Genomic DNA, 112694 nt, shown 5'->3' on the forward strand with positions numbered 1-112694 from the left:
GCGGCGTACGCGGAGGCGTCGACCACCTGGACCTGGAAGAGCCGAGTGGTGAAGGCCGCGAGGACAAGCGTGAGCAGGGCGCTGACCAGGCGCAGGCGCGGCCGCGGCCGTCCCAGGCGCAGCGCGGGCTGCCCGCCGCCGGGGCGGCCGCGCGCCGGGGTGCGCGGGGGGTGGCCGCCGGGTTGCGGTCGGCCGGTTCCTCCCCGCCGCGGGCCCGCGGGACGCGGTACCTCGCCGCGTCCCGGCCGCTGCTGATCACTCATGCGCGTGCCTCACCTTCCGGTGGTCTCGCCGGTGGTCGTGGAGGTCAGGGAGCCGGTGCCGGTGCCGGTGCCGCTCAGGGTCCCGGTGCCGGTGGCGTCCGTGTGGGCGGCGGCCGGGTCCGGCCGGCCGGCCGATGCGTAGTCCGTCGGCTGGTCGGTGGGCGCGGGGGCCTCTGACGGCATCGGTGAGGGTTCAGCGGGACCGGCCGGGGACGGCGCGCCCGGCTGTGGGGTGGCGGACGAACTGGGCGGCGCCGGTACGCCGCGCACCTTGCCGTCGGGGCTCAGGAAGGCCGGGTTGCCACCCGGCACCATGCCGAGCTGCCGGGCCCGCTGTTCCAGGGTCTCCGGCGCGGAGAGCCGGTCGACGTCCTGTTGCAGGGCCTGCTCCTCGTCGGTGCTGGCCTTGGTCTGCTGCTGCAGCTTGGAGAGCTGGAAGGCGCCCTGGTTGATGGCGGAATTGAGCAGCAGCAGGGTTACCAGGCCACCGGAGAGCAGGACGACGACGAGCAGGACGAACGGGGTGCGTGCCGCGTTCGAGGAGCGGGTGGTCATCAGACGGCCGGCGCCCGGGCGACCGGTTCTCGCGGTCATGACGTGTCCTCACGGATGCGTTCTGCGGCGCGCAGGCGGGCAGGGGCGGCCCGCCGGTTGGCGGCGACCTCCTCGTCCGTCGGCAGCTCGGCGCCGCGGGTCAGCAGCTTCAGCCTCGGCTGGTAGCGCTCGGGCACGACAGGCAGTCCGGGCGGTGCGGTGTTGCTCGCGCCGGCCGCGAAGACCTGCTTGACCAGGCGGTCCTCCAGCGAGTGGTACGACAGGACGGCGATGCGACCGTGCACGGCGAGCGCGGCGACGGCGGCGGGGATCGCCCGTTCGAGCACCGCGAGCTCACCGTTGACCTCAATGCGCAACGCCTGGAATGTACGCTTTGCCGGGTTTCCGCCGGTGCGCTTGGCGGCCTGCGGGAGGGCGCCGCGGATCAGTTCGACGAGCCGGGCACTGTTGGTGAACGGTTCCCTCTCCCGCTCCCTGACGATCGCCTCGACGATCTTGCGCGCGTACTTCTCCTCGCCGTAGGTGCGCAGCACGCGCACCAGGTCACCGGGCGGATAGGTGTTGAGCACCTCGGCCGCGCTGATCCCCACATCCTGGTTCATCCGCATGTCGAGGGGGGCGTCCTGGGCGTAGGCGAAGCCGCGCTCGGCCTCGTCGAGCTGCATGGAGGAGACGCCGAGGTCGAACAGGACGCCCTGCACCTTCGGGACGGACAGCCGCTCGAGCACCTCGGGCAGCTCGTCGTAGACGGCGTGGACGAGGGTGGCCCGCTCGCCGTACGGCGCGAGCCGCTCCCCCGCCAGCTTCAGCGCGGCCGCGTCCCGGTCGATGGCGATCAGCCGAGCCGCGGGGAAGGTGGCGAGCAGGGCCTCACTGTGGCCACCGAGCCCGAGTGTCGCGTCGACGACGACGGCACCCGGCTCGGCGAGTGCGGGCGCGAGCAGGTCGAGGCAGCGCTCGAGCATGACGGGGACATGTCGAGCTTCCACCGTCACCGCCCCCTCCCGGCCTCGCCGGGCCACTGCCGCGGCGGCACGGGCCGCGACTGCACGGATGGAACGTAACGGGTGGTGCTCATGTGGGCCCTCTGGTCGGGGGCGGCTGGACGTACCGCCGGGTCCCCACCCGCTCGGAAGGGGAAGCAGCCATCTGGTGCCGGGGAAGGTGCACCAGCGGACCGGGGAGCGGGAGGAGGCCTGGCGTCACGTACGCGCCGCGTGGGCGTGCTCGCTGCGGGTCGGGATCAGGCGTCGGATGTCGGAGTCGGATGTCAGTCGTCGGTTGTCGGGCGAAGTCACAGTATTCCGGGCAGCACCTCCTGCGACAGCGCCGAGAAGGTCTCCTCCTGGGCGGCGAGATAGCGCTCCCAGGCGGCCACGTCCCACACCTCCACGCGGCGGCCGGCGCCGATGACCGCGCAGTCGCGGTCGAGCCCGGCGTACTCGCGCAGGTTCTGCGGGACGGAGATGCGGCCCTGCTTGTCCGGGACCTCGTCGCTCGCCCCCGCGAACAGCACCCGCATGTAGTCGCGTGCCGCCTTGGAGGTCAAAGGGGCCTGACGCAGCTGCTCGGTCAACGACCTGAACTCGGTCAACGACCATATGCACAGGCAGCGTTCCTGCCCCTTGGTGATGACCAGGCCGTCGGCGAGTTGCTCGCGGAACTTCGCGGGCAGGACCAGACGGTTCTTCTCGTCGAGCCGAGGCGCGTACGTCCCGAGGAACATCCGCACCTCCCGCGGTCATCCGCCACGACCGGCCACAGACTGGCCACAACAGCTCGCTGGGGGCATCTCGCCTCCCACTTCGCGCCACTTTACTCCACCGCACCCCACCGTCAATCAGCCACAGCACCCTCACACGGCCGACGCCGGGCAAGAAAGCGCAGGCCAGAGGGGTGGTCGTGGCTCCGTCCTGGCGCGCACCGGCGCGGCGACGACCACATCGTGCGCCCCATGCGCGCTCCTCGACGCCAGGGAGCCGACCCCGGGGCGGAAAAGCACTCGTTCGGCCCGTCATGCGTCCCACCTGTGGGTTAGCTCACAGGCTGGGTGATTGACGTCCTTTGGCGGAGATTGACCGCGCTCCCGTCGGTTGTCCCACGGAGACATCACGCCAGCCGCCGTCTACCGTCGAATCATGCCGATAACCGCGCCCCAGCCCCCCGAGCCCGCAACCGGTTCCGTCACAGACCGGCTCGTCGACGCCAACCGGCGCTACGCGGCCGCCTTCCACGACCCGGGCATGGATGCCCGCCCGGTGCTGAAGGTCGCCGTCGTCGCCTGCATGGACGCCCGTATCGACCTGCATGCGGCGCTCGGACTCGAACTCGGCGACTGCCACACCATCCGCAACGCCGGCGGCGTCGTCACCGACGACACCATCCGTTCCCTGACCATCAGCCAGCGGGCCCTCGGCACGCGGTCCGTCGTGCTGATCCATCACACCGGCTGCGGTCTGCAGACGATCACCGAGGACTTCCGCACCGAACTCGAACACGAGGTGGGTCAGCGCCCGACCTGGGCGGTCGAGGCCTTCACCGACGTCGACCAGGACGTACGTCAGTCCATGGCGCGCGTTCGCACCTCCCCGTTCCTCGCGCACACGGACGACGTCCGCGGATTCGTGTTCGACGTCCACACCGGGTTGCTCCGGGAAATCACGGCCCAGTAACGGAAGCCCGGTGACGCGGGCCCCGGCGTGAGGGGAGAATGCAACGAGCGACACCGGCTTCCCCGGTGCGCGACATCGGGGAGGGCCGGTCCTCGGGATGCGATGCGACAGGCCCTGTTGTGAGAGCCGCAGGCTTGAGCCTCAGTGCGAGAGCCGAAGGCTCCAAGGGCCTAGGAGGGCCGGGTGACCACCTACGAATCGCGAGCGAGCCTCGGCGATCTGACCACCACGGCGGCGCGTGTGCGGCGCAGCGTGGAGAATGTGATCGAGGGCAAGCCCGAGGTCGTACGGCTTTCGCTGACCGTGCTGCTCGCGGAGGGCCATCTGCTGATCGAGGACGTGCCGGGCGTGGGCAAGACCATGCTCGCCAAGGCACTTGCGCGGTCCATCGACTGCTCGGTGCGCCGGATCCAGTTCACGCCGGATCTGCTCCCCTCCGACATCACCGGGGTCAGCGTCTTCGACCAGCAGCGGCGGGACTTCGAGTTCAAGCCGGGTGCCGTCTTCGCGCAGATCGTCGTCGGTGACGAGATCAACCGCGCTTCACCGAAGACGCAGTCTGCGCTGCTGGAGTCGATGGAGGAGCGCCAGGTCACCGTCGACGGCGCCACGCACGTACTGCCCAGTCCCTTCATGGTGATCGCCACGCAGAACCCGGTGGAGATGGAGGGTACCTACCCGCTCCCCGAGGCACAGCGCGACCGCTTCATGGCACGAGTGTCGATCGGCTATCCCAGCCCGGACGCCGAGTTGCAGATGCTGGACGTGCACGGCGGCGCCGATCCGCTGGACGACCTGCAGCCGGTCGCGCACGCACACGAGATCGTCAAGCTGATCGAGGCGGTGCGGGCAGTCCATGTGGCCCCCGCGGTACGGCGGTATGCGGTGGATCTGGTGGGTGCGACCCGCGACCATCCGGATGTGCGGCTGGGGGCCTCACCGCGAGCGACGCTGCACCTGGTGCGGGCGGCACGCGCGGCCGCCGCGCTCGACGGGCGGGAGTTCGTGCTGCCCGACGACATCCAGGCGCTGGCGTCCTCCGTGCTGGCGCACCGGCTGCTCCCCACCGCGCAGGCCCAGTTGAACCGGCGTACGCCGGAGCAAGTGGTCGCGGAGATCGTCAAGCGCACGCACGTTCCTGATCCTTACGGGGGACGGCAGCCCGGGGTCCGGGGGCTGTGATGGAGCCCTCACCGGGGGCGGGCGACGAGGGGTTCCGGCGGGCGCTCGGCGGACTCACTACGCGGGGGCGCTCGTTCATCGCGGCCGGGCTCGCGGCCGGGGCGTGCGCCTACGTCCTTGGGCAGCAGGATCTGCTGCGGGTCGGGCTGTTGCTCGCCGCGCTGCCGCTGGTCTGCGTGGCCGTGCTCTGCCGGACCCGCTACCGCGTGGCCGGCAACCGCAGGCTCAGCCCCTCGCGGGTGCCGGCGATGGCGGAGGCGCGGGTGCATGTGCGCGTCGACAACGTCTCCCGCCTCTCGACCGGTCTGCTGATGCTGCAGGACCGGGTGCCGTACGTGCTCGGACCGCGGCCGCGGTTCATGCTCGACCGCGTGGAACCTGGCGGACACCGGGAGGTCTCCTACCGCGTGCGGTCCGATCTGCGCGGACGGTATCCGCTGGGGCCGCTGCAGCTGCGGCTCACCGACCCGTTCGGGATGTGCGAGCTGACGCGCTCGTTCGCCGCGCGGGACACGCTCACCGTGGTGCCGCGGATCGAGACGCTGCCCCCCGTCCGGCTGGCGGGCGAGGCGTCCGGCTACGGCGACAGCCGCCAGCGGGCGCTGGCGCTCGCCGGCGAGGACGACGTGATCCCGCGCGGCTACCGGCACGGTGACGACCTGCGGCGCGTCCACTGGCGATCGACGGCGCGGTACGGCGAGTTGATGGTGCGCCGCGAGGAGCAGCCGCATCGCGCGCGCTGCACCGTTCTGCTCGACACCCGACGCATCGCCTATCACGGGGCGGGCCCGGATTCGGCGTTCGAATGGGCGGTCACCGGCGCCGCGTCGGCGGCCGTGCACATGCTCGAACGCGGCTACGCCGCACGGCTGTTGACGGACAACGGCACATTGGTGCCGGGCCAGGACGGTACGACCGGCGGCTTCGGCGGGGATTCCTCGGAGGCGTCGGGGCTGCTGCTGGAGGCGTTGGCCGTCGTCGACCACTCGGACGGGGGAACCCTGACACCGGCGCACGACGTGCTGCGCGGCGGGAACGAGGGACTGCTCGTGGCGTTCCTCGGGGAACTCGACGACGAGCAGGCAGCAATCGTCGGGCGGATGCGGCAGCGCACGGGCGGCGCCGTGGCCTTCCTCCTCGACGGGCGCGAGGACGGCGCCGCGGTGCAGCGGCCCTTGCGGATGCTGCGCGAGGCGGGCTGGACGGCGCTCCCGGTGCGGCCGGGGGATCTTCTGGCCGATCTGTGGCGCCAGGCGGACCGCCAGCCCGACCAGCAGTCCGCCCGGGCCCGGGCCCGGCAGTCCGGAGCCCACGAGGCGATGACGCGCGAGGGAACAGGGGCCGGACTGTGAGCGACGCGCGCTGGGCCACCGGACCGCAGGCAACCACGACGCCCGCACCTGTGCGCCCGGTGCACGGAGAAGCGAACGGAAAAACGCCATGAGCGGACGCGGGCGTCTTACGGTGTGCGCGGCCGCGGCCACTTTGCTCACGGCGTGTGCGCTGCTGCCGCTGACCGCGGGGGCGGCCTGGCTGTTTCAGGCGGCGCTGCTGGTGGTGGTGGCGTCCGGAGTGGGCACGGTGGCGCGCCGGGTGCCGCTGGCGCGGGCGGTGACCGTCGCGGCGCAGGCGGCGGTGTCCGTGGTGCTGCTGACGCTCACGTTCGTCCCCGGGCAGGCGCTGCTCGGGCTGGTGCCGGGGCCGCGGGCGATTGCGGCTTTCGGGCAACTGCTGGGCCACGGTGTGCAGGACGTCGGGCAGTATGCGATCCCCGCGCCGGTGACGCCGGGCATCAGGCTGCTGCTGGTCGGCGGTGTGGTGGTGATCGGGCTGGCCGTGGATGCGCTCGCGGTGACCTACCGCAGCGCCGCGCCCGCGGGGCTGCCGCTGCTCGCGCTGTACTCGGTGGCCTCCGGTCTCGGTCAGGCCGGCGGGCACTGGCTGTTGTTCCTGTGCGCGGCCGGCGGCTATCTCCTGCTGCTGCTCGCGGAGGGACGGGACCGGCTGTCGCGCTGGGGACGCGTCTTCGGCCGCGCGCCGCTGCCGTCCGGCTACGCCACTGCCTCCCCCGCCGCGGTCAGCGCCGCCGTGGCGCCGGTGCGGACCGGACGAAGGATCGGGGCTGTCGTGCTGGGTATCGCGCTCGTCGCCCCGGCGCTGCTGCCCGCCATGGACGGCGGGCTGCTGGTGCGGGCACGCGACGGCGGGCTCGGCGGAGGCGGCACGATCACCGCCATCAATCCCCTGGTGTCGCTGCAGAACAGCCTCAACCAGCCTGACGATCGCGAGGTGTTGCGCTACCGGACCTCCTCCGACGATGCGCAGGACATGTACCTGCGCATCATCACCCTCGACACCTTCGACGGCACGTCGTGGAAGGCTGCACAGCGGCATGTGACCGATGTGCCGGGGACCCTGCCGCCGCCGGCGGGGCTGAACTCCGCGGTGCAGGCCGACCCGGTCGACACCTCGTTCTCCGCTGCTCAGGGATACGCACAGAACTATCTGCCGATGCCCTACCCCGCGAGCAGGGTGCAGGTCTCGGGCGACTGGCGGTTCGAGCCGGAGGGCCGGACGCTCGTCGGCGACCGCGGGCAGACCACCTCGGGCCTGCAGTACGAGGTGACGAGCCTGCAAGTGCAGCCGACCGCACAGCAGTTGGCCGACGCGGGGCCCGCACCGGCCGCGATCGAGCAGCAGTACACGCAGGTGCCCGACACGCTGCCCGCGATCGTCAAGGACACCGCGGAGCAGGTCACGAGCGGTGCGACCAACGCGTACGAGCAGGCCGTCAAGTTGCAGGACTGGTTCACCACGGCCGGTGGCTTCACCTACGACACCCGCGTCGCGGAGGGCAGCGGCACGGACGCGATCGTGCGTTTCCTCCGCGACAAGCGAGGATTCTGTGTGCACTTCGCCTTCACCATGGCGGCGATGGCCCGCACCCTCGGCATTCCGGCCCGGGTGGATGTGGGATTCGTCCCGGGCACCGAGCAGCCGGACGGCTCGTGGACGGTGGGGCTGAAGGACGCCCACGCCTGGCCCGAGCTGTACTTCCAGGGGGTCGGGTGGACACGGTTTGAGCCGACTCCGAGCCGGGGGACGGCCCCGGGCTACACCCGTGTCGACAGCACCTCGCCGGGCCCCGGCGGCGCGGCGGCACCGCACGGGGGGAGCACGGCGCTGCCGACGCCCGGTGCTTCCGCCTCGTCGCGTTGTGCCGCGGGCCCGCACCATGTGACCGGTTGTGACAACCAGTCGCAGATCACAACCGGTGGCCCCGGTGGGGGTGCCGGGCTGGGCGACGGGACCCTGCCGGTGCTCGTCGCCGCGGCGGTCGTGCTCGTGGCAGGTGCGGTGCCGATGCTCTGGCGCGCACGGGTGCGCGCGGTGCGGCTGGCCGCCGGCGGCGGGAAGCGCTGGAAGGCCGGGAAGGGGGACGAGGCCGGGGAGCACGCCGGGCGGACGCTGGCCGCGTGGCGTGAACTCCTCGACACCGCCTGGGATTACGGTGTGCGGCCGGACGCCTCCGAGACCCCGCGCGCAGCCGCCGGCCGGCTCATCCGGGAGGCGGGTCTTTCGGGGGCGGGCGCGGAGTCCGTCCAGCGGGTGGCGGTGGCGGTCGAGCAGGTGCTGTACGCCCCGCGGCCGGGGAGTGCGGAGGGCCTCGCCGACGACGTGCGGCAGGTCCGGGGTGCGCTGCGCGCCTCCGCCGGCCTGCGGGTCGGGGCCCGTGCCGTGCTGGCGCCGAGGTCCACGGTGCAGGTGGTGCGGCAGGTCTCGCAGCGGTGTGCGGCGCAGTCGCGGACGTGGCGCGTGATGCTCGGGCGCGTGCTCGCCCGGCATGCATGAGGGGCGGTTCCTCTCGGAACCGCCCCTCGTCGTTCGTGCGCCGTTCGGTCGCGGGTGGCGTCAGGGGCCCTGCTGTTCGTCACGGCGGCGCTGCCAGCGCTCCTCGATGCGGTCCATCAGCCGGCCCTTGCGGCGGAAGTGCGGGGTGTGGTGGCGTCCCGGCCGGCCCAGGGGGCGCGGGCCGGCTCCGGGCTGCTGTTCGGCGGGCCTGACAGCCCGCCGCCATCCGGTGACCCCGAGCACCGCACACCCGAGCATGACGAGGAATCCCACGACGCTGACCCAGATCAGTTGAGCGACCATCCCGCCCATCAGCAGCGCGATGCCGACCAGGAAGCCCGCCACCGCTTGGTAGAGACGCCGCCGGGTGAACGTGCGCAGCCCGCTTCCCTCAAGCGCCGACGCGAACTTGGGATCTTCGGCGTACAGCGCTCGCTCCATTTGCTCGAGCATGCGCTGCTCGTGCTCCGAGAGCGGCACGGAGTCCTCCTACTCGTCGGTCGCAGGGGGCGCGACCTGTACGGCCCTTTCAGGATAGGCAGGGATTCGCCCCCGTGAAACCCGCCCTCTGTGCCAATCCACTGCCGCTACGCCGGGGACGTAGCGGCATCGTGACGAGGAGTGCATTCCCCGCCCGCCGGTTGGTCATGCTGGCCAGCCTTTACCCAGATCATACGGTCCGGAGCGGCCGAAAGGGCGGGCTGTGACGCAGTCCCTTCGAACTGCTTCGCGGTGGGCGGCGGTCTCACGGCAGGGGTCAGCCACGCCGGGCGAGCACGTGCAGCTGGGTCGCGATGGAGTGGAAGGCGGGCAGTTCGGCCGCGGACAGCTCGAGCTGGAGCAGCGCTTCGAGGGCGCCGGGCTCGGTGTCGACGAGCACACCGGGGACGAGGTCGGCGAAGACCCGCACGCCGTGCACGGACGCCACGTCCAGGCCGGCCCCCTCGACGAGGGAGGTCAGGCCCTCGGTGGTGAAGCGGCGGGGCAGCGGGTCGCCCTCGCCCCAGCGCCCGTCCGGGTCGGCGAGCCCCCGCTGGGCCTCGGCGAAGTGCCCGGCGATCGCGCGGGCGAGCACGGCGCCGTTACGGCTGGCGGCGAGCAGGCTGAGGGTGCCGGAAGGACGCAGCGTGCTGGCCACGTTCCGCACGGCCGCGGCCGGGTCGTCGACGTACTCCAGCACGCCGTGGCAGAGCACGACGTCGTAGGAGCCCGCCTCCACCACGTCGAGCAGTCCGGTCGCGTCGCCCTGCACCCCGCGGACCCGCTCGGTGGCGCCGGCCTCGTCGGCCCGCCGCCCGAGGGCGAAGAGCGCGTCCGGGTTGGGATCGACCACCGTCACCCGGTGGCCGAGTGCCGCGACGGGCACAGCGAAGGCTCCGGTGCCGCCGCCGGTGTCGAGCACGTCGAGGACGCCGCCCTCCGGGCCTGCGGCCTTGACCTGGCGTTCGAGCGCGTCCTTGAGCACCTCCCAGACCACGGCGGTACGCAGGGACGCTCTGGGGCGCAGCGGGTCTGACACGGTGGGGCGGCTCCTCGGCGGGGCATCGCACCCTGATGGCCTGCGATGCGGAACTGACGTCGGCGGCCTCCACTTTATGCCTCCGGCGGCGCAGGACGCTTGACGTCCACGGGCGCCCCTCTATGCGGTCCGTATGTCACCGTCCGACGGCTGCTGCGGCAGCGTGGGCTGCAGGGCGAGGAGCCGTTCGACCAGGCGCAGGAACATGCCCGCGGCGCGCACCAGGTCGTCCGCGTCGCGCCAGCTGGCGGCGCCGGTTATGCCCGCCTCCGCCTTGGCCCGGCGCGGCGCGCCCGCGGCGAACAGCGCGCTCCATTCGGCGAGTTCGGGCGCGACTTCAGGCAGCACCTCCCAGGCGCTGCGGATCCGCTGCCTGCGCCGTGGCGTGGGCTCCGGCCGCGCCCGTACCGCGAGCACGGCGGCCGCCGTGCGCAGCGCGGCCAGGTGTGCGGTGGCATAGCGCTCGTTGGGGGTCTGGAGCACCGCGGCCTCGTCGAGGCCGGTGTGTGCCTGGGTGAGCAGGTCGAGGGCGGCGGGCGCGGCCGTCATCCTGCGCAGGACGGGATGGACATCGCTCGCGGGCCCGGGCTGCGGGCCGGTGGCGGCGCGGCGGCGGCGCGCGGCTGCTGTGGCGGCCATGGCGACCTCCTGTCTCCGGTCTTCGTACGACGGTTCGAGTCCGTTCACGCTCATAGTGGGGCACACCACTGACAATCGGCCCTGACCTGCGAAAACACCCTGAGACGGCATCAGGGCGACCCGGTGCGCGGTGCTCTGGCGCCATGCGGCATACTTTTGAACTGACTAGTCAGTTCAGGAGAGAAGGAAGAGAAAGAAGAGAGGGGAGGACACGTGGAGGCCACCACCGCACCAGGGGCGGCGGTCACCGCCGAGGGCCTCGGGCTCGACGGACCACACGGCCGGGTGTTCCGGGACGTCACGCTGAACGCACCGGCGGGGAGCCTGATCGCGATAGAGGGCCCGTCCGGCTCGGGGCGGACCTGCCTGCTGCTTACACTCACCGGCCGCATGCGCCCCACCATCGGTCATGCCACCGTGGCCGGCCTGCAGCTGCCCAGGCGTCTGGCCGCAGTCCGCAGCATCACCGGGCTCGGCCCGGTCGACGGCGTGTCCGAGCTCGACCCGGCGCTCACCGTCCAGGAGCACCTGCGTGAACGCGCGCTGCTGCACCGGCTGTTCACCGGGCCCGTCTCGCCGCGCGCCCTGTTCAGGCCGCGCGGCGAGCGCGCCGAACAGACCCGGGCGCGCATCGACGAGGCGCTGGCGGCCGCGGAGCTCGACCTCGGCCTCCTCCCCAAGGGCCCGCGCACCCACGTACGCGACCTGGAACGGACCGAGGCGCTGCGGCTCGGAGTTGCTCTCGCACTGCTCGGACGCCCGCGTCTGCTCGCAGTGGACGACGTGGACCACAAGCTGTCGAGCGCGGACCGGGCGGCCGCATGGACGACGCTTCGCGCCATCGCGGAGTCCGGCACGACGGTGCTCGCGGTGTGCACCGAGGCGCTCGAGGGGGCCGTCACCGTCCGCCTCGGCGCGGGCCGCCCGACCGACCACAACAACGACCACGAGACCGAGAACGAGACGAAGACGAAGGGGGCGGCGGCCGATGCGTACGCCGAGGCTGGCAGCGCTTGAGCTGCGGAAGTTCGGCAGGGGACGGCTGCCGCGGGCGGCGATGGCCGCCCTCCTGCTGCTCCCGCTGCTCTACGGCGCGCTGTACCTGTGCTCGTTCTGGGACCCGTACGGGAGGCTGAACAAGATCCCGGTGGCCCTGGTCAACGCCGACCGGGGAGCGACCGTGGACGGCCGGAAGGTCACGGCCGGCGACACGATCGCTGCCAACCTGCGCACCAACACCTCATCCTTCGACTGGCAGGTGACGGACGCGGCGCATGCGGCGAAAGGCGTCGAGGACGGCACGTACTACCTGTCGCTGACCATCCCCGCCGACTTCAGCAGCCGTGTCGCCTCGGCCTCGGGCACCGATCCCGAGACCGGTGCGCTCCAGGTCCGCACCAACGACGCCAACAACTACATCGTCGGGCAGATATCGCGCACGGTCTTCTCCGAAGTACGCGCCGCAGCCTCCGCCAACGCGTCCCGCTCCTTCTACGACAACATCTTCGTGGCGTTCTCCGACATCCACGACAGGACCCAGCAGGCCGCGCAGGGCGCCGACGACCTCAGCGCCGGGATCGGCGCGGCCAAGGACGGCGCCGGGCAGCTCGCGGACGGCCTCGGCACGGCCAAGCAGGGCAGCAGCGAGCTCGCGTCGAAGATGAACACCCTCGCCACCGGCCTGGGCACACTCGACACCGGCGCGGCCGACCTCGCAAGCGGCACCAGGAGCGCCGCCCGGGGCACCCAGGAGCTCGCCGACCAGGCGAACGCCATCGCCGGCAAGGCCGGTCCGTTCCTCAACAGCCACAGCAAGGAGATCGGCGACGCGGCCCAACTGGTCGCCGACGCCTCGCAGACCATCGCGGCCGACCTCGGCACGCTGCCCGCAGACGCCTCGCAGGCGGCGAGCGACGCCCAGTCCGCCCACGACAAGCTCGCCACCACCTACACGCAGGAGTGCGAAGGTCCGCTGCCGATGGGCACCGACTGCCCGGCGCTGAAGCAGGCCGTGGACGCCGCCAAGGAGGTGGCGGACGTCGCCCGGAACGTCGACGCCCTGGTGCAGCAGAACACCTCGTCGCTGACCGGCCTGCGCAACGACCTCGAACAGGTCCACGCATTCTCGCAGCAGCTCGCCGAAGAGGCACCGCACCTGTCGTCCGATCTCGACACCGCGGTCAGCAAGATCAACGCCCTCAACGCGGGCGTCCACGAGATCGCCGACGGTGCGGACGTGCTGCACAGCGGCCTGGCCACCGCCAAGTCCGGCTCCGACGCGCTCACCACGGGCGCCGGCAGCCTCGACTCGGGCATCGGCCGGCTCTCCACCGGCGCGCAGAGCCTGGACGGCGGCCTGTACAAGCTCTCCGACGGCTCCGGCCGACTCGCCTCGGGGCTGAAGAACGGCGTTGCGCAGATCCCCGACTACGACAAGCAGCAGCGCGACGCGCGCAGCGCCGTCATGTCCGACCCCGTACAGCTCGCCGCCCAGGCGCTGCACAAGGCGCCCAACTACGGGACGGGCTTCGCGCCCTACTTCATACCGCTGTCGCTGTGGGTCGGCGCCATGGTCTCGTACATGCTGCTGCAGCCGCTCAGCAAGCGGGCTCTGTCCGCCGGTGCCCCGGGGTGGCGGATCGCGCTCGCCGGCTGGCTGCCGGTGGCGGCGATCGGCATCGCACAGACGGCGGCGCTGATGGCCGTCCTGCACTGGGGGCTCGGGCTGCAGATGGTGCGCGCCGCGGGGACCATTGGTTTCCTGTCCCTGGTCACCTGCTGCTTCGCGGCGATCGTGCAGTGGCTGGGCGCCCGCTTCGGGCCTGCCGGGCGCGTGCTCGTCCTTGCGCTGCTGATGCTGCAGCTGACCTCGGCGGGCGGTACGTATCCCGTGCAGACCTCCCCGGGCTTCTTCAACTGGATCCACCCGTTCCTGCCGATGAGTTACGTGGTCGATGGGCTGCGCCATCTGATCACGGGAGGGGAGTTGTGGCCGGTGTGGCGTGCGTGCCTGGTGTTGCTCGCGTTCACCGCCGGGGCGCTGGCGCTCACCACGTGGACGGCACGGCGCAAGCAGGTGTGGACGGTGGACAGGCTGCATCCCGAGCTCACTTTGTGATCCCGGACATGGGCGTCCAAGGCGTGGGGCACGAGTAGGAGAATCAGCCCATGAACAGCCCACGACGCCAGGCCACCCGGCAGAAGCTCTACGAGGCCGCGGTCACCCTCATCGCCGAGAAGGGCTTCTCCTCCACCACGGTGGACGAGATCGCCGAGCGGGCGGGGGTCGCGAAAGGCACCGTCTACTACAACTTCGCGAGCAAGAACGATCTTTTCGAGGAGCTGTTGCGGCACGGTGTGGGGCTGCTGACCGCGTCGCTGCGGGAGGCCGCCGACAGCACGGAGGCGGCGGGCGGCAGCCAGGTCGACGCGCTGGACGCGATGATCAGGGCGGGCCTGGTCTTCATCGCCCGCTACCCGTCCTTCACGCAGCTGTACGTCGCCGAGTTGTGGCGCACCAACCGGGCGTGGCAGTCCACGCTGATGATGGTGCGGCAGGAGGCCGTCGCGGTGGTGGAGAAGGTGTTGCGCGAGGCAGTGGACGGCGGCGAGCTGAGCGACGAGATCGACGTTCCGCTGACCGCGTCCGCGCTGTTCGGGATGGTGCTGGTGGCCGCGCTCGACTGGCAGGCGTTCCAGCCGGACCGTGACATCGACGACGTGCACGCGGCGCTGTCCCGGCTGTTGCAGGGCCGGGTGGGAGGCGGTGCGCCTCGCTGACGAGAGCAGGCCGGGGGGAAGTGCGCGCCGGTCCGGCGCGGCTCGATCCCCCTTCGAGCCGCGCCGGACCGGCGTTTCCCCCGCACTCCCCCGATCCCCCGGGTGTCCCCGTTTTCCCCCATCCCACCCGTCCCCGTTTTCCCCCGTCCGGGCTGCGCCGTTCCGCCGCCCCGTGTCGGCGGTGCCGGCGCGGTGCCCCGTGTCGGCGGTGCCGGCGCGGTGCCCCGTGTCGGCGGTGCCGGCGCGGTGCCCGTTCGTTGCCTCTACTCTCCCGTCCGGAGCGGCGTCCGCCCATCCGCTCGGCTACTCAACTGGGTACCTGAGTACCCGTACTCACCCCGTGGGTGCGGATACGTGCGCGGCGGCGTTGTCAGTGGTGCCGGATAGAGTCATCGGCATGGCACGGATTGCGGTGGTCGGCGCGGGTATGGGCTCGCTGGCGACGGCCGCCCGGCTGGCCGCGCAGGGCCACCGGGTGGCGGTGTACGAACGCGCGGCGACGTACGGCGGGGGCGTCGGCCGGTTCGAACGGGAGGGGTTCGTCTTCGACACCGGCCCCGGCCTGCTGCACCTGCCCGCCGTCTACCGGGATCTGTTCGTCAAGACGGGCAAGGGGCTTGCCAAGGACGAGCGGACGCTGGAGCAGTGCGTCGAGTTGACGCAGATCGATCCCGCGGTCCGGCATCTCCTCCCGGACGGCAGGGACGTCTCGCTGCCCAACGCATCACGCGCCGGTGTGGTCGCGGCGCTCGACGAGGCCTTCGGCGCGGGCGCGGGCGAACGCTGGGGTGAGGTGATGAACCGGGCGCGAGAGGTCTGGGAGGTCACGCGCCGCCCCCTGTTGGAGGACACACTGAGCGACGCCGCCAGTGCGCTCGCCCGTGACCCGTACCCGGCGCGCAGAGGCGGTCTGCTGCGGCGCGACGCGCCCGTGCTCGACCGGACGGCCCGCTGCGAGCTGCGCGATCCGGGGCTCGTGGCGCTGCTCGGCAGCCATGCGCTGGCCTACGGGTACGACCCGCGCACGGCACCCGCGAGCGCGGCGATCCTCGCCTACGTCGAGCAGACCTTCGGTGCCTGGTATGTGCGCGGTGGTATACGGGCGCTGGCAGACGCGGTGCACCGGCGGTGCGTCGCGCACGGAGTGGAGTTCCACTTCGGGGCCGAGGTCACGGCGGTGGTCGAGAAGGACGGCCGGGCCACGGGGATCGAACTCGACGGCGGCATACGAGCGGAGGCTGATGCGGTGGTCGACGGCACCGCACGGCTCGACGGGGACGGCGCGGCCGAACCGCCCTCGGCGCTCGGCCGGTTCACCGTGCTGCTCGCCCTGCGCGGCGGAAGGTCCGCGGGGACCGTGCACCGCACCATAGTGCACGGATCGCCCACCGTCACCGTGCTGCGGCCGGACGACCCCGCGTTGCGCCCCGACGACGAGCACGAGGCGGTCACCGTCACCGTCGCCGTGCCCCCGCAGGGTCCGGTGGACTGGGCGGCGCCCGGGTATGCGGAAGGGTTCGCCGAGCGGGTGGTCGAGGCGGCGCAGGCAGCCGTGCCCGGGCTGGCCCAGCGGATCCTGTGGCGCGAGGTGCGCACCCCGCTGGACACCGAGCGGGAGACGGGTGTTCCGGGCGGGGCCGTTCCGGGGCCTGTACTCGCGGGCGCGGGCGGTGCGTTGCTGCGCCCCGGCAACCGTGGCGTGCTGGAAGGGCTCTATCGCGTCGGCGGCTGCGCACACCCAGGAGGCGGGCTGCCGCACTCGGGCATGTCGGGAGCGATCGTCGCCGACCTCATAGCGGGCGGGCCGGGCGGTAGCCGCTGACCCCCGCCCGGTCAGGTCCTAGTAACCGTACGGATCGGCGTGCTGCGGCTGGGGCTCGTCGTGTGTGGGCGGAGCCTGCTGCGGGATGTATGCGTGTTCGCCCTGATCAGGTTGGGGGGACCAGACACCCGCCGGCGGGCTGTCGTGTCCGTACGACGCGGCGTTCTGCTCGGCGTATGCGTCGTAGCCGTAGCCGTACCCCTGCGGCTGCTGGTAGGCGTCGAAGCCTTGGTAGGGCTGCTGCTGGTACCCGGACCAGCTCTCCTGGCCCTGATAGGGCTGCTGTTCGTAGCCGTAGGCGGCGAAGTCCTGCTGCTGGAAGGGGCCTTGGTAGGAGGCGGCGGGATTCGCGGCGCCCTGCCACTGCGGCTCCGGCTGCGGCTGCGGCTGCGGCTGCCACTCGGTGCCGTACCCCTGGGCGCCATAGCTCTCGTAACCTCCACCGGTGTAAGGGGTGGAGGCGTACGCGGCGCTATCGCCGTAGATCCCGTACTCGCCGGTGTCCTCGTGCATGGGCTCCGGGGAGTACACCTGCGTCTCCTGCAGGCCCGGCTCGTACTCCGCGCCGTAGGTTCCGAACTCGCCCGGCTCCTGGGCCGCGTAACCAAGGTCGCCCGTGCCGTATGCGGGGTCCGTACCGACGACCGGGGCGGCTTCCTCCTCCCCGGCTGCGGGTGCAGACGCCGTCGGCGTGCCGCCCTTGCGGCGCCTGCTGGAACCGGGGCGCCCACCGAGAGCCCAGCCGGTGGAGAAGCCGCGCCGGTAGGAGAGCGTGACAAGGGTCTGCCCGGTGCCGAATGCGGCCGCGCCCAGGATGATCACGACCACCTGCGGGAGGACGACCCCCACCACGACTCCGAGGAAGCCCACGAAGGCGAGCACGCGCCAGCGCAGACGCGCCTTGTACTGGAGCAGCACCTCGCCCAGCAACCACAGCGCGACAACGCCGAACGCGATGTAGAGGACCGTGTAGCCCATGTGCGCACTTCCTCACCGATCACCGTTGTCGCCCCCAGGCGGTGTCCCGCCTCCCTACGACCGTTGGTGCAATCCGAGATTCTCGTAGATTTCCAGAGACGCCGTGGAGTGATTCAGAGTAATGAAGTGCAGACCCGGAATGTCCTCATCCATGAGCTTCTGACACATCGCGGTCGCGAAGTCGACGCCGAGCCGCCGTACGGCGGCCGGGTCGTCGGCGACGGCGAGGACTCGTTCTGCCAGGTCAGGCGGGAAGGGGGCATTGCCGAGCTGTGAGAAGCGCTCGACCTGGCGGGCGTTGGTGACCGGCATGATCTCCGGGATGATCGGCGTTTCGCACCCTGCCGCCGCAACCCGGTCGCGCAGCCTCAAATAGTCGTCCGCATTGAAGAACATCTGTGTGATCGCGAAGTCGGCGCCGGCCCGGCATTTGTCGACAAAGTGACGAGCGTCCTCTTCCGGGTCCACCGACCGGGGGTGCATCTCCGTGAACGCCGCGACCCCGACGCAGAAATCGCCCGATTCCTTGATGAGCCGGACCAGCTCGGAGGCATAGGTGAGGCCCTGCGGGTGCGGAATCCATTCGCCCATGGGGTCGCCGGGCGGGTCACCGCGCACTGCGAGCATGTTGCGGATCCCTGCGTCCGCGTACTGCCCGATGATGTTGCGCAGCTCCGCGACCGAATGGTTCACCGCGGTGAGGTGGGCGCACGGGGTGAGCGTGGTGTCGGAGACGATCCGGTCGGTGGCGCGCACCGTGCCCTCGCGCGACGAGCCGCCCGCACCGTAAGTCACGGACACGAAGGTCGGCTGAACCGCCTCGATCCGGCGGATCGCGTTCCAGAGCGTCCGCTCACCCTTCTCGGTCTTCGGGGCGGCAAATTCGAACGAATAGGAGCGTTCACCGGACGCGAGGAGTTCACGAATGGTGACTGCTCGATCGGTCCTGGTGGAAGGGGTTCCAAGGGCCATACGCTTCAGGCTATCGGCCGGTGCGACAGTACGTAACCGGCTCGGTCGATATGTCCGCTATGATCAAATATTGGCTCGCCGCTCGTCCACGTTGCGGACGATTTCGGCGAGCCGCGCCGCCGCCTCCCCCGGATCGTCGGCCTCGGTGATCGCACGGACGACGACGATCCTGCGGGCGCCGGCCGCCAGCACCCGCCCGACATTGGACAGGTCGATCCCCCCGATGGCGAACCACGGCCTGTCGGTGCCGAGTCCTGCCGCGTACTCGACCAGCGGCAGCCCCGGCGCATGCCGTCCCGGCTTGGTCGGGGTGGGCCACACCGGCCCGGTGCAGAAGTAGTCCGCACCGGGCTCGGCGGCGGCCGCGGCCGCTTCGGATTCGGCGTGGCAGGAGCGCCCGATCACCACCTCGTCGCCCACGATGGCGCGGGCAGCGGGCACCGGCAGATCGCCCTGGCCGAGGTGGAGCACGTCCGCACCGGCAGCATGGGCCACATCGGCTCGGTCGTTGACGGCGAGGAGCTTGCCGTGCTTGCGGCAGGCGGCGGCCAAGACCTCGAGGTGCTCCAACTCCTCGCGCGCCTCCAGCCCCTTCTCCCGCAGCTGCACGATGTCGACGCCGCCCGCGGCTCCGCCGGCGAGCACCGCGTCCAGGAACTCGGCCAGGTCACCCTGGCGCTTACGGGCGTCGGTGCACAGGTAAACGCGGGCCTCGGCGAGCTTGGCCCGCCTCTGGCGCGCGGTGGCGGTGGCTGTGCCGGTGGAACCGGCGGCGACGTCGGCGGTCATGCGGTGGCGCTCCCCCCTGGTCGGGCCCCCTGCGGGGTGGTCAGACGGCGAGCGCCTGTGCGCGGCGCTTCACCTCGGTACCGCGATTCTCGCGCAACGCCTGTGCAGGGGTGCCGGGCAGGGTCGAGTCTTCGGTGAACAGCCACTCCAGCGCCTCTTCGTCGCTGAAGCCGTCGTCCTTGAGCAGGGTGAGGGTGCCGACGAGCCCCTTGATCACCTTGCCTTCGCCGACGAAGGCTGCGGGAACCATCAGAACCCGGTTCTCCCCCCGCCGCACCGCGATCAGCTGGCCCTCCTTGACCAGCTGCCGGACGCGCGTCACTTCGACGCCGAGCTTTTCGGCGACATCAGGGAGGGTGAGCCAGGACGGTACGAGGGCGTCAATCTTTGGGTCAATCGACGTGAAAGCAGTCACGGGGACAAGCCTGCCATCCCCTACCGACAACTGGTAGCCGGACGGGCCCGTACGGGCCGGACACCACCCCTGACCAGGCAAACCTGCCCGCGGCGCCCGCCCGGGGCGTCACCCCGGAACGCCACGCCCGCGACCTCGCCTACGCCGCGCTGCGCACCGCTGCCTTGAGCGGCACCCCGGGGTCGGCCGCCGTCGCGGCGTCGATCACCGCACCGCGCTCGATCAGCTTGCGCCCCTGCGCGAGGTCGCGCGGCCGCCCGACGGCGAGCAGCGCCACCAGCATGCCGTCCCTCAACCAGCACACCGACCAGGAGGCGCCGGCCGGGTCTCCCCGGTGCACCAGCTCGTCGGCGTCCACGTGATGCCCCGCGTACTGCACGAAGCGGCCGAACTGCTCCGACCAGAAGTACGGCACCGGGTCGTAGACCTCGTCACCGCCCAGCAGGTTCGCGGCAGCCGTGCGCGGCCCCTGCACCGCGTTGTCCCAGTGGTGGATCAGCAAGCGCTCGCCATAGCGCGCGGACGGGAACGAGGCGCAGTCGCCCACCGCGTACACACCGGGTACGGAGGTGCGCAGCCGGTCGTCGGCGAGCACCGCGCGGTCGGCGCCGAGCGCCACGCCCGATCCGGCGAGCCAGTCGGTGGCCGGGCGGGCACCGATCCCGACGACCGTGGCATCCGCAGCCAGGCTCCTGCCGTCCTCCAGGCGCACCGCGCCCGGCTCGACCTGCGAGACCTTCGCGCCCGTCATCAGATCGACCCCGGCCGCCGCGTACCAGTCGCGCATCGGCGCGGAGATCTCGGGCGGCAGCACCCCGGCGAGCGGCCGGTCGGCGGCCTCCACCACGGTCACCGGGCACCCCGACTCGCGCGCCGCGGTCGCGAACTCGGCGCCGATCCACCCCGCGCCCACCACCACGATCTCGCGCTTCTCGGAGAGCACCGGCCGCAGTGCGTCCGCGTCGTCGAGGGTGCGCAGCACATGTATCCCGGGCGCGCCCGCGGAGCCGGGCAGCATGATCGGCTCGGCACCGGTGGCGATCACCAGGCGGTCGTACGCCACCGGGCCCTCGGCCGTCACCACCCGGCGCTCGCCGGGGAGCAGCGCGTCGGCGCGCAGACCGAGCCGCAGCTCGATGCCGAGCCCGGCGAAGTCCACCTCGAACGCCGAACCGTCGGCCGCGCCGAGCAGCACGGACTTCGACAGCGGCGGCCGGTCGTACGGAGGGTGCCGCTCCGCCCCGAGCAGCACGATCTCCCCCGGGAAGCCTTGTTCGCGCAGGGACACCGCGGTCTGCACCCCGGCCATCCCCGCGCCGACCACCACGATCCGGCGCACACTGCGGTCATCGCTCACGCGATCACGGTAGCTCCGGAGGAACCGCTTTCCGTAGCCGTACACGACGAGATGTCTGACACATCGTCACCGTCATGGGCGGCCCTGCTGCCGCGCGCCGGCGCAATCGCTCCGTTCGCTTCTCCGCCCTCCCCCTGCTCCGCGGGGTATCCCCTCTCGCGTGCGTCGCTCGCAGTCGACCGCCTCTACTGCGGGCCTCCGGCACGTACTACAGTGACGGCGAAGTGCACTCGCGGGAGCCCGGACGCACCGGGCTGAGAGGGCGGCTGGGCGGCCGCCGACCGTACGAACCTGATCCGGGTCATGCCGGCGAAGGGAGGAGCGGGACAGTCATGCATTCATCTGCGGCGCCGCCGAGCTACGACGTGCTCGTGGTGGGCGGCGGGATCATCGGCCTGGTCACCGCTTGGCGGGCGGCGCAGCACGGGCTGCGCACCGCGGTGGCCGACCCGTCGCCCGGCGGCGGCGCGGCGCATGTGGCCGCCGGAATGCTCGCCGCCGTCACCGAGCTGCAGTACGGCGAGCAGACACTTCTCGACCTCAACCTCGCCTCCGCGCGGCGCTACCCCGACTTCGCCGAGGAACTGTCGCAGGCCACCGGACTCGACCTCGGCTACCGCCGGTGCGGCACCCTCGCCGTGGCCCTCGACGCCGACGACCGCGCGGCCCTGCGCGAACTCCACGCCTTCCAGCGCTCCTTGGGCCTGCAGGCCGAGTGGCTCAGCGGCCGCGACTGCCGTCGTCTCGAACCGATGCTGGCACCGGGCGTGCGCGGCGGACTGCGGGTGGACGGCGACCACCAGATCGACCCGCGGCGGCTGGCGAAGGCCCTGCTGAGCGCGGCGCAGCTGGCGGGTGTGGCCTTCCACCGCGACCCGGTCGAAAGGATCAGCGTCGTGCGGGGCATGGCCGCCGGCGCGGTGCTGCGCGGCGGTACGACGATCTGCGCGGGCCAGGTGGTGCTCGCCGCCGGCAGCCGCAGCGGCACCGTCGAAGGGCTCCCGGAGGAACTGCTGCCGCCGGTGCGCCCGGTCAAGGGGCAGGTGCTGCGGCTACGCGTCCCCGGTGCTCTGGCCCCGTTCCTCTCCCGCACGGTGCGCGCCGTGGTCCGCGGCGGTCACGTTTACCTCGTACCGCGCGAGAACGGCGAGCTGGTCGTCGGGGCCACCAGCGAGGAGCTCGGCTGGGACACCACCGTCACCGCGGGCGGCGTCTACGAGCTGCTGCGCGACGCCCACGAGCTCGTCCCCGGCATCACGGAACTGCCCCTCACCGAGACGCTCGCGGGCCTGCGCCCCGGCTCTCCCGACAACGCGCCGATGCTCGGCCCGACCGAGCTGCCGGGGCTCGTGCTCGCCACCGGCCACCACCGCAACGGAGTGCTGCTCACCCCCATCACCGGCGATGTGATGGCCGAGGTGCTCACCACCGGAGCCCTCCCGGCCGGCGCCCGCGCCTTCTCCCCGGCACGCTTCTCCTCCCGAACGCTCCAGGAGCAGCCAGCATGACCCCTGACCGTCTCCACGTATCGCTCAATGGCGAGCCCCGTGAGGTCCCCGACGGCCTCACCCTCGACCGGCTGGTCGCCACGTTGACCACCGCGCCCTCCGGAGTCGCCGCGGCCGTCAACGAGACGGTGATCCCGCGCAGCCGCTGGCACGACACCCGGCTGGGCGCGGGTGACCGCGTCGAGGTCCTCACCGCGGTCCAGGGAGGCTGACGCAACGATGGCTGATGATCCGCTGATCATCGCAGGGACGAGCTTCACCTCCCGCCTGATCATGGGTACCGGCGGTGCACCGAGCCTGGAGGTGCTCGAACGGTCGCTGCTCGCCTCCGGCACGCAGCTGACCACGGTCGCGATGCGCCGCCTCGACCCGACCGTCAAGGGGTCGGTGCTCTCCGTCCTCCACAAGCACGGCATCCGTGTGCTGCCCAACACGGCGGGCTGCTTCACGGCGGGCGAGGCCGTGCTCACCGCGCGCCTCGCGCGCGAAGCGCTCGGCACCGACTGGGTGAAGCTGGAGGTCGTCGCCGACGAGCGCACCCTGCTGCCCGATCCGGTCGAGCTGCTCGACGCCGCCGAGACGCTGGTCGACGACGGTTTCACGGTCCTGCCGTACACCAACGACGACCCGGTGCTCGCCCGCAGGCTGGAGGAGGCCGGCTGTGCGGCGATCATGCCGTTGGGCTCGCCCATCGGTTCCGGCCTCGGCATCCGCAATCCGCACAACTTCCAGCTGATCATCGAGCGCGCGGGTGTGCCGGTGATCCTCGACGCGGGAGCCGGCACGGCCTCCGACGCGGCGCTGGCGATGGAGCTCGGCTGCGAGGCCGTGATGCTCGCCTCCGCCGTGACCCGGGCGCAGGAGCCGGTGCTGATGGCGGAGGCGATGCGGCACGCGGTGGAGGCCGGGCGTCTCGCCCACCGCGCCGGCCGCATCCCGCGCCGTCACCATGCGCAGGCGTCCTCGCCGGTCGACGGTCTCGCCGCGTTCGACGGCACCGCCGGCGGGACCGAGGGAGCCGTCGAAGGGAGCTTCGATCCCGAGCGACCGGCATTCCGCTGAGCCGCGGCTCGTAAACTGCCGTTTCGTGGATACGACCCTGCAGGACCCCCTCGTCGGCCACGTCCTCGACGGGCGGTACCGGATCGAGTCGCGCATCGCCGTCGGCGGCATGGCCACGGTCTACCGGGCCGTGGACGCCCGACTCGACCGCGTGCTGGCGCTGAAGGTGATGCACCCGTCGCTCGCCGCGGACGGCGGCTTCGTCGAGCGGTTCATCCGCGAGGCGAAGGCCGCCGCACGGCTGGACCACACCAACGTCGTCGGGGTCTACGACCAGGGCACCGACGGCAGCTACGTCTACCTCGCCATGGAGTACGTCGCCGGGTGCACGCTGCGCGACGTGCTGCGCGAGCGCGGCGCCCTGCAGCCGCGCGCCGCCCTCGACATCCTGGAGCCGGTGCTCGCCGCGCTCGGCGCCGCCCACCGAGCGGGTCTCGTCCACCGCGACATGAAGCCGGAGAACGTCCTGATCGGCGACGACGGGCGGGTCAAGGTCGCGGACTTCGGCCTGGTGCGGGCGGTCGGCACCGACACCACCACCTCGACCGGCTCCGTCCTCGGCACGGTCTCGTACCTCGCCCCGGAACAGATCGAGCACAGCCATGCCGACCAGCGCTCCGACGTCTACGCGTGCGGGGTGCTGCTCTACGAGATGCTCACCGGCGCCAAGCCGCACGGCGGGGACACTCCCGCGCAGATCCTCTACCAGCACCTCCACCAGGACGTCCCGCCGCCGTCCGCCGCCGTCCCCGGGCTCGCCGCGGGGCTGGACTCCCTGGTGGCGGCGGCCACGGCGCGCGACCCGCAGGCGAGGCCCGCCGATGCCGTCGCGCTGCTCGCGCACCTGCGGACCGTGCGCGGCGCGCTGACGCAGGCGCAGCTCGACTCCGTACCGCCGCAGGCCTCGGGCACGGCGCTGGGCGTCGGCGCCGAGGATCCCACCACCGTCCTGAGCGCTGCCGGCGCCGGTTCCCGTAGCAGGGCGAAACGCACCGCACCGCCCCTCGACCGCACCAGCCGCTACCAGGTCCCGCCCGACCTCGTCAGGGACGAGGAGCCGCCCGTCGCGCACCGGCGCCGCGGCTCGTCGCGACGCGGGCTGATCGCGATCGTCAGCGTGCTCGCGGCGCTCTTCGGCGTGGGCGCGGTCGTCTGGTACGTCGGCGCGGGCCAGTTCACCAACGTCCCGGCGGTGCTGGCGATGAGCAGCGCCCAGGCCGAGCAGAGGCTGCACGCGGCCGGGCTCGGCGTGAACCTCTCCCAGGCCTACAGCGACACCGTGGCGGCCGATCATGTGATCTCCACCGACCCGGCGCCCGGCGCCCGGATCCGCGGCAACGGAACGGTACGCGTCGTGGTCTCCCGCGGCCCGGAGCAGATCGACGTACCCGACCTGAGCGGCAAGGCGCTGGCGCAGGCGCAACAGCAGCTGGCGGACGACGGTCTGACGGCGGGCGCCGTGACGAAGGCGTTCAGCGACACCGTCCCGGCGGGTTCGGTGATCTCCACCAACCCGCCGCCGGGGGCCCCGCGGCAGTCCGGCGACGCTGTCGCGCTCACGGTGAGCCGGGGCAAGGCGGTAACCGTCCCGGACGTGACGGGCTCCACGGTCAGCGACGCCCAGCAGACACTGGAGGCGGCCGGGTTCAAGGTGCAGATCTCCCCGACCCCGGTCTACTCGGACACCGTGCCGAAGGACTCGGTGGCCCAGGAGAGCCCGGCGGGCGGCGGCCAGGCGGCCGCGGGCGACACGATCACCCTCGCCGTCTCCAAGGGCCAGCAGCTGTTCAAGGTGCCCGATGTGACCGGGCAGGACGTCGGCGCCGCGACGAAGGAGCTGCAGGCGGCCGGGTTCAAGGTGTCGGTGATCCAGCTCTTCCTCACCGGCAAGGTCTTCAGCCAGACGCCCGGCGCGGACTCGATGCAGCCGCGCAACACTACGATCACCTTGTGGGCACGATGAGCGGCGCGATGACGAGCAGCGCGGCGGCGTGGACCGGCGATGCGCGGCTGCGGAATCCGGTCGGCGGCCATGTGCGGGTGGCGGGCGGGCTCGCCACCGCGGGCCTGACCCACGCCCGTGCGATGGGCGCCGAGGTGGTCCAGGTCTTCGTAGCCAATCCGCGCGGCTGGGCGACCCCGACCGGCAACCGGCGGCAGGACGAGGCGTTCCGCGCCGCATGCGCCGAGGAGAGCCTCCCCGCGTACGTCCACGCGCCCTATCTGATCAACTTCGGCTCGCACACCGCGGCGACGGTCGAGAAGTCGGTGGCCGCGCTGCGTCACTCGCTGCGACGGGGCCGCGAGATAGGTGCCTCGGGGGTCGTCGTGCACACCGGCTCGGCGACCGGCGGCCGGGCACGCTCCAAGGCCCTGTCCCAGGTGCGCGAGGAGATGCTGCCGCTGCTGGAGGAGTTGACGCACGACGACGACCCGTGGCTGCTGCTGGAACCGACCGCGGGCCAGGGCGCCTCGCTCTGCTCGCTCGCGGAGGATCTCGGCCCGTACTTCGACGCGCTCGACCGCCATCCACGGCTCGGGGTGTGCCTCGACACCTGCCACGCCTTCGCCGCCGGGCACGACCTGGCGGCGCCCGGCGGGACGAAGGCGCTCCTCGACGAGCTGGTCGAGGTGTGCGGGCAGGGGCGGCTGAAGCTCATCCACGCCAACGACTCCAAGGACGTCGTGGGTGCGCACCTGGACCGGCACGAGAACATCGGCGCCGGGCACATCGGCCTGCAGCCGTTCGCCGACCTGTTCAGCCACCCGGCGACCGACCGGGTGCCGCTGGTGATCGAGACCCCCGGCGCGCAGGCCCAGGACGCGGCCGACGTGGCCCGCCTGAAGGAGCTGCGGGCGCGCGCACACGCTCAGTAGAGCTCGGGACCGTCCCCGAGCTCCTCCTGGTAGGAGTAGCGCTGCTCCCGCCAGGGATCGCCGAGGTTGTGGTAGCCGCGCTCCTCCCAGAAGCCGCGCCGGTCGGCGACCATGTACTCCACGCCGCGGACCCACTTGGGCCCCTTCCACGCATAAAGGCGGGGAACGACGAGCCGGACGGGAAATCCGTGTTCCGCCGTGAGCGGTTCACCGCCCCGATGAGTGGCGAAAAGCGATTTGTCGTCGGCGAAGTCGGCGATCCGCAGGTTGGAGCTGAAGCCGTACTCGGCCCAGACCATCACGTGCGTCACCTCGGGCGCCGGCGGGGCCAGCTCAAGGATCGTGGACGTGGCGACGCCGCCCCATTCGACGCCGAGCATGGAGAACTTCGTGACGCAGTGGAAGTCGCCGATGACGGTGGTCTTGGTCAGCGCCGAGAACTCGTCATGATTCCAGCAGTGCTTCTCGCCGTCGGCGGTCGCGCCGAACACGCGGAATTCCCAGCGGTCAGGCTTGAACCTCGGGACCGGTCCGTAATGCAGCACCGGCCAGCCGCGCTGGAGACGCTGTCCCGGAGGAAGCTCTCCTTCGCGGCGTTCCGACTGACCCATGACTCCATGGTGACAGACCAGGAGGGATGGTCCCGACCATCCCCGGCGCAGATCGGGCATGCCATACCAACCCGCACTAAGCGTGTACTTACTGGATCGCCCCGGTCACCGGTGCCAGGATGCGCCCAATGCGTAGATCCGATGTGTGGTCCACCCGGGAAGGACGGCTTAGGCGATGCAGGGCGACCCCGAGGTCATCGAGTTCCTCAACGAGCAGCTCACGGCAGAACTGACCGCGATCAACCAGTACTTCCTGCATGCGAAGCTGCAGGAGAACAACGGCTGGACGAAGCTCGCGAAGTACACCCGCGCCGAGTCCTTCGACGAGATGCGGCACGCGGAGATCCTCACCGACCGGATCATCTTCCTGGAGGCCCTGCCGAACTACCAGCGGCTCTTCCACATCCGCACGGGCCAGACCGTCACCGAGATGTTCCAGGCGGACCGCCAGGTCGAGATCGAGGCGATCGACCGGCTGCGGCGGGGCATCAACGTGATGCGGGCCAAGGACGACATCACCTCGGCCAACATCTTCGAGTCGATCCTGGCCGACGAGGAGCACCACATCGACTACCTGGACACGCAGCTGGAGCTGGTGGAGAAGCTGGGTGAGCCGCTCTACATCGCCCAGCAGATCGAACAGCCCGACGAATCGTGACCGTCAGGCCGCGTCGGCGACGGCAGGGGCAGCGGGGACAGCGGCCGCCGTCGGCGTGAGGCGCGCCTGGAGCTCGGCGCGGGATGCGCAGCCGGCACCGCGTCCGAGGAGGGCCTGTATCCGGCGCACGCAGGACCCGCAGTCGGTGCCCGCCTTGCAGGCGGAGGCGACGTCGCGCGGGGTGCAGGCACCGGATTCCTTGTGCGCGTGCACCTGTGCCTCGGTGATGCCGAAGCAGTGGCAGACGTACACGCGGTTCACCCCCTGCGGGATCTCGGGCCTTGGCTGGAACGGATGACCTCTGACTGCTGAGGTTAACCTAACCTTACCCGTTGCCGCCAGGCCCGGAAAAGCGTCAAGGGGCGCGGACCGATGTGATCCGCGCCCCTTTTCACGTGTGCTCCCGGGGTCACTGCCCCCGGTACATCTCTGCCACCAGGAACGCCAGGTCCAGCGACTGGCTGCGGTTGAGCCGTGGGTCGCACGCCGTCTCGTAACGCTGGTGCAGGTCGTCGACGAAGATCTCGTCGCCGCCGCCGACGCACTCGGTGACGTCGTCACCGGTCAGCTCCACGTGGATGCCGCCCGGGTGGGTGCCGAGCCCCTTGTGCACCTCGAAGAAGCCCTTGACCTCGTCAAGCACGTCGTCGAAGCGGCGCGTCTTGTGTCCGGAGGCCGCCTCGAAGGTGTTGCCGTGCATCGGGTCGCACACCCATGCCACCTGCGCACCGGACGCGGTGATCTTGTCCACCAGGGCCGGGAGCCTGTCGCGGATCTTGTCCGCGCCCATCCGGGTGATGAAGGTGAGCCGCCCCGGCTCGCGCTCCGGGTCGAGCCGGTCGATCAGCGTCAGCGCTTCCTCGGGCGTCGTCATCGGACCGAGCTTCACCCCGATCGGATTGCGGATCTTCGAGGCGAACTCGATGTGCGCATGGTCCAGCTGCCGGGTGCGCTCGCCGATCCACACCATGTGCGCCGAGACGTCGTACAGGTTCCCGGTGCGCGAGTCGGTACGGGTGAGCGCCGACTCGTAGTCGAGAATGAGCGCCTCGTGCGAGGAGTAGAACTCGACGGTCTTGAACTCCTCAGGGTCCGTCCCGCAGGCCCGCATGAAGTTCAGCGCGTTGTCGATCTCGCGCGCCAGCGCCTCGTAGCGCTGCCCGGACGGCGAGGACTTCACGAAGTCCTGGTTCCAGGCGTGCACCTGGCGCAGGTCCGCGTAGCCACCGGTGGCGAACGCACGCACCAGGTTCAGCGTGGCCGCCGACGAGTGGTACATCCGCTTGAGCCGCTGCGGATCGGGCGTACGCGCCTCGGGCGTGAAGGCGAAGCCGTTGACGCTGTCGCCCCGGTACGTCGGCAGGGTCACCCCGTCGCGCGTCTCGGTCGGCTTCGAGCGCGGCTTGGAGTACTGCCCGGCGATCCGCCCGACCTTCACCACCGGCACGGAGGCCGCGTAGGTGAGCACCGCGCCCATCTGCAGCAGCGTCTTGAGCTTGTTGCGGATCTGGTCCGCGGAGACGGCGTCGAAGGCCTCGGCGCAGTCGCCGCCCTGCAGCAGGAACGCCTCACCACGGGCGACGGCGCCCATGCGGGCACGCAGCTGGTCGCACTCGCCCGCGAAGACGAGCGGCGGATACGACTCGAGGTCCGCGATCACATCGCGCAGAGCCTCGGGATCCGGCCACTCGGGCTGCTGCGCCGCGGGAAGGTCTCGCCAGCTCTTGGCACCGGCGTGGGTTTCGGCATTCACGGTCACATGGACAAGGTTACGGGGTGGTGACCGAGGCCTGGGTCTTGGCCCAGCAGGTGAGACGCGGCGCGGCGGCCGACGTTTGACGCACGCGCCAATCGGTGACCAGAATTCAGGTCATGACGACGATACCACTGGCGGACGCCAAGGCGCGGCTTTCTGCCGTACTGGACGAGGTGCGCGACACCCACGAACGTGTCGTGATCACTCGGAACGGCAGACCTGAAGCCGTGATCATGTCGGTGTCGGATTTGGAAGCGCTGGAAGAGACGCTGGACCTCCTGAGCACCCCCGGCGCACTCGGCCAGATCGCCGAGGCGGAGCAGGACATCGATCGAGGCGAAGGCACTGACGCCGAAGAGCTCCGACGCCTGATGCAAGAGCGGTCGCGCGCCGAGCAGGAGCGCGAGTGAGCGACGAGGCATACACCCTGGCGCTTGCACCTGCCGCGCGACGGGCCCTCACCGAACCGCCCCCAAAGGGACTCCCCTTCGCCGTAGCCACTGCGGTCACCGAGTTCATCACGGGCGCACTTGTGGACAATCCCCAACGCGTGGGCAAGCCCCTGATGCGTGAACTGGCCGGCTACCACTCGGTGCGACGAGGTGCGTACCGCGTCGTCTGCCGCATCCTCGAAGCCGAGCGCGTGGTGCGTGTTGTACGTATCGACCACCGCGCGGATGTCTACCACACCCGATAGGCGAAGCCACCGTCAACGCGGCACTGGAAGACTCCGGCAAGCGCCGTAAGCGCGAGGACTTCGCCGCATGGCTCGACGAGGGCGGTCTGCCCGACCTCACAGGTACCAGTTGACCAACGGGCGATCAGCGATCGGCGGTGTCATACAAAGAGCGAAACCTCTTCACCGACACGTTCCCTCCCGAGAAGACGACGCCGACGCGCTCGGGGAGCGGGGCGAGCCGGTCGGCGAGGAGCGCGGCGAGACCAACGGCTCCGCTGGGCTCGACGACGGTCTTGAGCCGCTCGAAGGCCAGCGTCATGGCGGACCGGATCTCGTCGTCGCTCACCACGACGATCTCGTCGACCAGACGGCGGACGACGGAGAAGGTCAGCTCGCCGGGCATGTCGATCGCCAGCCCGTCCGCGATGGTGCGCGGCACGTCGATCCGCACCCGCTCGCCTGCCGCGAGCGACCGCCGCGTGTCGTCGCCGTTCTCCGGCTCGACGCCGACGACACGGATCTGCGGGTGCAGCGCCTTGGCGACGGTGGCGCAGCCCGAGATCAGCCCGCCGCCGCCCACCGGGACGACCAGCACGTCGAGCGGTCCGGTCTCCTCCAGCAGCTCCAGGGCGACCGTCCCCTGCCCGGCCATCACGTCGGGGTGGTCGAACGGCGGGATCAGCGTCAGCCCGCGCTCGTCCGCGATCCGCTCGGCGACGGCCCGGCGGTCCTGGGTGTAACGCTCGTAGATCACGATCTCGGCGCCGTAGCCTCGCGTCGCAGCGAGCTTCTCCTGGGGCGCGTCCTCGGGCATGACGATCACGGCGTGCGTCCCGGCGAGCCGGGCGGCGAGTGCGACCGCCTGCGCATGGTTGCCGGAGGAGAACGCGGCCACGCCGCGCCGGAGTTGCTCCGGCGTGAGCCGGGAGATCGCGTTGTAGGCGCCGCGGAACTTGAACGCTCCGACACGCTGGAGGTTCTCGCACTTGAAGTACAGCTGCGCGCCGCCGCACGCTTCGTTCACGGTCCGCGAGGTCAGGACGGGGGTCCGGTGCGCGATCCCGTCGATCCGCTTTGCCGCATCCCGTACGTCGTCCAGCGTCAGCATCCCGGCATTGCTCCTCAGCGCTTGAGCTCGAACCAGACCGTCTTGCCGGGCCCGTCAGGCAGCGGCTCGGCGTCCCAAGCCTCACTGATCAGCGCGACCAACGCCAGCCCGCGCCCACTCTCGCAGAGCCCTTCCGGCTCGCGCGGCCCGGGCAGCGCGGGTGAGCTGTCGCTGACTTCCACCCGCGCCCCCTGCCGTTCCTCCTGCCGCGCGATGACGATCGTGCAGCGCCGGTCCGGGACGTGCTTGAGCACGTTGGTGACCAGCTCCGTGACGGCGAGCTCGGCGGCGTCCGCGAGCTCAAGAACAGCGACGGTCCCGTCCTCACCCTCGTCCCCGCCGCGTTCGCGGCGTTCGTCTCGGCTGCCGTGGCCGGCACGTTCACGCGGCCGGATTGGTCTTGACCTAACCAGCCCCTAGCCTCACACTCGCTCCTGTTGTGATCCTGCGTCGACCATTTCGTGAAGGTCCCGTGGGGTGGGGGGACTGCAGGGGGGCGTCGTGCGTCGCAGCGTCAGGATCGGGATACTCGTCGTCTGCCTTGCGCTGCTGACAATGGCAGGGCTCGGCGTCTACAACGTCTGGCACGGGCTGGCGGGGGACAACACCGCGTCGACCGCGCCGCCCACGGGTACGCGCACCGCGGCGCCCGTCGATCCGGTGCACTTCGCGCAGGCGTTTCTCAACTCCTGGGCGGCGGGGCACTACCAGGGTGCGGCCTCCGACACCAACGATCCCTCCGACGCGGCGGAAGCGCTGCAGGACTTTCATGACGAGTTGAAGCTGACGGGCCTGAGCTTCAGCCGTGTCGCCGCAGATGCGTCCGCTTCACCCCGTGTCACATTCCACGTCAGCGCCCAGCTCGCCGGGCATGGCACATGGTCGTACAACAGCGCGCTGAACGTGGTCGGCGGGGGCGGGCAGGACGCGGTGGACTGGTCGCCGTCCGTGATCAATCCGAAGCTGGCGGCGGGCACCGCCGTGGAGATCGGGGCGGTGCCGCCGTCCGGCGGCTTCACCGTTACCGACGAGAACGGCACGGTGCTCACTGCGGCCGCGTACCCGTCGCTGAGCGGCATCTTCAGCACCCTGGCGAGCCGGCCCGGTGAAGCCGGTCAGGGCCGCAACGGCACCGGGGTGATCGCGGTCAACGCCGACGGTGGGGGCTACGTCGCCACCCTCGACACGTTCACGCCTCCGGTCGCGGGGGCAATCAGGACCACCCTGGACGCGCACCTGCAAGCCGCGGCCGAACAGGCCGTCGCGCAGGCGTCGCACGGCGGCACGCTCGACACCGGGCTCGTCGCCATCGATCCGCGCAACGGCCACATCAAGGCCATCGCGGAGTCACCGGCTGGCGGCTTCGACTGGGCGCTGTCCGGCGCCTATCCGCCCGGCTCGACGATGAAGATCATCACCAGTGCGGCCCTGCTCGACAAGGGCGCCGTCACCGCCACGACCCCGCTTCCCTGCCCCTCGCACTACGCCGTCGACGGCAAGGACTTCACCAACTCCGAGGGCGAGGCGTCCCCGTCCTTCGACCTCACCGACGACTTCGCCCACTCCTGCAACACCGCTTTCATCTCGCTCCACGACAAGCTCACCGATGACGACCTGGCCACCACGGCCAGGAACGACTTCGGCATCGGGCTCGGCTGGAACATCGGTGTCGCCTCTGCCGAGGGGCAGATCCCCACTGCCGCCGGCGATGAGGTCGAAAAGGCCGCGGACATGATCGGGCAGGGGCAGGTGCTGATGAGCCCGCTTCTGATGGCCTCCGTCGGGGCGACCGTCCAATCGGGTACGTTCCGGCAGCCGATTCTCCTGCCGGGGCTCCCCCAGCAGTCCGCGCCCGGCGCACTTCCGCCCGGCACGGACGCGGCGCTCCAGCAGATGATGTCGGCCACCGCCGAGCGCGGCACCGCGGCACCGCGGATGCAGGGGATCGAGGGAGGCGGCGCCAAGACCGGCACGGCCGAGGTGCAGGGACAGAACCCCGACGGCTGGTTCGTCGCCTACGACCACAACCTCGCCGTGGCCGCCGTCGTCACCGGCGGAGGCTACGGCTACACCTCTGCGGGCTACCCCGTACGCGCCGTCCTCCTCGCGGGGCAATGACGCGGCGCGGTCTTGCGGCGTCGGCTCAGCCCGGGCAGATGAGCTCGACCCCGGGGAAGTACGTGCGGTACCTGGACACATCGCGGGTGAGCAGTCGGTGAGACCGGATCGCCGCGTGGGCGCCGATGTAGAAGTCGGGCAGCGGCGTTGCCTTCTGCCCGCCGCGCCTGCGATAGGCCAGGAATGCCTTGCCCGCGAGAAACCCCGCCTCGTAAGGGAGTTCCTCCCGCTGGAAGTCCGAGGGCGGTAGCGCTTCGTCGAGGTCCTCGATGGCGTCGTAGCCCACGGATACTTCGGCGTACACGATCGGGTTAATGACGACCACCCCTTCGTCACGCGCCCGCGCCAGCGCATCGTCGGACCATTGCGCCCACTTGGGATCGTCGGTCGCAATGTCGAGCAGGACGCAGGAGTCCACCAGGGTGGTCGGCTCAACCGTTCCGGAGCCGACAACACGCACGTGGTTACTCGCCACGCAGCAACTCCATGATCTCGTCGGTGCTCATCCGCGTCGTCGCCGTGCCGCGCAGGCGCCGGGTCGCACGCTGGCCACGGGTCAGGCTGCCTTGCCGGCGCACTATCCGCACGGCCCCGTCCTCGTCGATCAGCACGTCCACCTCGTCACCCGGCCGCCAACCGCACTTGTGCCTGATCTCGGCCGGGATCGTGACCTGGCCTTTGCTGTTGAGCCGCATAGTGTGCACCTCCGTATCCCGTATTACGCCCGCTACGTAATACTACCCTCATGTGGAATCCTCGGCCGTGCCTGGAGCCGTGGATCGGGTAAGGTGCGGAGCATGCCCGCGCCGACGATTCTGTTCTGGTGGTGGACCGCTCAACCGGCGGCCCACTGATCGCGCGCAACGAAAGACTTCCGCGAAGGCCGCCCGAGGGGCGGCCTTCGGCGTATCCGCGGGCCGCCCTTCCCCACCGAAGGAGTCCCGCATGACCCGTATGAACCACCCATCGGCCGCTGTCGTCGAGCGGCTGCTCAGCCCCGGCTGCCCGCCGTTCGCGCTGCTGCGGCGCGCGACGCCCGGGCGGGATCACGACATCGTCGAGGTGCTGATCGGGCCTGCCGACGAGGTGCCGCGGCTCGGGGAGATTCCGCTGCCCACGGGCGCGCCGGAGGGCGGGGCCGCGCTCGACGCGCTGGCGCTCGTGCCGTTCCGGCAGATCCGCGAGCGCGGGTTCGATGTGCGGGACGACGGGACGCCGCTGGTCGTGCTACGGCCCGAGGAGAGCCACGAACTGCCGCTCGACGAGCTGATGGACGCACTGCCCGCGCACGGCGTACGGGTCGAGGGCGGGGAGTTCGACATCGACGACGCGTCCTACGCCCGCATCGTCCGGCGGGTGATCGAGGACGAGATCGGGCGCGGCGAGGGCGCCAACTTCGTCATCCGGCGGACCTTCCACGGCACGATCCCGGGATTCGGCGCCCGGGACGCACTGGCGCTCTTCCGGCGGCTGCTCGCGGGTGAACGCGGCGCGTACTGGACCTATGTCGTACACATCGGAAACAACAAGCGGCCCGAAGGGCCTTCCTCGGACGGGCGGGGGCGGGAGACGGGCGGGAGCACGCTGGTCGGGGCGAGCCCCGAGGTCCATGTGCGGATGTCGGGAGGAACGGTGGTGATGAACCCGATCAGCGGGACCTACCGGTATCCGGCGAGCGGCCCTGATGCGGAGGGTCTGCTGGCGTTCCTGCACGACGCCAAGGAGGTCGAGGAGCTCACCATGGTCGTCGATGAGGAGCTGAAGATGATGTGCGCCGTCGGCGACCTCGGCGGGCAGGTGGTCGGGCCGCGGCTGAAGGAGATGGCCCACCTCGCGCACACCGAGTACGAGCTGCGCGGGAGGACGTCGATGGACGTGCGGGACGTGCTGCGCGAGACGATGTTCGCCGCGACCGTGACCGGCTCGCCCGTGCAGAATGCATGCCGGGTCATCGAGCGGTACGAGGCCGAGGGGCGTGGCTATTACGCCGGCGCGCTCGCGCTGATCGGGCGGGACGCGGGCGGGGCGCAGACACTCGATTCCCCGATTCTCATCCGTACCGCCGACATCGGCGCCGACGGGCGGCTGCGGGTTGCCGTGGGCGCGACGCTCGTGCGGCACTCGGACCCGGCCGGCGAGGTGGCCGAGACGCACGCCAAGGCGGCGGGCGTGCTCGCGGCGTTGGGCGTACGGCCCGCTCCCCCGCGCGCGGCGGCTGCACCCCACCCGCGGCTCGCCGACGATCACCGGGTGCGCGCCGCCCTCGACGCGCGGCGGGCGAACCTCGCGCCGTTCTGGCTGCGCATGCAGGTGCACGGTGATCGGCAGCAGGTCGCGCACGCGCTCGTCGTCGACGGCGAGGACAGCTTCACCGCGATGCTCGCCCACGTGCTGCGCTCGGCCGGTCTCGGGGTGACGGTGGTGCGGTACGACGCGCCCGGGTTGCGGGAGACGGTGCTCGCGCACGAGGGGCCGGTCGTGCTGGGGCCGGGTCCGGGCGACCCGAATGACGTGACGGATCCGAAGATGCGGCGACTGCGGGCGCTCGCCGCGGAGTTGGTGGCCGGGCACCGGGTGGGAGGTTTGCTGGGGGTGTGCCTGGGCAATGAGCTGATCGCGGCGGAGCTCGGGCTCGACATCGTCCGCAAGGACGTGCCGTTCCAGGGAGCGCAGGAGCGCATCGACCTGTTCGGGCGCCCCGAGACGGTCGGCTTCTACAACACGTTCACCGCGCGGTGCGACGAGGCGACCGTGCGCGAACTGGGCATGCACGGCATCGAGTTGAGCCGTGACCCGGTGAGCGGCGATGTGCACGCGATGCGCGGGCCGCACTTCGCGGGCGTGCAGTTCCACCCGGAGTCGGTGCTGACGATCAACGGGACGGCGATCGTCGCCGAGCTGCTGGCCGCGGTGGCGGTGCCGAGCCGCTGAGCGCCGGCGTCAGGGCGGTGCTGGACGCCCCGCCCTGACCCAGGGTCTTCCGTTCGCTTCTCCGCCGGCTCCCGCGCTCCGCGGGCAGCCTCGTCCCTCGGCCGGCCTCCCCCTGCCTGCGGCAGGAGGTGCCCCTCCACTTGCTCGCGTGCGAGTCGCTCACGTCATCCGAAGAAGACCTGAGCTTCCTCGTACAGGCTCGGGTCGACGGTCTTCAGCTTCGCGGTCGCCTCCGCGAGCGGCACGCGCACGATGTTCGTGCCGCGCAGCGCGACCATCTTCCCGAAGTCGCGCTCGTGCACGGCGTCGATCGCATGCAGCCCGAACCGGGTGGCGAGCCAGCGGTCGAACGCCGTCGGCGTGCCGCCGCGCTGGATGTGGCCGAGAACCGTCGTGCGTGCCTCCTTGCCGGTGCGCTTCTCGATCTCCTTGGCGAGCCAGTCGCCGATGCCCGACAGCCGTACGTGGCCGAAGGAGTCGAGCGTGCCGTCCTTCGTCACCATGTCGCCGTCCTTGGGCATGGCGCCCTCCGCGACGACGATGATCGGTGCGTACCGGACCTTGAAGCGGCTCTCCACCCACGCGCACACCTGGTCGATGTCGAAGCGGCGTTCGGGGATGAGGATGACGTTGGCGCCGCCCGCCAGGCCGGCATGCAGGGCGATCCAGCCCGCGTGGCGGCCCATCACCTCGATGACGAGGACCCGCATATGGGACTCGGCGGTGGTGTGCAGCCGGTCGATGGCCTCCGTCGCGATGTTGACGGCGGTGTCGAAGCCGAAGGTGTAGTCGGTGGCGTTGAGGTCGTTGTCGATGGTCTTCGGGACGCCGACGCAGGGGATGCCGTAGTCGTCCGAGAGGGTGGACGCCACGCCGAGAGTGTCCTCTCCGCCGATCGCGACGAGGGCGTCCACCTCGTGCTTGGCGAGGTTCTCCTTGACCCGGCGCACGCCGTCCTCCGCCTTGAGCGGATTGGTCCGGGAGGAGCCGAGGATGGTGCCGCCGCGGGGCAGGATGCCGCGGACGGCGGGGATGTCGAGCTTGCTGGTGTCGCCTTCCAGAGGGCCGCGCCAGCCGTCGCGAAAGCCGATGAATTCGTGACCGTACTGCTTCACGCCCTTACGGACCATGGCCCGCATGACGGCGTTGAGACCGGGGCAGTCGCCGCCGCCGGTCAGCACTCCGACCCGCATCGAATCTTTCCCTTCTGCCTGCCTGAGTCCGGACGACGGCAACGCTAGCCGTGATCAGGGTCACAGGGGACGGCGCGGTGTGCGGAATGCTGTCGATTCCCGCCGTTTCAGCGGACCTTGGCCGCCGTCTTCTCACCCGAACGGGTACAGCTCACACGTAGATCGCGCGATAGCTCACGCGTACCTCACGCGTCGTCGAGACCGCGCTCGATCGCATAGCGGACCAGCTCGACACGGTTGTGGAGGTGCAGCTTGCCGAGGGTGTTCTGGACGTGGTTCTGCACGGTGCGGTGCGAGATGACGAGCCGCTCGGCGATCTGGCGGTAGCTCAGCCCCTTGGCGACCAGGCGCAACACCTCCGTCTCGCGCTCGGTGAGCCGGGGCACGTCCGGCTCGTCCGGGGCGGCGGAGCTCTCGGGGGCGGCTGCGAGCCGCCGGTACTCACCGAGAACCAGGCCCGCGAGGCCGGGGGTGAAGACCGGCTCGCCGGCGGCCGTCCTGCGTACCGCGTCGATCAGCTCCTCGCGCGCCGCGGACTTGAGCAGATAGCCGGTGGCGCCGGACTTCACCGCCTCCAGCACGTCCTCGTGCTCACCGCTCGCCGACAGCACCAGCACCCGCAACCGCAACCGCGTGTCGCCGCCGACGAGCTCCTTGCACACCTGCACGCCGGGGACCCCGGGCAGATTGAGGTCGAGGACGAGGACGTGCGGGGCGGTGGCGCGGGCGCGCCTCACTGCTTCGTGGCCGTCGCCCGCGGTGGCCACGACCTCGTAACCGGCCTCGGCGAGGTCGCGGGCGACGGCGTCGCGCCACATGGGGTGGTCGTCGACCACCATCACCTTCACCGGGTCGTCCGACATGCCTCCGCTCCTCCCCGTCCTTTCAATGCGCTGCGCGGTACGCGCAGTTCGACCTCCGTGCCCTGTCCCGGGACGGAGGTGAGCTCGGCGGTGCCGCCGAGGTCGCGCAGCCGTCCACGGATGGACTGGGAGACGCCGAGCCGCCCTTCGCGCTCTGCGTCCGCGAGGCGGCCCTTCCGGATGCCGGGGCCGTCGTCGCGCACGCTCACCCTGACCTCCTGCGGCTCGTCCTCGACGAGGATCCACGCGCACGCATCCGGTCCCGCGTGCCGCGTCACGTTGTCGAGGGCCGCGGCCACGGCGGCGGCGAGCTCACGCGCCGCGTGGGGCGGCAGCAGGACGGGCTCGGCGGGTGCGGCGACGGTGACCTTCGCCCCGGCGTACGGGCGCATCAGGCTGCTCAGATCAACCGGCCCGGTCTCACGCTCGACGTCCTGCGCAAGCGGTGTCCGCTGGACCGGAACGCGCGCGTCGTCCCGTGCGGCGTTCTTCCCACCACCCCGCCCGGCGTTCTTCCCACCACCCCGCCCGGCGTTCTTCCCACCACCCCGCCCGGCCTCCCCCGCCACCAACGCCCGCAGCGCAACCTCCTGTTCGCCGGCCATCCGTCCCAGCTCGGCTGCCTCGCCGCCGACCTCGTTGCCGCGCCGCTGCACCATGGCGAGCACCTGCAGCACGCTGTCGTGGATGTCGCGGGCCAGCCGCTCGCGTTCGCGCGTTGCCGCCTCGATCTGCAGGGCGCGCGACAGCGCCCACTCGCTGCTGCGGGCCACCTCCATCACGTATCCGATGCCCGTGCTGACGAAGAAGAGCAGCACGATGCTGTGCACATTGCCCGCGGCGATCCGCCCGCGCTCGACGATGTTGGAGACCCCGACGATCGCCGAGGCCGCAGCCGCCCACCGCCAGCCGCCCTTGATCGCGAAGGCCAGCACCGGCCCCGCGGCCCAGAAGGACGGCAGGGTGGTGGCGCCGCCCACCACGCGGGCGTGGGTGTCGACGACGGGTGTGAGCAGGATTCCCGCGAGGGCGACGCACAGGTCGGCGATGAGGAACGGGCGGGTGCAGCGGGCCGCGGACGTCATGCGCGGCAAGGTGAGCAGTGTCCACAGGGTGAGTGCGATCATGTAGGCCCAGGCGCCGGCCGGGTGCGCGTACTGCTCGCTGTGGTAGACGTACTTGGCGAACGCGTAGACGAGCGCCAGCACGCGGAACCCGCCGAGTGCGCGCCACAGCGGCTGCTCGACCGATATGCGCGGGTGCGCCACCTCGGCCCCCTCCCCTGCCCTCGCGCTCAGGAGTCGGACGCCGCGGTGTCGTCGGCTGCTTCCTCCGCGGCCTTCACGGCTTCCTCCGCGCGCTTCTTCGCCTCGGCGATCTGGCGCTTGGCGGCGGTCGCGTAGATGTCCACGTACTCCTGGCCGGAGAGCTTCATGATCTCGTACATGACCTCGTCGGTCACCGAGCGGAGAATGTAGCGGTCGTTCTCCATGCCGCGATAGCGGCTGAAGTCCAGCGGCTTGCCGATGCGGATGCCGGGGCGCATCAGCTTGGGGATGACCTTGCCCGGTGGCTGGATCTTCTCGGTGTCGATCATCGCGACCGGGATGACGGGCGCGCCGGAGGCGAGCGCGACCCGTGCCAGGCCGCCGGGCTTACCGCGGTAGAGCCGCCCGTCCGGGGAGCGTGTGCCCTCCGGGTAGATGCCGAAGAGCTCACCGCGTGCCAGGACGGCCAGTCCGCTCTTGACCGCCGCCTCGCCCGCGCCGCGCGCGCCCGAGCGGTCGACCGGCAGCTGGCCGACGCCCTTGAAGAACGCCGCCGTCAACTTGCCCTTGACGCCGGGCGAGGTGAAGTACTCGGCCTTCGCGATGAAGGTGACCTTGCGGTCGAGCATCGCCGGCAGGAAGAAGGAGTCCGAGAAGGAGAGGTGGTTGCTGGCGAGGATCGCGGGACCCTCGCTGGGGATGTTCTCGATGCCCTCCACCCACGGGCGGAAGGCGAGCCTGAGCGAGCCGCCGATCGACACCTTCATGACGCCGTACAACAACCGAGGACCTCCTGTTGCGATGCCAAGACCTTATCCCGCCAAGGGCGTGTCATCTGCCTCGGTGCCGTGCGGTACTGGGCGACGCGCCTACCCGATTGCCCGGTCAGCCGCGTACTGTGAGGTATTCATCGGCCGCTGCCCGCCATACCCGCACCGCACCCTCACCAACCCCTCACCGGACCTCAGCGAACAGGAGACCCACGGTGCCGCTCATGCCCGGAGCCGAGCCGTACCGCCACGACGGCGGAGACGTCGGCGTGCTGCTCTGCCACGGTTTCACCGGATCGCCGCAGTCGATGCGCCCGTGGGGCGAGTACCTCGCCGGGCGCGGCCTGACCGTGAGCGTGCCCCTGCTGCCGGGTCACGGCACCCGCTGGCAGGACATGCAGGTCACGGGCTGGCAGGACTGGTACGCGGAGGTGGACCGCGAGCTGCGGGCGGTGTCCGAACGGTGTACCCGGGTCTTCGTCTTCGGCCTGTCGATGGGCGGTGCCCTCGCCCTGCACCTGGCCGCGAGGCACGGCGACGCGATCAGCGGGATCGCCCTGGTCAACCCGTCGGTGAAGTCCGACAGCGCACAGCTGAAGGCCGTGCCGCTGATCCGCCACTTCGTGCCGTCGGTGAAGGGGATCACCAGCGACTGCCTCAAGGAGGGCGCGCAGGAGCTCGGCTACGACCGCACGCCGCTGCATGCGGTGCATTCGCTGTCGAAATTCTGGAAGATCGTGCAGGCCGAACTGGCGCAGGTGACACAGCCGCTGCTGCTGATGCACAGCCGCGTCGACCATGTGGTCCATCCGTCGAACTCGGCGCTGGTACTCAGCCGCGTCTCGTCGGCCGACCTCACCGAGCGGGTGCTGGAGAACAGCTATCACGTGGCCACGCTCGACAACGACGCCGAGGAGATCTTCCGCTCGTCGTACGAGTTCGTGCAGCGGCTGGCGAAGGCCGAGGCGGAGGTCGAGGCCATCGAGAACGCGGACGGAGCGGCCAGTGGCGGAGCGTGACGAGCCGCACGACGGCACCGAGGACGGCACGGAGCCGCCCGAGCCGCCGGGCGTTCCGCTGGACGAGGACGCCGCCTGGGCGCAGCTCGTGGCCGCCTACGGTGTGGAGCCGGACACCGACGGACTGTGGCCGGACGCCGAGGACGTCAGCGGGGCCGATCCCGAGGGGGGGTCCGGCGACGATGACGACCGGCGCGGGCCCGGGTCCCTCAACTCCGGTTCGTCGATCACCTCCAGCGGCTTCGTCGTCCGGGCGCCGCGGCCCGGACCTCGCGACTACGAGCTGCCGGAGGAGGACGAGGGGCACTTCGTCCCGCCCGAGCCGCCGCCGCTGCCGCAGCCCGACGTGACGACGAAGTTCGCGTGGCTGGCAGTGGTCGGCGGGCCCCTGCTGCTCTTCGGCTTCGTGCTCCTCCAGCAGCCGATCACGTGGTGGGTCGTGGTGCTCGGAGTCGGCGGCTTCCTCGGCGGTTTCGCGACGCTCATCGGCCGGATGAAGGACCGTGACGACGAGGACGACGACCCGCACGGCGGCGCCGTCGTGTAGTCACGGCCGAGTGGTCACGGCGGGGTGGTCAGGTCCCGGCGGGAACCCGGAGCGCGGCGAGCACCGGCAGGTGGTCGGTGGCCGCCCGCAGGTCGCGGTCGGTGACTCCCGGAAGCCCGACCGGCACCCCGCACCCGAGCACCTCGACCTCTTTGCCGGCGAAGACCGCATCGAGGCGCTGGAACGGATCGCCGGGCCGCGAGGTGTATTCCGCACCCCACGGCCGTACCGCCCAGCAGTCCTGCAGTTCGGCGGCGATCCGGCGGAACGACCGCCCGTCGGGGTGGTCGTTGAAGTCCCCGCCGACGACCGTGTGCGCGCCGTCCGCCGCGGCGGCGACCCGGTCGAGCAGGAGGCCGGCCTGCTCGTAGCGCTCGTGGGCGTTGGTGCTCAGATGGGTGCTGATCACGGAGAGCCGGGCACCCCCGATGCGCAGTACGGCGGTGGCGAAGCCGCGCTGATGGAGACCGGGGGTGCGGGGCAGCAGGATGTCCTCCGTGTGCTCGACGTGCGCGCGCAGGCTGCTGAGGATCATCGGCCCGCAGGCGGTGGCCCCGCCGGTGACCCAGACCAGCCCGGACTCACGGGCGAGCAAGGAGGCGTGCTTGCGCCAGCGGAAGAAGCGCGGCGCCTCCTGGACGCAGACGACGTCCGGGGCGCAGGCCCTGATCACCCGGGCCAGCGCCCTGCGGTCGTCGCGCATCGAGCGGACGTTGTAGCTGAGCACGCGCACCACCGCCGAGCCGCTTCGCTTCGCCTCGCCTCTGCTCTGCTTTGAGTCCTCGGATGCAGAGCACGCCTCCGTACGGGATTCGGGCAGCGGCGAAAGTGCGTGCGGCTCAGCCGGCGTCATGTGCAGTCAGCCCTGCCGCGCCAAGTCGGCGGCGCCGACGAGTCCGGCCTTGCTGCCGAGTTGCGCGGCGAGCACCTGGGCGTGCGGGCGCCACTGGTTGCCGACGAGCCAGCGGCGGAAGGACTTGCGGATCGGGTCCAGGACCAGGTCGCCCTCGTCGGAGACTCCGCCGCCGACGATGAAGGCGGACGGGTCGAAGAGCGAGGCGAGGTCCGCCAGGCCCGCGCCCGCCCAGCGGGCCAGCTCGCGGAAGGAGTCGATGGCGACCGGGTCGCCCGCGCGGGCGGCCTCGCTGATGTGCTTGCCCTCGATGGCCGCGGGGGTGCCGTCGCCGAGGCCCAGGAGGATCTTCGCGTTCTCGGGGGTGGCGGCGGCGCGCTGCCGCGCGTAGCGGACGAGGGCCCGCCCGGAGGCGTACTGCTCCCAGCAGCCCTGGCTGCCGCACCCGCACAGCAGGCCGTCGGGGACGACCCGGATGTGGCCGAACTCGCCCGCAACGCCGAAGCGTCCGCGGTGCAGCTTGCCGCCGATGATGATGCCGCCGCCCAGGCCGGTGCCGAGCGTGATGCAGACGACGTCGTCGTGGCCCTGGCCGGCGCCGAAGCGGTACTCGCCCCAAGCGGCCGCGTTCGCGTCGTTCTCGACCACCACGGGGAGGCCCACGCGCTGCTCGACCTTGTCCTTGAGCGCCTCGTGGCGCCAGTTGATGTTCGGTGCGAACAGGACCGTGGCGCGCTTGTTGTCGACGTAGCCGGCCGCGCCGATGCCGACGGCGTGCACGTCGTATCCGGCGCTGACGCTCTGTACCGCGTCCGCAATGGCGTCGATGACGCCTTCCGGCGTTTCGGGGGTCGGCACCTTGCTGGTATCGAGGATCGTGCCCTCTTCGTCGACCACGCCGGCCGCGATCTTGGTGCCGCCGATGTCGACGCCGATGGTGAGTCCCATGTGTCCCTCAGATTCCGGTCGAACCCCGCCGTAGGCAACCGTACCCCGAGGCCGGGTCAGTCGGGCTTGTCGGTCGGGACCGTCAGTCCAGGTCGATGTGTTCCGGTCCTGCGCCGTCGGTGCGGCCCGGGTCGGGCTGCTGCGTCCAGCGGCGCTCCTGGCCCTCCACTGCCGCGCGGTAGGCCGCGAGCAGCTCGGAACCGGCGGCCGCGAGGTGCTCGAAGACCTCGGGGTTGCGCTCACGGATGGGGTCCACGGCCGCCTTCACCTGGGAGATCATGGCCTCAGCGGCCATCGAGGCCCCCGGCGAACGCAGCTCCGCGACCTTGTCGACGACGGCCTCCGCGAGCTTGCGCAACTCGTCGGCGGCGCTGCCCGGCCCGTAGCCGGCCTGGCGACGGCGGCGGGCGCGCTCGGCGGCGAGGTCCTCGGCGCACGCCTTGGCCCAGGCGTCGGCGTCGGTCTCCGGGCGCTCGGTCTCCAGGCGCTCGGTCTCCGGGCGCTGTGTGCCTTCGCTCATCGTGGGCTCCCTCGCGGCACTACGTCATGCACTACGTCATGTGTGTACGACGTTACCTGACCGCGGCCCGGCCCCACCGCTACGGCTTCGGTGCGCGGTCCGCCGGCCACAGCTCGGGGTCGGGGGTGAAGCGCACCAGGAGGGCGCCGTCCCGCAGCGCCGCGCCCGAGACAGTGCAGCGGCGCAGCGCGGACGTCAGCGGGATGATGCGGCGGAACGAGGCGGCGTCGACGACGAGTTCGTCGCCGCGTCGGACGAGGTCGAGGCGGTCGCGGGTGGTGCCGGGCAGCGGGAGCCTCCACAGCAGGTGGCCTTCGGTGCCGAGCCGGTCCTCCACGCTCCAGGGGCGCGCGGCCGGCCCGCGCCCGTCCGGTACGGGAGCGGGAGCCGGTACGCCGAGGGCCGCGAGGTCGTCGGCGCCGTGCGGGGCGTGGCCGAGGTGCGGCAGCTCGCACACCTCGGTGCCGCTCGTGCGGCCCGTGCCGAACTCGTCGTTCAGCGCCTTGAGGTGCTCCTGCTGGCCTCCGGACAGGCCGGCGAGGAACGGGTCGGCGGAGCCGGTCGGCAGGATGCGGTTGGCCAGCACGCACTCCACGCGGTGGCCGAAGAGGGCGAGCCCGGTACGGGCGTCCCGCAGCCGCTCGGCGGCGTGCGGGCCCGGCTCGACAACGAGCCGTACCGTCGTCGCCGCGGACTCGACGAGGCCCTGGACGGCGGCGAGTTCGACGTCCCAGCGCGCTGCGGCCTCGTAGAGCCACTGGGCAGGCATGGGGACGCCTGCGAGCTGGGCGAGGACCGGGCGCAGCGCGCGGGCGGCCTGACGCTCGGGCGGAAGCAACCGGGCGAGGTAGCGGCGCAGCTGCTCGGGGAGGGCGAGCAGGGTGACGGCCTGTGGTAGGGGCGGCAGATCCGCCACCACCGTGTCGGCGCGGCCCGCGGCGGCCTCGCCCAGTGCGTGCAGCAGCGCGAAGGAGCGGGCGCCGGGCAGTTCGGTGAACTCCTCGGCGTCGAGCGGTTCGGCGCCGAGCAGGTCGAGCACGGAGCCGAGGCGGGCCTGGAAGGCGTGCGCGCGGGCCCGGAAGGCGTGGCCGCCGTCGACGCGGGTAATGGTGAGGCCGGGTACGTCGTCGCAGGGCGCCGGGCCCTTCTCGGTGACGAGCACGGTGCGCGCCCCCGAGCGGGCGGCGGCGACGGCGGTGGCCGCCGCGGCGGTGCTGCGTCCCGCGCCGCCGAGCCCGGTGACGAGGACGATTCTCGGCGGCATCAGCTGCCCGCTGAGCGCTGTTCGACGCGCTGCTTCAGCCCGGCGAGCGCCCGGTCGATGATGACCTTCTCGGCCTTGCGCTTGATCATGCCGAGCATAGGGATCTTCACATCGACGGTGAGCTGGTAGGTGACCTCGGTGGTCTTGCCGCGGTCGTGGGTGACGAGCGTGTAGGAGCCGTCCAGGGCGCGCAGCATCTGGGACTTCACCAGCGACCAGCTGACCTCGGCGTCGCTGATCCAGGTGTAGGCGAGGGTGTGGTCGTCCTTGATCGCCCCGGCGTCGAGGACGAGCCGGACCTGTTCGGCACGGCCCTTGTCGTCGGTGGCGAGGATCTCGGCCTCCTTGACCTCACCGGTCCACTCCGGGTAGCGGGCGAAGTCCGAGATCACCCCCATGACCTCGGCCGGGGCCGCCTCGATCGTGATGCTCGACCTGGTGTGTTCCGCCATCGCCGTGGCCCCTCCGGGACTTCGCGTCGTGAGTGTCGTAAGTGTGGTGATGGTGCAGGTTATCGCGGGGAGTGCCCGGTGCCGACGCCCGGGCCGCTCACCATTGCAGGGCGTACGGGGTGCGGGTGGCGTTGAAGTGGCCGACGTTGACGCATTCGGTGGCGCCGATCCGCATCCGCCGGGTGAGGGGCTGGTGGACGTGGCCGAAGAGCGCGTACTTCGGGCGCACCGAGCGGATGGCGTCGAGCAACGCCTCACTGCCCCGCTCGAAGCGCCTGGCCACGACGTCGTAGCACAGCTCGGGCACGGCGGGCGGGATGTGCGAGCACAGCACGTCGACCTGGCCGAGGGCGGCCACCTTCGCCGCATACGTCTCGTCGTCGATCTCGTACGGCGTGTTCATGGGCGTGCGCAGTCCGCCGCCGACGAAGCCGAAGACGCGGCCGCCGATCTCGGCGGTGGCACCGTCGAGGACGGTGGTGCCGGGACCCGCGTACTCCGGCCACAGCGTGGGGATGTCGACGTTCCCGTAGGTGGCGTAGGTCGGCGTGGGCAGGACCGCGAACATCTCGGCGTACTGCGTGCGCACCGCCGACTCGATGGCCGCGCGGCGGTCGATGCCGTACCACAGCTGCTGGGAGAACTCGCGGGCCTCGTCGAACCGCCGGGCGGTGCGCATCTCGACGATCCGGTCGGCGTTCTCCGGGCCGAACAGGTCGGGGAAGATGCCGCGCGAATGATCGGCATAGTCCAGGAACAGCACGAGATCGCCGAGGCAGACCAGGGCGTCGGCTCCGTCACCCGCCTTCGCCAGCGCGTCGACCGCTCCATGGACGTCACTCACCACATGCACCCGCATGACGATCACCATACGGTCGTGGAGGATTGTGGGGGAGGCCTGTGAGTTGCCTGCGGCTCTTGGCGGAGCTGGACTATGGTGCGCACAGCACCCACATGGCTGCCTTACGTAAAAGACACAAGCGTATGTCAGGGGTGTGACACAGCGAACATATGAGCCCAACCCCCTACCCGCATGGGCTTACCCATGGGTAACGTCCGGGCAGTCCCCAACCGCTCTTGATCACGAGCGCAGCCGACGACGCAGCCGGCCGCCGACGAGGAGCAGCAGTCTTGCGCGAGTTCAGCCTTCCGGCCCTGTACGAGGTCCCCGCGGACGGCAATCTGACGGATCTCATCCGCCGCAACGCCGCTCAGCATCCCGATGTCGCCGTGCTGGCCCACAAGGTCGCCGGAGCGTGGCAGGACGTCACCGCCACTGCCTTCCTTGCGGAGGTGCGCGCCGCCGCCAAGGGGCTCATCGCCGCCGGCGTCGAGCCCGGCGACCGGGTCGCCGTGATGTCCCGCACACGGTACGAGTGGACGCTGCTCGACTTCGCGATCTGGACCGCCGGCGCGGTCTCGGTCCCGATCTACGAGACGTCGTCGGCCGAGCAGGTCGAGTGGGTGCTCACCGACTCCGGGGCAGTGGCGTGCGTCGTGGAACACGCCTCACACGAGGCCGTGGTGGAGTCGGTCCGCGAGCGACTGCCGTATCTGAAGCACGTGTGGCAGATCGAGGCGGGCGCGATCGAGACGCTCACGGCGACCGGCAGCGACGTCTCCGACGCCCAGGTCGGCCGGCGCACCACGATCGCCGACGCCGACTCCCCCGCCACGATCGTCTACACCTCGGGCACCACCGGTCGCCCCAAGGGGTGCGTCCTCACCCACCGCGCCTTCTTCGCCGAATGCGGCAACATCGTGGCGCGGATGACGCCATTGTTCGAGACCGGCGAGTCCTCCCTGCTGCTGTTCCTGCCACTCACCCACGTCTTCGGCCGGATGGTCGAGCTCGCCTGCGCGATGGCGCCGATCAAGCTCGGGCACGTCAGCGACGTGCAGAACCTCACCGACGAGCTTGCGGTGTTCCGGCCCACCCTGTTGCTGGGCGTGCCGCGCGTCTTCGAAAAGGTCTACAACTCGGCGCGGGCCCAGGCGCAGGCGGGCGGCAAGGGGAAAATCTTCGACAAGGCGGCCGACACCGCGATCGAGTACAGCCGGGCGCTCGGCACCAAGGCCGGGCCGAGCATCCCGCTGAAGTTCCGTCACAAGGTTTTCGACCGGCTGGTCTTCAGCAAGCTGCGTGCCGTGCTCGGCGGCCGTGCCACGCACGCCATCTCCGGCGGCGCACCGCTCGGCGAACGGCTGGGCCACTTCTACCGCGGCATCGGCTTCACGGTGCTGGAGGGCTACGGCCTCACCGAGTCCTGTGCGGCGACGGCCTTCAACCCGTGGGACCGCACGAAGATCGGCACGGTGGGGCAGCCGCTGCCGGGCAGCGTGGTGCGGATAGCCGACGACGGCGAGGTGATGCTCCACGGCGAGCACCTGTTCACCGGCTACTGGAACAACGAGGAGGCCACCCTCACCGCGCTCGCGGACGGCTGGTTCCACACCGGGGACATCGGCACGCTCGACGAAGACGGCTACCTCACCATCACCGGCCGCAAGAAGGAGATCATCGTCACGGCCGGCGGCAAGAACGTCGCACCCGCGGTCATCGAGGACCGCATCCGCGCGCACGCGCTGGTCGCGGAGTGCATGGTGGTGGGTGACGGCCGTCCGTTCGTCGGCGCACTGGTGACGCTGGACGAGGAGTTCCTGCCGCGCTGGGCCGAGCAGCACGGGAAGCCGGCCGGCACGCCGGTCGCGCAGCTGCGTGACGACCCGGAGCTGATCGCGGAGATCCAGGAGGCGATCGACTACGGCAACGCGGCGGTGTCGCGCGCCGAGGCGGTGAAGAAGTTCCGTATCCTCGCGACGCAGTTCACGGAGGAGTCGGGGTATGTGACGCCGTCGCTGAAGCTCAAGCGGAACGTGGTGGCGAAGGACTTCGCGGGGGAGATCGAGGCGCTGTACGCGTCGTAGCTCGTGCGTGAGCGTGGGCCGGGGTCCCGGGGCGCTTCCCGGGAACCCCGGTGGCATGTCAACCCGCTGCGGGGACGAACGGCATGCCCTGCGGGCTCTTGAAGCCCTTGCCGTGCGCGTTGAGGCTCAGCACGGTGGCGGTCAAAGCAGACCCTTCAGACGCTGCGCGAGCAGATCCCAGCGCCATGCGTCCTCGACCCATGAGCGACCGTGCTCGCCGAGGCGGCGCCGCAGGACCGGGTCGCCGAGCAGGGTGATGATCCGCTCCGCCGCCTCCTGCGGTGCCTGCGCGCCGCCGCCGCGCACCACCCAGCCCGTCTCCCCGTCGCGCACCGCGTCCGGCGCGCCGCCGGAATCGCCGGCCACCACCGGCAGGCCGGTCGCGGACGCCTCCAGGTAGACGATACCGAGCCCTTCCACGTCGAGACCCGCCCGCCGTGTGCGGCACGGCATCGCGAAGACGTCGCCGGCACCGTAGTGGGCGGGCAGCTCTCCCCACGGCACAGGGCCGGTGAAGCGCACGGCGTCGGCGACCCCGGTCTCGGCGGCGAGCCGCTCCAGGCCGGCACGGTACGGGCCGCCGCCGACGATGAGCAGGACCGCGTCGGGCGCCTGCCGCAGAATCGCCGGCATTGCCCGGATCAGCGTGTCCTGCCCCTTGCGCCGTACGAGACGAGAGACGCAGACGACGACCGGCCGGTCCGCCAGGCCCAGCCGCTCCCGTAGGGCGGCACCGCCCGAGCCCGGATGGAATGTCTTCTCGTCGACGCCGGGCGGCAGTTGAACCATGCGCGCGGCCGCCGCCGGGGTGAGCGCACGCGCGATCCGGGAGCGGGTGTACTCGCCCAGGTACGTCACGACATCCGTGGACTCGCCGATCCGGCGCAGCAGCTCACGCGAGACAGGCAGCCCGGCCCAGGCGGCCTCGTGCCCGTGGGTGGTCGCCACGATCCGCCGCGCCCCCGCCCGCCGCAGCGCCGGAGCCATCAGGCCGAGCGGCGCGGCCGCACCGAACCACACCGAGGAGCAGCCGTGCTCGCGCAGCAGCCGCACGGCGCGACGCGTCACCGCGGGGGTCGGCAGCAGCATCGTGGTGCGGTCTCGTACGACGGGGAAGGGCTGTTCGGCGTCGAACGCGGCGACCGCGTCGCGGTCCTTCCACGTTGAGGCGTAGACGACGACCTTCCCTGGGTCGAGGCGCAGCGCCATGCTGTGCACGAACGCCTGGATCCCGCCGGGGCGCGGCGGGAAGTCGTTGGTGACGATCAGGGTCTTCTCCATCGGCATAGACGGTACCCGCTGCGTACGCGGGCCCCGGTTGCCCGATCCCTGGGGCATCGTCGCGTAGCCTCGTGCCAGTGATCACCAGCTCGGACAGCCGCCCGCAGGACGCCCCCGCGAACGCCGCCGCCCGCGAGCCGGGCACGCTCCTGCGGCGCGCGGCGGTCACGGCACAGCCCGCGCTCGCGGTGTGGGCGGGAGCGGCGCTGTTGCAGTTCCTGATGGTGTGGTGGCTGCACTCCAGGCCGAGCGGCTGGCTCTACTCCGTCCTCACGCCCTGGGACAACCAGTGGTACGTACAGATCGCCGAGCAGGGCTATCCGCACACTTTCGCCTACGACGGCAGTGGCCTGCTGGCCGGGAACAACCTGGCGTTCTTCCCGCTCTACCCGCTGCTGATCAGGGCCGTTCACGCCGTCACCGGCCTCGACGCGGCCACGGCGTCCATCGCGGTCGCCTGGCTTGCATCGGCGGCCGCAGCCGTCGTCGTCCACCGGCTGGGCGTGCAGCTGTTCGGGCCGCGCACGGCGCTCGTCCTGCTGGTGCTGGTCTTCACCCAGCCGATGGCGATCACCTTGTGGATCGGCTACAGCGAGAGCCTGTTCCTCGCGCTCGCCGCGGGCTGTCTGCTCGCCGCGCGCCGCGAGGCGTGGCTGACCGCAGGGGGCTGCGCACTGCTCGCCGGACTGACCCGTTCCACGGGTACGGCGGTGGCGCTGGCCCTGGCGCTCGCTGCCGTCCTCGCCATGTGGCAGCAGCGTCGCATCGGCGGGCGGGCGGTGGCCGGGGTGGTGGTCGGGGCGCTCGGCGTGCCGGTGTATCTGCTCTGGGTCGGACTGCGGGTCGGCAGCATCGGCGCATGGCTGACGATTCAGCGGGAGGGCTGGCACACCGCGTGGGACTGGGGTGACGCCACCTGGCACTTCCTCACCTCGACGCTGCAGCGCGGCAGCGACTGGGTGCCGGTGGCCACCGCCGTGCTGCTGCTCGGGCTCGCCGCCGCCTGCGCGACGGCGGTGCTGCAGCGCCCCTGGCCGCCGCTGGCCGCGTACGGGCTGCTGGTCTTCGCCCTCACCGTCGGGCAGACCAACTACTACCATTCCAAGCTGCGTCTGCTGGTGCCCGCGCTGCTCACGCTCGTACCTCTGGCGCGCTCCTTCGGGCGGGCCCAGCCGCGCGCCGCGGTGCCGGCCCTGACCGCTTTCTCGCTCTTCGGCACTTGGTTCGGCGCCTACATGCTCACCGACTGGGTCTACGCGATCTAGGGAACCCGGTAGGCGCGGGCGGCGGCGATGCGCTGGACGGGCGTCGGGTGGGTGCCGAAGAGAAGGTGCAGCAGGCGCGGCGGGTCGGGGTCGGAGACGTTGGCGACCGTGAGCCGCCGCTGCATCCGGATGAACTCGGCGGGATCCGCGGTGAGTTCGAGTGCATGGCGGTCGGCGCGACGCTCGATGCGCCGGCTCACCGCACAGCCGGACGGCCCGGCGAGCACCGACAGCAGCGCCGCGACGGCGGCGAGCAGCGCCATCGACCGCGGGCCGGCGAAGCGGTGCGCACCGGACGCGTCGAGCAGCGGCTGCCACTGCACCGCGAGGGCGATCAGGCAGACCCCGGCGGCCGCGCCGAGCGCGCCGAGCGCCGTGCCGCGGCTCACATCACGGTGTTTGACGTGCCCCAGCTCGTGGGCGGTGACCAGTTCGATCTCGCCTGGCTGCGCGGTGCGCAGAAGCGTGTCGTAGACGACGACGCGCCGGGTGCGGCCGAATCCCGACACGTACGCGTTGAGCGCGGTGGTGCGGCGGGAGGCGTCCGCGACGAGCACCTCGCGCACCGCGATCCGGTCGCGCTCTGCGAGCGCGAGCAGCGCGTCGCGCAGCGGTCCCGGGTCCATCGGCGTGAAACGGTTGAAGACCGGTTCGAGGACGAGCGGGGCGAGCCAGGACAGCACGACGGCCGCGACCGCCGCCGCGACCGCCGCCCAGGCCCACCACACGGCGGTGGCGGCGGCGAGGGCGTAGACGGCGAAGAGCGCGCCGAGCGCGAGCGGAGCGGTCACCAGCAGTCCGCGCAGCACGTCGAGCCACCAGCCGGGCCATCCCTGCGTGACCAGGCCGAAGCGTGCCCGTACCCCGCGCACCCGTGCAGAGAACGGCAGTGTCACCGCGGTCTCGGCGAGCAGCAGCGCGAGCCCGCCGAACAGCACCTGCGCCCACCACGCCCCGCCACTGATCCGCCCGAGCGCCGTGACCAGGCCCGCTCCAGCCGGGGTGAGACCGAGCACGAGCAGCAGCGCGAGCGATGCGGCGCGCCCCGCGAGCAGCGGCGGCAACTGCGCGCGGCGCAGCGCACGGCCGCGTGCGATCTCCTCGGCGCTGAAGTCGTCCCCGTGCTCGGCGTGCCCGACAGCGGCTTCGCTCATCGCAACTCCTTTGCCACATAGGCCCGCCAGCGTGCGGTGAAGGCGTCGAGCCCGATCCCGAGCGTCGCGCGCAGCGCCGCGTCCGTCCCCTCCTTGCCCGCCGCCCGGTACAGCGACACCAGCGCGCCGCTCCCCCACTGCTCGGCGACCATCCGGCAGGCGAGCCAGGCGCCTTCGTAGGCCTGTGGGAGCCCGGCACTGGTCGTGGTGAAGTCGGCGCTCGACGGCAGCTGCTGCGGCGCCCGGCCTGCCCGTACGTCGGCTGCGAGTTCTTCGGCGGCCTTCGCCGGTGGGAGGCCGCTGGTGGAGTAGCCGACCCAGTCGGCGAAGCCCTCGGAGAGCCACAGCGGGGTGGTGGACGTGGTGGCGGTGCGGGTGGCGACGTGAGTGAGCTCATGGGTGAGGACGACCTGCCGGCCGAGCGGGCTGAGCTCCGCGAAGGCCTGCGGGTTGACGATGATCCGGTCCGCGGGCGCACTCCCGCGTCCGTGGAGTTCGGCCGTCGTCACCGCGGCGATGTCCTGGTAGGCGGAGGGCTCGGCGCCGAGCAGCGCCGCCATGCCCGCCTCGCTGCCCGGCACCTCGACCACCGCCTTGCCCGTCCAACTCCCGGGCCATGCGCGGTCGACCACGGGCACGGCGCGGTCGGCGAGCTCGGTGTACGGACCCAGGGCCTGCCGGCCGCCCTGGCCGAGCACGAGGCTGTGCGCACCGCTGACGACGGTGACCCTGCCCTGATCCCACAGCTGGACGTCGGTGTGGCGGCCCGCCGGTTCGCCGTCGGTCTGCGAGGCGAGGTACCAGTGGCCGCCGCGCTGCGTCATCGTCAGGTAGGCGGTCGAGCTGACCGGGGTGGAGTCGTAGCCGCGCAGTTCGTAGTCGAACTCGACGCGGGCGGCGACCTGGCGGGTGGTGTCGGCGGCGGGTGCGAGCGGGAAGGCTCCGGTGCGCTGCAGCCGGTACGACCATGAGGCGAGCGGCACCTCGGCGAGGTTGCCGAACATCTGCTGCTGCGAGGCGCGGAATACGGTCGCCTCGGGGTCGACCGTGGCGAGGAAGGCCGTCTCGTCGTGGTGAAGCACGGCCTGCGCCCGCTGGTCGAGCACCGCCTGGATCGCCGCGTCGGGCTTCGCCGCGGAGGGTGCCGGGGCACCGGAGGCGCACCCCGCCGCCGCGGTGAGCGCCGCCGCACAGCACAGCGCGACGACGTCGCGCAGTCTGGGCGGCGTGAGGCGGAGGGACACGCCTTGATCGTACGGCGCCGCTGGAACCGCAGGAGTGTCGGCAGTGTCAGATCCGGGTGACTCCGGCGATCGGCATCATGTCCACCGGGTCGTAGCGCACCCTCGCCCCCGGGTACGGGGCATGAACGACCCTGCCGCCGCCCACGTACATCCCGACGTGGCTGGCGTTGTCCCGGTAGATCACCAGATCGCCGGGGCGGATCTGGCTGAGCGGCACCCGCTGCCCGGCGCCCAGCTGCCCCTGCGAGGTGCGCGGGAGCATGACGCCGGCGTGCTCGTAGGCCCAGTACATCAGCCCCGAGCAGTCGAAGGCATCAGGGCCGGCGGCGCCCCACGCGTACGGCAGGCCGACCGCGGACTCGGCCGCGGCGACGGCGGCGGCCGCGCGGCTCGACGACGGCCCCAGGTCGGGCAGATCCGGCAGCCTGCCGATCCCCGTCATCCGCCCGTCGGGCCCGAAGCCGAGCGCCGCCTGCTCCTTGTCGGTGAGCGCGCCGAGCAGCCGCTCCGCCTCCTTCAGTCGCTGCTCCACGATCCGTTTGTGTGCGGCGAGCGCGGCCCGGACCCGCTCCAGATCGGCGAGTTTGGCCGCGGCCTCGGCTCGCTCCTGCGCCAGGGCCCGCTCGGCTGCGCGGAGTTGGTGCAGCTCAGCCGCCTGTTCGCTGTCGATGCGGTCCAGGTCGGCGGCCCGCTCGAGGTAGTCGCTGGGGTTGGAGGAGAGCAGCAGAACGAGCATCGGGTCGATGCCGCCTTGCTGGTACTGGGCGGTGGCGACGGCGGCGAGTCCGTCGAGGAGCCGGTTGACCGCCTGACGGCTGCGGGCCACCTGGCCCTGGAGCGCGTCGATCTCGCCGCGCAGCTGCGCCTCCTGCTCCTGGGCGGCGTCGAACTTCTCCGTGGCCTGCTCGGCCTGCTCGTACAGCGTGTCCAGCCGGGACTTGATGGCGTCGGGGCCGGACTCCGCGGCCGCGCCCGCCGGTACGGCGGAGGTGAGCGCGGCCGCCGTGGCAACGGCGGCGGAGAGGGCGGCTACTGGGGTGGCGGTCGCGAAGGGGTGGCTCCGTTCGCTCCTCCGCCCTTCCCCTGCTGCACGGGGGGACCCTCCCCCTGCCCCGCGGGGGGACCCCCTCTCAGGCTCCGCGGACGGGCTGTCGTGCCGGAGGCGCTCCCCTCCATCGGAGCCTCGGCCGGCCTCCCCCTGCGCCGCGGGGGGACCCCCTTCGCCTGCTCGCGTGCGTCGCTCACGGAACTGCGCGGGACGTCGGTGTGACGCCATGTGCGGCCGCACTCCCTTCCGTGCGGCCCCTGCCGCCCGGAAGGGCGGTCGAGTGCAGAAGGGGTGCCGGGGCCGCGCGGGCCGAGGGTAGCCGCGCCATTACCGACCGTACAAATCCCTTCACCCACAGGTACGATGACGCCGCGTCGGATGTGCAGGTCACGGGCGGGCGACCGTCAGCGGCCGACACGCTGCGTCACCCTGGCGGCGTAGCGTGCCGGGGGCGGGGGTGCGCCTCAGGCGACGCGCACCCCGAAGTCGAACGTCACGTAGCCGTCGCTGAGCGACTCGTAGCGGACGGCGGCGCCGGTGTGCGGGGCATGCAGGATGTACCCGTTGCCCGCGTACAGGCCCACATGCTCGCCACCGTTCATGATCACCAGGTCGCCCGGCTCGAGCTGGTCCATCGTCAGGTGGGGACCGACGTTCTCCTGGTCGTACGAGGTGCGCGGCAGGGAGATGCCGGCCTGCGCATAGGCCCACTGGGTGAACCCGGAGCAGTCGAACGAGGACGGGCCGGTGGCCCCGTAGACGTACGGGTCGCCTATTCGGGTCTCGCCCGCCGCGAGGGCGGCGGCGGCGCGGCCCGAGGCGGCCACGGAGCTGCCCAGGTTGGGGTTGGAGACGGAACCGGCGTTCTCGATCGCCTGCCGCTCCTGCGCGGTGAGACTGTTGAGCAGGGACTGAGCCCTGGCCAACTTGGCCTGAATGTCCTGCTTCTGCTGCTGCAGCTCCTGGCGAGTCGTGTCGAGCTGCGCCAGCTTGGTGGCGGCCTCGGCGCGCTCCTGGTCCAGGACGCGCTTCTCCTGCTCCATCTGCTGGAGGGCGGCGGCCTGGCTGCTGCTCATCTGCTGGAGGTCGGAGGCCTTCTCCAGGTAGTCGTCGGGGTTGGACGACAGGAACAGCTGCATCGACGGGTCGATGCCGCCGGCGCGGTACTGGGCGCTGGCGAACGATCCGAACTGGTCGGCGAGCTTGTTCATCTGCGCCTGCTCGCGCGCCACCTGGTTCTGCAGGTCGTCGACCTGCTTCTGCAGCGTGGACTGCTGCTCCTGGGCGGCGTCGTACTTCTGGGTGGCCGCTTCCGCCTGGTTGTACAGGTCCTCGACCTGGGACTTGACCTGGCTCTCGGTCGGCTTGGGGTCGGCATTGGCGGCCTGGGACGCAAGAGCGACGGCTGCTGCTGCGGTCGCGGTGAGCACGGTGACCCGCGTGCGGCTTGCGGGTTTGGGGCGACGGTGGGACGCCACGGGAGGCGAGCTCCTTCTTCCTGCGGCCGCCTACCGGGTGAGCTGTCGGATTCGGGCCGGAAGTAGCCCTACGACGTCTCACCGTGCCCTGGCCGGCACGGCCTGACGCCGATTCACCCCGGGAACGTTGGTTCCCCGGCTCCGAGCGTCGGTGTCCCCCAGCATCAGTACCGGCGCATCGAACTCGGCGGTAACCCCCACTGTCATCCGGGTTGGATGATCGACGGCGAGGAGGTTCGAGCCCTGACCCTAGTAACCGAGTTGTGATCGGATCAAATCCCTCAGCGGAAAAACTTCGCTCGCTGGCAAGTTCTTTACACTGCTCGCACGCCCAGTGACGGGAATTAAACGGTGAGTTCGGCGAATGGGCCCACCAGGCCCCACCAGGTCCATCTCGTGTGATGGACGTCACACCAGCATTCCGCGCCGCTTTCATCGGCAACTCACAGCCGAAAAAGCCGCTTTGAGTGCCAGGACGCGCTAAACGTCCGAACTCGGACACTGGCGTCGCAGTTGGCTTTTCCTGACGCGAATGACCGTTTCTGCGCCACGGGGCGGGCCGAAGGGCGGAGAACCGACGGCAGATGACCGAAATTGGCCGAAAGCGAATGGCTGCAGGCCCGGATCACCCGCGGGCGAGACGCCTCAGCAGCAGGGTGGAGGCCACCGGCCGCGCCCCGGCCCGCGCCACACCGTCGGCCACCTCGCGATCGGCCGAGACGACGACGACCGGCCGCCCCGGCGGCTCGGCCCGCACCAGCCGGCGGATCAGCTCGTCCGCTGTCTCGCCCGGCTTGCTGAACAGCACCCGCACCCCGCGCGGCGGCGCCAGCAGCACCGGCGCCGACAGCTCCGCACCGTCGAAGACGCACGTCACCTCGGCCCCGGTCTGCGCGGCGAGCACCGCGAGCCCGCCGAGCAGCCGCAGCCGCTGCTTCTCCAGCGGCAGCGCCGGATAGCCGGTCTTCGTCACGTTGTAGCCGTCCACCACCAAATGCGCCTGAGGCAGTGCCAGCAGCTGGTCGAGAAGGGCGGGATCGTTCTCCGACAGCGCCCGCTGCGCGATGTCCTTCGGGCTTATCGTGCCCGGCTCGACCGCCTCCACCGAGTCGGCCGGGCGCCCTGCGACAGGCGGCAGCGCAAGCTCCCTGCGCAGCCCCTGCGCCGCGTCCAGCACCGTGTCGAGCAACAGCCGCAGCCGCATGTCCTCCAGGCTGCGCCCCTCGCGTACCGCCCGGCGGCTGGCTTCGAGCGCCGACTCGGCCTCCGCGAGCCTGGACCGCAGCCTACGCGCCTCGCCCTCGGCGGAGGCGATTTCGCTCGCCGCCGTGGCACGGGCCCGCGCCAGCTCCGCCTCGGCCTTGCGCAGCGCGGCCTGCCCCCGGCGGACGTCATTGGTGGCGCTGCGCAGCTTGCGCTGCAGGGAGTCGGCCTCCCGGCGCGCCTCCTCCAGCTCGGCGCGCACCTGCTGCACGTCGGACTGGGTGGTGGCGCGCAGCTGCGCCAGCTCCGCCTTGACCTGTTCCAGCTCCCTCGCGGTCTCCTCGCTCACCTGGTCGGCATGGGCGCGCTGCGCCTCCTCGCCCGCGGCGGCGACCAGCTTGGACCAGCCCGCGGGACGCAGCAGGTAGGCGGCGGCGGCGACGTCCAGCGGATCGGCGGCGGGCGGCGGGGTCCCGGCGTCGAGGGCACCGGTCAGCTCGGGCTGAGTCTCGCGCAGCCGGTCCGCGATGCGCTGCCGGAAGGCGGGATCGGTCTCGAGGGCGGAGGCGAGCGCGTTGGCGGCGAACTTCGCCCGCCGGGAGGGGGTGAACCGTGCGTACTGCCGCAGCTGGGCGGGGAGTTCGTTCGTGGTGAGCGAGCCGAAGGCGTCGGCCGCGAACGTCACCACCCGGTGGCGGACCCCTTCGGGCAGCGGCCGGTCGAGCGCCTCGTCAATGCCGCCGGCGCCTTCCGGCTCCGCCTGCGGATTGCCGCCCGTACGCTCCACCAGTCACTCCCGTCGTGTCCTCCCCCGCCGTACGTCCCTATTGTCCCGCCGGTTGTGCGTCAGGCCCGCCCCGGCCCGTCGCCCTCGTCCGCCCCACCGCTGTCCGCCCCCGTGCCGGGACGGTCCACGAGCTCCACCTGGTCGGCGGCATTGCACCAACGGCAGCGCACGGACTCCACGGTCTCGCTGAGCACCTCGCGCTCCTCGACCCTCGGCTCGCCCGCCAGGTCCAGGTGGACGTACTCGACCACCCGGGTAGAGCGGGTCACGTCGAATCGGGTGAGGTTGCCGCAGAGCGTGCAACGCCACCGCGTCGTGGCCGTCTGAAGGGGGACCGGCATCGCTTCGTCTCGCTTTCGTCGTCCCTGTGCGTACGTCTACATCACGTACGTCTACGTCCGTGTACGTGGCTCGGCGCCGCTGTCGCCCCTGCCGGCCGGCTTTGCGGCGGCAACCTCAGCTGGCCAGAAAAATGCGGTTGCGCTCCGGGTAACCCTACGGCCTGCGGCCGCCCTCGCGCTGGTGCACGTCGGCGAGGCTACCTATGACCGTTACGCCCGGTCCGTCATGATCGATGCATGCTGCCGCGTTTTCCGGCGGGACGGCCGGCAGGCCGGTCCGCGCCCCGCCGCCCTCCCGTGGTGACCTACGGCCTGATCGGCGTGTGCACGGTGGTCTTCGCGCTGAGCCCGGTCTCGGGGCTCGTACCGTCCCGTGGCTCCCCCCTCGCGCAGAGCTGTGCGCAGGCGATCTACTTCGACCGCTGGGGCGTCATCCCCGCCGAGCTGTGGCACGGCCTGCTCACCGGATCCGCGCTGGGGCTGCCGCGCGGCTGCGACACGCCACCGCATCTCGCCAAATCGCCGTTCCTCTCGGTGCTCACCGCGCTCTTCGTCCACGGCAGCTGGCTGCACCTGATGGGGAACATGCTGTTCCTGTACGTCTTCGGCGCCGGCGTCGAGCAGCGTCTCGGCCCGGTGCGCTACGCGGCCTTCTATCTGCTCGCCGGGTATCTGGCGACGTACGGCTACGCCGTCGCCAACGCCGGATCGACGCAGACGCTGGTGGGGGCGTCCGGCGCGATCGCGGGCGTGCTCGGCGCGTATCTGTATCTGCATCCCAGGGCCCAGGTGACGAGCGTCTTCCCGTTCCTGTTCTTCCTGCCACTGCGGTTCCCGGCCTGGCTGGTCCTGGGGTTCTGGTTCGTCCTGCAGTGGCTGGCGGCGCGCACCACCCAGACCGGCCCCGGCGTCGCCTACGTCGCGCACATCACCGGCTTCGCCTTCGGTTTCCTGTGCGCGGCGGCGTGCTACCGACAGCGGTCTAAGCTTGGCGGCGCGCGAGCCCCGACCCGAGGAGAGAGCCAGCCGTGATCACCGCGATCGTGCTCATCAAGACCAGCGTCGACAAGATCCCCGAGATCGCGGAGTCGATCGCCGCGCTCGACGGCGTCAGCGAGGTCTACTCGGTCACCGGAACCTACGACCTGGTCGCCATGGTGCGGGTGGGCCGCCACGACGACCTCGCGGACGTCATCCCGGGCCGGATCAACAAGATCCCCGGAGTGCAGTCGAGCGAGACCCACATCGCCTTCCGCACCTACTCCCAGCACGACCTGGAGGCGGCGTTCTCCATCGGCCTCGACAGCTGACGGTTCCCGTTCCCGTTCAGGACACCGGCACGCAACGGCCGTCCTCGGTGCGGTAGTTCCACTTGGCGCCGTCGCGCACCAGCTCGGCCACCGCGCCGAGGAACCGCTCCACGTGCTCGTCCGGCGTGCCGGCGCCGAAGCTCACCCGGATCGCGTTGAGCGAGCGCTCTCCCGGCTCCGCCTCGGGCGCCCCGCACTCGCCCGGCTCGTCGGGCTCGCTGCCGAGCAGAGTACGGACGAGCGGGTGCGCGCAGAACAGCCCGTCGCGCACCCCGATGCCGTACTCGGCGGAGAGCGCGGCCGCGAAGTGCGAACTGTTCCAGCCGTCCACCACGAAGCTGATCACGCCGACGCGCGGGCTGTCGTCGCCGAAGAGCGAGAGCACCCTCACCTGCCGGATGCGGGCGAGACCGGCGACGACGCGGCCGACCAGCTCCCGCTCGCGGGCGACGAGCGCGTCGAATCCGGCCTCGGTGAGCGCCCGGCAGGCGGAGGCGATCGCGTAGACGCCGATGACGTTGGGCGACCCGGCCTCGTGGCGGGCGGCGCTGGAATGCCACTCGACGTCCACGCCGCCGTCGTCCCGCCGCGCGACCTTCCTGCTGGCGCCGCCTCCGGCGAGGTACGGCTGCGCGACGCGCAGCCAGTCGGCGCGGCCCGCGAGCACTCCGGAGCCGAACGGGGCGTAGAGCTTGTGCCCGGAGAACGCCACGTAGTCCACGTCGAGTGCGGCGATGTCCACGGGGTGGTGCGGCGCCAGCTGGGCCGCGTCCAGCACGATCCGGGCACCGTGCGCATGGGCCGCGGCCGTCAGCTCCCGTACCGGCCACAGCTCGCCGGTCACGTTCGACGCACCCGTCACGCACACCAGCGCGGGGCCATGGGGCTCCCGGTCGGCGAGCGCCGCCTCCAGCGTCTCGACGGCCTGCCGCGGCGTGCGCGGCGCGGGCAGACAGGTGACGTCGCCGTCACGCCACGGCAGAAGCGACGCGTGGTGCTCGGTCTCGAAGACGTAGACGCGGGTCGCGTCCGGGATGACCGAGGCCAGCAGGTTGAGCGAGTCCGTCGTGGAGCGGGTGAAGATCACCTGGTCGTCCGGCCGGCAGCCGAGGAAGTCGGCGACCACGGCGCGGCTCTGCTCGAACAGGTCGGTCGACAGCTGCGACAGATAGCCTGCGCCGCGGTGCACGCTGCCGTAGTACGGGGCGTACGCGGCGACATCGTCCCACACCCGCTGCAGCGCGGGGGCGCTCGCCGCGTAGTCCAGTGCGGCATAGGTGACTTCGCCGCCGGTGACCAGCGGCACGAGAACATCACGCCCCAGAACGGGCAGCGGGGCACAAACCGTCCGGCCGGAGGCAGCGGAAACGTCGGAAACGGACATGGCGAACTCCAGAAGAAAGCAGGCGAATTCACAGAGGCGCCGCACGGCGGCGGCATCGGAGGTGTTGAGGCCGCGCCCGAATCCATGTCGCACGAACACCCGGCAGCGCCGGACTCAGGATTGGGCGAGGTCCTGGAAACGGGGGCCGTAGGCCCCTATCGCATTCGCTTGCTCAAGAAAAACTCCCGCGACAACCAGGACCCCTGGAGCTGCGCGAGGGGTCCGCGCTTGCCATAAGCCCTGCTGCTTACGGCCTGGTCATCACCCGGGGCACCCCGCCACGGACGGAGGGTTGCCGGACAGCGGGCCGGGGCCTTTTCGCTGTCGCTCGTGACCTGCGCAGAAGTATGCCATGTGATTGCGCGCCCGCAAGCGTGGTGTCCGCAGTGCGGACACCACGCGTACGTCGCACCGCCGCGCCTATGCGTTGCTCGCCGCCACCCAGCGCTCCAGCACGCGCTGGGCCGCGCCCGAGTCGATCGACTCGGCGGCACGGGCGATCCCCGCGGCGATCTGCTCTTCGAGCGCGCCCCCACCCACCTCCAACGCCACCAGCGCGGCAGCCGAGTTGAGCAGCACCGCGTCCCGTACCGGGCCCCGCTCGCCGGCGAGCAGCCGCCGCGCGACATCCGCGTTGTACGCGGCATCGGCTCCGCGCAGCGCCTCCACCGGGACGAGGTCGATGCCGACGTCCCTCGGGTCGAACGTGGTCGGCTCGACCTTGCCGTCCCGCACCTGCCACACATGCGAGGTGGCGGTGGTCGTCAGCTCGTCCAGGCCGTCGTCGCCGCGGAAGACCAGCGCCGAGGAGCCGCGCTCGGCGAGCACTCCGGCAAGGATCGGCGCCATCCGGGCATCGGCGACGCCGGTCGCCTGGGCGGTGACCCGAGCCGGGTTGGTAAGCGGGCCGAGGAAATTGAAGATGGTCGCGATGCCCAGCTCGCGGCGAGCGTTGATCACGTGCCGCAGTGCGGGATGGTGCTTCACCGCGAAGCAGAAGGTGATCCCGGCCTCCTGCGCGACCTGGACGACCCGCTGTGGGCTCAACTCCAGGTTGACGCCGAGTCGTTCGAGCACATCGGAGGCGCCGCTCGACGACGAGGCCGCCCGGTTTCCGTGCTTGACGACCTGCGTGCCGGTGCCGGCGACGACGATCGCCGACATCGTCGAGATGTTCACCGTCTTGGCCCGGTCACCTCCCGTGCCGACGATGTCGACGGCGGGACCGGGGACCTCGATGAGGTTCGCGTGTGCGTACATCGTCCGTACGATCCCGGAGACCTCCTCGACCGTCTCGCCCTTGGCTCGCAGGGCCACCGCGAAGCCTGCGATCTGGGCGTCGGTCGCCTCGCCGTTCATGATCCGATCCATCGCCCAGGCGGTGTCCTCGCCGCCCAGGTCCTGCCCTGCGAGCAGCGCGCTCAGCACGTCCGGCCAGGTGCGAGCCGCCATGGTGTCGCCTCCGGCTGGGGTCTGGGCGTTCATGGTCCACGCTCCTGGTCGTCGAGGTCTCCTGCCGGGGTCAGGCCCCGGGTGCTCCCGAGCCTAGCGGCGCGCACCCACCCGGCGACGCCACGCCCGCACTGCGGACCCGGGCCGAGTAGCCCGAGTAGTCGGGCAGGTCGAGAGCGGGACCGTCCGTCCGAGCGCGGCCCGGAGCAGCAACAGGTCCTCCACGGTGACATCGGGGCGCATCGCGCCAACGCCGACCTGGTGAGAGACTGCCGGCGGGTCGCCGTGCTGGCCCCGATTCCCAAGGCACCCGGCGCGAGCCCGAGCGCCGCCGAGCAGGTGGCCTCGCTGCGGCAGGGCGGCCGCGCACGCCGAGCAGATCCGCATCGTGTGGCACGGCTGAGTTCCCGGCCACACACCAGGGCCCGTGACCTTGAAGGTCACGGGCCCTGGTGTGTGGCGTCAGCCGGGCGGCCGTCGGTCAGTGGTGGCCGTGGCCGCTGGTGATCTCCTCGTGCTCCTCGACGGTCGGCTTCGGGATCTGGCTGCCCTCGCCGTAGAAGCCCTGCGACAGCTTCGCCCGCATCTTGGTCATCGTGCCGATCTTCCGCCGGACACCGTTCTCGTCGACCTCAGGCCCGACCTCGATCGGCTGCGGCTGCTCATGCTGGGTCAGCGTGTACAGCGTGTCCTGCGGCAGCGGCTCGTGCACCTCGATGAACTCACCATGGGGCAGCCGCTTGATCACACCGGTCTCCCGGCCGTGCAGCACCTTGTCCTTGTCACGCCGCTGCAGACCCAGGCAGATCCGCTTGGTGGCGACGAACGTCAGCAACGGCAGCAGGAAGAACCCGATCCGCACGAACCACGTCACCGCATTGATCGACAGGTGGAAGTGCGTGGCCACGATGTCGTTGCCGCCACCGAGCAGCAGCACCAGATACCAAGCGATCCACGCCGCACCCACACCCGTACGTACCGGGTGGTTCCGCGGACGGTCCAGGATGTGGTGCTCACGCTTGTCACCGGTCACCCACGACTCGATGAAGGGGTAGACAGCGATCGCCGCCAGTACGAGCGGGAAGATCATCAGCGGCACGAACACGCCCAACTGGAGCGTGTGGCCGAGGAAGTTGATCTCCCAGCCGGGCATGGCGCGGATCAGGCCCTCGGAAAAGCCCATGTACCAGTCGGGCTGGGCGCCGGTGGAGACCTGGTCCGGCCGGTACGGGCCGTACTCCCAGATCGGGTTGATCGACGCCAGCGCCGCCATCCCGGCGATCACGCCGAACACCAGGAAGAAGAAACCACCCGCCTTGGCCATGTACACCGGCAGCAGCGGCATGCCGACCACGTTCTTCTCCGTGCGGCCGGGACCGGGGAACTGCGTGTGCTTGTGGTAGAAGACCAGGATCAGGTGCGCCACCAGCAGACCCGCCATGATCCCCGGCAGCAGCAGGATGTGGATCGTGTAGAACCGCGCCACGAAGTCATGGCCCGGGAACTCCCCGCCGAACAGGAACATCGACAGGTAGGTGCCCACGATCGGCACCGACAGGATCGCGCCCTCCATGAACCGCACACCGGTACCGGAGAGCAGGTCGTCGGGGAGCGAGTAGCCGGTGAAGCCGGTGAACATGCCCAGCACCAGCAGCAGGAAGCCGAACAGCCAGTTGATCTCACGCGGCTTGCGGAACGCGCCGGTGAAGAACACCCGCATCATGTGAACCAGCATCGCGGCGATGAAGACGATCGCCGCCCAGTGGTGGATCTGGCGGATCAGCAGACCGCCGCGCACCTCGAAGCTGATGTTCATCGTCGAGGCGAACGCCTCGGACATGCGGATGCCCTGCAACGGCACATACGGCCCGCTGTAGACCACCTCGTTCATGCTCGGGTGGAAGAACAGCGTCAGGTACACACCCGTCAGGATGATGATGATGAAGCTGTAGAGCGCGACCTCACCCAGCATGAACGACCAGTGGTCGGGAAAGATCTTGCGCATGTTCGCCTTGGCCAGGCTGTAGATCCCCAGCCGGCCGTCGGCCCAGTCCGCCACCCGCTCACCGGCAGGAGCCTTCCCCCGCCTCGCAGTGGCGTCGTTCGTCGCGTGGCTTGCAGTGCTCATCCGCGCTCCCAGAAGCTCGGGCCGACGGGTTCGGTGAAGTCGCCGAGTGCCTCGAGGTTGCCCTGCGCGTTCACGCCGATCTGCAGCTGCGGCAGGGCGTGTCCGGCCGGGCCGAAGATCACGCGGCCGCCGTCGGAGAGGTCGAACGTCGACTGGTGGCAGGGGCAGAGCACGTGGTGGGTCTGCTGCTCGTAGAGGCTGATCGGGCAGCCGACGTGCGTGCAGATCTTGGAGAACGCCACGATGCCGTCGTGCGACCAGTCGAGCTCACGCTTGTCCTTGATGTCCTGCGGGTGCAGGCGGACGAGCATGAGCGCGGCCTTGGCCAGCTCGGTCTGGTAGTTGGGGTCGTCCTCGCTGAAGCCCTGCGGCTGCGCGAAGGTCAGTGAGCCGACCTGGATGTCCTCGGGGCGTAGCGGCTGATTGGTGTTCATGTTCATCAGCTCGAGGCCCTTGCGCCACGCGGTGTGGCGGAGCTTGTCCTCCGGCAGCGGGCCGAGGTCGCGCAGGAGCACGAGCCCGGAGAGCGGCACCATGGCCAGCGCGCCGAACATCGTGTTGCGGATCAGCTTGCGGCGGCCGAACTGGCTCTCCTTGGCGCCCTGCCTGAAGTCGGCCAGTACCTGGGCCTTGACCTCGGGCTCGGCCTCGATCGGGTGACGCTCTTGGGGCATCTCCTCGTCGGACATCAGCGTGCGGGCCCAGTGGACCGCGCCGGCGCCGATGCAGAACAGGGCGAGGCCCAGCGTGAGCCCGAGGGCGAAGTTCAGCGCGCTGACGTGCCCGAACGGGAAGATGTAGACGATCTTGTCGATCGGCAGGGCCACATACGACGCGATGAAGCCGACGGTGGCCAGCATCGAGATCGTGAACAGCAGCGCCACGGTGCGCTCTGAGCGCTTAGCGGCCTGCTCGTCGATGTCCTGGCGGCGCGGCTCGTGGGGCGGCAGACCAGGGTCGGCGAACGGGCCGTCCGTGACCGCTACCGTCCCCTCGTGCCCGCTTGTCCGCTCAGGGAACTTTTCTTCTGACATGTCCTCGTGGGATCCAGGCTGGCTACTCATGACTTCCTGGCCTTCGTGGTCCGAGCGGCGACCCAGACCGCCACGGCGATCATCGCGCCGAGACCGAAGATCCAGCCGAACAGGCCCTCACTCACCGGGCCGAGGCCACCGAGCTCCAGGCCGCCCTCGCTGGGCGAGCTGCTCGAGTCGACCTTGCCGAGGTAGGCGACGATGTCCTTCTTGTCCTTCTCCGGCATGGTGCTGTCGGGGAAGGACGGCATGTTCTGCGGGCCGGTGAGCATGGCCTCGTAGATGTACTTCGGCGGGATGCCGTTGAGGGTGGGGGCGAACTTGCCGTTCGACAGCGCACCACCCTTGCCGGACGCGTTGTGGCACTGCGCGCAGTTGGTGCGGAACAGCTGGCCGCCGTTGGCGATGTCCGCGCCGTCCGGGCTGTACTGCTGCTTCGTCGGGATCGACGGGCCGGGGCCGAGCGAGGCGATGTACGCAGCCAGCTGGTCGATCTGCGTCTGGTTGTAGATCGCCTTCTTACGCGGGATCTGCGCGCCGGGCTGCTGGGCGGGCATGCGGCCGGTGCCGACCTGGAAGTCGACCGCCGCGGAGCCGACGCCCACCAGGCTCGGGCCGGTGCTCGTTCCCTGCCCGGAGGCGCCGTGGCAGGTAGCGCAGCCGACGGAGTAGAGCTTCTTGCCCTCCTCGATGGCGAGGGACTGGGATGAGTCGGCCTGCGCCTTCTCAGCCGGCGCGAAAGCGGCGTACAGCCCCCCGGTGGCCGCGAGCGCGAAGAGTAGGACGACGAGCGCGGCCAGCGGGTGGCGCCGTCGTGCGGAGAGCTTTTTCACGGATTACCCCGGTGTCAGGATCTTCTACGTCGATGCTTCTGAAGGGGTCCCCCCGCTGAGCAGGGGGAGGGCCCGGTGCGAGCCCGTTACTTGATCAGGTAGATCGTGGCGAAGAGGCCGATCCAGACGACATCGACGAAGTGCCAGTAGTAGGACACGACAATCGCCGCCGTGGCCTGTTCATGGGTGAACCTCCTGGCCGCGTACGTCCTGCCGAGGACCAGCAGGAAGGCGATCAGACCGCCCGTCACGTGCAACCCGTGGAAGCCGGTGGTCAGGTAGAACACCGAGCCGTAAGGGCTGGAGCTGAGCGAGAGGCCGTCGTTCCTGACCAGGTCCGTGTACTCGAAGATCTGGCCGCCGATGAAGACCGCGCCCATGATGAAGGTGATCGTGAACCACCGGCGGAGCTTCTTCACGTCACCGCGCTCGGCGGCGAAGACGCCGAGCTGGCAGGTGAGCGAGGAGAGCACGAGCACCGTGGTGTTGCACGACGCGAACGGCACGTTCAGATGGTCGTTCTGGCTGTGCCAGAAGGCCGTCCCGGTCACAGACCGCAGGGTGAAGTACATCGCGAAGAGGGCCGCGAAGAACATCAGCTCGGAACTCAGCCAGATGATGGTTCCGACGCTGGTGAGGTTCGGCCGGTTGACCGACGGGTGCGCGTGCCCGGTTTCTACTGCTGTTGCTGTCGCCACGACCGACATTATGTCGGTCGCTTATCTCGTGCTGACTCCGGGGGGTACCCCTCGGTGTGTCAAGGCACTCCGGGGTACTCGCGTGGCGTATCGCAGGAGTCCCCCGAAGGAGCGAAGAGAGGCGGAAGCGCAGGTGGTGACGGGCCGTCGGCAAGGGCCCGGATCCGCGGCGCGGCGGTCGATGGTGCGGTTCCGGTGTGACCGAACCCTCCTCGGGCACGTTGTCCGGGGAGTAGCATCCAGGCGTCCGCGCTGCGAACCCTCAACGAGGAGGCACCGCCCATGGAGCAGGCACCCGCCACGGTGCTCGTCTACAGCGACGACAGGAACGTCCGTGAGCAGGTCCGTCTCGCCGCCGGGCGCAGGCCCGCCGCCGACGTGCCGCCGGTGGAGTTCCTCGAATGCGCGACCCAGCCCGCGGTGCTGGCCGCGCTCGACCGGGGCGGTATCGATGTCTGCGTGCTCGACGGCGAGGCCGTGCCGTCCGGGGGCATGGGCATCTGCCGCCAGATCAAGGACGAGATCTTCCACTGTCCTCCGGTGCTGGTGCTCATCGGGCGGCCGGAGGACGCGTGGCTTGCGACCTGGAGCCGGGCCGATGCCGTGGTGACGCACCCGATCGACCCGGTGGCCCTCGCGGACGCCCTCGCCGGCCTGCTGCGCAACCGCCTGACGGCCTCCAACAACGGCTAGGCCGGACGGGCAGGCCTGAGGGCTACCGCTGCGGTGTGAGGCGGGCGGGGGTTCCGCCGCGCCCCCCGACTGCGTTGCTGTGGGCGCTCAGCGCGGCCTGCTCGGCCGGGGTGCCGCGCGTGCTCTCACCGCTCTGGCCCTGTATCGCGCTGCCCTTCTTCCACTGGTCCCAGGACAGGTTCCAGTCACCGAAGCCGTTGCCGAACGGCTCCATCTTGGCGCCGTTGCTGTTGACGACCTGCACTATGTCGCCCGGCCGCACCTCGTTGAAGAACCAGTGCGCGTTGTCGGTGCTCATGCCCGTGCAGCCGTGGCTGACGTTGGCCGAGCCCTGGGAGCCCACCGACCAGGGTGCGGCATGCACGAACTCGCCGCTCCAGGTGAGCCGGACGGCCCAGTAGACCGGCAGGTCGTAGGAGTTGGAGCTGCCGTCGGGGATGCCGATGGTGCTGCTCTTCATCCGCACGAAGGCTTCCCGGTCGATGACCACCTTGATACCGTTGCGCGTCTCGAAGCCCGGTTTGCCGGTAGTGATGGGTATGGTCCGTTCCGTCTGGCCGTTGCGGCTGATGGTGAGTTCGTGTGCGCCGGCGTCGGTGACGGCTATGACCTTGTCGCCGGTGTGCATGGACAGCGGTGCGGAGGGGCCACCGTAGACCTTGCCCCAGATGCGCTGGCCCTCCAGGGAGCTGGAGACGTATATGTCCGTGTTCGCGGGCCAGTAGTCGCGCGGCCGGAAGTGCAGGGTGCGGTCGTCGACCCAGTACCAGGAGCCCACGACGGCCGGGGAGCTGGTGACGTGCAGCGAACGCTCGACGACGGCACGGGCTGCAGCGCCCTTGACCGGGCTGCTGAGCGCGGCGGTGATCGGCTGTCCGACCCCGTAGGTACCGGCGTCGGGGCCGAAGGTGACGCGGATGGTGTTGTCGGCCGCCTTGGTGTCGAAGCCGATGGTCTGCAGGCCCGGCCGGTGGTCGGAGTTCTCCGTGCTCACCCGGACGGTGTAATGCACCCCTGGGACGAGCTGAGAGGTGCTGTGCCACGACTTGTCGTCGGCGCCGAGTTCGCCCCGCACGTAGCGGCCTGTGCCGTCCGTGGCGGTGACGTCGGTGATCCGGTTGCCCCCCTTGATGGCTATCTGCAGCGGCTTGGTCGGGTCGGCCTGCTTGGCACCGTCCGGATCGCTGTAGGTGACCTGTCCGGTGGCGTCGTAGGGCTTCCCGGCCTGCGGGTTCCCCCCCGAACTGCTGCAAGAAGTGGTGAGCCCCGCCGTCAGAGGCGCGAGAAGCGCGAGATACGAGGCGCGGCAGAGCGCCGACCGGCATCGAGGAGTGTGGCTCATGGTCACACGGTAAGAAGAATCACCCCACTCGGCGCGTTGCGTACCGTCAAATGGGGCACGCCGCGCATCAGGGGGTTTCCGCTCCGGGCGCATCCCGCCGTTGCCGCCGTTGACGAGCACGCGCCGCCCGTACGGACGAGGCCGGGGCCCGGACGCCGTCGTGGCGCCCGGGCCCCGGCCCGGTGTACTAGTGGTGCAGGTGCGGGTGCGGATCAGTAGCGCTGGTCCTCGCCCCGGTAGTACTCGAAGACCCATCCCCACAGAGCGATCAGGATGACCGGCACGGAGAAGTAGAGCAGCCACCAGCCGAAGATGACGCCCATGAAGGCCAGCGCACCGCCGATCCCGAGGAAGAGCGGCTGCCAGCTGTGCGGGCTGAAGAAGCCCAGCTCACCGGCGTCGTCGGCGACATCTGCGTCCTCGCGGTCCTGTGCACCGGTGTCGGCGCGGCGCGCGGTGAAGGCCAGGTAGTAGCCGATCATCACGCTCAGGCCGAAGGCCATGAACAGGGCCGTAGTGCCGGCGGTCTCGTGCGACCACAGGCCGTAGATGATGGCGACGGCGAGGATGAACACCGCCAGCCACAGGAACATCTTGCCCTGGAGCTTCACTTGCCGGCCTCCTTGCCCTCGGCGCCGGCCAGGGCCGCCTCCTTGCCGTGCTGCTCCAACTGGTCGAGCGCGGCGATCTCCGGGTGATGGAGGTCGAACGCCGGGGATTCGGAGCGGATCCGCGGCAGGCTGGTGAAGTTGTGCCGCGGCGGCGGGCAGGAGGTTGCCCACTCCAGCGAACGGCCGTAACCCCACGGGTCGTCGACCTCGACCTTCTTGCCGTACTTCGCCGTCTTCCACACGTTGTAGAGGAACGGCAGGATCGACAGGCCGAGCAGGAACGAACCGATAGTGGAGACCGTGTTGAGCGTGGTGAACCCGTCGGAGGGCAGGTACGAGGCGTAGCGGCGCGGCATGCCCTCGACGCCCAGCCAGTGCTGGACGAGGAAGGTGGTGTGGAAGCCGATGAAGAGCGTCCAGAAGGTGATCTTGCCGAGCCGCTCGTCGAGCATCTTGCCGGTCATCTTCGGCCACCAGAAGTGGAAGCCGGCGAACATCGCGAAGACGACGGTACCGAAGACCACGTAGTGGAAGTGGGCCACCACGAAGTACGAGTCGGAGACGTGGAAGTCCAGCGGCGGCGCGGCCAGGATGACTCCGGTCAGACCGCCGAAGGTGAACGTGACCAGGAAGCCGATCGTCCACAGCATCGGGGTCTCGAAGCTCAAGGACCCCTTCCACATCGTGCCGATCCAGTTGAAGAACTTCACGCCGGTCGGCACCGCGATGAGGAACGTCATGAAGGAGAAGAACGGCAGGAGCACACCGCCCGTGACGTACATGTGGTGCGCCCAGACGGTGACCGACAGACCCGCGATGGTGATCGTCGCACCGATCAGGCCGATGTAGCCGAACATCGGCTTACGGCTGAAGACCGGGATCACCTCGGAGATGATGCCGAAGAACGGCAGCGCGATGATGTAGACCTCGGGATGGCCGAAGAACCAGAACAGGTGCTGCCACAGCAGCGCACCGCCGTTCGCCGCGTCGAAGACATGCGCCCCGAATTTGCGGTCCGCCTCCAGCGCCAGCAGCGCGGCGGCGAGCACCGGGAACGCGATCAGCACCAGCACACCGGTGAGCAGCACGTTCCACACGAAGATCGGCATACGGAACATCGTCATGCCGGGTGCGCGCATGCAGATGATCGTGGTGATGAAGTTGACCGAACCGAGAATGGTGCCGAAGCCGGAGAGGGCCAGACCCATGATCCACATATCGGCGCCGACGCCCGGCGAGCGGACCGCGTCCGACAGCGGGGAGTAGGCGAACCAGCCGAAGTCCGCGGCGCCCTGCGGGGTGAGGAAGCCGCCCACCGCGATCAGCGAGCCGAACAGGTAGAGCCAGTAGGCGAACATGTTCAGCCGCGGGAACGCCACATCGGGCGCACCGATCTGCAGCGGCATGATCCAGTTCGCGAAGCCGGCGAACAGCGGCGTCGCGAACATCAGCAGCATGATCGTGCCGTGCATCGTGAACGCCTGGTCGAACTGCTCGTTCGTCAGGATCGTGTTGTCCGGCTGCGCCAGCTGGGCGCGCATCAGCAGCGCCATGATGCCGCCGATGAGGAAGAACGCGAACGACGTCGTCAGGTACAGCGTGCCGATCGTCTTGTGGTCGGTGGTCGTCAACCACTTCACAGCCGCGATGCCCGGCTGCTTCCGCCGCACGGGCGGGTGGTCCGCGACAGCGGTTCCGCCCCCCGCCGCGGCACCCTGGGATTCGTTAAGGATGCTCACTTGTCAGCCTCCGACGGTGGTGGACACCGGCTGCTCGTTCGTCTTGGCGTCACGGGTGTTGCCCGTCGTCCCGATGCCCGCCGGGACGTATCCGGTCTGGCCCGCCTTCGCCAGGTCGGCCAGGTGCGCCTCGTACTGCGCGGGGGTCACGACCTTGACGTTGAACAGCATCCGGGAGTGGTCGACACCGCAAAGCTCGGCGCACTTCCCCCTGAAGGTGCCCAGCTTGTTCGGGGTGACCTGGAACTGGTTTGCGTGACCCGGGATGACGTCCATCTTCATCAGGAACGGAATGATCCAGAAGGAGTGGATGACGTCGCGCGAGGTCAGGATGAACTTGACCGACTGGCCCTCCGGAAGCCACAGCGTCGGGCCGGGGCTCGGGTTGCCCGGGGTCCACTCACCGGGGGTTCCGGTCTCGTAGACGCCACCGGCCTTGCCGTTGTCCGCCGATCCCTGCAGCAGGGCCGGAGGAATGGAGGACAGCTCGGCCGGGACGGTGCTGTGAGTCGGGCTGCCGGGCACGTTCTCGATGTAGTTGAAGCCCCAGCTCCACTGGTAGCCGACCACGTTGATGACGTGGTCGGGCTTCTTGGAGACTTCGAGGAGCTTGGACTCGTCGCGGGCGGTGAAGTAGAAGAGGACCGCGACGATGACGAGGGGGACCACGGTGTACAGCGCCTCGATGGGCATGTTGTACCGGGTCTGCGGGGGAACTTCCACCTTTGTCCGGCTGCGCCGGTGGAAGATCACGCTCCACATGATGAGGCCCCAGACGAGCGCACCGGTCGCCAGCGCGGCGGCCCAGGAGCCCTGCCAGAGCGAAAGGATCCGCGGTGCCTCTTCCGTGGCGGGGCTCGGCATGCCGAGGCGGGGGAAGTCCTTGTAGGAGCAACCGGTTGCGGTCACCAGGACCAGGCCCGCGGCCAACGCCTGCGGCAACCGCCGCCGCATCGGGCGCCGCGACTTGCGGTCGGAGCCGTTGGGACTCACGTAGCGCCTTCCCGAGAGTCTCGCCCGCGCGTCCGGGTACCCGGCCGGTTGCGATCGGTCGGCGCCCTGGCGCAGGCAGGGTGTGGATGTTTATGCGGACCAAACCCTACTGGACGCTTTTTGGGGCCCCGCATGGAGGGGTACCAACGCGCCGGTGCCGCGCGCGTAAGGCCCCCGAAGGAGTGGTGATGCGATGTCAGCCGGCTCCGGCGGCGGGCCTGACTCCGCACGCCATCCGGCACGGCGCCGCTCCCGGTTCCGTGTCTGTCCAGTGCGTGTCTGCCCAGCTTGCGAGGGGTGAGCGTGCTCGGCCGGGTGCACCCCGGAACGCTCGGCCAAGCGGAGCGCTAGCGTGAATGACGTGGTCTACTTCGATGCGGCGTCCACCGCCCCCCTCCATCCCGTGGCCCGCCAGGCGCTCCTCGCGGCGCTGGACGAGGGGTGGGCGGACCCCTCGCGGCTGTACCGCGAGGGGCGCCGCGCCCGCATGCTCCTGGACGCGGCACGTGAGACCGCCGCGGAGGCGGTCGGCTGCCGGGCGGACGAGGTGGTCTTCACCTCTTCGGGGACCCGCGCGGTCCACACCGGGATCGCCGGCGCGCTGGCGGGCCGCCGTCGTGCCGGCCGCCACCTCGTGGTCTCCGCCGTCGAACACTCGTCCGTGCTGCACGCCGCGGAGGCACACGAAGCCGCTGACGGCGGCGACGTCACCCGTATCGCTGTGGACCGCTCCGGCCGCGTCGCTGCTGACGATTACCGCTCGGCGCTGCGCGGCGACACCGCGTTGGCCTGTCTGCAGTCGGCCAACCACGAGGTGGGCACCGTCCAGCCGGTGGCCGAGGTCGCGGAGGTGTGCCGTGCGGCGGGGGTGCCGCTGCTGGTCGACGCGGCGCAGTCGCTCGGCTGGGAGCCCGTGGGCGGGGACTGGTCGCTGGTGGCCGCCAGCGCCCACAAGTGGGGCGGACCGGCCGGAGTCGGACTGCTCGCGGTGCGCAAGGGCGTGCGGTTCGCCGCACCAGCGCCGGCCGACGAGCGGGAACACGGGCGTGCGCCGGGGTTCGAAAACCTCCCGGCGATCGTCGCCGCCGCGGCCTCGCTGCGGGCCGTACGCGAGGAGGCGGTCGCGGAACGGGCGCGTCTGACCGCGCTGGTCGACCGCATCCGTGCGCGCGTTCCCGAGCTGGTGCCGGACGTGGAGGTCGTCGGCGACCCGGTGCGGCGGCTGCCGCATCTGGTGACGTTCTCTTGTCTCTATGTCGACGGCGAGGCCTTGTTGACGGAGCTGGACCGGGCCGGTTTCGCGGTCTCCTCCGGTTCGTCGTGCACGTCGAGCACGCTGACGCCCAGTCATGTGCTGCGGGCGATGGGCGCGCTGTCGGAGGGCAACGTCCGGGTGTCGCTGCCCCGCGGCGCCTCCGAGGCCGATGTCGACCGCTTCCTCGACGTGCTGCCGGGTGTCGTACGGCGGGTGCGGGAGCAGCTGGGGGCGCCGGCCGCCGCCGAGCCGGAGGTCACGGACGAGGAGTCCGGGCTGGTGATCGACACACTCGGCAAGCGGTGCCCCATCCCGGTGATCGAGCTCGCGAAGGTGATCGCGGACGTGCCGGTGGGCGGCCTGGTCACCGTGGTCTCCGACGACGAGGCGGCGCGTCTGGACATCCCCGCATGGTGCGAGATGCGCGACCAGGAGTACGTGGGCGAACGGGATGCGGTGCACTGGGAGCACCTCCCGCCGGAGGCAGCGGGAGTTGCGTACACCGTGCGCCGCCGCACATGACTCCAGGCTGATTCCGGGCTGATTCCGGGCTGATTCCGGCCCCGGTCCGGCGTGAATTCAGGCCAGGTGCGCGAGGACCTCGGCCGCCGCGTCGTGGCCGTAGGCCTTGGCGAAGCGCTCCATGAAGTGGCCGCGGCGCAGCTCGTACTCCTGGGTCCCCAACGTCTCGATGACCAACGTGGCGAGCATGCAGCCGAGTTGGGCCGACCGCTCCAGGCCGAGCTCCCAGGACAGGCCGGCGAGGAATCCGGCGCGGAAGGCGTCGCCGACGCCCGTCGGGTCGACCTTGCGCTCCTCCTCCGCGGTGCCGACTTCGATCGGGGGCTCGCCTGCGCGCTCGATCCGTACGCCGTTGGCGCCGAGCGTGGTGACGCGGGTGCCGACCTTCGCGAGGATCTCGTCGCTCGTCCAGCCGGTCTTGCCCTCGATGAGCGCGCTCTCGTACTCGTTCTCGAACAGGTACTCCGCGCCGTCGACGAGCACCCGGATGTCGTCCCCGTCGAGCCGGGCCAGCTGCTGGGACGGGTCGGCGGCGAAGGGGATGCCGCGCGTGCGGCACTCTTGCGTGTGGCGGATCATCGCCTGCGGGTCGTCGGCGCCGATCAGCACGAGGTCGAGCCCGCCGACACGGTCGGCGACCGGCTGCAGTTCGATCTGCCGGGCCTCGCTCATCGCCCCGGTGTAGAACGAGGCGATCTGGTTGTGGTCGGCGTCCGTCGTGCAGACGAAGCGCGCGGTGTGCTGCACCTCGGAGATGTGGACGGAGGCGGTGTCGACGTTGTGCCGGTCGAGCCAGGCCCGGTACTCGGTGAAGTCAGGGCCTGCGGCGCCGACCAGGACCGGCCGCAGTCCGAGGACGCCCATGCCGAAGCAGATGTTCGGCCCGACGCCGCCCCGCCGTACGTCGAGCGTGTCGACGAGGAAGGAGAGGGAGACGGTGTGCAGCTGTTCCGCGACCAGCTGGTCGGCGAATCGGCCGGGGAAGGTCATCAGGTGGTCGGTGGCGATGGAGCCGGTGACAGCGATGCGCACGGCGGTCTGCTCTCCTGGCGGTGGCCTGCGGGCTAATGGACCATGCAACGCTACCGGGTCCGCCCCCTTGCCGAGACCACGCCCGGCTTGTGCCGCGACGCACGCGAGCAGCCCCGGGGGTCCCGCTACTCCGTCCGGTTGGCGCCGCGCGACACCACGACATTACCGGAAAGTACAGCTTTCAGCCCGGGTGCCTGGTGCTTAGAGTCGGCTGTAGCAGGGCTTTCCCCAGGCCCTTTCGGATCGGGAGTCGCAATGTCCGAGCGCCCGCCCGCCGCCTCGGCGGCCCATGTCACGGCCTTTGATGTCACGCCCGAAGCCGCCAACGAGCTGCCAGGCTTCCCCGACCCCGGCGTTCCCGGAACGGAGCAGGGCACGTTCCCCGAACTCGTGCGGGACTGCCGCCGCATGGCGCCGAAATGGGCGGCCCCTCACTCAGCGGCGCACGCGCCCGTGACGCCGTCGAGCATTCACGGCACGAAGGTCCCGCAGGCGTCCTCGGACGTCGTCGCGGGGATGTCCGAGTACGGGAGCTGAGTACGGGAGGCTGACCGCCCACTGGTCCGACCCGTACGCCGAACCCGCACGGAACCGCACGGTCCCCGGCTCCGTCCAAGCTGCGTCCCCCCACGTATCCGCCATTGCCACGGAGTAGGTACGGAAGCCGAAGGAGCACAGGTGGGCATCGAGCGCACCCCGGCAGTGACATCAGCCGCTGACGCGGCGGGCAGCCCCGACGAGCGGGCCGACGGTCCGCCGGTGCACAGGCACAGGCACCGCCCGCCGCTGACGGCGGCACTGGTGGCGGGGGCGGTGCTGGTCGCCGGTGGCGGCGGTGCGTACTGGGCGGCGTCGGCGGCGGCCGGCGGCGCCCGTGCGTCGCACGGTTCGCAGGACACGGGCCCGGGCACCTCGGGCAAGGCGGGCGGGCCCCCTCCGCTGGCACTGAACGGCTGGACGGGCACCGATACGCCGTCGGACCCGGGCGGCTCCGCATACCGGGCGACCGGTGCACTGCCCGCGGGTCCCGGCTCCGCGCACGTCTACCGGGCCGTGGACCAGGTGCCGCGCGCGGATGTGGCGCGGCTGGCGGCGGCGCTCGGCGTCCGCGGGCCGGTCCGGCTCGACGGCGGGATCTGGCGGGCGGGCGCGGCCCCGGGCGCCCGGGGCCCTGCGCTCGAAGTGAGCCAGGACGCCCCGGGCAGCTGGGTCTTCTCCCGCTACGGGACGACGCCGCCGTGCAGGCCGAGGACGGCGCTGCCGCCGTCGGGCACGGCTGTCTGCTACTCCGCGGCGGACTCGACGATGGCATCGGGACCGGCGGGTACGGCGAGCCCCGCATCGCCCCAGCAGGCGATGCGTGCCGCGGCGCCCGTACTGGCGGCGCTCGGCCTGACCGGCCAGCCGACCGACACCTCTCAGACCGCGGGTTCCGACCGCACGATCGTGGTGGACCCGGTCTTCGACGGGCTGCCGACGCACGGATGGCGTACGTCGCTGCAGGTCGCCTCTGACGGCGGGCTGCTGAGCGCGACCGGGCGCCTCGCGCGGCTCGCCCAGGGCCCGGCGTATCCGGTGGTGAGCGCGGAACGGGCGCTCCAGGAGATGCAGGCGCCCGGCAGCAGCCGCGTCCCTGCCGCCTGCCCGACCTCGCACCCGGGCTCGGCCACGGGCACCACAGGTACCACGGGTGCGGGCGGCGTCAACCCGGGCGGCCCGATGCTGCGCCCGTCCGCATCGGCGAGCGATCCGAGCAACCCCGTCGACCGGCAGCGGCCGGCGATGGGGCCATGCGTGCCGGGCTGGGCTGCGCAGCCCCTCGAAGTGCGCGGCGCGACGTTCGGCCTCTCGGCCCAGTTCGTGAGCGGGCGGCCCGAGTTGGTGCCGTCGTGGCTGTTCCGGGTGGCGCGGTCCGGCGACGGCCAGGCTTACACCGTCGCCCAGCCTGCGGTCGACCCGCGGTTCCTCACTGCCCCGGGAGGAGCGGGAGCGGGCGACCCAAGCGCCCCGTCGCCCTCCCCCTCGCCCTCCGGTTCCCCGTCCGGCGTGGCCACGGCGACGCCGACGCGCGTCGATTCGTACTCGGCCACAGGAAGGACGTTGACGCTGCACTTCTACGGCGGTCTGTGCGACACGTACTCGGCGTCCGTCGTCCGCCAGTCGACCGGTTCCGTCGCCGTGCGGGTCACCGGGATGCGGAAGAATCCACGGCAGATCTGCCCGATGATCGCGAAACAGTTCACCGAACGGGTGACCTTGGCCCAGACGCTCGACGCCCGTCCGGTCTACGACGCCTCGGACGGGCACACCGTCGTCGAGCACTCCTGACGGCGGCAGAACAACGGCGGCGCGCCCCGGATGAGGGGCGCGCCGCCGCACGTATGAGGCGAAGACTCAGTGGAACGAGTCGCCGCAGGCGCAGGAGCCCGTGGCGTTCGGGTTGTCGATGGTGAAGCCCTGCTTCTCGATGGTGTCGACGAAGTCGATGGAGGCGCCGCCGAGGTAGGGGGCGCTCATGCGGTCGGTGACGACCTTCACACCGCCGAACTCCTTCACCACGTCGCCGTCGAGGGACCGCTCGTCGAAGAACAGCTGGTACCGCAGGCCGGAGCACCCGCCGGGCTGGACAGCGACACGCAGCGCCAGGTCGTCGCGGCCCTCCTGGTCGAGCAGAGCCTTCACCTTGGCTGCTGCAGCGTCGGACAGGATGATGCCCTCGCTCGCGGTGGTCTCGTCCTGAACCGTCATCTGTTCACTCCCGGGTATCGGTGACATCGCCGACTCCGTCGGCGGGGAATTACGGACATCTGCCGCCGAAGAACGGCGGGTCGGCCGGAAAAATTCCTGGCCCGCCAGGATCCGGTCTTCCGCTTCCGTCTTCATGCTCGCATACCGCGCGCGCAACGGTCACGCCAACGCCGCGGCGTCACATCCGGGTCTGGTAGTGATGCGTCACATCGACACTATGGCCATCGTCAATCTGACGCGAAGCAGCTATGATGGATAGCGTCATTTCGACGAAAAGTGCATGCCTGAGAAGAACGCGCTGAGAAGAAAGGGCGCCAAGCCCGTGACGACCACCGAAACCCTGGATGTCCAGCCGACGCCGCTCGCTCTGCTGCTGCTCGGCCGAGAGGCCGACGCCAAGAGCGAGCGCGGTGTGGAGTGCCCCGGCGAGCTGCCGGCCCCTTCCGACCCCGACCTGGTCGAACGTGCACGCGCGGCGAGGGCGAGACTCGGTGAGCGGGTCTTCGTGCTCGGACACCACTACCAGCGCGACGAGGTCATCGAGTTCGCGGACGTCACCGGCGACTCCTTCAAGCTCGCCCGGGACGCGGCGGCGCGCCCCCAGGCCGAGTACATCGTCTTCTGCGGTGTGCACTTCATGGCGGAGAGCGCCGACATCCTCACCACCGCCGACCAGCAGGTGATCCTGCCCGACCTCGCCGCGGGCTGTTCGATGGCCGACATGGCCACCGCCGAGCAGGTCGCGGAGTGCTGGGACGTGCTGACTGAGGCAGGCATAGCCGACGTCACCGTCCCCGTCTCGTACATGAACTCCTCCGCCGACATCAAGGCGTTCACCGGGCGGCACGGCGGCACCATCTGCACCTCGTCCAACGCCAAGCGGGCGCTGGAGTGGGCCTTCTCGCAGGGCCAGAAGGTGCTCTTCCTGCCCGACCAGCACCTCGGGCGCAACACGGCGGTGCGCGAGATGGGCTTCTCGCTCGATGACTGCATCGTCTACAACCCGCACAAGCCGGGCGGCGGGGTGACCGCCGAGCAGCTGCGGGCCGCGAAGATGATCCTTTGGCGCGGGCACTGCTCGGTACACGGGCGCTTCTCGCTCGACTCGGTCGAGGACGTGCGCTCCCGGATCCCCGGCGTGAACGTACTCGTCCACCCGGAGTGCAAGCACGAGGTGGTCTCCGCCGCCGACTACGTGGGCTCGACGGAGCTCATCATCAAGACCCTGGACGCGGCCCCCGCCGGATCCGCCTGGGCCATCGGCACCGAGCTGAACCTGGTGCGGCGCCTGGCCAAGGCCCACCCCGACAAGCAGATCGTCTTCCTCGACCGGACCGTCTGCTTCTGCTCGACCATGAACCGGATCGACCTGCCGCATCTGGTGTGGGCGCTGGAGTCGCTCGCGGACGGCACCGTCGTCAACCGGATCCAGGTCGACAAGGAGACCGAGCACTACGCCAAGGCCGCGCTGGAGCAAATGCTGGCACTACCGTAAAGACGCTGTGTGACGCGGCCGGGCGGCGGCACGATGGAGCGCATGATTGTGCGCCCGGTACGCGACAGCGAGGAGGACGCCGAGGTCGTGCGGGCCATAGCGGCCGCGGCCTTCGGTGCCTCGGATGTTCTCGAAGGTGAGGACGCCGCCGACGAGTGGACCCCGGAACGCATCGCACGCCACCACAGCCGGACCCGGCACATCGCCAGGAGCGATCGGGGCGGCTGCTGGATCGTGGAGGACGAGGCGGCAGGGCCGCTGGGCACGGTGCTGTCGACGAGACGTGAGGGCCTGTGGGGCCTCTCGCTCTTCGCCGTGGTGCCGCAGGCCCAGCACAAGGGGATCGGGACCGCCCTGCTGGCGCGTGCGCTCGACCACGGCCGGGGCTGTCTGCGCGGCATCATCTGCGGCTCGCGCCACCCGATGGCCGCCCGCGCCTACCGCCGGGCGGGGTTCACCCTCCATCCCACGATGCGGATGAGCGGCACCATCGATCCGGCCGGGCTCGACGCCCCGGACGGCGCGGTGCACGGGGGCACGCCTCGCCACCGCGATCTGATGGACTCCGTCGACCGGCGCATCCGCGGCGGGGCCCACGGACCCGACCACGAGGAGCTCATGCGGCATTTCCGGCTCTTCGTCGTCGACGACCTGGCAGGCAGCGGCTACTGCTACCTCGGCGGCGGCAAGGTCGAGCTGCTCGCCGCGACCTCCCGCCGACTCGCCACCCGGCTGCTCGCCACCGCGCTGCTCACCGTCCCGGAGGGCGAGAGGGCGCAGGTCCAGGACGTGACCGCGGAGCAGGAGTGGGCCGTGGACGTCGGCCTCGCGGCCGGGCTCGAGCTGGTCAACGCCGGATACGTCTGCCTGCGCGGCATGCGGCCGCCCTCTCCGTACATCCCCTCCGGCGCCTTCCTGTAACGGCGGCCTGTAACGGCGGCAAGAACGCCGCGCCCCGCACCCGGGGCTTCTCAGGTGCGGGGCGCGATGCGGTGATGCCGTGCGGTGCCGCTTCGGGTGCCTACGGACGGACGGGTCAGCCGGGGATGAGCCCGTCGTCGCGGAGCATCCTGCGCACCTCGTCCAGGGAGGCGTCCCTGGACGGGAGGATCAGGTCGGACGGCTCGAGCGAGTCGTCCGGGAGCGGCTCACCGACCTCGTGCACGGCGTCGAGCAGGACGCCGAGCGTCAGCCGGAATGCGGGCTCGTCGTCCTTCTCCATCGCCGCGAGCAGTTCGTCGTCGAGCTCGTTGAGCCGCGGCAGATGACTGTCGGACAGCTGCACCTGCCCCTCCCCCATGATCCGCGCGATCATGACAGTCTCCCTTCGAGGTGTGAACGTCGGTTCTTGACGTCAGTTCTTGTCGAAGCGGGGCTGGTCGTGCGGTTCCTGCTCCTCCTGCTTGCTCGCCCCCTCACCGGGCTTGCCGCCCTCGATGGCCTGCTGCTGCGCGCCGCTGCCGCCCGCCAGCTCGGCCTTCATCCGCTGCAGTTCCAGCTCGACGTCCGAGCCGCCGGAGAGGCGGTCGAGCTCCGCGGTGATGTCGTCCTTGGCCATGCCCGTCGGGTCGTCGAGCGCGCCCGAGGCGAGCAGTTCGTCGATGGCGCCGGCGCGTGCCTGCATCTGCGCCGTGCGATCCTCGGCGCGCTGGATCGCGAGGCCGACATCGCCCATCTCCTCGGAGATGCCCGAGAACGCCTCGCCGATCTTCGTCTGTGCCTGGGCCGCCGTGTAGGTGGCCTTGATGGTCTCCTTCTTGGTGCGGAAGGCGTCCACCTTCGCCTGCAGCCGCTGGGCCGCCAGGGTGAGCTTCTCCTCCTCGCCCTGCAGGGTCTGGTGCTGCGTCTCCAGGTCGGTCACCTGCTGCTGGAGGGCAGCCTTGCGGGACAGGGCTTCGCGCGCCAGGTCCTCACGACCGAGCGCCAGCGCCTTGCGCCCCTGCTCCTCCAGCTTGCTCGACTGCTGCTGCAAGCCGTTGAGCTGCAGTTCGAGACGCTTGCGCGAAGTGGCCACGTCGGCGACACCCCGTCGCACCTTCTGCAGCAGCTCGAGCTGCTTCTGGTACGAGTAGTCGAGCGTCTCGCGCGGGTCCTCGGCCCGGTCCAGGGCCTTGTTGGCCTTCGCGCGGAAGATCATCCCCATCCGCTTCATGACACCGCTCATGGGCCTCGCGCGCCCCCTTCTCGACTTGCTCCGGCACCTGTATTGACCCCTACAGTACGGGCCCCGCTTCCATTACCGCACCGTTCGGCAGCGGATGCGCTCATCCTGAGGGACGATCACTGATCCGCCGGGTCCCGCCCAAGGAGTAGCCTCCCCACCCCAAGGGTGCCGCAGACCCGACCTGTACCGCGGGTAGGGAGGCAGCCGGGCACCCCGTACCCTTGGACCTTGTGTTCCGACGTCGTTCCAAGGATGAGCAGGCCGCGACCTCGACGGTGACCGCAGAGCCGGTCGACCGCCGCCGCGACCCCCAGGCCCCGAAGGGCCGCCCCACGCCCAAGCGCAGCGAGGCGGAGAACCACCGCCGCTCCCGCGCCACCGTGCCGACCGACCGCAAGGAGGCCCAGAAGCGGGCCCGCGAGGCGCGCCGGATCGAGCTCGCGAAGCAGCGCGAGGCGCTGGCAGGAGGTGACGAGCGCTATCTGCCGGTGCGCGACCGGGGCCCGGTGCGCAGGCTGTCCCGGGACTTCATCGACTCCCGCTTCCACTTCGCCGAGTGGTTCCTGCCGCTGGCCGTGGCCATCCTCGTGCTGAGCCTCTTCCAGAACATGGGTCTGCAGAACATCACGTTGCTGCTGTGGCTCGTGGTGATCGTGCTCATCGTGGGGCAGTCGTTCATCACCGCGTTCCGGCTGCGGAAGCTGCTGAACCAGCGCTTCCCGAATGAGAACCTGCGCGGCGCTGTCGCCTACGGCCTGATGCGCACCCTCCAGATGCGCCGGATGCGGCTGCCGAAGCCGCAGGTCAAGCGCGGCGACAAGGTGTGAGCACGAGGGTGTGAGCGCGGCGACACGTCGCCCCTTGCACCGCCGGATCCTCGCCCGATAACCCTACAAAAGGGACACTCCGGGCATGACTGGATCCAGCACCCGCACCCCGCGGGCCCGGCTGCTTCTGCCCTGCACCGCCGCCATGTGCGCGACAGCGGTGCTCGCGGGCTGCTCGGGCTCGTCATCGCCCCCCGGTTCGTCCTCCTCGTCCTCGACGGGCTCGTCGACGGCTGCCGGCGGCCCGTCCGACGCGGGCGCCGCCGCGCCCACTGTGAGGAACGCCCTGGAGAACGACTACGAACGGACCGTCAAGGACGTGCTGCCGTCGGTCGTCCAGATCACCAGCGGCAGCTCCCTCGGGTCCGGCGTCGTCTACGACACGGCCGGACACATCGTCACCAACGCCCATGTAGTGGGCAATGCGCGCACCTTCCAGGTGGCTCTCGTCACGGGTGGCGCCTCCCTCAAGGCGAGCCTGGTCGGTTCCTTCCCCGCCGACGACCTCGCCGTCATCAAGCTGGACCGTCCGCCGTCCGGCCTCCGGCCGGCGACCTTCGGCGACACCTCCAAGGTCGACGTCGGCCAGATCACCCTCGCCATGGGCAACCCCCTCGGCCTGTCGAGCAGCGTGACCGAGGGCATCGTGTCGGCCGTCGGACGCACGGTCAGCGAGGGCGGCAACGGCGGCGGCACCGGCGCCACCATCCCGAACATGGTGCAGACCTCGGCCGCGATCAACCCCGGCAACAGCGGCGGCGCGCTGGTCAACCTCTCCAGCCAGGTGATCGGCATCCCGACGCTCGCCGCCAGCGACCCCGACCTCGGCGGCAGCGCGGCCCCTGGCATCGGATTCGCCATCCCTGTCTCGACCGTCACCGACATCGCCGGACAGCTCATCAAGAACGGCAAGGTCACCGCGTCCGGCCGCGCGGCACTCGGCCTCACCGCTCGCACCGTGCTCGGCCCCAACTACCAGCCCGCGGGCATCGCGGTGGTCAAAGTGGCCACGGGCGGCGCGGCCGACAAGGCGGGCATCCGCGACGGTGACGTCATCACCAAGGTGGGCAGCGCCGCGATCACCACCACGACCTCGCTCGCCGAGGCGCTCGCCTCCCACAGGCCGGGCGACAGGACGGATGTGACCTACGTCAGGAACGGCTCGAGCAGGACCGTCCCGGTCACGCTCGGGCAGCTGTGACGTGTGCGGGTGCGGATTCGGCCTATTCGGCCGCGCTGAGGCTCATCGGGCCGTAGATCCGTGTGCCGTCGTCGAAAAGTGTGACCTGTTCGACGCCGCCGTCGAGGAGCTCCCGCCACACCTCGCCGATCCAGGACTCCGCGTCGCCCTGGGTGGTGAACTCCTCGGGCTCGACCGCGGGGGCGGCCTCCGTCCCGTCGGCCTTCTCGAACCGCCACGTCCATGCCATGCGCAGCAGGTTACCCCGGACCTGCGGAGGTTACGCCAGGAGAACAATCACGCGTGTCCCATCCCTGCTCGCGCGCCCCGCGCGCGGCGTCGTGGCGCGGTGCGCGACGATGTGCGCATGGAGATCACGCTGCTCGGCACCGGAGGCCCCGACGGGCTGCCGGTGCCCGGCTGCCCATGCGCGGCCTGTTCGGCCGCGATCTGCGGCGCGGCCCGCAACCCGGCCTCCGTCCTGGTCGACGGGATGCTCCTGCTCGACCTCACACCGGGCCCCGCGCTCGCGGCGGCACGCGCGGGGCGGACGCTCAGCGGCGTACGGCAGGTGCTGCTCTCGCACCCACGGTCCGGGCCGCCGGTGAATCTGCCGCCGGGGCTCCCCGCGCCCGGCCGGGTCCCCGACGGCGAACAGCTCGCGCTGCTCACCGGCCACCGGGTGCGCGCGGTCGCGGTCGATGCGCCCGGCACCGGCTACGAGATCACCGGGCCGTCCGGCAACCGGCTGCTCTACCTGCCCGCGGGCTGCGGCCCGGCCGGCCTGGAAGCCGCCGAGCACGCCCCGCACCGCCCCGTCCCGTACGACATGGTGCTGCTCGACGTCGTGGGGCGGCCGGACGCCCTGGCCCGGCTGCGTGCGGCCGGGCTCGTCGGCCCGACGACGGACGTGATCGCCGTGCACATCGGCCACGAGGCGCCCCCTGAGCCGGAGTTGCACCGCAGACTCGGCGCGGACGGCGCCCGCGCGGTCCCCGACGGCAGGTCGCTGATCGTCGGCGAGTACGACGCCGTACCCGACGTACCGCGTCGCACCCTGGTACTCGGCGGCGCGCGATCGGGCAAGTCGGCCGAGGCGGAGCGCCGCCTTTCGGCCTTCCCGGGTGTGCTCTATGTGGCGACCGCGGGCGCGCGCGAGGGCGACCCGGAGTGGGAGCAGCGAGTGCACGCGCACCGCGAACGGCGTCCGGGGTCGTGGCGTACGGAGGAGACGTGCGACTTGGTGCCCCTGCTCGCCGAGGACGGGCCGCCCATGCTGGTCGACTGCCTGGCGCTGTGGCTGACCGACGCGATGGACCGGGTCGGGGCGTGGGACGACGAGCGCTGGGCCTCGGGCGGGCCCCGTGAACTCGCCGCGCGCATCGCGGAGTTGACGGCAGCGTGGCGGGCGACGCGGCGCACCGTGGTCGCCGTCAGCAACGAGGTGGGGTCCGGGGTGGTGCCCGCCACCGCGTCAGGGCGCAGGTTCCGCGACGAGTTGGGGAAGCTGAACGCGGCGATCGCCGCCGAGTCGGAACACGTCCTGCTGGTGACGGCGGGTGTCGCGCTGCCGCTGCGCGACTACGGCACTGGCCGTCCCGGCTGACCGACACGCTTCCGGCGAAGTAGTGTTCGGGCGTGAGCGGTGTAGACCTTGACGAATTCGCAGCCCTGATCGACCGGCCCGAGCCCAGCCTGCGCCATGACGCCAAGGCGCGGCGGCAGCGCACCGAGGCACCGGCCGGGACGCTCGGCAAGCTGGAGGAGCTGGGCGACTGGCTGGCCTCGGTGCAAGGGCAGGTGCCGGTGCGGCCGATCGAGCGGGCGCGGGTGGTGCTCTTCGCGGGCGACCACGGCATCGCGAAACGGGAGGTCTCCGCCCGCCCGGCCGGTACGGCGAGCGCCCTCGTACGGTCCGTGCTCGGCGGCGGGGGTGCGGTCAACGTGCTCGCCCGCCAGTACGGAGCCGTGGTCCGCGTGGTCGACATGGCGCTGGACTGCGACCCCGCCGAGCTGCCCGAGGACGTCGTACGCCACCGGGTGCGGCGCGGCTCGGGGATGATCGACGTCGAGGATGCCCTCACCGCCGACGAGGCCGAGGCGGCGTTCCGCGCCGGGGTCGCGATCGCCGACGAGGAGGCGGACTCCGGGACCGACCTGGTGCTGCTGGGGGATGTGAGCGTTGGCGGTACGACGGCGGCGGGGGTGCTGATCGCCGGGCTGTGCGGCACGGACGCCTCGGTGGTGACCGGGCGTGGCTCCGGCATCGACGACCTTGCATGGATGCGCAAGTGCGCGGCGATCCGCGACGCGCTGCGCCGGGCCCGGCCCGTCCTCGGCGACCAGCTGCCGCTGCTCGCGACCGTCGGCGGCGCAGACCTCACGGCAGCGACCGGCTTTCTGCTCCAGTGCGCGGTACGCAAGATGCCGGTGGTGCTGGACGGCGTGGTCTCCGCGGCGTGTGCGCTGACCGCGCAGCGCGTGGCGTTCCGGGCTCCGGACTGGTGGCTCGCCGGCCAGGCGGCGGGCGAGCCGGCGCAGGACAAGGCGCTGGACCGGCTGTCGCTGCAGCCGCTTGTCGATCACGGCGTCCGGCTCGGCGAGGGCACCGGTGCGCTGCTCGCGCTTCCGCTGCTCAAGGCGGCGGCCGCGCTCTCCGCGGAGCTTCCGGTGCGCGACTAGTCGCGGCCGGTCGGCGCGGTCGGTGCGGTCGCGTGCGAGCGGTACGGCCACTGGTCTGTACCTCCTGTACCCCGGCTGTCAGCTTCCTTTGAACGCGACATAAGATCGCTTTTCATGGGATTGCTGCCTACAAAGCGTGACGAATTGCATCAATCGCCTCAAGGGGGTCGCCCGGGCCGGTGGCAGCGGTACGGCGCCGGGTACGCCGTCTGGTACCTGCGGGCCGTCGCCGTCATCAATCTCCTGGGGGCGGTGTGGGCGTCGTTCGGGCAGAGCGTGCGGCGCCACAACGTCAATGAGCTCTACACCCCGTACCTGCTGACGGCGGGGTTCACCTCCACGCTTTTCGCGATCTTCCTCGCGGTGACGATGCGCCGCGGCAAGCGGGCCGCGTGGATCCTCAACCTGCTGCTGAACGGCCTGTTCGTGGTGGCTCTGGCGCTCGCCATGACATTCCCCGAGATCCGCGAGCACCGCCAGAACTGGGTCTCGCTCGTGCTCTCCGCGGCGTTCCTGCTCGCCCTGCTCGCCGGCCGCAAGGCGTTCCGCGCCAAGGGCGGCCGGTCCAACCCGGTGCTCGCGCTCGGCGTCGCGGTGTGCGGCACAGCGGTCTGCGTGCTGATCGGCACGTTCCTGGTGTCCGTCACCAACACGGGGTACGGCTCGACGCTGGGCGACAGGGTGGCCTACACCGGCCTGCGCGTGGTCACCCTCGCGTCGGGCGATACGAGTTCCGCCGCGATCACAACCCCGGACTGGGTGAATGTCGTCATCAACGTCATGAGCGCGTTCCTCTTCCTCCTCGTGCTGTACGCGGCGTTCCGGGCGCCGGGCGGGCGCGAACTCCTCGGTCCGCAGGACGAGTCACGCCTGCGCGAGCTGCTGGCCCAGCACGGCGGGAGGGACTCGCTCGGCTACTTCGCACTGCGGCGGGACAAGAGCGTCATCTGGTCCCCGACCGGCAAGGCCGCCATCGCCTACCGGGTCGTCGGCGGCGTGACTCTGGCCTCCGGCGATCCGATCGGCGACCCTGAGGCGTGGCCCGGTGCGATCGAGCCGTGGCTGGCGGAGGCGCGGATGCACGGCTGGACACCGGCCGTGATGGGCGCGAGCGAGGAGGGGGGAACGATCTACGCGCGACACGGCCTCGACGCGCTGGAGATCGGGGACGAGGCGATCGTGGAGACGGCCGAATTCACCCTGGAGGGGCGCGCGATGCGGACCGTGCGCCAGGCGTACAACCGGGTACGCCGCGCCGGTTACACCGTCCGCATCCGGCGCCACGAGGACATTCCCGAACAGGAGATGGCCGAACTCCTCGAACGCGCCGACCGCTGGCGCGGCTGCGAGACCGAGCGCGGCTTCTCGATGGCGCTCGGCCGGCTCGGCGACGCGGCCGACGGGCGCTGCGTGATGGTCGAGTGCCACGACGCTGACGGCGACGCGGCCGACGGCGCGCCGCGCGCGCTGCTGAGCTTCGTCCCGTGGGGCGAGACGGGGCTCTCCCTCGACCTGATGCGGCGTGACCGGGACTCCGACAACGGCCTGATCGAGTTCATGGTCATCGAACTGCTGCAGCGGGCCGGTGAGATCGGGGTCGAGCAGATCTCGCTCAACTTCGCCATGTTCCGCTCGGTGTTCGAGCGCGGCTCGCGGCTGGGCGCAGGGCCGGTGCTGCGCCTGTGGCGCTCGCTGCTGACGTTCTTCTCCCGCTGGTGGCAGATCGAGTCCCTGTACCGGGCCAACGCCAAGTACCGGCCGATCTGGGAACCTCGCTATGTGCTCTTCCGCACGTCGAGCGAGCTGCCCAGGATCGGCCTCGCCGCCGCGCGCGCCGAGGGATTCCTCGAAGCCCCCAGCCTGCCCGCGCTGTTGCGCCGCAGACACCGCTCCCCCGCTCCGGTTGCGGCTCCCGCCGGGTCGCGGTGAGCGGGTCAGCGGCGTGGCTGCGCCGTGCGGCGTACCGCGAGTGGGGGGATCTGGTCATGGACCTGCGCGACGCGCTCGCGCGCAGGGGCCGGCGGGCGGTCCCGCTGACCCTCGCCTCGGCAGCGCTCATCGCGATACTCCAGGCAGTGCAGCACCAGAGGTGGGGGGACGTCCTGGTCAACCGCCTCGGAGTGGTCGACGCCTCATTGCCGTGGTGGGTCGCCCTGCTGCGCACCCCGCTCTCGCTCTTCGTCCCCGCAGCGGACCTTCCCGTGTGGGGTGCGCTCGCCCAGGTGCTGCTGGTCTTCGGCATCGCCGAGATCACCCTCGGCCGCCGGCGCACTCTCGCAATCGCCTATCTGTCGACGCTCGCCGGAACGATGTACGCCCGGTGGGCGGTCGCCATGGGCCCGCACAGCCTGTTCGGGCTCACGCCCCTCGACGCGTTCACCCGGGACACCGGGCCCTCGGCCGCGGTCGTGGCACTCGCAGTGTGCGTCGCGTGGCGCTACAGGGCGTGGTGGACGGGGGGTGCGGTCGTCGTCTCGATGGCCGTTGAAGTCGCGGTCTGGCCCAACCTGGCGGGGTGGGAGCACCTGGCCGCGATCACCGCGGCGGTCGTGGCGTGCGTCCTGAGCACCGTCCGGCTGCGCACCGTCCGGCACACGTGACACGGCCGACCGGTACCGTGCCGCCCGTGACAGCACCGCATGGACTCCGCTTCGCCTTCGGCACGCTCACTGTGCTCCCCGTACGCATCGAACGCTGGGACCGGGAGGCCGCGCGGACGGGCATGTCGTGCGCCCCCGTCGTCGGGCTCGTCGTCGGGCTCTGTGCTGCCGCCGCCGGGGGCGCCCTGCTCGTCCTCGGCGGCGGAGCGCTGCTCGCCGCCGTGGCCACCGCTGCGGTCCCCGCCGTGCTCACCCGCGGACTGCACCTCGACGGGCTCGCCGACACCGCCGACGGGCTCGGCAGCTCCAAGCCTGCCGAGGACGCGCTGCGCATCATGAAGCAGTCGGACATCGGTCCTTTCGGTGTACTCACCCTGGTCTTCATGCTGCTCGCCCAAATCGCCGCGCTCAGCGGGCGATACGCCGCCGGCTGGACCGAGGGCGCCCTCGCCGCGACCGTCGCCGCGGTGACCGCGCGCACCGCGATGACGCTGGCCTGCCGACAACAGGTGGAGCCCGCACGCAAGGACGGCCTGGGAAGCGCCGTCGCCGGCAGCGTCCCGGAACGCACCGCCTGGGCCCTGGCGGCGCTCACCGTGCTCGCCGCCGCGCTCGGCGGCGCCCTGTTCGGCCCGTACGCCGCTGTGCACCACGCGCTCGCCGCGCTCGCCGGACTCGCCGCCGCGGAGCTGCTGTTGCGCCGCTGCCGCGCCCGCCTCGGCGGCGTCACCGGCGACGTCTTCGGCGCCCTCGCCGAGACCGCCGCTACGACGACGCTCGTGGCGCTTGCGATCACCTGACCACGCTCAGTCGCAGCCAGGCGTAGGCTCACGAATCCGAGGGCCGAACGGTCAGCGGCCGGACCACGCGGCATACGATGCAGCGAGCCCCCACAAGGGACAAAGGCGCCGGCCCACCCATCGGCCGATTGCGACAGGACCTCGACGGAAGAGGAATCCCAAGACCGTGACTGCACTGACTTTCAGCACTTCCTCCGCCGCGTCGTTGCGCGCGGACGCCGTCGTCGTGGGCGTGACCAAGGGTGCCAAGGGCCCGGTCGTGGCCCCCGGCGGGGAGGCGGTGGACAAGGCGTTTGACAACAAGCTGGCGGCCACCCTGGAGACCCTCGGCGCCACGGGCGGTGAGGGCGAGGTGACCAAGCTCCCGGCGCCTGCCGGTGTCAAGGCGCCGGTGGTGCTGGCGGTCGGTCTCGGCGAGGCTCCCGCCGACGGTCAGGCATGCTCGGCGGAGGTGCTGCGCCGCGCCGCCGGGGTCGCGGCCCGCACTCTCGCAGGGTCGAAGAAGGCCGCGTTCGCGCTCCCGGCCGAGGACGCGGCGTGCGCCGAGGCGATCGCGGAGGGCGCGCTGCTCGGCGCGTACGCCTTCACCGCTTACCGCAAGGTGAACGGCAACGGCAAGAGCGAAAACGGTGTCAAGGAGCCGCTCGCCGAGGTCGCGGTGATCGGCGCCAAGCCGCGCGACAAGGCGTACAAGGCCGCCGCTGAGCGGGCCGCCGCCGTGGCCGAGGAGGTCAACCGGGCCCGTGACCTGATCAACACCCCGTCGAACGACCTGTTCCCGAAGTCGTTCGCCACGACCGTCCAGGAAGCGGCCAAGGAACACGGCCTGAAGGTCGAGGTGCTGGACGAGAAGGCGCTGGCCAAGGGTGGTTACGGCGGCATCCTCGGCGTCGGCCAGGGCTCGGCGAACCCGCCGCGGCTGGTGAAGGTCGCGTACACGGGCGGCGGCAGGGGCGCCAAGCACCTCGCCTTCGTCGGCAAGGGCATCACGTACGACTCGGGCGGCATCTCGCTCAAGCCGGCCGGGCACAACGAGACGATGAAGTGCGACATGAGCGGCGCCGCCGCGGTCTTCGCCGCCGTCGTGGCCGCCGCCAAGCTGGGGCTCGCGGTCAACGTGACCGGATGGCTCGCGCTCGCCGAGAACATGCCGTCGGGCACCGCCATCCGCCCCGGCGACGTGCTGACCATGTACTCGGGCAAGACCGTCGAGGTGCTCAACACCGACGCCGAGGGCCGTCTGGTGCTTGCCGACGCGATCACCCGCGCCTGCGAGGAGCAGCCGGACGCGCTCATCGACGTGGCGACGCTGACCGGCGCGATGGTACTGGCGCTCGGCCACCGCACCTTCGGCATCATGGCGAACGACGACGACTTCCGCGGTGTGGTGCATGCCACCGCAGAGGAGGCCGGCGAGGCGTCCTGGCCGATGCCGCTCCCGACCGATCTGCGCAAGGGCATGGAGTCGCCGGTCGCCGACATCGCCAACATGGGTGAGCGGATGGGCGGCGGCCTGGTGGCGGGCCTCTTCCTGAAGGAGTTCGTCGGCGACGGCGTCACCTGGGCCCACCTGGACATCGCCGGTCCCGCGTTCAACGAGGCCGCCCCGTTCGGCTACACCCCCAAGGGCGGTACCGGTACGGCGGTGCGCACACTGGTGCGTCTCGCCGAGAAGGCGGCGGCGGGCGAGATCCTCTGACGTACGGCTGACGCGTACGGCTGAGAGGTACGGCTCACACTTGCGCGGCCCCGGGTATGGATCCCGGGGCCGCGTTTGTTCGCCCTGAGCGAGATCGCACATCGTTACCATCGGGTAATGCGTGTCCAGGGCATCTATGGCGTCCCACACCCCGGCCCCGCGTCCCGGCAGCCGTGAACAAGTGCGAAGATGTTGTCTCGGCACGACAGGGCCTTCTTCTAAAACAAGCGGCCGAACATAAAGCCGCCCGGTCAGTACGGTGACCGGCTCCGGCGCACCCATGCATGGAGGACGTGACGTGGCGAACGACGCCAGCACCGTTTTCGACCTAGTGATCCTCGGTGGCGGCAGTGGCGGCTACGCCGCTGCGCTGCGCGCGGCTCAGCTGGGCCTGGACGTCGCCCTGATCGAGAAGGACAAGCTCGGCGGCACCTGTCTGCACCGTGGCTGCATCCCCACGAAGGCTCTGCTGCACGCCGGTGAACTAGCGGACCAGGCGCGCGAGGGCGCCGAGTTCGGCGTCAAGTCCACCTTCGAGGGCATCGACATCGCCGGCGTCCACAAGTACAAGGACGGGGTGATCTCCGGCCTGTACAAGGGTCTGCAGGGCCTGGTGGCGAGCCGCAAGGTCACCTACGTCACCGGCGAGGGCCGGCTCTCCTCCCCCACCTCGGTCGACGTCAACGGTGAGCGTTACACCGGCCGCCACGTGCTGCTCGCCACCGGCTCCGTGCCGAAGTCCCTGCCGGGCCTGACGATCGACGGCGACCGGATCATCTCCTCCGACCACGCCCTCGTGCTCGACCGCGTGCCGAAGTCCGCGATCGTGCTGGGCGGCGGCGTCATCGGCGTCGAGTTCGCCTCCGCGTGGAAGTCGTTCGGCGTCGACGTCACGATCGTCGAGGCGCTCCCGCACCTGGTCCCCGTCGAGGACGAGAACAGCTCCAAGCTGCTGGAGCGCGCCTTCCGCAAGCGCGGCATCAACTTCTCCCTCGGCTCGCGCTTCTCCGGCGTGGAGTACACCGCCGACGGCGTGAAGGTCTCCCTGGAGAACGGCAAGACCTTCGAGGCCGAGGTGCTGCTCGTCGCCGTCGGCCGCGGCCCGGTCTCGCAGGGCCTGGGCTACGAGGAGGCCGGGGTCGCTATGGACCGCGGCTACGTCCTCGTCGACGAGTACATGCAGACCAACGTGCCGACCATCTCGGCCGTCGGCGACCTGGTCCCGACGCTCCAGCTCGCGCACGTCGGCTTCGCCGAGGGCATCCTGGTGGCGGAGCGACTGGCCGGCCTCAAGCCCGTGCCGATCGACTACGACGGCGTTCCCCGCGTCACGTACTGCCACCCGGAGGTCGCCTCCGTGGGCATCACCGAGGCGAAGGCCAAGGAGCTGTACGGTGCGGACAAGGTCGTCACCCTGAAGTACAACCTCGCGGGCAACGGCAAGAGCAAGATCCTCAAGACCGCGGGCGAGATCAAGCTCGTCCAGGTCCGGGACGGAGCCGTCGTCGGAGTCCACATGGTCGGTGACCGGATGGGTGAGCAGGTCGGCGAGGCCCAGCTGATCTACAACTGGGAGGCTCTGCCCGCCGAGGTCGCGCAGCTGATCCACGCGCACCCGACGCAGAACGAGGCGCTCGGCGAGGCCCACCTGGCCCTGGCCGGCAAGCCGCTGCACTCCCACGACTGACCCTCACGACACGCAGCACATCCGCACAGATCGATAGGAGCAACCGAAACCATGGCGGTTTCCGTAACCCTGCCGGCGCTCGGCGAGAGCGTGTCCGAGGGCACCGTCACCCGCTGGCTGAAGGCCGAGGGCGAGCGCGTCGAAGCCGACGAGCCGCTGCTCGAAGTGTCGACCGACAAGGTCGACACCGAGATCCCGGCCCCCGCGTCGGGCGTGCTCGCCTCCATCAAGGTGGCCGAGGACGAGACGGTCGAGGTCGGCTCCGAGCTGGCCATCATCGACGACGGCACGGGTGCTCCCGCTGCCGCCCCCGCGCCTGCGGCCGCCGCGGCCGAGGCGCCTGCCGCCCCGGCCCCGGCGGCCCCCGCCCCCGCACCGCAGGCCGAGGCCCCGGCACCGGCCCCCGCGGCCGCTCCGGCCGCCCCGGCCGCCCCGGCCGGTGGCGCCGAGGGCACCCCGGTGCTGCTGCCCGCGCTCGGCGAGTCGGTCACCGAGGGCACCGTCACCCGCTGGCTGAAGCAGGTCGGCGAGGAGGTCGCGGCGGACGAGCCGCTGCTCGAGGTCTCCACCGACAAGGTCGACACCGAGATCCCGGCCCCCGCGTCGGGCACCCTGCTCGAGATCCTCATCGGCGAGGACGAGACCGCTGAGGTCGGCGCGAAGCTGGCCGTCATCGGTGCGCCGGGCGCGGCCCCTGCCGCCGCTCCGGCTCCGGCCCCGGCGGCCCCCGCCCCTGCGCCGCAGGCCCAGGCCCCGGCACCCACCCCGGCCCCGGTCCAGGCGGCACCGGCACCGGCACCGGCTCCCGCTCCTCCCGTGGCCCCGACTCCGGCCCCGGCCGCGCCGGCCGCGCCGGCCGCACCGGCTGCTCCTGCCCCCGCCGCGCCGGTCGCCCCGGCGCCGGCTCCCGCCGGTGAGGCCGCGGGCGCCTACGTGACCCCCCTGGTCCGTAAGCTCGCCGCCGAAAGCGGCGTGGACCTGGCCGCAGTGAAGGGCACCGGCGTCGGCGGTCGCATCCGCAAGCAGGACGTCCTTGCCGCCGCCGAGGCGGCCAAGGCCGCACAGGCTCCGGCCGCCGCCGCTGCTCCGGCCGGCAAGGCCGCCGCGGTGACGCCGTCGCCGCTGCGCGGCCAGACGGTCCCGATGACCCGGGTGCGCAAGGCGATCGCCAAGCACATGGTCGAGTCGCTGCGGGTCTCCGCGCAGCTGACGACGGTGGTCGAGGCCGACGTCACCAAGATCATGAAGCTGCGCGAGAAGGCGAAGGCCGGCTTCCAGCAGCGCGAGGGCGTCAAGCTCTCGCCGATGCCGTTCTTCGTCAAGGCCGCGGCCGAGGCGCTGAAGGTCCACCCGATCGTCAACGCCCGGGTCAACGACGACGACACCATCACGTACCACGACGTCGAGAACATCGGCATCGCCGTGGACACCGAGAAGGGCCTGTTCGTCCCGGTCATCCACGGTGCGGGCGACCTCAACATCGCCGGTATCGCCAAGAAGACCGCCGACCTCGCGACCCGCACGCGTGAGGGCGGCCTCAAGCCGGACGAGCTGGCGGGCGGCACCTTCACCGTGACCAACACCGGTTCGCGCGGTGCCCTGTTCGACACCCCGATCCTCAACCAGCCGCAGGTCGCCATGCTGGGCATCGGCGCGACGGTCAAGCGGCCGGTCGTCATCGAGACCGACGAGGGCACGGCCATCGGGATCCGCGACATGGTCTACCTGGCCCTGTCGTACGACCACCGCATCGTCGACGGCGCCGACGCGGCGCGCTTCCTCGCCACCGTCAAGGCGCGCCTGGAGGCTGGTGAGTTCGAGGGCGACCTCGGGATCTGAGCGGACGCCTGCGCACGCCTGCGCGGCCCCCGTACGCATGACGCGTACGGGGGCTGTTCCGTATGCCCACTGCTGTCCGTTGCGTAACGACACGGCCGCATCCGAGGCACTCCGCGTGCACGGCGGCGCCGCGGCCGGGATGCTGTAGCCGTGATGGACGAGACGGAGTTCTGGGAGATCATCGACACGGCGCGCGAGACGGCCGACGGTGACCCCTACGAGCAGGCCGATCTGGTGGTCGAGAAGCTGGCGCAGCTCGACCCGGACGCCGTGCTGGACTTCGCCCGGCACTTCGAGACCCGGATGAACCGGGCCTACCGCTGGGACCTGTGGGGCGCGGCCGACATCCTGCTCGGTGGTGTGGACGAGGACGCCTTCGACTCCTTCCGCTGCTGGCTCATCAGCCGCGGCCGGCACGCCTACGAGGGCGCGCTGCACCAGCCCGACGACCTCGCGTCGCTGGTCAAGGGGTTCGACGAGGACGTGGACGGGGACGCCGAGGACCTGGGCTACGCGGCCGACGAGGCGTACGAGCAGCTGACCGGCGTCCGCCTGCCCGATCTGGGCCTGCGCCGACCCGCCGAACCCGCAGGTGCGCGCCTCGATCTCGACAACGACGCGGCGATGGCCGATCGGCTGCCCACGCTCTGGCAGCGTTACGGCAGGTGACGCAGGACGAGCCCCAAAACGAGCCCCGCAACGAGACGCAGAACGAGCAGAACAGGCGCACGCGCGGGCACTGGGCCAGGATGGCCCCATGCATATCGCGGTGACCGGCTCCTCCGGCCTGATCGGTTCTGCACTCGTGCGCTCGCTGCGCGGCGACTCGCACGAGGTGGTGCGTCTCGTCCGGCGAGTGCCGGACGCGCCGGACGAGGCCGAGTGGGACCCGAAGCGTTCCTATGTGGACACCGCCGCAATCGAGGGCTGCGACGCGGTCGTGCACCTTGCGGGTGCCGGGGTCGGCGACCGCCGATGGACCGCCCGCTACAAGCAGGAGATCCGCGAGAGCCGGGTGCTCGGCACGACGACGATCGCCGAGGCGCTGGCCGGTCTCGACAGGCCGCCACGGGTCTTCGTCAGCGGATCGGCCGTCGGCTACTACGGAGACACCGGCGACCGTGTCGTCGACGAGTCCGCGCCGCCCGGCGCGGGCTTTCTCGCCCGGGTCTGCCAGGACTGGGAAGGGGCGACGGCGGCGGCGCGCGATGCGGGGGTGCGCACCGTCATGGCCCGGACGGGCCTTGTCGTCGCCTCCGGCGGCGGGGCATGGGGGAGGCTCTTCCCGCTCTTCAAGGCAGGTCTCGGCGGACGTCTCGGCAGCGGGCGCCAGTACTGGAGCTTCATCGCACTGCACGACCACATCGCCGCGCTACGGCATCTGATCGACACCGAGGGGCTGTCGGGACCGGTGAATCTGACCGCGCCGGAGCCGGTCACCAACGCCGAGGCCACGGCCGCGATGGGCAGGGTGCTGCACCGTCCGACGGTGGCCACCGTCCCCGCACCCGTGCTGCGGATCGCGCTCGGCGACTTCGCGCAGGAGATCCTCACCGGCCAACGTGCCGTCCCCCGGCGGCTGTTGGACTCCGGATTCGCGTTCGCCTTCCCCCGGATCGACGACGCGATCCGGGCCGCTGCCGACGATCGGTCCTGATCCGGTATCAGTTCGCACGGATGCGGGCATGACCTCTCCAGCGAGCGGGGAGCCGTACCGAGCTCTGGGAGGGGCAGCGCCGTGCCGTTTCACGCACCTCATTCGGACACCGATGTCATCGTCGTCGGAGCAGGCCTGGCGGGCCTGAGCACCGCACATCATCTGGTCAACGCGGGGGTGACGGTCACCGTTCTCGAAGCAGCTCCACGGGTCGGCGGACGGATGTCGACGGAGAGCGTCGACGGGTTCCGGCTCGACCGCGGCAGCCAGCTGCTCGGCACCGCCTACCCCGAGCTGCGCCGCACCCCCGGACTCAAGGGGCTCAGACTGCTGCCGCTGACACCGGTCACCGCACCGGCCGCCCATCCGCGCGGCGCGCTCGGCGCCTTCCACAAGGCGCGGCTCGGCTCCGCGCTCGGCCGGTTCGCCGCGATCCCGCTGCCCCGCCTGCTGGCGCGTGCGGAGACCACGGCCGCGGAGGCCCTCGCCGCGCGCGGCTTTCCGCCGCGCATGGTCGACGGCTATCTGCGGCCGCTGCTCATCGCGCTCCTTCACGACGCGCAGCTGACCACCTCCAGCCGCTGCGCGGATCTCGTGCTGCGCGGCTTCGCCCGCGGGCGTCTGGCACTGCCCGCCGGGGGCTCGGGGGCCGTCCCCGAGCTGCTGGCCGCGGCGCTGCCGCCGGGGACCGTGCGGCTCGGGGCGCGTGCGATCTCGGTGTCGGCCAACGCCGTCACCACCGCCGACGGCGAGCGGATGCCCTGCCGCGCCGCGGTCGTGGCCACCGGCGCCCGTGATGCGGCGGCGCTGCTGCCGGGCCTGCGGGTGCCGTCGTTCCATCCGGTCACCGTGGTCCACCATGCGGCGGACGCGGCCGAGGCACCGCGGCTGCGCGAGCCGGCGCTGGTGCTCGGTTCGGACGGCCGCGGGCCCGTCGCGCACACGATGGTCGCCAGCGACGTCGACCGCTCGCGCGCGCCGGCCGGCCGGGTGCTGATCACCTCGACCGTCCTCGGCCCGGCCACGGCCGCCCCGCCCGAGCTGCTGGACCGCTCGGTGCGCGCGCACCTCGCCGAGCTGTACGGCACCCGCACCGACGGCTGGCAGCTGCTCGCCGTCCGCGACGACCCGCGGGCGGTCCCCGCGATGCCCGCCCCGCACGACCTGCGCCGCCCGGTGCGGGTGCTGTGCGGGCTGTATGTGTGCGGGGACCACCGGGACACCAGCACCGTGCAGGGCGCGCTGTTCTCCGGCCGTCGTGCCGCCCACCACGTGATGCGGGACTTCGGCATCCGCCCCGGCTACGGCGACACCGCCCGCGACCTCCCGGCGGCCGCCTGACCCCCCTGACCCGTACACGTAGAGTCGTTGAGCCATACAGCGATTCATGCAACCGTGACGCCCAGCGCCGCCGCGCGTTCGTGGAAGGCTCGGACGGTGGGGGCGTCGCGGTGCGCTTCGAGGCGGCGGGCGAGGTCGCGCACGTACTCCAGCGCCCGTAGCGAGCGCATCTCGGCCGCCTGCTGCATCGCCTCCGTACCGAGCGCGCACGCCTGTTCCACCTCGCCAAGGCCGAGGCGGGCGGTGGCGAGCACGACGCGGCAAAAGAGCCGACTGCGTGCGTAGGCCGGTCCTCGCAGCTGCAGCGAGCGCTCGGCGTGCTGTGCCGCCGTACGGTATTCGCGCAGGTCACGATGGCAGTGGGCGAACTCGTCGGCGAGCTGGGCCTCGTCGAAGAAGCGCGCCCAGGACGGCGTCTCGTCGCCGGGGCGGCCGGCTTCGAGCGCCCGTTCCGAGCGGGCGAGCGCCGCCGCGCACGCCCGCGCCTCGCCGAGCACTCCGTGCCCGCGCGCCTCGGCGGCGTACAGCAGCGCCTGGACGACGGGTGGCGCGCCCGTCCCGATGCCCTGCTGGGCAACGCGCGCCAGCTGCACCGCTTCGCGGCCGTGGCCGAGATAGACCGCTTGCCGGCTCATCGTGACCAGTACATACCCGCCGTAGGCGCGGTCGCCCGCGGCCTGGGTCAGGCGCAGCGACTGGACGAAGTAGCGCTGGGCGAGCCCGTGCGCCCCGATGTCGTACGAGGTCCAGCCCGCGAGCCGGGTCAGGTCGGCGGTGGCGGCGAAGAGCCGGCGGCCGAGGGTCTCCCCGTAGGCTCCGCGCAGCATCGGCTCGGCTTCGTGTTCGAGGTAGCGCACGAGCGCCTGGCGGGCGTGTCCGCCGCCGTAGGCGTGGTCGAGGGAGCGGAACAGCTCGCCGACCGAGCGCAGTGCGTGGACGTCCCCCATCGTCACCCGGCGGCCGGTCTCCCGCTCCCGGCCGCGGGGCGGCTGCGGGCGGCCCATGGCACCCGTACGCCCGCGGGTCTGCGGGGGCACCCGCGGCACGGACAGCGCCGGCCCGAGAGGTGGCATGCCCTTGACGCCGCCGGGCGGCAGCGCCTCCGGCCCGGACAGGGCCTCCGGCTCGGGGCCGTGGGCGACGCGCTCGTCGGGACGTCCGATCAGCCAGTCCCGGCTGGGGACGACGAGACCGGCCGGTGTGAAGGCGATTCTGCGCAGTTCGGCTTGACTGCCGGTGTCCTTGCGCCACAGTCCGGCGACGATGTCCACGGCCTCCTGGGGCGTCGCGGCGAATTCGAGTCCCGCGTAGACCGGGGCGCAGGCGTCGAGACCGAGGTCCTGCGCGGACAGACGGCGGCCGAGTCGCCGGGTGAACACTTCGGCTATCAGCGCGGGAGTGGTACCACGCGGCTGCTGGCCGCGCAGCCAGCGGGTTACCGAGGTCTTGTCGTACCGGAGATCGAGGCCGTGCTCGATGCCGAGCTGGTCGACGCGGCGCGCGAGGCCCGCGTTGGAGAAGCCTGCCTCGGCGATGAGCGCGGCGAGTTGGCGGTTGGGCGTGCGCTGCGATGCTCGTTCCGTCATGTGCTGTGCGGTCCCCTCCTCGGGAGGGATGGCGACGTGATCGGGCCTGGAACGGCGTGAATGTAACCGTCGCCAGCGTCCCGTTCGCCACACCTGCCCCGCGTTCGCCGGAATGGGTGAACTGCACCGGTGAGGCGCTACGGAATCCGTCCGTCCGCACTGGCCGTCGTGATAAAGGCAGCAGCCGCTTCACTCCCGTTCGAGCCGCCGCCGTACAGTGGCATACGGCGCCAAGAGCCAAAAACCTGAGGAGCCGAAATGGGGTATCCCCAGCACCGCGAGGGGACGAGCGACCTGCGCTTTGTCCACCTCGGATTCGGGGAGGACGCAGTCGAGTACCAGCAGGCATGGCAGGAACAGCGCCGGGTGCACTCCGCCCGCTTCGCGGACGAGATCCCGGACACCTGCCTGCTGCTGGAGCACCCGCCCGTCTACACGGCCGGCCGCCGCACCGAGGTGAGCGAGCGCCCGCTCGACGGCACTCCGGTGGTGGACGTGGACCGCGGCGGCAAGATCACTTGGCACGGCCCCGGCCAGCTCGTCGGCTACCCGATCCTGAAGCTTCCGCGCCCGGTGGACGTCGTGGCCCACGTGCGCCGCATCGAAGAGGCCCTGATCCGCGTCTGCGCCGAGCTGGGCCTTCAGACCACCCGCGTCGAGGGGCGCAGCGGAGTGTGGGTGCTGGGCGACCCTGTGGACCAGCGCCCGGCCGTCGGCGGCCTCACCCTCGACTTCGACCCTCGGCTGCACGACGAGGAGTTCGACCCGCGGCTGAGCGGCCCGGAGTACGCCCCGTCCAACGCAGGCCAGCGCCGCGAGGACCGCAAGCTCGCCGCGATCGGCATCCGCGTCGCCAAGGGCGTGACGATGCACGGCTTCGCGCTCAACTGCAACCCCGACAACACGTGGTTCGACCGGATCGTGCCGTGCGGGATCCGAGACGCCGGGGTGACCTCGCTCTCCGCCGAGCTGGGCCGCGAGGTGGCCGTGGGCGAGGTGCTCCCGCTCGTCGAGAAGCACCTGCGGGAGGTCATCGAGTCGTCCGAGCCGCTGCCGCGCGCGGTGTGAGCAGCGACAGCCGGGTGAGCAGTTCGGGGCGCCCCACAGGGAATGCACCCGCGACTGCAGGGGTTGGCACAACGCAGAGCGTGCAAATCCACGGGCGTACCCTGGGATGCGCCGAAGAAATGAATGCCGTGCCAGACGAAACGGAGCCGGACGTGTCCGCTGTCGCACCCGACGGGCGTAAGTTGCTGCGTCTGGAGGTCCGGAACAGCCAGACCCCCATCGAGCGCAAGCCCGAGTGGATCAAGACCCGGGCGAAGATGGGTCCGGAGTACCGCGAGCTGCAGAGCCTGGTCAAGCGCGAGGGTCTGCACACCGTGTGCCAGGAGGCCGGCTGTCCCAACATCTACGAATGCTGGGAGGACCGCGAGGCCACCTTCCTCATCGGCGGCGACCAGTGCACCCGGCGCTGCGACTTCTGCCAGATCGACACGGGCAAGCCGCAGCCTCTCGACCGCGACGAGCCGCGCCGCGTGGGCGAGTCCGTGGTCACCATGGACCTGAACTACGCCACCATCACCGGCGTCGCCCGCGACGACCTGGAGGACGGCGGGGCGTGGCTGTACGCGGAGACCGTGCGGCAGATCCATGCGATGACGGCGGAGCGCGAGGCCGGCCGCACCAAGGTCGAGCTGCTGATCCCGGACTTCAACGCGGTGCCCGGGCAACTCGCCGAGGTCTTCTCCTCCCGCCCCGAGGTGCTGGCGCACAACGTCGAGACGGTGCCACGGATCTTCAAGCGGATCCGCCCTGCCTTCCGGTACGAGCGCTCGCTCGAGGTCATCACGCGGGCCCGTGCGGCGGGTCTGGTCACCAAGTCCAACCTGATCCTGGGGATGGGCGAGGAGCGCGAGGAGATCAGCCAGGCGCTGCAGGACCTCCACGACGCGGGTTGCGAGCTGATCACCATCACCCAGTACCTGCGGCCGAGCGTGCGGCACCACCCGGTCGAGCGGTGGGTGAAGCCGGACGAGTTCATCGAGCTGAAGGAAGAGGCCGAGGAGATCGGTTTCGCGGGTGTCATGTCGGGGCCGCTGGTGCGTTCGTCGTACCGCGCGGGACGGCTCTACCAACAGGCGATCGACCGGCGCGCGCAGGCCGTCGCCGCCCGGGCGGTGTAACGGCCGTCCGGCCGGAAAGTGCGGCTGGACAGCGTAAGAGCCGCAACAGGGTTTCATGCGCGTTTGACCGGGCGGTCACCGACTGGTAACACAATGTGGTGACTCTGGGTACGAGCACACTCACGCCGTTCCTAGCCCTTAGGGGGATCGCTGATGCAGGCGCAGGCCGCGCGCGTATACCCGAGCTCCACCACAGGCAGCACCAGCACGCCGGGGCCAGTCACCGGCGCGTTGCGCGTGGTGGAGGCTTTCCTGCTGCGCGGCGGTCAGCAGACCGCTCGCCGCAATGCGTGGACCGCTGTGCTCGAGGACCGGCGGCGGGCCAAGGACCGCCGCGACGCCCAGCACGTGCTGGAGGCTCTCAGCAGCAAGCGCTCCGCGAACACCGGTCTCATCGACTTCGCCGACTTCACCGAACTGGGCGATCTGACGTAAAGGGCGCAACCGGCCGGTCCGCTGCCGTCCGGCGCGGTCGGGTGCGGTCCCCTCGCCGCCCGGTCCATCCGGGTGAGCCACAGCCTCCCAGGCCACGTATCCTGTGCGGCATGGCGAGGAAGGAAAACTCCAACGGCCCCGGGAGTGCCGAGAACCCCGGGCGGCTGAAGCAGATCGGCCTGACCTACAAGATGACCCGGCGGGCCGACCCGAAGGTCGGTCTCGTCGTCGCGGCGGTGGGCATCGTCACCTTCGGTGTGCTCCTCGCCATCGGCTTCGCGCTGGGTCATCCCGTATACGCAGGCATCCTCGGCTTCCTGCTGGCCTTCCTCGCGATGGCGATCGTCTTCGGCCGCCGGGCCGAGCGTGCCGCCTTCGGGCAGATGGAGGGGCAGCCGGGCGCCGCGGCCGCGGTGCTGGACAACGTGGGACGCGGCTGGACGGTGACGCCCGCCGTGGCGATGAACCGCAACCAGGACGTGGTGCACCGGGCGGTCGGCCGCGCCGGCATCGTGCTGGTCGGCGAGGGCAACCCGAACCGGGTCAAGGCACTGCTCGCGGCCGAGAAGAAGCGGATGGCTCGGGTCGTCTACGACACCCCGGTCACGGACATCATCGTGGGGACGGGCGAGGGCGAGGTGCCGCTGAAGAAGGTCCGCACCACGCTGCTGAAGCTCCCCCGCGTACTGCCGGGCCCGAAGGTGACCGAGGTCAACGACCGGCTGCGGGCGCTCGGCGACCTGATGAGCAACATGCCGATCCCCAAGGGCCCGATGCCGAAGGGTGTGCGGATGCCCAAGGGCGGCAAGCTGCGCTGACGCGAAGAAGGAAGAAGGAGAAGGGGCCCGGGGCGCGTTCGCCCCGGGCCCCTTCTCCTTCGGTTCTCATTCGGTCACATCCTGACCTGGACGGCGCCGGCTGCCTTGTCGTGCATCCCACGCGTGTCCCGGTCCCAGATCGCGGCGGGGATCACCAGGAGCAGCAGCACGGTACGCAGCACCACCGCGCCGATCCCGAGCCTGCCGCCGTCGACGCGGATCACCCGCAGGCGCATCAACCGCTTGCCCGGAGTGCTGCCGACGGTGGCGAGGGTCAGCAGGCTGACCACCCCGAAGAGTGCGAAGGTCCAGTTGTCCGCGGAGGTGGCGCGCCCGTGGGAGAGCAGCCCGTAAGCGATCAGAAGGCACAGCCCCCAGTCGACGAACAGCGCCGCGATCCGCCGCCCGACCGGGGCGATCGAGCCCGGCCCCTGCTGCGGCAGCCCGAGTCGTTCACCGCGGTGACCGAAGTCGGCGCCCATCTGCTCGGCGGCCGCCCGCGGCCCGGACAGCCACGATCCCAAAGCTTCCCTCTTGTCCACCCCCCTACGGTAGCCGCAGTGCATACGGTCGCCGCGGTGCGGGGGCGGGCAGGGCCCTGCTCGCTCACGTCAGGCGCGGTCCACGGCGCGCGTCGCGGTTAACGTCGGCGAAACAAATGGGTCATGCTTGGGAAATCCCCGATCTCTAAGGTCGGGAACAGCGTGCGCCACCGCACTGGCCGCACGGACGAGCAAACCCGTGCCGAGCCAGGCCCGGGCCGAGGAGGAGTTGGATGTTCCAGAACGCCGACGAGGCCAAGAAGTTCATTTCGGACGAGGACGTCAAGTTCATCGACGTCCGGTTCTGCGACCTGCCCGGCATCATGCAGCACTTCACGGTGCCGGTCGAGACGTTCGACCCGACCGAGGAGCTTGCCTTCGACGGCTCGTCGATCCGGGGCTTCCAGGCCATCCACGAGTCCGACATGGCGCTTCGTGCAGACCTCTCGACGGCTCGCGTCGACCCGTTCCGCAAGGACAAGACGCTCAACATCAACTTCTTCATCCACGACCCGATCACCGGCGAGCAGTACAGCCGTGACCCGCGGAACGTGGCCAAGAAGGCCGAGACGTACCTGGCGTCCACCGGTATCGCCGACACGGCGTTCTTCGGTCCCGAAGCCGAGTTCTACGTCTTCGACAGCGTGCGCTTCGAGACGAAGGAGAACGAGGCCTTCTACCACATCGACTCCGAGGCCGGCGCCTGGAACACCGGCGCGATCGAGGACAACCGTGGTTACAAGGTCCGTTACAAGGGCGGCTACTTCCCGGCCCCGCCGGTCGACCACTTCGCCGACCTGCGCGCCGAGATCTCGCTGGAGCTGATCAAGGCCGGCCTTCAGGTCGAGCGCCAGCACCACGAGGTGGGCACCGCCGGCCAGGCCGAGATCAACTACAAGTTCAACACGCTGCTGGCCGCCGCCGACGACCTGATGCTCTTCAAGTACATCGTGAAGAACGTCGCCTGGCGCAATGGCAAGACCGCCACCTTCATGCCGAAGCCGATCTTCGGCGACAACGGCTCGGGCATGCACTGCCACCAGTCGCTGTGGCTGGGCGGCGAGCCGCTCTTCTACGACGAGCAGGGCTACGCGGGCCTGTCCGACACCGCCCGCTACTACATCGGCGGCATCCTCAAGCACGCCCCGTCGCTGCTGGCCTTCACCAACCCGACGGTTAACTCCTACCACCGCCTGGTCCCCGGCTTCGAGGCCCCGGTCAACCTGGTCTACTCGCAGCGCAACCGCTCGGCGGCCATCCGCATCCCGATCACGGGTGCCAACCCGAAGGCCAAGCGCATCGAGTTCCGCGCTCCGGACTCCTCCGGCAACCCGTACCTCGCCTTCTCGGCGCTGCTGCTGGCCGGCCTCGACGGCATCAAGAACAAGATCGAGCCGGCCGAGCCGGTGGACAAGGACCTCTACGAGCTGGCTCCGGAGGAGCACGCGAACGTCCCGCAGGTCCCGACCAACCTCCCGGCCGTCCTCGAAGCCCTCGAAGAGGACCACGAGTACCTGCTCCAGGGCGGTGTCTTCACCCAGGACCTGATCGAGACCTGGATCGAGTACAAGCGCGAGAAGGAAATCGCGCCAATGCAGCTGCGTCCGCACCCGCACGAGTTCGAGCTGTACTTCGACGTGTGACAGGCAAGGACCGCGATCCGACGGCCGGGGCCGTCATCCTGCGACGCGCAGGGTGGCGGCCCCGGCCATTCGTGATTCGCGTCGTCACTCGCGGCGCCGCTCACCCCCTCTTGATCCGGCGGCCACGCGACGCGCCGACGCGTAATCTCCTCCTAGCCGGGGTGTCCCGGATCGCGCAAGGAGTGGCCCCCTGAACACGTCTGCCGCGGAGGCTCTGGCCGCCGCCCTGCTCGTCGTCGTGCTGGCCTGCGCGGTCGTACGGCCGTGGGGCCGGCCGGAAGCGGTGGTCGCGGTGCCCGCCGCAGGGCTGCTCGTCGGCACGGGAGCGATCACGCTGGATCACGCCCGTGCGGAGGCGGTGCGCCTGGGACCAGTGGCGGGCTTCCTGGCGGCAGTCCTGGTGCTCGCTCAACTCTGCGACGACGAAGGGCTGTTCAGGGCGTGCGGGGCGTGGATGGCCCGCGCCGCCACGGGACGGCCGTATGCGCTGCTGGGCTGGGTGTTCGCCACCGCCTCGGTGATCACGGCGGTGCTCAGCCTGGACGCGACGGTGGTACTTCTCACCCCGGTGGTCTTCGCCACGGCCGCCCGGCTGGGTGCCCGTCCCAAACCGCACGTCTACGCCTGCACGCATCTGTCGAACACAGCGTCGCTGCTGCTGCCGGTCTCCAATCTGACCAACCTGCTGGCGTTCGCCGCGAGCGGGCTGAGCTTCACCCGTTTCGCTTCGCTGATGGCGCTGCCGTGGGCGGTCACCATCGGCGTGGAGTACGTCGTCCTGCGGCGGTTCTTCCGCACCGACCTCGGTGCAGGCGCCGCCGGCGCCGGCGCCGCGGGCACGCAGGCGCCCCAGGTGCCGGTGTTCACGCTGGTCACCCTCGTCTGCACGCTGGGCGGTTTTGTGATCACCTCGGCGCTCGGGGTGAGTCCGGCGTGGGCGGCCGCGGCCGGAGCGCTGGTGCTCGCCTGCCGCGCGCTGGCTCAGCGCAGGACCACCGCGTTCGCCATCGCCCGCGCGGCCGCCGTGCCGTTTCTCGCCTTCGTCCTGGCGCTGGGGATCGTGGTGCGGGCGGTGATCGACAACGGGCTCGGTCCCGCTCTTGCGCACCTGGTACCGGGCGGCACCGGACTGCCCGCCCTGCTGGGCGTCGCGGCACTGGCTGCGGTGCTGGCGAACGTGATCAACAACCTGCCCGCCGTGCTGGTGCTGCTGCCGCTCACCACGCCCTCTGGCGCCGGTGCCGTGCTCGCGGTGCTGCTCGGCGTGAACATCGGCCCCAATCTCACGTATGCCGGGTCGTTGGCCACCCTGCTGTGGCGGCGCATCGTGCGCGAGCACGACACCGACGTGGACCTGGGCGAGTTCACCCGTCTGGGACTTCTCACGGTGCCTGCTGCGCTCGTCCTCGCGGTGATGGCACTGTGGGCTGCGCTGCACGTCATCGGAGGCTGAACCAGGCTGAACCGAGGCTGCTCAGTGTCGACCGGAGGCTCGAGCCGTGACCGTCATCGTCTGGATCGTCGAAGGCACATGGCCGGCGTGTGTGGATGCGGCCCGCGCCCATACGCCGGAGGGCGCCGACGTCGTGCTGCTCCACGTCACCGCGCACGACATCCCCGGAGCGGCGCACGGTGCGTACGCGGGGATGCTCGGCCGCGGCCACCCGGAGCGCGATCCCGGCACCCGGCTGGAGGACATGGCCGCCAGATCCGCCCGGGAACTGCTGCGGGCCGCGGCCGACCGGCTGGGGCGGGATTGCACTCGCATCGAGCGCATCGGGCGCATCGAGCGGGAGGTGGTCGCCGCCGCTGAGGGGGCCGATCTGCTCGTCGTGGCCCGCGACGGCGACCGTACGCACCTGGGTCCCAAGAGCCTCGGCCCGGCCAGCCGCTTCGTCGTCGACCACGCGCCGTGCCCGGTCCTGCTCGTCTGGCCCGAACCGGCGCCCGGGATTGCGACGATCCCGCCCCCGCCGCCGCATCCCCCGCACCCGCCGCATCCCCCGCACCATCGCTAGACGCGAAAAGGCCGTCGCCCGCGCCCCCCTCGCGGACGACGGTCGGTCAGCGTCCGGAACGGCCGACGGGCCGTCCGGATCAGTCGGTTGTCTCAGGTGGATTCCTCCGGATGGACTCAGACGGGCCTGGCCTTACTACTCCTCATCCCCATGGCCGCACCCGCCAGACCCAGCACGCAGATCACGGCGCCGGTGGCAATCTGGGTCGCCATGATCCCGGTGTCGGGCGAACGGGTGACCACCCACGGAGAGATGATCAACCAGACGCCGATCGCGCTCACGGCCCAGCTCAGGCCCAGCAGCCTCTCTGCCGCGATCGCGAGGCCGACGCCGAATGCCGCGACGGCGAGACCGGTGATCACGTTGTTGATCGCGAGGGGCGTCCGGAGGGTCGAGAAGTGGACCGTCCACGGCGAGACGGCGGCGTACAGACCGGCGAGGAGCAGCAGTCCGTCGACGGCCACTGCACGCCCGCCGAGCATGCGGGCGTAGCGCTCCCGCATCTCGTGCACGTCAGGGTGAGCGGTTATGTCACCTGGGCGGTGTGAGAGGTCGGCCATGCGACTCATCTCCTTCGCGTGACGCAAGCCTGACCGCGCTGTTACGGCGTATGCCGCATCACCATTGTGCGCTTCCTACCCCTATACCGGTAGATGTTTTCTTTCACCTTAATGTCCTGGATTACCAGGGATACTCTCCGGTAACAGCTGGGGGCGGTGCGGAGCCGGTTCGTCCGATTGGTGCGCCGATCGCGAAAGCGCGGTACAGGACGGCGCTGCGCGGCCACGAGGACAGCGGCGCGTCGTAGCGTCGTAACGCAGGCACGTTCCCACAGGGGGCATCCGATGGTCGTCGAGTACATCCGCTACCGCATCACCGAGCCCGAGCGCCGCGTCGCCTTCGAGAAGGCGTACGCGGCCGCGGCCGAGCAGTTGGATCTCGCACCGCAGTGCCGCGGATACGAACTGTCACACGCCATCGACGAGCCCGAACGGTACGTCCTGCGCATCGAGTGGGCCTCCGTCGAGGAGCACGAGCAGGGCTTCAGAGGAGGCCCGTACTTCCGCGCCTTCCTCGCCGAAATCCGCCCGTACATCGGCGACATCGACGAGATGCAGCACTACGCGCGCACCGCCGTCGTCTCGGGCGGCCGGCGCGAGGCGTGACGCGTCACGCGCGACGCGCCGGACTACGCCCGAAGCTGCGGCAGTTGCCGCAACTGCCGCAAGGCACCCGGCCGCAGCCCGCTGACGCCCACCGCGCGGGCGAGCAGGACGAACAGCACGGCCATCACCGCGCCGCCCGCGAGCAGTTCGAGCGCGGATCCGTCCGCCGCCCGGGCCACGGCCCAGCCAGCCACCGCGGCCGGAAGTGCGGCGCCGACGACCCTGCCGTACGTACGGCACAGCCGTCTGCCGTCAAGGCGTCCTTCCAGCCTGCGCCGCAGCAGCACCGCCGTGACCAGCAGCCCGGCGCCGTACGACAAGGTGTACGCGCCCGCCATCCCGGTCACCGCCCACCGCACCGGCAGCAGCAGGTGGCACGCGGTGGGAGGACGATGTCGGTGCGGAGATCCACACCGCCCATCCAGAACGGCGTGCGCGTGTTCTCGAACGCGTAGAAGCCGCGCAGCAGCAAGTACTGCGCCGAGAAAGGGATCAGCCCGAGCCCGAGCGCCTGCAGCATCCGCCCGCCCGGCAGCGTCGAATCCGCCGTCGCCGCGCCGTGCGCGAAGAGCAGCCCCGTGCCGAGGGCCGCGCCCTGCAGGGTGAGGCGTATCAGACCGGTGACACGCGAGACGAGCGTACCCAGGGCCATCGTGGCGGAAGAACGTGCTGCTGATCCCATCCCCGGAGGATATGGCCGGCGCAGCAGCCACGCGACGCCGTCACGAGTAGCCTCTACGTCCAGGACGTCACGGACATCAACAAGGCGATGAAGGACCATTCATGAGCACGTTCGCCTCGAACGCCGAGAGTCTGCAGGCCGAGTGGATTGCCTCTTCCGTCAGCAACAGTGGCCACAACTGCGTGCAGATCGCCGCCCTCGCGACAGGCGACATCGGGGTGCGCGACTCGAAGGATCCGTCCGGGCCGGCGCTGCTGCTGCGGCCCGAGGCGTGGTCGGTGTTCATCGCGGACGTACGGGCGGGGGAATTCGACCTGCTCTGAACGACCCATCTGATGTTCCCGTCGGGGTGTGCACGCGGCGAGTATCCCCGATCGGTGACCATCCCATGAACGGCTCGTTTGACGGTACGTGGACATGCAGCAAGCAACCGCCGCCGCGCAGCCGTCCGGTGGAGCAGGTCGAGAGCCCACGGACGCCGCAGAACCGCTCGCCGTGGAGGATGCGGAGGCCGCGCTCGTGGAGCACTATCCGCGGCTCGTGCGACTCGCCTACCTGATCCTGCCCGCCGGACTCGGGCGCCACAGGCGCGTGTTGCTCGCGCACCGGCTCGCGCAGCGGACGCTTCCGCGCTCCCGGCGCACCGTCCCAGGCAGCATCGCACACCCCGATCCGGCCTACGCTCTGCTGCGCCAGGAGGTGGTGCGCGGCGCGCTGGGGTACGGGCGGCCGCTGACCGGCTGGCGGCGCCGGCTGCGCTCGGCGCTCGTGGCAGCGCCGCTTCCGCCGATCGTGGTCGGCCTGCGGCTCTTCCCGCCCGCAGGCGGTGCGGAGGAGTTGGCGCTCGACCACAGGCTCGCGCGGCTCGACGCACCCGCCCGGGCCGCGTACGCGCTGCGTGGTCTGGAGGAGTTGGGCGAACGGGACGTGGCGGAGCTGCTGGGCGCTGCCGGGGTGAGCGAGCCGTTGAAGGCGGTGCGCGAGGCGGCGTCGGCGGCCGACGGTGCGGCGGACGCACGACTGCTCACCTCGGCCGAGTTCGACCCGTGCACCGTGCAGGCGCGGCCGACGGACCTGGTGCGCAGGCGCCAGCACATGCGCGCCGGGTCTGCAGCAGCGGCGGCGGTGGCGATCGCCCTGGTGGTGTTCGGGATGCCGGGTTCCGACGACGGCGGCTTCGGCTCGGCAACGCCGGAAGGGGCGGGACAGTCCGTGCTCGCCCAGGCGCTGGACCCGGCGAAGCTCGTGCGCGCGGCGCCCGATGCCTGGCTGCGCAGTTCGCGTCTCGACTTCTCCGCGTGGCCGGCACGCGGCAACCGCGTCGACGACACCGCGCTGCTGCGCCGCGCGCTCGACGCCTGGGCACAGCCGGGTGCTTCGGTGCATGTCTCGGTCACGCCGGGCACCGCGCAGACCCCGCCGACCGCCTCGCCGCAGCTGCTGTTCGCCGGTGACGTCGACGGCGCGGCCGTGGTGTTGATGTACGACGGCATGCGGATCGTGCGGTATGCCGAGCCGGACGGCGGCAACGGCGGAGGCGAGGCGCTGGACTTCGCCCGCGTCGACGGCGCCTGGGGGTCGTCGGCGTCCGCGGTGGTGATCGACCGCTCCGACTCCAACGCCCGTTATCTGACGGCTCCGTGGGTCACCGGCGTGCAGCTGCGCGACCTGCTCAAGCCGGACGCAAGCGTGCACGAAGTGAAGCGGTCCGTGGAGGGCGTGACGGGTCCGGTGCCAGGACCCGTCCCCGCCTCCGCAGCCGCCTCCGCCTCCGCCTCCGCAGCCGGCGCCGGCGCCGGCGCCACGTCCGACGGCGCGTGCGGTACTGCGGGCGTCAGCTGGCCGGTGATGCAGCTGACCCCTCACTCCGGACTCCCCGGCCTGCAGCCCTTCCTCCTCACCGATCTCGGCGACCTCACGCCCGTCCACCTCACCTATGCCACCGGTGACGGCACCCAGCAGGGCGAGGCCACCGGGCAGCAAGCACTGGCGAGTTGGGCGCACTCCGCGTGCCGGTTGGACTCGGTGCGCGGGGAGGGCGTCCGTTCCGTCTCCACGTGGGACTTCGCCGACCAGCAGCTCCCGGAGGGCGGCGGGAGCGCGAGCTGGCTGTGCACGCGCGCTGACACCTGGGCGGGTACGGGGCATGTGCTGATCCAGTTCCTGCCGCCCGGCGCCGCGGCGGCCACGCCGGCCTCGGTGGTTGCGGGCTCGCAGGATTCGCGGGCCTGCGGCCGGTATTCGCCCGATGTGCTCTCCGGCGCGCTGTGGAAGGCCCCTTCAGGGCGCTGGTATCTGCTGGCGGCGGGCAGCGCGGGCGTGCAGTCCATCAGCGCCACCGGCGGCCTGCAGCACTCCCAGAACGGGCGCATGCTCGCCGTTCCGGCGCAGCGGTCCACCCATGCTCAGCTGTCCGCCGGTCTCTCGGACGGCTCGACGCTGCCGGCCTTGAGGTAGCCCCTCGTCCCTGTCCATTTCTCGTCTGTGCCGGTTCCTCGGCACAGAGGTGTCACACGTCGCGCTTACGCTAAGGACTCGATGAGCAGCTCGATGAGCAGTCAGCACCTCGCAGGCGTGCCCCGGCCCGCCGAGGCCGACGACCGCGCTCCCCACCGCGCCGGTGTCCGTGCTCCCGGCGGCTGGTGGCGCGACGCGGTGATCTACCAGGTGTACCCGCGCAGCTTCGCCGACGGCGACGGGGACGGCGTCGGCGACCTGCCCGGCATCCGCTCCCGCCTGCCGTACCTGAAACAGCTCGGGGTCGACGCGGTCTGGCTCTCCCCCTTCTACGCCTCCCCTCAGGCCGACGCCGGCTACGACGTCACCGACTACCGCGCCGTCGACCCGATGTTCGGCACCCTCAGCGACGCCGACGACCTGGTCCGCGACGCGCACGCGCTCGGGCTGCGCATCATCGTCGACATCGTCCCCAACCACTGCTCCGACCAGCACCCCTGGTTCCGGCAGGCGCTGCGCGAAGGCCCCGGCTCACCACTGCGGAGCCGTTTCCACTTCCGCTCCGGCAAGGGCCCGGACGGCCAACTGCCGCCCAGTGACTGGGAGTCGGTCTTCGGCGGCCCGGCCTGGACACGTGTAGCGGAACCTGACGGACCTTCCGGCGAGTGGTACCTGCACCTGTTCGCCCCCGAACAACCCGACTTCAACTGGGACCACCCCGCCGTCCACGACGAGTTCCGCTCCGTCCTGCGCTTCTGGCTCGACCTCGGCGTCGACGGCTTCCGCATCGACGTCGCCCACGGCCTGGTCAAGGCCGCAGGCCTGCCCGACATCGGACACAGCGAACAGCTGAAGCTGCTGGGCGCCCAGGTGCTGCCCTTCTTCGA

The 112694-nt window shown here is 71.2% G+C and carries 109 protein-coding genes, 1 pseudogene and 3 riboswitches (2 of these 113 only partly in view); of the genes and pseudogenes, 55 read left to right on the forward strand and 55 right to left on the reverse strand.

What is annotated here, in order from left to right:
• The 4 genes from NGB36_RS13245 to mraZ form a co-directional block, all read right to left on the reverse strand.
• A protein-coding gene (locus tag NGB36_RS13245; protein ID WP_255920426.1) for a peptidoglycan D,D-transpeptidase FtsI family protein crosses the window boundary here: on the reverse strand, window positions 1–263 show its start. 1687 nt of this gene lie to the left of the window's left edge; 263 of the gene's 1950 nt are visible here — the first part of the coding sequence; it begins with the start codon at window positions 261–263; the stop codon falls past the left edge of the window.
• 9 nt (window positions 264–272) lie between these two features.
• Window positions 273–857: a cell division protein FtsL gene (gene ftsL / locus NGB36_RS13250; RefSeq protein ID WP_255920427.1), complete on the reverse strand. Its 585-nt coding sequence runs from the start codon at window positions 855–857 to the stop codon at window positions 273–275.
• Complete coding sequence (rsmH, locus tag NGB36_RS13255) at window positions 854–1807, reverse strand: 16S rRNA (cytosine(1402)-N(4))-methyltransferase RsmH (protein WP_372509431.1); 954 nt, start codon at window positions 1805–1807, stop codon at window positions 854–856. The genes ftsL and rsmH overlap by 4 nt, the downstream gene beginning before the upstream one ends.
• Window positions 1808–2112: 305 nt before the next feature.
• Window positions 2113–2544, reverse strand: a complete 432-nt coding sequence (mraZ, locus tag NGB36_RS13260) for a division/cell wall cluster transcriptional repressor MraZ (RefSeq protein ID WP_255920428.1) — start codon at window positions 2542–2544, stop codon at window positions 2113–2115.
• A gap of 412 nt (window positions 2545–2956) precedes the next feature.
• Between mraZ and NGB36_RS13265 the strand changes: the two genes are divergently transcribed.
• From NGB36_RS13265 to NGB36_RS13280, 4 genes are all read left to right on the forward strand, one after another.
• On the forward strand, window positions 2957–3490 hold the full coding sequence (locus tag NGB36_RS13265) for a beta-class carbonic anhydrase (RefSeq protein WP_255920429.1): 534 nt from the start codon (window positions 2957–2959) through the stop codon (window positions 3488–3490).
• A 183-nt stretch (window positions 3491–3673) separates the two neighbouring features.
• Window positions 3674–4672, forward strand: a complete 999-nt coding sequence (locus tag NGB36_RS13270) for an AAA family ATPase (protein ID WP_255920430.1) — start codon at window positions 3674–3676, stop codon at window positions 4670–4672.
• Complete coding sequence (locus NGB36_RS13275) at window positions 4672–6024, forward strand: DUF58 domain-containing protein (protein WP_255920431.1); 1353 nt, start codon at window positions 4672–4674, stop codon at window positions 6022–6024. The genes NGB36_RS13270 and NGB36_RS13275 overlap by 1 nt, the downstream gene beginning before the upstream one ends.
• An 88-nt stretch (window positions 6025–6112) precedes the next feature.
• On the forward strand, window positions 6113–8524 hold the full coding sequence (locus NGB36_RS13280; RefSeq protein WP_255920432.1) for a transglutaminase TgpA family protein: 2412 nt from the start codon (window positions 6113–6115) through the stop codon (window positions 8522–8524).
• 60 nt (window positions 8525–8584) lie between these two features.
• Here NGB36_RS13280 and NGB36_RS13285 read toward each other — a convergent pair whose 3' ends face one another.
• The 3 genes from NGB36_RS13285 to NGB36_RS13295 form a co-directional block, all read right to left on the reverse strand.
• Complete coding sequence (locus NGB36_RS13285) at window positions 8585–9004, reverse strand: SCO2097 family morphological protein (RefSeq protein ID WP_255920433.1); 420 nt, start codon at window positions 9002–9004, stop codon at window positions 8585–8587.
• Between the two features lie 277 nt (window positions 9005–9281).
• Entirely contained in the window at window positions 9282–10043 is a 762-nt protein-coding gene (locus NGB36_RS13290; RefSeq protein WP_255920434.1) for a methyltransferase, read from the reverse strand.
• A gap of 120 nt (window positions 10044–10163) precedes the next feature.
• Window positions 10164–10682, reverse strand: coding sequence for an SAV_6107 family HEPN domain-containing protein (locus tag NGB36_RS13295; protein ID WP_255920435.1), 519 nt, complete (start codon window positions 10680–10682; stop codon window positions 10164–10166).
• A gap of 213 nt (window positions 10683–10895) precedes the next feature.
• On the opposite strand from NGB36_RS13295, the gene NGB36_RS13300 reads away from it, so the two are divergent.
• The 4 genes from NGB36_RS13300 (at window position 10896) to NGB36_RS13315 (ending at window position 16284) form a co-directional block, all read left to right on the forward strand.
• Window positions 10896–11699 (forward strand): ATP-binding cassette domain-containing protein, encoded by an 804-nt coding sequence (locus tag NGB36_RS13300; RefSeq protein WP_255920436.1) that lies wholly within the window; start codon window positions 10896–10898, stop codon window positions 11697–11699.
• The gene (locus NGB36_RS13305) at window positions 11671–13800 is read left to right on the forward strand and encodes a YhgE/Pip domain-containing protein (RefSeq protein ID WP_255920437.1); all 2130 of its coding nucleotides are present in this window, start codon (window positions 11671–11673) and stop codon (window positions 13798–13800) included. The genes NGB36_RS13300 and NGB36_RS13305 overlap by 29 nt, the downstream gene beginning before the upstream one ends.
• Before the next feature lie 50 nt (window positions 13801–13850).
• Window positions 13851–14462, forward strand: a complete 612-nt coding sequence (locus NGB36_RS13310) for a TetR/AcrR family transcriptional regulator (protein ID WP_255920438.1) — start codon at window positions 13851–13853, stop codon at window positions 14460–14462.
• A gap of 397 nt (window positions 14463–14859) precedes the next feature.
• A complete protein-coding gene (locus NGB36_RS13315; RefSeq protein WP_255920439.1) occupies window positions 14860–16284 on the forward strand; it encodes a phytoene desaturase family protein in 1425 nt (474 codons plus the stop codon).
• Window positions 16285–16302: 18 nt separating this feature from the next.
• Here the strand turns inward: NGB36_RS13315 and NGB36_RS13320 are convergent, their stop codons facing one another.
• The 5 genes from NGB36_RS13320 to NGB36_RS13340 form a co-directional block, all read right to left on the reverse strand.
• Window positions 16303–17262, reverse strand: coding sequence for a hypothetical protein (locus NGB36_RS13320; RefSeq protein WP_255920440.1), 960 nt, complete (start codon window positions 17260–17262; stop codon window positions 16303–16305).
• A 54-nt stretch (window positions 17263–17316) separates the two neighbouring features.
• Window positions 17317–18234 (reverse strand): methylenetetrahydrofolate reductase [NAD(P)H], encoded by a 918-nt coding sequence (metF, locus tag NGB36_RS13325; protein ID WP_255920441.1) that lies wholly within the window; start codon window positions 18232–18234, stop codon window positions 17317–17319.
• Between the two features lie 63 nt (window positions 18235–18297).
• Window positions 18298–19023, reverse strand: coding sequence for a thiamine phosphate synthase (gene thiE, locus NGB36_RS13330; protein WP_255920442.1), 726 nt, complete (start codon window positions 19021–19023; stop codon window positions 18298–18300).
• Between the two features lie 40 nt (window positions 19024–19063).
• Window positions 19064–19438: an Rv2175c family DNA-binding protein gene (locus NGB36_RS13335; RefSeq protein WP_255920443.1), complete on the reverse strand. Its 375-nt coding sequence runs from the start codon at window positions 19436–19438 to the stop codon at window positions 19064–19066.
• Between the two features lie 139 nt (window positions 19439–19577).
• Window positions 19578–20747 (reverse strand): NAD(P)/FAD-dependent oxidoreductase, encoded by a 1170-nt coding sequence (locus NGB36_RS13340; protein WP_255920541.1) that lies wholly within the window; start codon window positions 20745–20747, stop codon window positions 19578–19580.
• Window positions 20748–21017: 270 nt separating this feature from the next.
• Window positions 21018–21131, forward strand: a riboswitch (TPP riboswitch).
• Here NGB36_RS13340 and thiO point away from each other — a divergent pair.
• The 5 genes from thiO to NGB36_RS13365 all read left to right on the forward strand — a co-directional run bounded on the left by thiO (window position 21128) and on the right by NGB36_RS13365 (window position 26242).
• Window positions 21128–22303, forward strand: a complete 1176-nt coding sequence (thiO, locus tag NGB36_RS13345) for a glycine oxidase ThiO (protein WP_255920444.1) — start codon at window positions 21128–21130, stop codon at window positions 22301–22303. It overlaps the preceding riboswitch by 4 nt.
• On the forward strand, window positions 22300–22515 hold the full coding sequence (gene thiS, locus NGB36_RS13350) for a sulfur carrier protein ThiS (protein WP_255920445.1): 216 nt from the start codon (window positions 22300–22302) through the stop codon (window positions 22513–22515). The genes thiO and thiS overlap by 4 nt, the downstream gene beginning before the upstream one ends.
• 7 nt (window positions 22516–22522) lie before the next feature.
• A complete protein-coding gene (locus NGB36_RS13355; protein WP_255920446.1) occupies window positions 22523–23365 on the forward strand; it encodes a thiazole synthase in 843 nt (280 codons plus the stop codon).
• Window positions 23366–23390: 25 nt separating this feature from the next.
• On the forward strand, window positions 23391–25328 hold the full coding sequence (pknB, locus tag NGB36_RS13360) for a Stk1 family PASTA domain-containing Ser/Thr kinase (protein ID WP_255920447.1): 1938 nt from the start codon (window positions 23391–23393) through the stop codon (window positions 25326–25328).
• The gene (locus tag NGB36_RS13365) at window positions 25325–26242 is read left to right on the forward strand and encodes a deoxyribonuclease IV (RefSeq protein ID WP_255920542.1); all 918 of its coding nucleotides are present in this window, start codon (window positions 25325–25327) and stop codon (window positions 26240–26242) included. Before pknB ends, NGB36_RS13365 begins: the two co-directional genes overlap by 4 nt.
• On the opposite strand, the gene NGB36_RS13370 is transcribed toward NGB36_RS13365, so the two are convergent.
• A complete protein-coding gene (locus NGB36_RS13370) occupies window positions 26236–26853 on the reverse strand; it encodes a sulfite oxidase-like oxidoreductase (protein ID WP_255920448.1) in 618 nt (205 codons plus the stop codon). The genes NGB36_RS13365 and NGB36_RS13370 overlap by 7 nt on opposite strands.
• 175 nt (window positions 26854–27028) lie before the next feature.
• On the opposite strand from NGB36_RS13370, the gene bfr reads away from it, so the two are divergent.
• The gene (bfr, locus tag NGB36_RS13375; protein WP_255920449.1) at window positions 27029–27511 is read left to right on the forward strand and encodes a bacterioferritin; all 483 of its coding nucleotides are present in this window, start codon (window positions 27029–27031) and stop codon (window positions 27509–27511) included.
• A gap of 3 nt (window positions 27512–27514) precedes the next feature.
• On the opposite strand, the gene NGB36_RS13380 is transcribed toward bfr, so the two are convergent.
• Together NGB36_RS13380 and NGB36_RS13385 are read right to left on the reverse strand one after the other, a co-directional pair.
• Window positions 27515–27772 carry a (2Fe-2S)-binding protein gene (locus NGB36_RS13380; protein WP_255920450.1) on the reverse strand — a complete coding sequence of 86 codons (258 nt, stop codon included), beginning with the start codon at window positions 27770–27772 and terminating at the stop codon, window positions 27515–27517.
• 148 nt (window positions 27773–27920) lie between these two features.
• Window positions 27921–29270 carry a class II 3-deoxy-7-phosphoheptulonate synthase gene (locus NGB36_RS13385; RefSeq protein ID WP_255920451.1) on the reverse strand — a complete coding sequence of 450 codons (1350 nt, stop codon included), beginning with the start codon at window positions 29268–29270 and terminating at the stop codon, window positions 27921–27923.
• Window positions 29271–29365: 95 nt separating this feature from the next.
• On the opposite strand from NGB36_RS13385, the gene NGB36_RS13390 reads away from it, so the two are divergent.
• Together NGB36_RS13390 and NGB36_RS33425 are read left to right on the forward strand one after the other, a co-directional pair.
• Window positions 29366–29677, forward strand: coding sequence for a type II toxin-antitoxin system Phd/YefM family antitoxin (locus NGB36_RS13390; RefSeq protein WP_255920452.1), 312 nt, complete (start codon window positions 29366–29368; stop codon window positions 29675–29677).
• Window positions 29674–29964, forward strand: a complete 291-nt coding sequence (locus tag NGB36_RS33425; RefSeq protein ID WP_255920453.1) for a type II toxin-antitoxin system RelE family toxin — start codon at window positions 29674–29676, stop codon at window positions 29962–29964. The genes NGB36_RS13390 and NGB36_RS33425 overlap by 4 nt, the downstream gene beginning before the upstream one ends.
• Window positions 29965–30088: 124 nt before the next feature.
• Here the strand turns inward: NGB36_RS33425 and NGB36_RS13400 are convergent, their stop codons facing one another.
• Window positions 30089–31072, reverse strand: coding sequence for a threo-3-hydroxy-L-aspartate ammonia-lyase (locus NGB36_RS13400; RefSeq protein ID WP_372509432.1), 984 nt, complete (start codon window positions 31070–31072; stop codon window positions 30089–30091).
• Entirely contained in the window at window positions 31069–31308 is a 240-nt protein-coding gene (locus tag NGB36_RS13405) for an ATP-binding protein (RefSeq protein WP_255920455.1), read from the reverse strand. The genes NGB36_RS13400 and NGB36_RS13405 overlap by 4 nt, the downstream gene beginning before the upstream one ends.
• Between NGB36_RS13405 and NGB36_RS13410 the strand changes: the two genes are divergently transcribed.
• Window positions 31297–31458: a DUF397 domain-containing protein gene (locus NGB36_RS13410; protein ID WP_255920456.1), complete on the forward strand. Its 162-nt coding sequence runs from the start codon at window positions 31297–31299 to the stop codon at window positions 31456–31458. The two genes, NGB36_RS13405 and NGB36_RS13410, sit on opposite strands and share 12 nt — an antisense overlap.
• Before the next feature lie 97 nt (window positions 31459–31555).
• Window positions 31556–33172 (forward strand): penicillin-binding transpeptidase domain-containing protein, encoded by a 1617-nt coding sequence (locus tag NGB36_RS13415; RefSeq protein WP_255920457.1) that lies wholly within the window; start codon window positions 31556–31558, stop codon window positions 33170–33172.
• A 25-nt stretch (window positions 33173–33197) separates the two neighbouring features.
• On the opposite strand, the gene NGB36_RS13420 is transcribed toward NGB36_RS13415, so the two are convergent.
• Entirely contained in the window at window positions 33198–33647 is a 450-nt protein-coding gene (locus tag NGB36_RS13420) for a type II toxin-antitoxin system VapC family toxin (protein WP_255920458.1), read from the reverse strand.
• Window positions 33637–33867 carry an AbrB/MazE/SpoVT family DNA-binding domain-containing protein gene (locus NGB36_RS13425; protein WP_255920459.1) on the reverse strand — a complete coding sequence of 77 codons (231 nt, stop codon included), beginning with the start codon at window positions 33865–33867 and terminating at the stop codon, window positions 33637–33639. The genes NGB36_RS13420 and NGB36_RS13425 overlap by 11 nt, the downstream gene beginning before the upstream one ends.
• A gap of 259 nt (window positions 33868–34126) precedes the next feature.
• Here NGB36_RS13425 and NGB36_RS13430 point away from each other — a divergent pair, with 259 nt between their 5' ends.
• Complete coding sequence (locus tag NGB36_RS13430) at window positions 34127–36103, forward strand: chorismate-binding protein (RefSeq protein ID WP_255920543.1); 1977 nt, start codon at window positions 34127–34129, stop codon at window positions 36101–36103.
• A 164-nt stretch (window positions 36104–36267) separates the two neighbouring features.
• On the opposite strand, the gene NGB36_RS13435 is transcribed toward NGB36_RS13430, so the two are convergent.
• The 4 genes from NGB36_RS13435 to NGB36_RS13450 form a co-directional block, all read right to left on the reverse strand.
• Window positions 36268–37296: a 6-phosphofructokinase gene (locus NGB36_RS13435; protein ID WP_255920460.1), complete on the reverse strand. Its 1029-nt coding sequence runs from the start codon at window positions 37294–37296 to the stop codon at window positions 36268–36270.
• Window positions 37297–37481: 185 nt separating this feature from the next.
• Complete coding sequence (locus NGB36_RS13440; RefSeq protein ID WP_255920461.1) at window positions 37482–38159, reverse strand: response regulator; 678 nt, start codon at window positions 38157–38159, stop codon at window positions 37482–37484.
• Entirely contained in the window at window positions 38141–39427 is a 1287-nt protein-coding gene (gene macS, locus NGB36_RS13445) for a MacS family sensor histidine kinase (RefSeq protein WP_255920462.1), read from the reverse strand. Before macS ends, NGB36_RS13440 begins: the two co-directional genes overlap by 19 nt.
• Window positions 39428–39453: 26 nt before the next feature.
• The gene (locus tag NGB36_RS13450; RefSeq protein ID WP_255920463.1) at window positions 39454–40209 is read right to left on the reverse strand and encodes a lysophospholipid acyltransferase family protein; all 756 of its coding nucleotides are present in this window, start codon (window positions 40207–40209) and stop codon (window positions 39454–39456) included.
• 203 nt (window positions 40210–40412) lie between these two features.
• Between NGB36_RS13450 and NGB36_RS13455 the strand changes: the two genes are divergently transcribed.
• On the forward strand, window positions 40413–41216 hold the full coding sequence (locus NGB36_RS13455) for an alpha/beta hydrolase (RefSeq protein WP_255920464.1): 804 nt from the start codon (window positions 40413–40415) through the stop codon (window positions 41214–41216).
• Entirely contained in the window at window positions 41203–41763 is a 561-nt protein-coding gene (locus NGB36_RS13460) for a hypothetical protein (RefSeq protein WP_255920465.1), read from the forward strand. The genes NGB36_RS13455 and NGB36_RS13460 overlap by 14 nt, the downstream gene beginning before the upstream one ends.
• A 28-nt stretch (window positions 41764–41791) precedes the next feature.
• Here NGB36_RS13460 and NGB36_RS13465 read toward each other — a convergent pair whose 3' ends face one another.
• The 6 genes from NGB36_RS13465 to NGB36_RS13490 all read right to left on the reverse strand — a co-directional run bounded on the left by NGB36_RS13465 (window position 41792) and on the right by NGB36_RS13490 (window position 46671).
• Window positions 41792–42616: an endonuclease/exonuclease/phosphatase family protein gene (locus NGB36_RS13465; protein ID WP_372509427.1), complete on the reverse strand. Its 825-nt coding sequence runs from the start codon at window positions 42614–42616 to the stop codon at window positions 41792–41794.
• A gap of 6 nt (window positions 42617–42622) precedes the next feature.
• Window positions 42623–43564 carry an ROK family glucokinase gene (locus NGB36_RS13470; protein WP_255920467.1) on the reverse strand — a complete coding sequence of 314 codons (942 nt, stop codon included), beginning with the start codon at window positions 43562–43564 and terminating at the stop codon, window positions 42623–42625.
• 82 nt (window positions 43565–43646) lie between these two features.
• Window positions 43647–44084: a DUF5304 family protein gene (locus tag NGB36_RS13475; protein WP_255920468.1), complete on the reverse strand. Its 438-nt coding sequence runs from the start codon at window positions 44082–44084 to the stop codon at window positions 43647–43649.
• A gap of 79 nt (window positions 44085–44163) precedes the next feature.
• On the reverse strand, window positions 44164–45348 hold the full coding sequence (locus NGB36_RS13480; RefSeq protein WP_255920469.1) for an ArsA family ATPase: 1185 nt from the start codon (window positions 45346–45348) through the stop codon (window positions 44164–44166).
• Window positions 45348–45800, reverse strand: a complete 453-nt coding sequence (locus tag NGB36_RS13485; RefSeq protein WP_255920470.1) for an SRPBCC family protein — start codon at window positions 45798–45800, stop codon at window positions 45348–45350. Before NGB36_RS13485 ends, NGB36_RS13480 begins: the two co-directional genes overlap by 1 nt.
• 97 nt (window positions 45801–45897) lie before the next feature.
• Window positions 45898–46671 carry a metallophosphoesterase family protein gene (locus NGB36_RS13490; protein WP_255920471.1) on the reverse strand — a complete coding sequence of 258 codons (774 nt, stop codon included), beginning with the start codon at window positions 46669–46671 and terminating at the stop codon, window positions 45898–45900.
• 260 nt (window positions 46672–46931) lie between these two features.
• Between NGB36_RS13490 and NGB36_RS13495 the strand changes: the two genes are divergently transcribed.
• On the forward strand, window positions 46932–48728 hold the full coding sequence (locus tag NGB36_RS13495; RefSeq protein WP_255920472.1) for an AMP-dependent synthetase/ligase: 1797 nt from the start codon (window positions 46932–46934) through the stop codon (window positions 48726–48728).
• Between the two features lie 141 nt (window positions 48729–48869).
• Here NGB36_RS13495 and NGB36_RS13500 read toward each other — a convergent pair whose 3' ends face one another.
• Window positions 48870–50009: a glycosyltransferase family 4 protein gene (locus NGB36_RS13500; RefSeq protein WP_255920473.1), complete on the reverse strand. Its 1140-nt coding sequence runs from the start codon at window positions 50007–50009 to the stop codon at window positions 48870–48872.
• A 77-nt stretch (window positions 50010–50086) separates the two neighbouring features.
• Here NGB36_RS13500 and NGB36_RS13505 point away from each other — a divergent pair, with 77 nt between their 5' ends.
• Window positions 50087–51274: a mannosyltransferase family protein gene (locus NGB36_RS13505; RefSeq protein WP_255920474.1), complete on the forward strand. Its 1188-nt coding sequence runs from the start codon at window positions 50087–50089 to the stop codon at window positions 51272–51274.
• Here NGB36_RS13505 and NGB36_RS13510 read toward each other — a convergent pair.
• From NGB36_RS13510 to NGB36_RS13535, 6 genes are all read right to left on the reverse strand, one after another.
• On the reverse strand, window positions 51271–52428 hold the full coding sequence (locus NGB36_RS13510) for a M48 family metalloprotease (RefSeq protein WP_255920475.1): 1158 nt from the start codon (window positions 52426–52428) through the stop codon (window positions 51271–51273). The genes NGB36_RS13505 and NGB36_RS13510 overlap by 4 nt on opposite strands.
• Window positions 52425–53672: a hypothetical protein gene (locus tag NGB36_RS13515; protein ID WP_255920476.1), complete on the reverse strand. Its 1248-nt coding sequence runs from the start codon at window positions 53670–53672 to the stop codon at window positions 52425–52427. The genes NGB36_RS13510 and NGB36_RS13515 overlap by 4 nt, the downstream gene beginning before the upstream one ends.
• Window positions 53673–53718: 46 nt before the next feature.
• A complete protein-coding gene (locus NGB36_RS13520) occupies window positions 53719–54948 on the reverse strand; it encodes a C40 family peptidase (protein ID WP_255920477.1) in 1230 nt (409 codons plus the stop codon).
• A 236-nt stretch (window positions 54949–55184) separates the two neighbouring features.
• Complete coding sequence (locus NGB36_RS13525; protein ID WP_255920478.1) at window positions 55185–56198, reverse strand: C40 family peptidase; 1014 nt, start codon at window positions 56196–56198, stop codon at window positions 55185–55187.
• Window positions 56199–56209: 11 nt separating this feature from the next.
• A riboswitch (cyclic di-AMP (ydaO/yuaA leader) is annotated at window positions 56210–56384 on the reverse strand.
• A gap of 439 nt (window positions 56385–56823) precedes the next feature.
• Entirely contained in the window at window positions 56824–58188 is a 1365-nt protein-coding gene (locus NGB36_RS13530) for an NYN domain-containing protein (protein ID WP_255920479.1), read from the reverse strand.
• Window positions 58189–58247: 59 nt separating this feature from the next.
• Window positions 58248–58529: a hypothetical protein gene (locus tag NGB36_RS13535; RefSeq protein ID WP_255920480.1), complete on the reverse strand. Its 282-nt coding sequence runs from the start codon at window positions 58527–58529 to the stop codon at window positions 58248–58250.
• Between the two features lie 237 nt (window positions 58530–58766).
• Here NGB36_RS13535 and NGB36_RS13540 point away from each other — a divergent pair, with 237 nt between their 5' ends.
• The gene (locus NGB36_RS13540) at window positions 58767–59561 is read left to right on the forward strand and encodes a rhomboid family intramembrane serine protease (RefSeq protein ID WP_255920481.1); all 795 of its coding nucleotides are present in this window, start codon (window positions 58767–58769) and stop codon (window positions 59559–59561) included.
• Window positions 59558–59839, forward strand: a complete 282-nt coding sequence (locus NGB36_RS13545) for an Lrp/AsnC family transcriptional regulator (RefSeq protein WP_255920482.1) — start codon at window positions 59558–59560, stop codon at window positions 59837–59839. Before NGB36_RS13540 ends, NGB36_RS13545 begins: the two co-directional genes overlap by 4 nt.
• A gap of 16 nt (window positions 59840–59855) precedes the next feature.
• Here NGB36_RS13545 and NGB36_RS13550 read toward each other — a convergent pair whose 3' ends face one another.
• The 6 genes from NGB36_RS13550 to ctaE form a co-directional block, all read right to left on the reverse strand.
• Complete coding sequence (locus NGB36_RS13550; protein WP_255920483.1) at window positions 59856–61223, reverse strand: aminotransferase class V-fold PLP-dependent enzyme; 1368 nt, start codon at window positions 61221–61223, stop codon at window positions 59856–59858.
• 219 nt (window positions 61224–61442) lie between these two features.
• Window positions 61443–61559, reverse strand: a riboswitch (SAM riboswitch).
• Window positions 61560–61643: 84 nt separating this feature from the next.
• Window positions 61644–62708, reverse strand: a complete 1065-nt coding sequence (trpD, locus tag NGB36_RS13555) for an anthranilate phosphoribosyltransferase (protein ID WP_255920484.1) — start codon at window positions 62706–62708, stop codon at window positions 61644–61646.
• A gap of 448 nt (window positions 62709–63156) precedes the next feature.
• Window positions 63157–64803: a cytochrome bc1 complex cytochrome b subunit gene (qcrB, locus tag NGB36_RS13560; protein ID WP_255920485.1), complete on the reverse strand. Its 1647-nt coding sequence runs from the start codon at window positions 64801–64803 to the stop codon at window positions 63157–63159.
• Window positions 64800–65867, reverse strand: a complete 1068-nt coding sequence (gene qcrA / locus NGB36_RS13565; protein ID WP_255920486.1) for a cytochrome bc1 complex Rieske iron-sulfur subunit — start codon at window positions 65865–65867, stop codon at window positions 64800–64802. Before qcrA ends, qcrB begins: the two co-directional genes overlap by 4 nt.
• Window positions 65864–66670 (reverse strand): cytochrome bc1 complex diheme cytochrome c subunit, encoded by an 807-nt coding sequence (qcrC, locus tag NGB36_RS13570; protein ID WP_255920487.1) that lies wholly within the window; start codon window positions 66668–66670, stop codon window positions 65864–65866. The genes qcrA and qcrC overlap by 4 nt, the downstream gene beginning before the upstream one ends.
• Before the next feature lie 86 nt (window positions 66671–66756).
• Entirely contained in the window at window positions 66757–67377 is a 621-nt protein-coding gene (ctaE, locus tag NGB36_RS13575) for an aa3-type cytochrome oxidase subunit III (protein WP_255920488.1), read from the reverse strand.
• 273 nt (window positions 67378–67650) lie between these two features.
• Here ctaE and NGB36_RS13580 point away from each other — a divergent pair, with 273 nt between their 5' ends.
• Window positions 67651–68061: a hypothetical protein gene (locus NGB36_RS13580; RefSeq protein ID WP_255920489.1), complete on the forward strand. Its 411-nt coding sequence runs from the start codon at window positions 67651–67653 to the stop codon at window positions 68059–68061.
• Window positions 68062–68083: 22 nt separating this feature from the next.
• Here the strand turns inward: NGB36_RS13580 and NGB36_RS13585 are convergent, their stop codons facing one another.
• The 4 genes from NGB36_RS13585 to ctaC form a co-directional block, all read right to left on the reverse strand.
• Window positions 68084–69403, reverse strand: coding sequence for a L,D-transpeptidase (locus NGB36_RS13585; RefSeq protein WP_255920490.1), 1320 nt, complete (start codon window positions 69401–69403; stop codon window positions 68084–68086).
• Window positions 69404–69615: 212 nt separating this feature from the next.
• Window positions 69616–70014 carry a cytochrome c oxidase subunit 4 gene (locus NGB36_RS13590; protein ID WP_255920491.1) on the reverse strand — a complete coding sequence of 133 codons (399 nt, stop codon included), beginning with the start codon at window positions 70012–70014 and terminating at the stop codon, window positions 69616–69618.
• Window positions 70011–71753 carry an aa3-type cytochrome oxidase subunit I gene (gene ctaD / locus NGB36_RS13595; protein WP_255920492.1) on the reverse strand — a complete coding sequence of 581 codons (1743 nt, stop codon included), beginning with the start codon at window positions 71751–71753 and terminating at the stop codon, window positions 70011–70013. The genes NGB36_RS13590 and ctaD overlap by 4 nt, the downstream gene beginning before the upstream one ends.
• 3 nt (window positions 71754–71756) lie before the next feature.
• On the reverse strand, window positions 71757–72746 hold the full coding sequence (ctaC, locus tag NGB36_RS13600) for an aa3-type cytochrome oxidase subunit II (RefSeq protein WP_255920493.1): 990 nt from the start codon (window positions 72744–72746) through the stop codon (window positions 71757–71759).
• Between the two features lie 361 nt (window positions 72747–73107).
• Here ctaC and NGB36_RS13605 point away from each other — a divergent pair, with 361 nt between their 5' ends.
• The gene (locus NGB36_RS13605; RefSeq protein ID WP_255920544.1) at window positions 73108–74523 is read left to right on the forward strand and encodes a cysteine desulfurase/sulfurtransferase TusA family protein; all 1416 of its coding nucleotides are present in this window, start codon (window positions 73108–73110) and stop codon (window positions 74521–74523) included.
• A 57-nt stretch (window positions 74524–74580) separates the two neighbouring features.
• Here NGB36_RS13605 and NGB36_RS13610 read toward each other — a convergent pair whose 3' ends face one another.
• A complete protein-coding gene (locus NGB36_RS13610; protein ID WP_255920494.1) occupies window positions 74581–75555 on the reverse strand; it encodes a carbohydrate kinase family protein in 975 nt (324 codons plus the stop codon).
• Window positions 75556–75810: 255 nt separating this feature from the next.
• Between NGB36_RS13610 and NGB36_RS13615 the strand changes: the two genes are divergently transcribed.
• Together NGB36_RS13615 and NGB36_RS13620 are read left to right on the forward strand one after the other, a co-directional pair.
• Window positions 75811–76092: a hypothetical protein gene (locus NGB36_RS13615; protein WP_255920495.1), complete on the forward strand. Its 282-nt coding sequence runs from the start codon at window positions 75811–75813 to the stop codon at window positions 76090–76092.
• A 141-nt stretch (window positions 76093–76233) separates the two neighbouring features.
• Window positions 76234–77883 (forward strand): hypothetical protein, encoded by a 1650-nt coding sequence (locus NGB36_RS13620; protein ID WP_255920496.1) that lies wholly within the window; start codon window positions 76234–76236, stop codon window positions 77881–77883.
• A gap of 66 nt (window positions 77884–77949) precedes the next feature.
• Here the strand turns inward: NGB36_RS13620 and NGB36_RS13625 are convergent, their stop codons facing one another.
• The gene (locus NGB36_RS13625) at window positions 77950–78303 is read right to left on the reverse strand and encodes an iron-sulfur cluster assembly accessory protein (protein WP_255920497.1); all 354 of its coding nucleotides are present in this window, start codon (window positions 78301–78303) and stop codon (window positions 77950–77952) included.
• A gap of 280 nt (window positions 78304–78583) precedes the next feature.
• Between NGB36_RS13625 and nadA the strand changes: the two genes are divergently transcribed.
• A complete protein-coding gene (gene nadA, locus NGB36_RS13630; protein ID WP_255920498.1) occupies window positions 78584–79798 on the forward strand; it encodes a quinolinate synthase NadA in 1215 nt (404 codons plus the stop codon).
• 42 nt (window positions 79799–79840) lie between these two features.
• Window positions 79841–80719, forward strand: coding sequence for a GNAT family N-acetyltransferase (locus NGB36_RS13635; RefSeq protein ID WP_255920499.1), 879 nt, complete (start codon window positions 79841–79843; stop codon window positions 80717–80719).
• Window positions 80720–80834: 115 nt separating this feature from the next.
• Here the strand turns inward: NGB36_RS13635 and pspAA are convergent, their stop codons facing one another.
• Window positions 80835–81113, reverse strand: coding sequence for a PspA-associated protein PspAA (gene pspAA, locus NGB36_RS13640; RefSeq protein ID WP_255920500.1), 279 nt, complete (start codon window positions 81111–81113; stop codon window positions 80835–80837).
• Between the two features lie 39 nt (window positions 81114–81152).
• A complete protein-coding gene (locus NGB36_RS13645) occupies window positions 81153–81962 on the reverse strand; it encodes a PspA/IM30 family protein (RefSeq protein ID WP_255920501.1) in 810 nt (269 codons plus the stop codon).
• A gap of 230 nt (window positions 81963–82192) precedes the next feature.
• Between NGB36_RS13645 and NGB36_RS13650 the strand changes: the two genes are divergently transcribed.
• Together NGB36_RS13650 and NGB36_RS13655 are read left to right on the forward strand one after the other, a co-directional pair.
• Window positions 82193–82789 carry a DUF3043 domain-containing protein gene (locus NGB36_RS13650; RefSeq protein ID WP_255920502.1) on the forward strand — a complete coding sequence of 199 codons (597 nt, stop codon included), beginning with the start codon at window positions 82193–82195 and terminating at the stop codon, window positions 82787–82789.
• Between the two features lie 85 nt (window positions 82790–82874).
• The gene (locus NGB36_RS13655; RefSeq protein ID WP_255920503.1) at window positions 82875–83990 is read left to right on the forward strand and encodes a S1C family serine protease; all 1116 of its coding nucleotides are present in this window, start codon (window positions 82875–82877) and stop codon (window positions 83988–83990) included.
• A gap of 22 nt (window positions 83991–84012) precedes the next feature.
• Here NGB36_RS13655 and NGB36_RS13660 read toward each other — a convergent pair whose 3' ends face one another.
• Window positions 84013–84219, reverse strand: coding sequence for a hypothetical protein (locus NGB36_RS13660; protein WP_255920504.1), 207 nt, complete (start codon window positions 84217–84219; stop codon window positions 84013–84015).
• 117 nt (window positions 84220–84336) lie between these two features.
• Here NGB36_RS13660 and NGB36_RS13665 point away from each other — a divergent pair, with 117 nt between their 5' ends.
• The 11 genes from NGB36_RS13665 (at window position 84337) to NGB36_RS13715 (ending at window position 98274) form a co-directional block, all read left to right on the forward strand.
• Window positions 84337–85575, forward strand: coding sequence for a bifunctional adenosylcobinamide kinase/adenosylcobinamide-phosphate guanylyltransferase (locus NGB36_RS13665; protein WP_255920505.1), 1239 nt, complete (start codon window positions 84337–84339; stop codon window positions 85573–85575).
• Window positions 85576–85607: 32 nt separating this feature from the next.
• Window positions 85608–86651: a nicotinate-nucleotide--dimethylbenzimidazole phosphoribosyltransferase gene (gene cobT / locus NGB36_RS13670; RefSeq protein ID WP_255920506.1), complete on the forward strand. Its 1044-nt coding sequence runs from the start codon at window positions 85608–85610 to the stop codon at window positions 86649–86651.
• A gap of 114 nt (window positions 86652–86765) precedes the next feature.
• Window positions 86766–88580: a phosphatidylglycerol lysyltransferase domain-containing protein gene (locus tag NGB36_RS13675; RefSeq protein WP_255920507.1), complete on the forward strand. Its 1815-nt coding sequence runs from the start codon at window positions 86766–86768 to the stop codon at window positions 88578–88580.
• Between the two features lie 56 nt (window positions 88581–88636).
• Complete coding sequence (locus NGB36_RS13680) at window positions 88637–89251, forward strand: hypothetical protein (protein WP_255920508.1); 615 nt, start codon at window positions 88637–88639, stop codon at window positions 89249–89251.
• Window positions 89252–89277: 26 nt separating this feature from the next.
• Window positions 89278–90051: an adenosylcobinamide-GDP ribazoletransferase gene (locus NGB36_RS13685; RefSeq protein WP_255920509.1), complete on the forward strand. Its 774-nt coding sequence runs from the start codon at window positions 89278–89280 to the stop codon at window positions 90049–90051.
• A 166-nt stretch (window positions 90052–90217) separates the two neighbouring features.
• Window positions 90218–91750, forward strand: a complete 1533-nt coding sequence (locus tag NGB36_RS13690) for a leucyl aminopeptidase (RefSeq protein ID WP_255920510.1) — start codon at window positions 90218–90220, stop codon at window positions 91748–91750.
• 298 nt (window positions 91751–92048) lie between these two features.
• Window positions 92049–93437: a dihydrolipoyl dehydrogenase gene (lpdA, locus tag NGB36_RS13695; RefSeq protein WP_255920511.1), complete on the forward strand. Its 1389-nt coding sequence runs from the start codon at window positions 92049–92051 to the stop codon at window positions 93435–93437.
• Window positions 93438–93488: 51 nt separating this feature from the next.
• A complete protein-coding gene (gene sucB, locus NGB36_RS13700) occupies window positions 93489–95276 on the forward strand; it encodes a 2-oxoglutarate dehydrogenase, E2 component, dihydrolipoamide succinyltransferase (protein WP_255920512.1) in 1788 nt (595 codons plus the stop codon).
• A gap of 153 nt (window positions 95277–95429) precedes the next feature.
• Complete coding sequence (locus tag NGB36_RS13705) at window positions 95430–95945, forward strand: DUF4240 domain-containing protein (protein ID WP_255920545.1); 516 nt, start codon at window positions 95430–95432, stop codon at window positions 95943–95945.
• Window positions 95946–96033: 88 nt separating this feature from the next.
• On the forward strand, window positions 96034–96933 hold the full coding sequence (locus tag NGB36_RS13710) for a TIGR01777 family oxidoreductase (protein WP_255920513.1): 900 nt from the start codon (window positions 96034–96036) through the stop codon (window positions 96931–96933).
• A gap of 81 nt (window positions 96934–97014) precedes the next feature.
• Window positions 97015–98274, forward strand: coding sequence for an NAD(P)/FAD-dependent oxidoreductase (locus NGB36_RS13715; protein ID WP_255920514.1), 1260 nt, complete (start codon window positions 97015–97017; stop codon window positions 98272–98274).
• A gap of 44 nt (window positions 98275–98318) precedes the next feature.
• Here the strand turns inward: NGB36_RS13715 and NGB36_RS13720 are convergent, their stop codons facing one another.
• Window positions 98319–99860, reverse strand: a complete 1542-nt coding sequence (locus NGB36_RS13720) for an NsdA family TPR-like regulatory protein (RefSeq protein ID WP_255920515.1) — start codon at window positions 99858–99860, stop codon at window positions 98319–98321.
• A gap of 258 nt (window positions 99861–100118) precedes the next feature.
• Here NGB36_RS13720 and lipB point away from each other — a divergent pair, with 258 nt between their 5' ends.
• The 4 genes from lipB (at window position 100119) to NGB36_RS13740 (ending at window position 103299) form a co-directional block, all read left to right on the forward strand.
• Window positions 100119–100928, forward strand: coding sequence for a lipoyl(octanoyl) transferase LipB (lipB, locus tag NGB36_RS13725; RefSeq protein WP_255920516.1), 810 nt, complete (start codon window positions 100119–100121; stop codon window positions 100926–100928).
• A 152-nt stretch (window positions 100929–101080) separates the two neighbouring features.
• Window positions 101081–102046 carry a lipoyl synthase gene (lipA, locus tag NGB36_RS13730; RefSeq protein WP_255920517.1) on the forward strand — a complete coding sequence of 322 codons (966 nt, stop codon included), beginning with the start codon at window positions 101081–101083 and terminating at the stop codon, window positions 102044–102046.
• A gap of 153 nt (window positions 102047–102199) precedes the next feature.
• The gene (locus NGB36_RS13735; protein ID WP_255920518.1) at window positions 102200–102481 is read left to right on the forward strand and encodes an SCO2195 family GlnR-regulated protein; all 282 of its coding nucleotides are present in this window, start codon (window positions 102200–102202) and stop codon (window positions 102479–102481) included.
• 110 nt (window positions 102482–102591) lie between these two features.
• Window positions 102592–103299: a DUF4191 domain-containing protein gene (locus NGB36_RS13740; RefSeq protein ID WP_255920519.1), complete on the forward strand. Its 708-nt coding sequence runs from the start codon at window positions 102592–102594 to the stop codon at window positions 103297–103299.
• Window positions 103300–103373: 74 nt separating this feature from the next.
• On the opposite strand, the gene NGB36_RS13745 is transcribed toward NGB36_RS13740, so the two are convergent.
• Window positions 103374–103841 carry an RDD family protein gene (locus tag NGB36_RS13745; protein WP_255920520.1) on the reverse strand — a complete coding sequence of 156 codons (468 nt, stop codon included), beginning with the start codon at window positions 103839–103841 and terminating at the stop codon, window positions 103374–103376.
• A gap of 233 nt (window positions 103842–104074) precedes the next feature.
• Between NGB36_RS13745 and glnA the strand changes: the two genes are divergently transcribed.
• The 3 genes from glnA (at window position 104075) to NGB36_RS13760 (ending at window position 107502) form a co-directional block, all read left to right on the forward strand.
• Window positions 104075–105484 (forward strand): type I glutamate--ammonia ligase, encoded by a 1410-nt coding sequence (glnA, locus tag NGB36_RS13750; protein ID WP_255920521.1) that lies wholly within the window; start codon window positions 104075–104077, stop codon window positions 105482–105484.
• A gap of 190 nt (window positions 105485–105674) precedes the next feature.
• Window positions 105675–106937 carry an SLC13 family permease gene (locus tag NGB36_RS13755; protein WP_255920546.1) on the forward strand — a complete coding sequence of 421 codons (1263 nt, stop codon included), beginning with the start codon at window positions 105675–105677 and terminating at the stop codon, window positions 106935–106937.
• A gap of 46 nt (window positions 106938–106983) precedes the next feature.
• Window positions 106984–107502 carry a universal stress protein gene (locus NGB36_RS13760; protein ID WP_255920522.1) on the forward strand — a complete coding sequence of 173 codons (519 nt, stop codon included), beginning with the start codon at window positions 106984–106986 and terminating at the stop codon, window positions 107500–107502.
• A 116-nt stretch (window positions 107503–107618) separates the two neighbouring features.
• Here NGB36_RS13760 and NGB36_RS13765 read toward each other — a convergent pair whose 3' ends face one another.
• Window positions 107619–108062, reverse strand: a complete 444-nt coding sequence (locus NGB36_RS13765) for an SPW repeat protein (RefSeq protein WP_255920523.1) — start codon at window positions 108060–108062, stop codon at window positions 107619–107621.
• Window positions 108063–108347: 285 nt separating this feature from the next.
• On the opposite strand from NGB36_RS13765, the gene NGB36_RS13770 reads away from it, so the two are divergent.
• Window positions 108348–108668, forward strand: coding sequence for a putative quinol monooxygenase (locus NGB36_RS13770; protein ID WP_255920524.1), 321 nt, complete (start codon window positions 108348–108350; stop codon window positions 108666–108668).
• A gap of 23 nt (window positions 108669–108691) precedes the next feature.
• Here the strand turns inward: NGB36_RS13770 and NGB36_RS34045 are convergent.
• Window positions 108692–109248 (reverse strand): annotated as a pseudogene (locus NGB36_RS34045) (lipid II flippase MurJ); the annotation flags it as partial.
• Window positions 109249–109451: 203 nt separating this feature from the next.
• On the opposite strand from NGB36_RS34045, the gene NGB36_RS13780 reads away from it, so the two are divergent.
• From NGB36_RS13780 to NGB36_RS13790, 3 genes are all read left to right on the forward strand, one after another.
• Window positions 109452–109673: a DUF397 domain-containing protein gene (locus tag NGB36_RS13780; protein WP_255920525.1), complete on the forward strand. Its 222-nt coding sequence runs from the start codon at window positions 109452–109454 to the stop codon at window positions 109671–109673.
• A 94-nt stretch (window positions 109674–109767) separates the two neighbouring features.
• On the forward strand, window positions 109768–111807 hold the full coding sequence (locus tag NGB36_RS13785) for a hypothetical protein (RefSeq protein WP_255920526.1): 2040 nt from the start codon (window positions 109768–109770) through the stop codon (window positions 111805–111807).
• A 93-nt stretch (window positions 111808–111900) separates the two neighbouring features.
• Window positions 111901–112694: the 5' portion of a glycoside hydrolase family 13 protein gene (locus NGB36_RS13790; RefSeq protein WP_255920527.1), read on the forward strand. Its footprint extends 907 nt past the window's final position; only the first 794 of its 1701 coding nucleotides appear in the window; the start codon lies at window positions 111901–111903; its stop codon lies off the right edge, out of view.

The organism is Streptomyces humicola, assembly GCF_024436035.1.
Taxonomy (GTDB): domain Bacteria; phylum Actinomycetota; class Actinomycetes; order Streptomycetales; family Streptomycetaceae; genus Streptantibioticus_B; species Streptantibioticus_B humicola.

What these genes read in the sequence shown, in the direction of transcription:
- ftsL (WP_255920427.1), bottom strand. Translation starts at nt 857, where the DNA reads ATGACCGCGAGAACCGGTCGCCCGGGCGCCGGCCGTCTGATGACCACC.
- mraZ (WP_255920428.1), bottom strand. Translation starts at nt 2,544, where the DNA reads ATGTTCCTCGGGACGTACGCGCCTCGGCTCGACGAGAAGAACCGTCTG.
- NGB36_RS13265 (WP_255920429.1), top strand. Translation starts at nt 2,957, where the DNA reads ATGCCGATAACCGCGCCCCAGCCCCCCGAGCCCGCAACCGGTTCCGTC.
- NGB36_RS13275 (WP_255920431.1), top strand. Translation starts at nt 4,672, where the DNA reads ATGGAGCCCTCACCGGGGGCGGGCGACGAGGGGTTCCGGCGGGCGCTC.
- NGB36_RS13280 (WP_255920432.1), top strand. Translation starts at nt 6,113, where the DNA reads ATGAGCGGACGCGGGCGTCTTACGGTGTGCGCGGCCGCGGCCACTTTG.
- NGB36_RS13295 (WP_255920435.1), bottom strand. Translation starts at nt 10,682, where the DNA reads ATGGCCGCCACAGCAGCCGCGCGCCGCCGCCGCGCCGCCACCGGCCCG.
- NGB36_RS13305 (WP_255920437.1), top strand. Translation starts at nt 11,671, where the DNA reads ATGCGTACGCCGAGGCTGGCAGCGCTTGAGCTGCGGAAGTTCGGCAGG.
- NGB36_RS13310 (WP_255920438.1), top strand. Translation starts at nt 13,851, where the DNA reads ATGAACAGCCCACGACGCCAGGCCACCCGGCAGAAGCTCTACGAGGCC.
- NGB36_RS13315 (WP_255920439.1), top strand. Translation starts at nt 14,860, where the DNA reads ATGGCACGGATTGCGGTGGTCGGCGCGGGTATGGGCTCGCTGGCGACG.
- NGB36_RS13320 (WP_255920440.1), bottom strand. Translation starts at nt 17,262, where the DNA reads ATGGGCTACACGGTCCTCTACATCGCGTTCGGCGTTGTCGCGCTGTGG.
- metF (WP_255920441.1), bottom strand. Translation starts at nt 18,234, where the DNA reads ATGGCCCTTGGAACCCCTTCCACCAGGACCGATCGAGCAGTCACCATT.
- thiE (WP_255920442.1), bottom strand. Translation starts at nt 19,023, where the DNA reads ATGACCGCCGACGTCGCCGCCGGTTCCACCGGCACAGCCACCGCCACC.
- NGB36_RS13340 (WP_255920541.1), bottom strand. Translation starts at nt 20,747, where the DNA reads ATGGCCGGGGTGCAGACCGCGGTGTCCCTGCGCGAACAAGGCTTCCCG.
- thiO (WP_255920444.1), top strand. Translation starts at nt 21,128, where the DNA reads ATGCATTCATCTGCGGCGCCGCCGAGCTACGACGTGCTCGTGGTGGGC.
- thiS (WP_255920445.1), top strand. Translation starts at nt 22,300, where the DNA reads ATGACCCCTGACCGTCTCCACGTATCGCTCAATGGCGAGCCCCGTGAG.
- NGB36_RS13355 (WP_255920446.1), top strand. Translation starts at nt 22,523, where the DNA reads ATGGCTGATGATCCGCTGATCATCGCAGGGACGAGCTTCACCTCCCGC.
- NGB36_RS13365 (WP_255920542.1), top strand. Translation starts at nt 25,325, where the DNA reads ATGAGCGGCGCGATGACGAGCAGCGCGGCGGCGTGGACCGGCGATGCG.
- NGB36_RS13370 (WP_255920448.1), bottom strand. Translation starts at nt 26,853, where the DNA reads ATGGGTCAGTCGGAACGCCGCGAAGGAGAGCTTCCTCCGGGACAGCGT.
- bfr (WP_255920449.1), top strand. Translation starts at nt 27,029, where the DNA reads ATGCAGGGCGACCCCGAGGTCATCGAGTTCCTCAACGAGCAGCTCACG.
- NGB36_RS13425 (WP_255920459.1), bottom strand. Translation starts at nt 33,867, where the DNA reads ATGCGGCTCAACAGCAAAGGCCAGGTCACGATCCCGGCCGAGATCAGG.
- NGB36_RS13430 (WP_255920543.1), top strand. Translation starts at nt 34,127, where the DNA reads ATGAACCACCCATCGGCCGCTGTCGTCGAGCGGCTGCTCAGCCCCGGC.
- NGB36_RS13435 (WP_255920460.1), bottom strand. Translation starts at nt 37,296, where the DNA reads ATGCGGGTCGGAGTGCTGACCGGCGGCGGCGACTGCCCCGGTCTCAAC.
- NGB36_RS13440 (WP_255920461.1), bottom strand. Translation starts at nt 38,159, where the DNA reads ATGTCGGACGACCCGGTGAAGGTGATGGTGGTCGACGACCACCCCATG.
- NGB36_RS13465 (WP_372509427.1), bottom strand. Translation starts at nt 42,616, where the DNA reads ATGACGCCGGCTGAGCCGCACGCACTTTCGCCGCTGCCCGAATCCCGT.
- NGB36_RS13470 (WP_255920467.1), bottom strand. Translation starts at nt 43,564, where the DNA reads ATGGGACTCACCATCGGCGTCGACATCGGCGGCACCAAGATCGCGGCC.
- NGB36_RS13475 (WP_255920468.1), bottom strand. Translation starts at nt 44,084, where the DNA reads ATGAGCGAAGGCACACAGCGCCCGGAGACCGAGCGCCTGGAGACCGAG.
- NGB36_RS13480 (WP_255920469.1), bottom strand. Translation starts at nt 45,348, where the DNA reads ATGCCGCCGAGAATCGTCCTCGTCACCGGGCTCGGCGGCGCGGGACGC.
- NGB36_RS13485 (WP_255920470.1), bottom strand. Translation starts at nt 45,800, where the DNA reads ATGGCGGAACACACCAGGTCGAGCATCACGATCGAGGCGGCCCCGGCC.
- NGB36_RS13490 (WP_255920471.1), bottom strand. Translation starts at nt 46,671, where the DNA reads ATGGTGATCGTCATGCGGGTGCATGTGGTGAGTGACGTCCATGGAGCG.
- NGB36_RS13500 (WP_255920473.1), bottom strand. Translation starts at nt 50,009, where the DNA reads ATGGAGAAGACCCTGATCGTCACCAACGACTTCCCGCCGCGCCCCGGC.
- NGB36_RS13510 (WP_255920475.1), bottom strand. Translation starts at nt 52,428, where the DNA reads ATGAGCGAAGCCGCTGTCGGGCACGCCGAGCACGGGGACGACTTCAGC.
- NGB36_RS13520 (WP_255920477.1), bottom strand. Translation starts at nt 54,948, where the DNA reads ATGGCGTCACACCGACGTCCCGCGCAGTTCCGTGAGCGACGCACGCGA.
- NGB36_RS13535 (WP_255920480.1), bottom strand. Translation starts at nt 58,529, where the DNA reads ATGCCGGTCCCCCTTCAGACGGCCACGACGCGGTGGCGTTGCACGCTC.
- NGB36_RS13540 (WP_255920481.1), top strand. Translation starts at nt 58,767, where the DNA reads ATGCTGCCGCGTTTTCCGGCGGGACGGCCGGCAGGCCGGTCCGCGCCC.
- NGB36_RS13550 (WP_255920483.1), bottom strand. Translation starts at nt 61,223, where the DNA reads ATGTCCGTTTCCGACGTTTCCGCTGCCTCCGGCCGGACGGTTTGTGCC.
- trpD (WP_255920484.1), bottom strand. Translation starts at nt 62,708, where the DNA reads ATGAACGCCCAGACCCCAGCCGGAGGCGACACCATGGCGGCTCGCACC.
- qcrB (WP_255920485.1), bottom strand. Translation starts at nt 64,803, where the DNA reads ATGAGCACTGCAAGCCACGCGACGAACGACGCCACTGCGAGGCGGGGG.
- qcrA (WP_255920486.1), bottom strand. Translation starts at nt 65,867, where the DNA reads ATGAGTAGCCAGCCTGGATCCCACGAGGACATGTCAGAAGAAAAGTTC.
- ctaE (WP_255920488.1), bottom strand. Translation starts at nt 67,377, where the DNA reads ATGTCGGTCGTGGCGACAGCAACAGCAGTAGAAACCGGGCACGCGCAC.
- NGB36_RS13580 (WP_255920489.1), top strand. Translation starts at nt 67,651, where the DNA reads ATGGAGCAGGCACCCGCCACGGTGCTCGTCTACAGCGACGACAGGAAC.
- NGB36_RS13585 (WP_255920490.1), bottom strand. Translation starts at nt 69,403, where the DNA reads ATGAGCCACACTCCTCGATGCCGGTCGGCGCTCTGCCGCGCCTCGTAT.
- NGB36_RS13615 (WP_255920495.1), top strand. Translation starts at nt 75,811, where the DNA reads ATGTCCGAGCGCCCGCCCGCCGCCTCGGCGGCCCATGTCACGGCCTTT.
- NGB36_RS13625 (WP_255920497.1), bottom strand. Translation starts at nt 78,303, where the DNA reads ATGACGGTTCAGGACGAGACCACCGCGAGCGAGGGCATCATCCTGTCC.
- nadA (WP_255920498.1), top strand. Translation starts at nt 78,584, where the DNA reads ATGCCTGAGAAGAACGCGCTGAGAAGAAAGGGCGCCAAGCCCGTGACG.
- NGB36_RS13635 (WP_255920499.1), top strand. Translation starts at nt 79,841, where the DNA reads ATGATTGTGCGCCCGGTACGCGACAGCGAGGAGGACGCCGAGGTCGTG.
- pspAA (WP_255920500.1), bottom strand. Translation starts at nt 81,113, where the DNA reads ATGATCGCGCGGATCATGGGGGAGGGGCAGGTGCAGCTGTCCGACAGT.
- NGB36_RS13645 (WP_255920501.1), bottom strand. Translation starts at nt 81,962, where the DNA reads ATGAGCGGTGTCATGAAGCGGATGGGGATGATCTTCCGCGCGAAGGCC.
- NGB36_RS13655 (WP_255920503.1), top strand. Translation starts at nt 82,875, where the DNA reads ATGACTGGATCCAGCACCCGCACCCCGCGGGCCCGGCTGCTTCTGCCC.
- NGB36_RS13660 (WP_255920504.1), bottom strand. Translation starts at nt 84,219, where the DNA reads ATGGCATGGACGTGGCGGTTCGAGAAGGCCGACGGGACGGAGGCCGCC.
- NGB36_RS13665 (WP_255920505.1), top strand. Translation starts at nt 84,337, where the DNA reads ATGGAGATCACGCTGCTCGGCACCGGAGGCCCCGACGGGCTGCCGGTG.
- NGB36_RS13675 (WP_255920507.1), top strand. Translation starts at nt 86,766, where the DNA reads ATGGGATTGCTGCCTACAAAGCGTGACGAATTGCATCAATCGCCTCAA.
- NGB36_RS13680 (WP_255920508.1), top strand. Translation starts at nt 88,637, where the DNA reads ATGGACCTGCGCGACGCGCTCGCGCGCAGGGGCCGGCGGGCGGTCCCG.
- sucB (WP_255920512.1), top strand. Translation starts at nt 93,489, where the DNA reads ATGGCGGTTTCCGTAACCCTGCCGGCGCTCGGCGAGAGCGTGTCCGAG.
- NGB36_RS13705 (WP_255920545.1), top strand. Translation starts at nt 95,430, where the DNA reads ATGGACGAGACGGAGTTCTGGGAGATCATCGACACGGCGCGCGAGACG.
- NGB36_RS13710 (WP_255920513.1), top strand. Translation starts at nt 96,034, where the DNA reads ATGCATATCGCGGTGACCGGCTCCTCCGGCCTGATCGGTTCTGCACTC.
- NGB36_RS13720 (WP_255920515.1), bottom strand. Translation starts at nt 99,860, where the DNA reads ATGACGGAACGAGCATCGCAGCGCACGCCCAACCGCCAACTCGCCGCG.
- lipB (WP_255920516.1), top strand. Translation starts at nt 100,119, where the DNA reads ATGGGGTATCCCCAGCACCGCGAGGGGACGAGCGACCTGCGCTTTGTC.
- NGB36_RS13735 (WP_255920518.1), top strand. Translation starts at nt 102,200, where the DNA reads ATGCAGGCGCAGGCCGCGCGCGTATACCCGAGCTCCACCACAGGCAGC.
- NGB36_RS13740 (WP_255920519.1), top strand. Translation starts at nt 102,592, where the DNA reads ATGGCGAGGAAGGAAAACTCCAACGGCCCCGGGAGTGCCGAGAACCCC.
- glnA (WP_255920521.1), top strand. Translation starts at nt 104,075, where the DNA reads ATGTTCCAGAACGCCGACGAGGCCAAGAAGTTCATTTCGGACGAGGAC.
- NGB36_RS13765 (WP_255920523.1), bottom strand. Translation starts at nt 108,062, where the DNA reads ATGGCCGACCTCTCACACCGCCCAGGTGACATAACCGCTCACCCTGAC.
- NGB36_RS13770 (WP_255920524.1), top strand. Translation starts at nt 108,348, where the DNA reads ATGGTCGTCGAGTACATCCGCTACCGCATCACCGAGCCCGAGCGCCGC.
- NGB36_RS13780 (WP_255920525.1), top strand. Translation starts at nt 109,452, where the DNA reads ATGAGCACGTTCGCCTCGAACGCCGAGAGTCTGCAGGCCGAGTGGATT.
- NGB36_RS13785 (WP_255920526.1), top strand. Translation starts at nt 109,768, where the DNA reads ATGCAGCAAGCAACCGCCGCCGCGCAGCCGTCCGGTGGAGCAGGTCGA.